Annotated in this window: 86 protein-coding genes and 1 riboswitch; of the genes, 47 read left to right on the forward strand and 39 right to left on the reverse strand. The window is 71.2% G+C overall.

Annotated features, from left to right (window positions below; translation table 11 throughout):
* Nucleotides 1-44 precede the first annotated feature (44 nt).
* From OB08_RS08800 to OB08_RS08810, 3 genes are all read right to left on the reverse strand, one after another.
* A complete protein-coding gene (locus OB08_RS08800) occupies nucleotides 45-1,400 on the reverse strand; it encodes a hypothetical protein (protein WP_461474073.1) in 1,356 nt (451 codons plus the stop codon).
* A 90-nt stretch (nucleotides 1,401-1,490) separates the two neighbouring features.
* Nucleotides 1,491-3,242: a DEAD/DEAH box helicase gene (locus OB08_RS08805; RefSeq protein ID WP_461474169.1), complete on the reverse strand. Its 1,752-nt coding sequence runs from the start codon at nucleotides 3,240-3,242 to the stop codon at nucleotides 1,491-1,493.
* A gap of 362 nt (nucleotides 3,243-3,604) precedes the next feature.
* On the reverse strand, nucleotides 3,605-4,219 hold the full coding sequence (locus tag OB08_RS08810; RefSeq protein ID WP_461474074.1) for a PadR family transcriptional regulator: 615 nt from the start codon (nucleotides 4,217-4,219) through the stop codon (nucleotides 3,605-3,607).
* Between the two features lie 196 nt (nucleotides 4,220-4,415).
* On the opposite strand from OB08_RS08810, the gene secA reads away from it, so the two are divergent.
* From secA to OB08_RS08825, 3 genes are all read left to right on the forward strand, one after another.
* Nucleotides 4,416-7,241, forward strand: coding sequence for a preprotein translocase subunit SecA (gene secA, locus OB08_RS08815; RefSeq protein WP_461474075.1), 2,826 nt, complete (start codon nucleotides 4,416-4,418; stop codon nucleotides 7,239-7,241).
* A 111-nt stretch (nucleotides 7,242-7,352) separates the two neighbouring features.
* A complete protein-coding gene (locus tag OB08_RS08820; RefSeq protein ID WP_461474076.1) occupies nucleotides 7,353-8,579 on the forward strand; it encodes a pyridoxal phosphate-dependent aminotransferase in 1,227 nt (408 codons plus the stop codon).
* 128 nt (nucleotides 8,580-8,707) lie between these two features.
* Complete coding sequence (locus OB08_RS08825; protein WP_461474077.1) at nucleotides 8,708-9,064, forward strand: hypothetical protein; 357 nt, start codon at nucleotides 8,708-8,710, stop codon at nucleotides 9,062-9,064.
* Nucleotides 9,065-9,129: 65 nt separating this feature from the next.
* On the opposite strand, the gene OB08_RS08830 is transcribed toward OB08_RS08825, so the two are convergent.
* Nucleotides 9,130-9,570, reverse strand: coding sequence for an Rv3235 family protein (locus tag OB08_RS08830; RefSeq protein ID WP_461474078.1), 441 nt, complete (start codon nucleotides 9,568-9,570; stop codon nucleotides 9,130-9,132).
* A gap of 129 nt (nucleotides 9,571-9,699) precedes the next feature.
* Between OB08_RS08830 and OB08_RS08835 the strand changes: the two genes are divergently transcribed.
* Entirely contained in the window at nucleotides 9,700-10,305 is a 606-nt protein-coding gene (locus tag OB08_RS08835) for a hypothetical protein (RefSeq protein ID WP_461474079.1), read from the forward strand.
* Nucleotides 10,306-10,379: 74 nt separating this feature from the next.
* On the opposite strand, the gene OB08_RS08840 is transcribed toward OB08_RS08835, so the two are convergent.
* Nucleotides 10,380-10,661, reverse strand: coding sequence for a helix-turn-helix domain-containing protein (locus tag OB08_RS08840; protein WP_461474080.1), 282 nt, complete (start codon nucleotides 10,659-10,661; stop codon nucleotides 10,380-10,382).
* A gap of 98 nt (nucleotides 10,662-10,759) precedes the next feature.
* Between OB08_RS08840 and OB08_RS08845 the strand changes: the two genes are divergently transcribed.
* From OB08_RS08845 to OB08_RS08855, 3 genes are read left to right on the forward strand one after another with little or no spacing between them, the layout of a single operon-like run.
* Entirely contained in the window at nucleotides 10,760-11,389 is a 630-nt protein-coding gene (locus tag OB08_RS08845; protein ID WP_461474081.1) for an SAF domain-containing protein, read from the forward strand.
* The gene (locus OB08_RS08850; RefSeq protein ID WP_461474082.1) at nucleotides 11,386-12,684 is read left to right on the forward strand and encodes an AAA family ATPase; all 1,299 of its coding nucleotides are present in this window, start codon (nucleotides 11,386-11,388) and stop codon (nucleotides 12,682-12,684) included. The genes OB08_RS08845 and OB08_RS08850 overlap by 4 nt, the downstream gene beginning before the upstream one ends.
* A 10-nt stretch (nucleotides 12,685-12,694) precedes the next feature.
* Complete coding sequence (locus tag OB08_RS08855) at nucleotides 12,695-14,182, forward strand: sensor histidine kinase (protein WP_461474083.1); 1,488 nt, start codon at nucleotides 12,695-12,697, stop codon at nucleotides 14,180-14,182.
* A 59-nt stretch (nucleotides 14,183-14,241) separates the two neighbouring features.
* On the opposite strand, the gene OB08_RS08860 is transcribed toward OB08_RS08855, so the two are convergent.
* Nucleotides 14,242-14,490 carry a WhiB family transcriptional regulator gene (locus tag OB08_RS08860; protein WP_018171995.1) on the reverse strand — a complete coding sequence of 83 codons (249 nt, stop codon included), beginning with the start codon at nucleotides 14,488-14,490 and terminating at the stop codon, nucleotides 14,242-14,244.
* Between the two features lie 250 nt (nucleotides 14,491-14,740).
* Here OB08_RS08860 and OB08_RS08865 point away from each other — a divergent pair, with 250 nt between their 5' ends.
* Nucleotides 14,741-15,151 (forward strand): histidine kinase, encoded by a 411-nt coding sequence (locus OB08_RS08865; protein WP_461474084.1) that lies wholly within the window; start codon nucleotides 14,741-14,743, stop codon nucleotides 15,149-15,151.
* 65 nt (nucleotides 15,152-15,216) lie between these two features.
* Here OB08_RS08865 and bcp read toward each other — a convergent pair whose 3' ends face one another.
* From bcp to aroA, 3 genes are read right to left on the reverse strand one after another with little or no spacing between them, the layout of a single operon-like run.
* Nucleotides 15,217-15,693: a thioredoxin-dependent thiol peroxidase gene (bcp, locus tag OB08_RS08870; protein WP_461474085.1), complete on the reverse strand. Its 477-nt coding sequence runs from the start codon at nucleotides 15,691-15,693 to the stop codon at nucleotides 15,217-15,219.
* A gap of 9 nt (nucleotides 15,694-15,702) precedes the next feature.
* The gene (gene rsgA / locus OB08_RS08875; protein WP_461474086.1) at nucleotides 15,703-16,791 is read right to left on the reverse strand and encodes a ribosome small subunit-dependent GTPase A; all 1,089 of its coding nucleotides are present in this window, start codon (nucleotides 16,789-16,791) and stop codon (nucleotides 15,703-15,705) included.
* Complete coding sequence (aroA, locus tag OB08_RS08880) at nucleotides 16,788-18,161, reverse strand: 3-phosphoshikimate 1-carboxyvinyltransferase (protein ID WP_461474087.1); 1,374 nt, start codon at nucleotides 18,159-18,161, stop codon at nucleotides 16,788-16,790. The genes rsgA and aroA overlap by 4 nt, the downstream gene beginning before the upstream one ends.
* 154 nt (nucleotides 18,162-18,315) lie before the next feature.
* On the opposite strand from aroA, the gene OB08_RS08885 reads away from it, so the two are divergent.
* Nucleotides 18,316-18,915, forward strand: coding sequence for a sigma-70 family RNA polymerase sigma factor (locus tag OB08_RS08885; RefSeq protein WP_461474088.1), 600 nt, complete (start codon nucleotides 18,316-18,318; stop codon nucleotides 18,913-18,915).
* A complete protein-coding gene (locus tag OB08_RS08890; RefSeq protein ID WP_461474089.1) occupies nucleotides 18,912-19,154 on the forward strand; it encodes a zf-HC2 domain-containing protein in 243 nt (80 codons plus the stop codon). Before OB08_RS08885 ends, OB08_RS08890 begins: the two co-directional genes overlap by 4 nt.
* Here the strand turns inward: OB08_RS08890 and OB08_RS08895 are convergent.
* Both OB08_RS08895 and OB08_RS08900 read right to left on the reverse strand, forming a co-directional pair.
* Entirely contained in the window at nucleotides 19,151-20,068 is a 918-nt protein-coding gene (locus tag OB08_RS08895) for a diacylglycerol kinase (RefSeq protein ID WP_461474090.1), read from the reverse strand. The two genes, OB08_RS08890 and OB08_RS08895, sit on opposite strands and share 4 nt — an antisense overlap.
* Nucleotides 20,065-21,729 (reverse strand): FAD-binding oxidoreductase, encoded by a 1,665-nt coding sequence (locus tag OB08_RS08900; RefSeq protein WP_461474091.1) that lies wholly within the window; start codon nucleotides 21,727-21,729, stop codon nucleotides 20,065-20,067. The genes OB08_RS08895 and OB08_RS08900 overlap by 4 nt, the downstream gene beginning before the upstream one ends.
* Nucleotides 21,730-21,763: 34 nt before the next feature.
* Here OB08_RS08900 and OB08_RS08905 point away from each other — a divergent pair, with 34 nt between their 5' ends.
* From OB08_RS08905 to OB08_RS08915, 3 genes are all read left to right on the forward strand, one after another.
* Complete coding sequence (locus OB08_RS08905) at nucleotides 21,764-22,342, forward strand: TetR/AcrR family transcriptional regulator (RefSeq protein WP_461474092.1); 579 nt, start codon at nucleotides 21,764-21,766, stop codon at nucleotides 22,340-22,342.
* Nucleotides 22,339-23,904 (forward strand): glycerol-3-phosphate dehydrogenase/oxidase, encoded by a 1,566-nt coding sequence (locus OB08_RS08910; RefSeq protein ID WP_461474093.1) that lies wholly within the window; start codon nucleotides 22,339-22,341, stop codon nucleotides 23,902-23,904. The genes OB08_RS08905 and OB08_RS08910 overlap by 4 nt, the downstream gene beginning before the upstream one ends.
* Before the next feature lie 84 nt (nucleotides 23,905-23,988).
* On the forward strand, nucleotides 23,989-25,380 hold the full coding sequence (locus tag OB08_RS08915; protein WP_461474094.1) for an APC family permease: 1,392 nt from the start codon (nucleotides 23,989-23,991) through the stop codon (nucleotides 25,378-25,380).
* A gap of 1 nt (nucleotide 25,381) precedes the next feature.
* Here OB08_RS08915 and OB08_RS08920 read toward each other — a convergent pair whose 3' ends face one another.
* Nucleotides 25,382-29,104, reverse strand: coding sequence for a multifunctional oxoglutarate decarboxylase/oxoglutarate dehydrogenase thiamine pyrophosphate-binding subunit/dihydrolipoyllysine-residue succinyltransferase subunit (locus tag OB08_RS08920; RefSeq protein WP_461474095.1), 3,723 nt, complete (start codon nucleotides 29,102-29,104; stop codon nucleotides 25,382-25,384).
* A gap of 178 nt (nucleotides 29,105-29,282) precedes the next feature.
* Between OB08_RS08920 and guaB1 the strand changes: the two genes are divergently transcribed.
* The gene (guaB1, locus tag OB08_RS08925) at nucleotides 29,283-30,740 is read left to right on the forward strand and encodes a GMP reductase (RefSeq protein WP_461474096.1); all 1,458 of its coding nucleotides are present in this window, start codon (nucleotides 29,283-29,285) and stop codon (nucleotides 30,738-30,740) included.
* On the opposite strand, the gene OB08_RS08930 is transcribed toward guaB1, so the two are convergent.
* Entirely contained in the window at nucleotides 30,730-31,845 is a 1,116-nt protein-coding gene (locus OB08_RS08930) for a YihY/virulence factor BrkB family protein (RefSeq protein ID WP_461474097.1), read from the reverse strand. The two genes, guaB1 and OB08_RS08930, sit on opposite strands and share 11 nt — an antisense overlap.
* Nucleotides 31,846-32,049: 204 nt before the next feature.
* On the opposite strand from OB08_RS08930, the gene OB08_RS08935 reads away from it, so the two are divergent.
* Together OB08_RS08935 and OB08_RS08940 are read left to right on the forward strand one after the other, a co-directional pair.
* Complete coding sequence (locus OB08_RS08935) at nucleotides 32,050-33,381, forward strand: hemolysin family protein (protein ID WP_461474098.1); 1,332 nt, start codon at nucleotides 32,050-32,052, stop codon at nucleotides 33,379-33,381.
* Entirely contained in the window at nucleotides 33,378-34,436 is a 1,059-nt protein-coding gene (locus OB08_RS08940) for a hemolysin family protein (RefSeq protein WP_461474099.1), read from the forward strand. Before OB08_RS08935 ends, OB08_RS08940 begins: the two co-directional genes overlap by 4 nt.
* A 124-nt stretch (nucleotides 34,437-34,560) precedes the next feature.
* On the opposite strand, the gene OB08_RS08945 is transcribed toward OB08_RS08940, so the two are convergent.
* A complete protein-coding gene (locus OB08_RS08945) occupies nucleotides 34,561-35,625 on the reverse strand; it encodes an NADH:flavin oxidoreductase/NADH oxidase (RefSeq protein WP_461474100.1) in 1,065 nt (354 codons plus the stop codon).
* A gap of 31 nt (nucleotides 35,626-35,656) precedes the next feature.
* Between OB08_RS08945 and OB08_RS08950 the strand changes: the two genes are divergently transcribed.
* The 5 genes from OB08_RS08950 (at nucleotide 35,657) to OB08_RS08970 (ending at nucleotide 40,220) form a co-directional block, all read left to right on the forward strand.
* Nucleotides 35,657-36,490: an ADP-dependent NAD(P)H-hydrate dehydratase gene (locus tag OB08_RS08950; RefSeq protein WP_461474101.1), complete on the forward strand. Its 834-nt coding sequence runs from the start codon at nucleotides 35,657-35,659 to the stop codon at nucleotides 36,488-36,490.
* A gap of 65 nt (nucleotides 36,491-36,555) precedes the next feature.
* Nucleotides 36,556-37,770, forward strand: coding sequence for a hypothetical protein (locus tag OB08_RS08955; RefSeq protein ID WP_461474102.1), 1,215 nt, complete (start codon nucleotides 36,556-36,558; stop codon nucleotides 37,768-37,770).
* A 29-nt stretch (nucleotides 37,771-37,799) separates the two neighbouring features.
* Complete coding sequence (locus OB08_RS08960) at nucleotides 37,800-38,126, forward strand: thiamine-binding protein (RefSeq protein WP_461474103.1); 327 nt, start codon at nucleotides 37,800-37,802, stop codon at nucleotides 38,124-38,126.
* 102 nt (nucleotides 38,127-38,228) lie between these two features.
* Nucleotides 38,229-39,416 carry an MFS transporter gene (locus tag OB08_RS08965; RefSeq protein WP_461474170.1) on the forward strand — a complete coding sequence of 396 codons (1,188 nt, stop codon included), beginning with the start codon at nucleotides 38,229-38,231 and terminating at the stop codon, nucleotides 39,414-39,416.
* Between the two features lie 57 nt (nucleotides 39,417-39,473).
* Nucleotides 39,474-40,220 (forward strand): NUDIX hydrolase, encoded by a 747-nt coding sequence (locus tag OB08_RS08970; protein WP_461474104.1) that lies wholly within the window; start codon nucleotides 39,474-39,476, stop codon nucleotides 40,218-40,220.
* 58 nt (nucleotides 40,221-40,278) lie between these two features.
* Here OB08_RS08970 and metX read toward each other — a convergent pair whose 3' ends face one another.
* Nucleotides 40,279-41,484: a homoserine O-acetyltransferase MetX gene (gene metX, locus OB08_RS08975; protein WP_461474105.1), complete on the reverse strand. Its 1,206-nt coding sequence runs from the start codon at nucleotides 41,482-41,484 to the stop codon at nucleotides 40,279-40,281.
* Nucleotides 41,485-41,599: 115 nt separating this feature from the next.
* The gene (locus OB08_RS08980; protein WP_461474106.1) at nucleotides 41,600-42,622 is read right to left on the reverse strand and encodes a DUF2332 domain-containing protein; all 1,023 of its coding nucleotides are present in this window, start codon (nucleotides 42,620-42,622) and stop codon (nucleotides 41,600-41,602) included.
* A 59-nt stretch (nucleotides 42,623-42,681) separates the two neighbouring features.
* Here OB08_RS08980 and OB08_RS08985 point away from each other — a divergent pair, with 59 nt between their 5' ends.
* Complete coding sequence (locus OB08_RS08985; RefSeq protein WP_461474107.1) at nucleotides 42,682-43,626, forward strand: hypothetical protein; 945 nt, start codon at nucleotides 42,682-42,684, stop codon at nucleotides 43,624-43,626.
* Between the two features lie 132 nt (nucleotides 43,627-43,758).
* Here OB08_RS08985 and OB08_RS08990 read toward each other — a convergent pair whose 3' ends face one another.
* The gene (locus tag OB08_RS08990; RefSeq protein WP_461474108.1) at nucleotides 43,759-45,081 is read right to left on the reverse strand and encodes a bifunctional o-acetylhomoserine/o-acetylserine sulfhydrylase; all 1,323 of its coding nucleotides are present in this window, start codon (nucleotides 45,079-45,081) and stop codon (nucleotides 43,759-43,761) included.
* Nucleotides 45,082-45,240: 159 nt separating this feature from the next.
* Here OB08_RS08990 and OB08_RS08995 point away from each other — a divergent pair, with 159 nt between their 5' ends.
* Entirely contained in the window at nucleotides 45,241-46,029 is a 789-nt protein-coding gene (locus OB08_RS08995) for an SDR family oxidoreductase (protein WP_461474109.1), read from the forward strand.
* Nucleotides 46,026-46,892 carry a metal-dependent hydrolase gene (locus tag OB08_RS09000; RefSeq protein WP_461474110.1) on the forward strand — a complete coding sequence of 289 codons (867 nt, stop codon included), beginning with the start codon at nucleotides 46,026-46,028 and terminating at the stop codon, nucleotides 46,890-46,892. The genes OB08_RS08995 and OB08_RS09000 overlap by 4 nt, the downstream gene beginning before the upstream one ends.
* A 107-nt stretch (nucleotides 46,893-46,999) precedes the next feature.
* Here OB08_RS09000 and OB08_RS09005 read toward each other — a convergent pair whose 3' ends face one another.
* Entirely contained in the window at nucleotides 47,000-48,484 is a 1,485-nt protein-coding gene (locus OB08_RS09005; RefSeq protein WP_461474111.1) for an MFS transporter, read from the reverse strand.
* An 80-nt stretch (nucleotides 48,485-48,564) separates the two neighbouring features.
* Here OB08_RS09005 and OB08_RS09010 point away from each other — a divergent pair, with 80 nt between their 5' ends.
* Together OB08_RS09010 and OB08_RS09015 are read left to right on the forward strand one after the other, a co-directional pair.
* Nucleotides 48,565-49,263 (forward strand): uracil-DNA glycosylase, encoded by a 699-nt coding sequence (locus OB08_RS09010; RefSeq protein WP_461474171.1) that lies wholly within the window; start codon nucleotides 48,565-48,567, stop codon nucleotides 49,261-49,263.
* Nucleotides 49,264-49,272: 9 nt separating this feature from the next.
* Entirely contained in the window at nucleotides 49,273-49,890 is a 618-nt protein-coding gene (locus OB08_RS09015; RefSeq protein ID WP_461474112.1) for a GNAT family N-acetyltransferase, read from the forward strand.
* 15 nt (nucleotides 49,891-49,905) lie between these two features.
* Here the strand turns inward: OB08_RS09015 and OB08_RS09020 are convergent, their stop codons facing one another.
* The 8 genes from OB08_RS09020 to OB08_RS09055 all read right to left on the reverse strand — a co-directional run bounded on the left by OB08_RS09020 (nucleotide 49,906) and on the right by OB08_RS09055 (nucleotide 57,628).
* A complete protein-coding gene (locus OB08_RS09020) occupies nucleotides 49,906-50,280 on the reverse strand; it encodes a hypothetical protein (protein ID WP_461474113.1) in 375 nt (124 codons plus the stop codon).
* 94 nt (nucleotides 50,281-50,374) lie between these two features.
* Complete coding sequence (locus OB08_RS09025) at nucleotides 50,375-51,451, reverse strand: M4 family metallopeptidase (protein ID WP_461474114.1); 1,077 nt, start codon at nucleotides 51,449-51,451, stop codon at nucleotides 50,375-50,377.
* Between the two features lie 80 nt (nucleotides 51,452-51,531).
* Nucleotides 51,532-52,332 carry an ABC transporter ATP-binding protein gene (locus OB08_RS09030; protein WP_461474115.1) on the reverse strand — a complete coding sequence of 267 codons (801 nt, stop codon included), beginning with the start codon at nucleotides 52,330-52,332 and terminating at the stop codon, nucleotides 51,532-51,534.
* Nucleotides 52,329-53,132, reverse strand: a complete 804-nt coding sequence (locus OB08_RS09035; protein ID WP_461474116.1) for an ATP-binding cassette domain-containing protein — start codon at nucleotides 53,130-53,132, stop codon at nucleotides 52,329-52,331. Before OB08_RS09035 ends, OB08_RS09030 begins: the two co-directional genes overlap by 4 nt.
* Nucleotides 53,129-54,049: an ABC transporter permease gene (locus tag OB08_RS09040; protein WP_461474172.1), complete on the reverse strand. Its 921-nt coding sequence runs from the start codon at nucleotides 54,047-54,049 to the stop codon at nucleotides 53,129-53,131. The genes OB08_RS09035 and OB08_RS09040 overlap by 4 nt, the downstream gene beginning before the upstream one ends.
* Nucleotides 54,050-54,066: 17 nt before the next feature.
* Nucleotides 54,067-55,017, reverse strand: coding sequence for an ABC transporter permease (locus OB08_RS09045; RefSeq protein ID WP_461474117.1), 951 nt, complete (start codon nucleotides 55,015-55,017; stop codon nucleotides 54,067-54,069).
* The gene (locus tag OB08_RS09050; RefSeq protein ID WP_461474118.1) at nucleotides 55,014-56,525 is read right to left on the reverse strand and encodes an ABC transporter substrate-binding protein; all 1,512 of its coding nucleotides are present in this window, start codon (nucleotides 56,523-56,525) and stop codon (nucleotides 55,014-55,016) included. Before OB08_RS09050 ends, OB08_RS09045 begins: the two co-directional genes overlap by 4 nt.
* A gap of 140 nt (nucleotides 56,526-56,665) precedes the next feature.
* Complete coding sequence (locus tag OB08_RS09055; RefSeq protein WP_461474119.1) at nucleotides 56,666-57,628, reverse strand: alpha/beta fold hydrolase; 963 nt, start codon at nucleotides 57,626-57,628, stop codon at nucleotides 56,666-56,668.
* Between the two features lie 75 nt (nucleotides 57,629-57,703).
* On the opposite strand from OB08_RS09055, the gene OB08_RS09060 reads away from it, so the two are divergent.
* The 4 genes from OB08_RS09060 to OB08_RS09075 all read left to right on the forward strand — a co-directional run bounded on the left by OB08_RS09060 (nucleotide 57,704) and on the right by OB08_RS09075 (nucleotide 59,890).
* Complete coding sequence (locus OB08_RS09060) at nucleotides 57,704-58,213, forward strand: carboxymuconolactone decarboxylase family protein (protein ID WP_461474120.1); 510 nt, start codon at nucleotides 57,704-57,706, stop codon at nucleotides 58,211-58,213.
* A complete protein-coding gene (locus OB08_RS09065; RefSeq protein ID WP_461474121.1) occupies nucleotides 58,207-58,938 on the forward strand; it encodes a tyrosine-protein phosphatase in 732 nt (243 codons plus the stop codon). Before OB08_RS09060 ends, OB08_RS09065 begins: the two co-directional genes overlap by 7 nt.
* Before the next feature lie 55 nt (nucleotides 58,939-58,993).
* Nucleotides 58,994-59,455 (forward strand): SIP domain-containing protein, encoded by a 462-nt coding sequence (locus tag OB08_RS09070; RefSeq protein ID WP_461474122.1) that lies wholly within the window; start codon nucleotides 58,994-58,996, stop codon nucleotides 59,453-59,455.
* A 117-nt stretch (nucleotides 59,456-59,572) separates the two neighbouring features.
* Nucleotides 59,573-59,890: a hypothetical protein gene (locus OB08_RS09075; protein ID WP_461474123.1), complete on the forward strand. Its 318-nt coding sequence runs from the start codon at nucleotides 59,573-59,575 to the stop codon at nucleotides 59,888-59,890.
* Between the two features lie 39 nt (nucleotides 59,891-59,929).
* Here the strand turns inward: OB08_RS09075 and OB08_RS09080 are convergent, their stop codons facing one another.
* From OB08_RS09080 to OB08_RS09095, 4 genes are all read right to left on the reverse strand, one after another.
* Nucleotides 59,930-60,391 (reverse strand): Fe-S oxidoreductase, encoded by a 462-nt coding sequence (locus OB08_RS09080; RefSeq protein WP_461474124.1) that lies wholly within the window; start codon nucleotides 60,389-60,391, stop codon nucleotides 59,930-59,932.
* Nucleotides 60,388-61,209: an arginase family protein gene (locus OB08_RS09085; RefSeq protein ID WP_461474125.1), complete on the reverse strand. Its 822-nt coding sequence runs from the start codon at nucleotides 61,207-61,209 to the stop codon at nucleotides 60,388-60,390. The genes OB08_RS09080 and OB08_RS09085 overlap by 4 nt, the downstream gene beginning before the upstream one ends.
* Before the next feature lie 107 nt (nucleotides 61,210-61,316).
* A complete protein-coding gene (locus OB08_RS09090) occupies nucleotides 61,317-62,078 on the reverse strand; it encodes a PspA/IM30 family protein (protein WP_461474126.1) in 762 nt (253 codons plus the stop codon).
* 77 nt (nucleotides 62,079-62,155) lie between these two features.
* On the reverse strand, nucleotides 62,156-64,201 hold the full coding sequence (locus tag OB08_RS09095) for a TPM domain-containing protein (protein ID WP_461474127.1): 2,046 nt from the start codon (nucleotides 64,199-64,201) through the stop codon (nucleotides 62,156-62,158).
* A 169-nt stretch (nucleotides 64,202-64,370) separates the two neighbouring features.
* On the opposite strand from OB08_RS09095, the gene OB08_RS09100 reads away from it, so the two are divergent.
* From OB08_RS09100 to OB08_RS09130, 7 genes are all read left to right on the forward strand, one after another.
* Nucleotides 64,371-65,210: a DUF3097 family protein gene (locus OB08_RS09100; RefSeq protein WP_461474128.1), complete on the forward strand. Its 840-nt coding sequence runs from the start codon at nucleotides 64,371-64,373 to the stop codon at nucleotides 65,208-65,210.
* Between the two features lie 98 nt (nucleotides 65,211-65,308).
* Nucleotides 65,309-66,274 carry a hypothetical protein gene (locus tag OB08_RS09105; RefSeq protein WP_461474129.1) on the forward strand — a complete coding sequence of 322 codons (966 nt, stop codon included), beginning with the start codon at nucleotides 65,309-65,311 and terminating at the stop codon, nucleotides 66,272-66,274.
* Nucleotides 66,271-68,085: a peptidase M16 family protein gene (locus tag OB08_RS09110; protein WP_461474130.1), complete on the forward strand. Its 1,815-nt coding sequence runs from the start codon at nucleotides 66,271-66,273 to the stop codon at nucleotides 68,083-68,085. The genes OB08_RS09105 and OB08_RS09110 overlap by 4 nt, the downstream gene beginning before the upstream one ends.
* Nucleotides 68,086-68,178: 93 nt before the next feature.
* Nucleotides 68,179-68,844, forward strand: coding sequence for a tRNA (guanosine(46)-N7)-methyltransferase TrmB (gene trmB / locus OB08_RS09115; protein ID WP_461474173.1), 666 nt, complete (start codon nucleotides 68,179-68,181; stop codon nucleotides 68,842-68,844).
* An 80-nt stretch (nucleotides 68,845-68,924) separates the two neighbouring features.
* Complete coding sequence (locus OB08_RS09120; RefSeq protein ID WP_461474174.1) at nucleotides 68,925-70,157, forward strand: MFS transporter; 1,233 nt, start codon at nucleotides 68,925-68,927, stop codon at nucleotides 70,155-70,157.
* Nucleotides 70,157-71,038: a CPBP family intramembrane glutamic endopeptidase gene (locus tag OB08_RS09125; RefSeq protein WP_461474131.1), complete on the forward strand. Its 882-nt coding sequence runs from the start codon at nucleotides 70,157-70,159 to the stop codon at nucleotides 71,036-71,038. Before OB08_RS09120 ends, OB08_RS09125 begins: the two co-directional genes overlap by 1 nt.
* Nucleotides 71,039-71,078: 40 nt before the next feature.
* Nucleotides 71,079-71,144, forward strand: a riboswitch (guanidine-III (ykkC-III) riboswitch).
* Between the two features lie 9 nt (nucleotides 71,145-71,153).
* The gene (locus OB08_RS09130; RefSeq protein ID WP_461474132.1) at nucleotides 71,154-71,474 is read left to right on the forward strand and encodes a DMT family transporter; all 321 of its coding nucleotides are present in this window, start codon (nucleotides 71,154-71,156) and stop codon (nucleotides 71,472-71,474) included.
* A gap of 303 nt (nucleotides 71,475-71,777) precedes the next feature.
* Here OB08_RS09130 and OB08_RS09135 read toward each other — a convergent pair whose 3' ends face one another.
* Nucleotides 71,778-73,280, reverse strand: coding sequence for an FAD-dependent monooxygenase (locus OB08_RS09135; protein ID WP_461474133.1), 1,503 nt, complete (start codon nucleotides 73,278-73,280; stop codon nucleotides 71,778-71,780).
* Nucleotides 73,281-73,356: 76 nt separating this feature from the next.
* Between OB08_RS09135 and OB08_RS09140 the strand changes: the two genes are divergently transcribed.
* Together OB08_RS09140 and OB08_RS09145 are read left to right on the forward strand one after the other, a co-directional pair.
* A complete protein-coding gene (locus OB08_RS09140; protein WP_461474134.1) occupies nucleotides 73,357-73,881 on the forward strand; it encodes a GNAT family N-acetyltransferase in 525 nt (174 codons plus the stop codon).
* Nucleotides 73,874-74,332: a CinA family protein gene (locus OB08_RS09145; RefSeq protein ID WP_461474135.1), complete on the forward strand. Its 459-nt coding sequence runs from the start codon at nucleotides 73,874-73,876 to the stop codon at nucleotides 74,330-74,332. The genes OB08_RS09140 and OB08_RS09145 overlap by 8 nt, the downstream gene beginning before the upstream one ends.
* Nucleotides 74,333-74,347: 15 nt before the next feature.
* Here the strand turns inward: OB08_RS09145 and OB08_RS09150 are convergent, their stop codons facing one another.
* Nucleotides 74,348-74,890, reverse strand: coding sequence for a dihydrofolate reductase family protein (locus tag OB08_RS09150; protein ID WP_461474136.1), 543 nt, complete (start codon nucleotides 74,888-74,890; stop codon nucleotides 74,348-74,350).
* A gap of 91 nt (nucleotides 74,891-74,981) precedes the next feature.
* Here OB08_RS09150 and OB08_RS09155 point away from each other — a divergent pair, with 91 nt between their 5' ends.
* On the forward strand, nucleotides 74,982-75,614 hold the full coding sequence (locus OB08_RS09155) for a hypothetical protein (protein ID WP_461474137.1): 633 nt from the start codon (nucleotides 74,982-74,984) through the stop codon (nucleotides 75,612-75,614).
* 163 nt (nucleotides 75,615-75,777) lie between these two features.
* Here OB08_RS09155 and OB08_RS09160 read toward each other — a convergent pair whose 3' ends face one another.
* Complete coding sequence (locus OB08_RS09160; RefSeq protein WP_461474138.1) at nucleotides 75,778-76,731, reverse strand: hypothetical protein; 954 nt, start codon at nucleotides 76,729-76,731, stop codon at nucleotides 75,778-75,780.
* A gap of 190 nt (nucleotides 76,732-76,921) precedes the next feature.
* Between OB08_RS09160 and OB08_RS09165 the strand changes: the two genes are divergently transcribed.
* Nucleotides 76,922-77,713: a ZIP family metal transporter gene (locus tag OB08_RS09165; protein WP_461474139.1), complete on the forward strand. Its 792-nt coding sequence runs from the start codon at nucleotides 76,922-76,924 to the stop codon at nucleotides 77,711-77,713.
* 88 nt (nucleotides 77,714-77,801) lie between these two features.
* Here OB08_RS09165 and OB08_RS09170 read toward each other — a convergent pair whose 3' ends face one another.
* The gene (locus OB08_RS09170) at nucleotides 77,802-78,503 is read right to left on the reverse strand and encodes an MBL fold metallo-hydrolase (RefSeq protein ID WP_461474140.1); all 702 of its coding nucleotides are present in this window, start codon (nucleotides 78,501-78,503) and stop codon (nucleotides 77,802-77,804) included.
* Between the two features lie 391 nt (nucleotides 78,504-78,894).
* Between OB08_RS09170 and OB08_RS09175 the strand changes: the two genes are divergently transcribed.
* Nucleotides 78,895-80,256, forward strand: a complete 1,362-nt coding sequence (locus tag OB08_RS09175) for an APC family permease (RefSeq protein ID WP_461474141.1) — start codon at nucleotides 78,895-78,897, stop codon at nucleotides 80,254-80,256.
* 42 nt (nucleotides 80,257-80,298) lie between these two features.
* Here the strand turns inward: OB08_RS09175 and OB08_RS09180 are convergent, their stop codons facing one another.
* Nucleotides 80,299-82,014, reverse strand: a complete 1,716-nt coding sequence (locus OB08_RS09180; protein WP_461474142.1) for a serine/threonine-protein kinase — start codon at nucleotides 82,012-82,014, stop codon at nucleotides 80,299-80,301.
* A gap of 220 nt (nucleotides 82,015-82,234) precedes the next feature.
* Here OB08_RS09180 and OB08_RS09185 point away from each other — a divergent pair, with 220 nt between their 5' ends.
* Nucleotides 82,235-82,825, forward strand: a complete 591-nt coding sequence (locus tag OB08_RS09185; protein ID WP_461474143.1) for a suppressor of fused domain protein — start codon at nucleotides 82,235-82,237, stop codon at nucleotides 82,823-82,825.
* Nucleotides 82,826-82,847: 22 nt separating this feature from the next.
* Here the strand turns inward: OB08_RS09185 and OB08_RS09190 are convergent, their stop codons facing one another.
* The gene (locus tag OB08_RS09190; protein WP_461474144.1) at nucleotides 82,848-83,528 is read right to left on the reverse strand and encodes a phosphatase PAP2 family protein; all 681 of its coding nucleotides are present in this window, start codon (nucleotides 83,526-83,528) and stop codon (nucleotides 82,848-82,850) included.
* Nucleotides 83,529-83,724: 196 nt separating this feature from the next.
* On the opposite strand from OB08_RS09190, the gene OB08_RS09195 reads away from it, so the two are divergent.
* A complete protein-coding gene (locus OB08_RS09195; RefSeq protein ID WP_461474145.1) occupies nucleotides 83,725-83,997 on the forward strand; it encodes a hypothetical protein in 273 nt (90 codons plus the stop codon).
* On the opposite strand, the gene OB08_RS09200 is transcribed toward OB08_RS09195, so the two are convergent.
* Nucleotides 83,994-84,497, reverse strand: coding sequence for an AAA family ATPase (locus tag OB08_RS09200; RefSeq protein WP_461474146.1), 504 nt, complete (start codon nucleotides 84,495-84,497; stop codon nucleotides 83,994-83,996). The two genes, OB08_RS09195 and OB08_RS09200, sit on opposite strands and share 4 nt — an antisense overlap.
* Before the next feature lie 154 nt (nucleotides 84,498-84,651).
* Between OB08_RS09200 and OB08_RS09205 the strand changes: the two genes are divergently transcribed.
* Together OB08_RS09205 and OB08_RS09210 are read left to right on the forward strand one after the other, a co-directional pair.
* Nucleotides 84,652-85,554: a hypothetical protein gene (locus OB08_RS09205; protein ID WP_461474147.1), complete on the forward strand. Its 903-nt coding sequence runs from the start codon at nucleotides 84,652-84,654 to the stop codon at nucleotides 85,552-85,554.
* Nucleotides 85,551-85,958 (forward strand): GntR family transcriptional regulator, encoded by a 408-nt coding sequence (locus OB08_RS09210; protein ID WP_461474148.1) that lies wholly within the window; start codon nucleotides 85,551-85,553, stop codon nucleotides 85,956-85,958. The genes OB08_RS09205 and OB08_RS09210 overlap by 4 nt, the downstream gene beginning before the upstream one ends.
* A gap of 49 nt (nucleotides 85,959-86,007) precedes the next feature.
* Here the strand turns inward: OB08_RS09210 and OB08_RS09215 are convergent, their stop codons facing one another.
* Both OB08_RS09215 and OB08_RS09220 read right to left on the reverse strand, forming a co-directional pair.
* Entirely contained in the window at nucleotides 86,008-86,634 is a 627-nt protein-coding gene (locus OB08_RS09215; RefSeq protein WP_461474149.1) for a 2'-5' RNA ligase family protein, read from the reverse strand.
* A gap of 191 nt (nucleotides 86,635-86,825) precedes the next feature.
* Complete coding sequence (locus tag OB08_RS09220) at nucleotides 86,826-87,134, reverse strand: hypothetical protein (protein WP_461474150.1); 309 nt, start codon at nucleotides 87,132-87,134, stop codon at nucleotides 86,826-86,828.
* A gap of 201 nt (nucleotides 87,135-87,335) precedes the next feature.
* On the opposite strand from OB08_RS09220, the gene OB08_RS09225 reads away from it, so the two are divergent.
* A complete protein-coding gene (locus OB08_RS09225) occupies nucleotides 87,336-88,337 on the forward strand; it encodes a hypothetical protein (RefSeq protein WP_461474175.1) in 1,002 nt (333 codons plus the stop codon).
* Nucleotides 88,338-88,417: the final 80 nt, after the last annotated feature.

An 88,417-nucleotide genomic window follows, 5' to 3' on the forward strand; every position in this document is an offset into this window, starting at 1 on the left:
ATGCCCCGGCCGCGCGGCCGGGGCATCCGTCTGTGTGGGACAGGTCAGTCCATGAACCCGTCGAAGATGCTGCCGATGACGAGGCCACCGAGGATGCCGCCCATGAGGTCGCTGCCGCCGCCGCGGCGCCCGCCGCCCCAGCCCTGCTGAGGGCCGCCCCACTGGTCGGGCCCGCCCTGCGGGCGCGACGCATCGATGTCGCGCTGCGCGAGCTGGAGCGCCTCGCCCGCGAGGAACGCCACTCGGCGCGACATCGCCATCGCCTGCTCGCGGTGGTCCTCGTCGATCGTGGTGGCCGCGGACGCGGATGTACCGAGGTAGCGGTCGAGGTCGATGCGGATGCGCTCGGCCTCAGCAAGGCGCGTGCGCGCGTCGGCGCCGATCCACCCGCGGTGCCCGGCGATCACGTCGCGGGTGACGGCGAGCTGACGGTCGGCGTCGTCGATCGAGTGCCGCACGTGCTCGAGGGGCGGGATCGGCCGCGCCGCGCGCTCGCGCGCTTTCGCGATGGCCTCGTCGAGTCCGGCATTGGCTTCGCGCAGCCGCGAGAGCAGGGTGAAGGGGTTCGTGTTGACGCCGGTGGCGGGGAGCGACGACAGGGCGTCCTGGAGCTTCGCGATCGCGGCGCTGACGTCGGGGGAGTGCGGCTCCTTGAGCGCGACCACGATGTCTTCCCGCGAGTCCTCGACGATCGCGGAGAGCGTGGACTCGGCACGGAGCGCCTCGACCTCGAAGGTCTCGACGGCGTCGACGAGCGTCGCGGCGCGCCGGGCCGCCTCGGTGCAGGCCTCGAGGGCGAGGTTCGCCTGCTCGCGCTGGCCCGCCTCGCGGCGGCGCTCGGAGATCCCGGCGCTGTGCTCGGCGAAATTCAGCAGCTGCTCGGCCTCGGCGGGGTTGGCCTCGACCTGCGCGAGGGCCTCCGCCGAATACCGGGCGGCGAGTCGCTCGACGGTCTCGCGCGCCTGGGGCAGGCGCGCGCGCAGGCGCTCGGCGTCGGCGCGAACGCCGGCGATGATCTCGGGGGCGCGGCGCGCCCGTGCGATCGGACCCGCGAGGGCCTCCGTGCGGTCGTCGAGGAGCTCTTCCGCCCACTCGCAGAGCTGCACGATGCGCGCGTTGCGCGTGCGCAGCTCTTCGGCGGTGTCGGGGATCTCGTCGTGGTTGAGCTGGTGCAGGTGAAAGGCCTCTGCCAGGTGGGTGCGCACGGCGTCGAGCGCTTCGCGAAGATCTTTCGTGGGCTCGACGCCCAGCTCGATCTCGGCGAAGGTCAGTTCGTCGCTGGTCACGCGGATGCGCTCGTCGGCCGCGACGAGCGCGGACCGTGCACGCTGTGCCAGATCGGCGTCCTGCGCCTCGAGCTCTTCGTTCTCACGCTTGCGCTTGCCCCAGAATCCGGCCATGCCTTCGATCCTATGGGCGTCGGCGGTGAGCGGGCTGAGCGGCGGGGTCGACTGTGGAGATGCGGGCCGGGTGCGGCATCCGCTCGCCTGTCAGTCGCGGTGGCGCGGCTTGCGCGGCGGGCGGTCGTCGTCGCGGCGGCCGTACCCGCGGTCGTCGTCGCTGCGGCGGGGCCGGCCTCCTGTGTCGAGACGCAGCTCGATGAGGCGTCCCGAGATCCGGGTGTCGGACAGGCGATCGAGCGTGTCGCGGCCGAGATCGGCGGGCAGCTCCACGAGCGAGAAGTCCGGGCGGATCTGGATCGCGCCGAAGTCGTCGCGGCGCAGACCCCCTTCATTCGCGAGCGCGCCGACGATCTGGCGCGGCTCGACGCGATGGCGCTTGCCGACCGCGATGCGGTAGGTCGCCATGCCCTCGCGGGGCGTGCGCTCGCGCCGCTGGGGGCGATCGCCGCGGTCGTCGCGATCGAAGCGCCCGCCGCGCTCGCGGTCGTCGCGATCGAAGCGGCTCGTGCGCTCGCGGTGCACCGGCTCGGGGTCGGGCTCGAGCAGCAGCGGTGTCTCGCCCTGCGCCACGACGGCGAGCGCGGCGGCCACGTCGACCTCGGGCACGTCGTGGTTGCGCACGTAGTGGGCGACGATGTCGCGGAAGGCCTCGATGCGCTCGCCCTCGCCGAGGGCGGCCGTGATGCGGTCGTCGAAGCGCGAGAGGCGCGTCTCGTTCACCTCGTCGACGCTCGGCAGTGGCATCTCGGTGAGATCCTGGCGCGTGGCGCGCTCGATCATCTTGACGAGCCCACGCTCGCGGGGGGTGACGAAGCTGATCGCGTCGCCCGAGCGACCGGCGCGGCCGGTGCGTCCGATGCGGTGGACATAGGACTCGGCATCCGTCGGGATGTCGTAGTTGACGACGTGCGAGACGCGCTCGACGTCGAGGCCGCGGGCCGCGACGTCGGTCGCCACCAGGATGTCGAGCTTGCCCGACTTCAGCTGGTTGACGGTCTTCTCACGCTGCGGCTGGGCGATGTCGCCGTTGATCGCGGCGGCGGAGTAGCCGCGCGCGCGGAGCTTCTCGGCGATCTCCTCGGTGATGGAGCGGGTGCGGCCGAACACGATCATGCCGTCGAAGTTCTCGACCTCGAGGATGCGGGTGAGGGCGTCCATCTTCTGCTGCCACGCCGTGACGAGGTAGCGCTGCGAGATGTTGGCCGACGTCTGCGTCTTGGCCTTGACGGTGATCTCTTCGGGGTCGTGCAGGTACTGCTGCGACATGCGCCGGATCTGGGCGGGCATCGTGGCCGAGAAGAGGGCGACCTGCTTGGTCTCCGGCGTCTCGGCGAGGATCGTCTCGACGTCTTCGGCGAAGCCCATCTTGAGCATCTCGTCGGCCTCGTCGAGCACGAGGTACTGCAGCTCGGAGAGGTCGAGCGTGCCCTTCTCGAGATGGTCGATGATGCGGCCGGGGGTGCCGACGACGATGTGCACGCCGCGGCGCAGCGCCGAGAGCTGCACGCCGTACCCCTGCCCGCCGTAGACGGGGAGGATGTGGACGTTCTTGAGGTGACCGGCGTACTTCTCGAACGCCTCGCACACCTGGAGCGCCAGCTCGCGGGTCGGTGCGAGCACCAGCGCCTGCGGCTTCTTCTGCGACACATCGAGGCGGTCGATGATCGGCAGCGCGAACGCGGCAGTCTTGCCGGTGCCGGTCTGCGCCATTCCGACGACGTCGCGGCCGGCGAGCAGCGTCGGGATCGTCGCGGCCTGGATCGCGGAGGGCGTCTCGTACCCCACGTCGCGCAGGGCCTTCAGCACCGCGTCACCCAGGCCGAGGTCGGAGAACGTCATCGCAGCGGGCTCAGTGGGAGCCTCGGCCTCGATCGGGGAGTCGCTTTCGGTCACGCTTCAGGTTAGTGCGTGCCGCCTGGGAGGCGACAGGATGCCGCGGGGCGGGGCATCCGCCCGCCTCCTTGAATCTCGGAGAATCGCGCGTTTCTCGGAGGAATCGGCGCCGATGCTCCGAGATCCCGACGATCCTCCGAGCTTTCGCGGTCTCAGACCGGACGCACGCTCTGCGTGACGAACTCGGTGATGTCGATCGGCTCCGTGGGAGGGAGGCTGATGGCGGCGGGATCGATGGAAGGCACAGCAGGGGTCATGGCACGTCCTCTCGGTTCACTGTGTATATGTCCGGAAGGGCGGGTTTCGTCTCACACCGGGACGAGGGAATCGGATGCCTCGCCCTTCGCGGGCCGGCCCCGCTTGGGGCGCTCGGTGGAGAGCTCGAGAGCCATGGCTTGCTCGGGATGCAGGGCGAGGCGCTGCTCCGTGTGGTCGAGCCAACGGACCTCAGCCTCGGCGGCGAAGATCATCGAGTCGACGACGAGCGACCAGGCCAGCTCCTCCGGGCCGTCGGGGTTGGCGCCGGCGTACTTCGCGCGATTGAGCGTCTGGAGCTGTGCGAGCGACGCCCGCCGCTGAGTCTGGATGATCGCGGCGACGTCGACTCCCGGCAGAGTCGCTGCCACGGCCAGCTTGATCGCGAGCTCGTCGCGCGTGCCCTGCGAGCGTTCGACGGGGGACGCCAGCCACTCCCTCACCTCGGCGCTGCCGGCATCCGTGATCGACCAGAACACGTGCCCGCGGTCGTCGACGTCTCCCTTGGCCACGAGACCGTCGCGCTCGAGCCGGTCGAGGGTGTTGTAGATCTGGCCGACGTTGAGCGGCCAGGTCGAACCCGTGCGGCGGTCGAACTCGGCCCGGAGCTGGTAGCCGTAGCACGAGCCCTGATCGAGGATGGCCAGCATGCTCTGTCTCACCGACATGAAGCGTCTCCGTCCGAGTGCATACCGAGTATGTAGATGCTGAGTATATACATACCGGGCAACCTCCTGCATCCGCGTCGCTCACACCCAGCGCACACCAAGGTCACGGGTGGATAACATAGGCAGGTATGTCTGGGGCCTTGCGCCTCGGCGGCAGCGGCGCCATCGCGCCACACCCGACAGATGGAGACACTCCGTGGCAAACCCCCTCGAGAAACTGCTTCGCGCCGGCGAGGGTCGCATCCTCCGGCGGCTGCAGCAGGTCGTCAAGGCGGTCAACGCCCTCGAAGAGGACTACGCGCACCTCACCGACGAGGAGCTCCGGGGCGAGACCGCCGAGCTGCGTGCCCGCTACGATGCCGGCGCCACGCTCGACCAGCTGATGCCGGAGGCCTTCGCCGCTGTGCGCGAGGCCGCGAAGCGCACCCTGGGTCAGCGCGCCTACGACGTGCAGATCATGGGCGGCGCCGCTCTCCACCTCGGCAACATCGCCGAGATGAAGACCGGTGAGGGCAAGACCCTCACGGGCGCGTTCCCGGTGTACCTCAACGCCATCGCCGGCGAGGGCGTGCACGTCGTCACGGTCAACGACTTCCTCGCGTCGTACCAGGCCGAGCTCATGGGACGCATCTACCGCGCCCTCGGCATGACCACCGGCATCATCGTCGCCGGTCAGACGCCTGAGATCCGCCGTGAGCAGTACAACGCCGACATCACCTACGGCACGAACAACGAGTTCGGCTTCGACTACCTCCGCGACAACATGGCCTGGCGCAAGGAGGACCTCGTGCAGCGGGGCCACTTCTTCGCGATCGTCGACGAGGTCGACTCGATCCTGATCGACGAGGCGCGCACGCCGCTCATCATCTCGGGTCCGTCGTCGGGTGAGGCGAACCGCTGGTTCGTGGAGTTCGCGAAGATCGCCAAGACCCTCGAGGTCGGCGTCGACTACGAGGTCGACGAGAAGAAGCGCACCATCGGCGTGCTCGAGCCCGGCATCGAGAAGGTCGAGGACTACCTCGGCATCGACAACCTGTACGAGTCGGCCAACACCCCGCTCATCTCGTTCCTCAACAACTCGATCAAGGCCCTCGCGCTGTTCAAGCGCGACACCGACTACGTCGTGATGAACGACGAGGTCATGATCGTCGACGAGCACACCGGCCGCATCCTCGTCGGACGCCGCTACAACGAGGGCATCCACCAGGCGATCGAGGCGAAGGAAGCGGTGCCGGTCAAGGCCGAGAACCAGACGCTCGCCACGGTCACGCTCCAGAACTACTTCCGCCTCTACAAGAAGCTCGCCGGCATGACCGGTACCGCCGAGACCGAGGCGGCCGAGTTCATGTCGACCTACCAGCTCGGCGTGGTGCCCATCCCGACGAACAAGCCGATGATCCGCAAGGACCAGTCCGATCTCGTCTACAAGAACGAGCCGGCCAAGTTCGCCCAGGTCGTGGAAGACATCGCTCAGCGTCACGAGGCCGGGCAGCCCGTGCTCGTCGGCACCGTCAGCGTCGAGAAGAGCGAGTACCTGTCGCGCCTGCTCGCGAAGAAGGGCATCAAGCACGAGGTCCTCAACGCGAAGAACCACGCGCGCGAGGCGGAGATCGTCGCCCGCGCCGGCCGCCTCGGGGCCGTCACCGTCGCCACGAACATGGCCGGCCGAGGCACCGACATCATGCTCGGCGGCAACGCCGAATTCCTCGCCGTGCAGGAGATGAAGGCAAAGGGCCTCGACCCGGTCGAGACGCCCGACGAGTACGAGGCCGAGTGGGACGCCGTCTACGAGGCGATGCGCGACAAGGTCGCGGGCGAGAGCACCAAGGTCGTCGAGGCAGGCGGCCTGTACGTGCTCGGCACCGAGCGCCACGAGTCCCGTCGCATCGACAACCAGCTGCGCGGTCGCTCGGGCCGTCAGGGCGACCCGGGTGAGAGCCGCTTCTACCTGTCGCTGACCGACGACCTCATGCGGCTCTTCCAGTCGGGTGCCGCCGAGGCGATCCTCGCGCGCACGAACTTCCCCGACGACGTCGCCATCGAGTCGGGCATGGTCTCGCGGGCCATCAAGTCGGCGCAGAGCCAGGTCGAGGCGCGCAACGCCGAGATCCGCAAGAACGTGCTCAAGTACGACGACGTCCTGAACCGCCAGCGCGAGGCGATCTACTCCGACCGCCGGCACATCCTGCAGGGCGACGACATCGCCGACCGCGTGCAGCACTTCATCGAGGACGCGATCGAGGCCGTCATCGACGACCACACCGGCTCGGGGCACAACGAGAGCTGGGATTTCGACGCCCTCTGGACCGAGCTCAAGACCCTCTACCCGGTGAGCGTGACGATCGACGAGGTCGTCGCCGAGGGCGCGGGCCGCAAGGGCGGCATCACGGCCGACGGCCTCAAGCGCGAGATCCTCTCCGACGCGCGCATCGCGTACGACAACCGCGAGCAGTCTCTCGGCACGCCCGCCACGCGCGAGCTCGAGCGTCGCGTCGTGCTCCAGGTGCTCGACCGCCGCTGGCGCGACCACCTCTACGAGATGGACTACCTCAAGGACGGCATCGGCCTGCGCGCCATGGCTCAGCGCGACCCGCTGATCGAGTATCAGCGCGAGGGCTACCAGATGTTCCAGTCGATGATGGGGCAGATCAAGGAGGAGTCGGTCGGCTACCTCTACAACCTCGAGGTCGAGGTGCGCCGTCAGGGCGAGGGCGAGGCCGAGGTCGACGCCAAGGGCCTCGGCGCGATCCCCGCGGCACCCCAGGGGCTGGAGTACTCGGCCGCGAACGACGCCGGCGAGGTCGAGGTGCGCAACGACCGCGGTCAGGTGCAGCAGGCGGCGACCAACCGCCTCCGCCAGGCCGCGGCCGCGGCATCCGCCGCGCAGGCGCCCGCCGCTCAGGCGCCGGCCGCCGAGCCCCAGCGCGGGGCCTTCGGCCAGCGGACGGATGCTGCGCCCCAGGCTCCGCAGCAGGCGCCGATGAACCGCGCCCAGCGCCGCGCCGCCGACAAGAAGCAGTGACGCGATGCCGCGGCCCCCGGGGTCGCGGCATCCGCTCATCGGCTCACACGAACCGGCGAGGTGGCCACGCGCGGTCGATTGGCCCCGCCGCGCCGCCGGTATTCTGATCCGATGAGTCCGCTTCGCCCGCTCGACCAGTCCAGCAAGCTCAAGGATGTGCTCTACGAGATCCGCGGGCAGGCACTGGTCGAGGCCGATCGGCTCGAAGACGAGGGTCACACGATCCTCAAGCTCAACACAGGCAATCCGGCGGTCTTCGGGTTCGAGGCGCCGTTCCAGATCGTGCGCGACATGCTCGAGGCGGTGCCGCACGCGCACGGCTACAGCGACAGCCGCGGCATCATCTCGGCCCGTCGTGCGGTCGTCTACCGCTACGAGCAGGACCCGACGTTCCCGCCGTTCGGTCCCGACGACGTCTACCTCGGCAACGGCGTGTCCGAGCTCATCACGATGGTCATGCAGGCACTGCTCGACGAGGGCGACGAGGTGCTCATCCCCGCGCCGGACTACCCGCTGTGGACGGCGATGACGAGTCTCGGCGGGGGCACGCCGGTGCACTACCTCGCCGATGAGCAGAACGGCTGGCAGCCCGACCTCGATGACATCCGGGCCAAGGTGACCCCGCGCACCAAGGCCATCGTCGTGATCAATCCGAACAACCCGACGGGCGCGGTGTACTCGCGCGAGGTGCTCGAGGGCATCGCCGAGATCGCCCGCGAGAACTCGCTCCTGGTGCTCTCCGACGAGATCTACGACCGCATCCTGTTCGACGAGGCGCACCACATCCCCATGGCGTCGGTCGCGCCCGACCTGCTCGTGCTGACGTTCAACGGCCTGTCGAAGACCTACCGGGTCGCCGGCTACCGCTCCGGGTGGCTCGTGATCACGGGGCCGAAAGTGCACGCCTCCGGATTCCTCGAGGGCATCACGCTCCTCGCCTCGACGCGCCTGTGCCCGAACGTCCCCGCGCAGCACGCGGTGCAGGCGGCGCTCTCGGGCGTGCAGTCGATCGACGCCCTCATCGCGCCCACCGGACGCCTCCACGAGCAGCGCGACGCCGCGTGGGAGGGCCTCGAGAAGATCCCCGGCGTCACGTGCGTGCGACCGCAGGGCGCGCTCTACGCCTTCCCGCGCCTCGACCCCGAGGTGTACGACATCCGCGACGACGGCAAGCTCGTCTACGACTTCCTCGTGGCCGAGCACGTCCTCCTGGTGCAGGGCACCGGGTTCAACTGGCCGACCCCCGACCACCTCCGCATCGTCACGCTGCCCGAGGCGCGGGTGCTGTCGGAGGCGATCGAACGACTCGGCAACTTCCTCTCGTCGTACAGGCAGTGATGAGCGGATGCCGCGCCCCGGCGACCGGGTCGGCTCGGGCGCCCCGGGGTTCGACCCGCCCCTGAGAGCGCGGGCGGCGCATCCGTCAACCCCTCCCGCGACACGCGCGCGCGTCGTAGCGTCGCGCTATGGCCATCGAAATGAATCAGCCGGCCCTGCGTCACGCCAGGGCGCTCATCCGCGAGGGCAAGGTCGTGCGCGACGAGCGTGACGACTGGTCGGAGGCGTCGCCGACCGCCGACGAGGAGAACGCCTTCATCGAGCGCGAGGGATGGACGCAGTACTCGCACTGGCACCTGGGCGTCGACCGGCGGGAGAACAGCGAGACCAAGGGCGCGTACTCGTTCCCGTTCGGCGACTTCCGCAAGGTGCACCGCTCGGGGGTCATCGCGGGCGAGAGCCGCGCCGGACAGCACGAGCACTACGAGATCCGCGACGCCCTGAAGTCGCTCCTCGAGCTGATCGACAAGGACGACGAGAGCTGACGGCAGGGCCGGTCACGACGCTGTGACAGGCCCTGACGTCGGTCGCGGGCGGGTCTGCTCAGCGGTCAGAGAAGCGCCAGCGAGGTGGCGCGCCATCGGCCGTCCATGCCTTCGAGGCGCAGCGCGACGGCGCGCGTGCGCGCCGGGCCCTGCACGACGACGACGGACTCGACCACGCCGTCGACCGGCGAGGAGTGGTGCACCGACATGATCGTGTGCACCGGGCGCTTCGCCGGCACACCGCGCGCACTGCGTGCGCGGGCGGCCAGGTTGGAGCGCGTGACGAGCTTGCGGTAGGGGTCCTCGGTCAGCCAGCGGGCGAGCTGGTCCACCTCGCGGACTCCGGCGAGCACTTCGAGCACCCCGCGCGTGATGTTGCGCAGGAAGGGCTCGGGTTCGGGGAGCGCGGTGGACGGCGTCCGCTGGGGCGCGAAGAACTCGGAGAGCTCGACGGCGCCACCGGGCGCGCGGAATGCGCGGGCGAAGCCCGCGGGCGTCGTTGCCATGGGTGCCTATCTCGACAGGGGGGATGTCTTGCCGCCAGTAGACCACACGGCGCACTCACAGAGGGAATCGGCCGGGGCCGTTGTGGATAACTTGTGATCGACTCGTGATGATTGCCCTACTCTCGCTGGGTGCGCTGGGACCGGTTCTTCGACGACCTCGAGGATCAGCTCGCCTCCGAATGGGAGGCGGAGCGCGCCGCGCTCGACACCGAGGCCGAGCGACTGCGGCTCTCGCGCGTCGCCCTGCGCGAGCGACTCACGATGCTGCTGGGCGTCGACGCCGCGGCATCCCGCCTCGCCTTCGAGTTCTCGGACGGCACGACCGTGCGGGCCTCGGTGAGCGGGGTTGGCGCCGATTGGGTGGCACTGCAGCCTTCCGAGGGCAGGGCGGGTGCCGTGGTCGCACCCTTCGCGTCCGTCGCGACGATCGCGATGCCCCACCACGACCTGCTGCGCAGCGCGCGACCGGCGCCGGCACGGTCGGCGCTCTCGGATCGGCTCACCTTCGGGTTCGCCCTCCGCGACCTCGTGAGGAGGCGCGCGGGCGTCGCCGTGCACCTCGCCTCGGGCCGCATGCTATCCGGCACCATCGATCGCGCCGGCGCGGACCACCTCGACCTCGCGCTGCACGATCCGGGGGCGCCGCGGCGCGCGGATGCGGTCTCCGGGCACCGCATCGTGCCGTTCGCCGCCGTCGCGTGGATCCGGATCGAGGGTGCGGCGCCGCTGGCGTGAGCGGTCCGGTGCCGGGCGTCGCCGAGGCTCTCGCGCTCCGGACGTGGCCGGGGCCCTCGCCCTCGGCAGGCCGATCAGTCGGAGTGCCGGACGGTGCCGGTGCCCCACAGCTCGGGGAAGCTCGCGTTCTGAGCCTGCTGCCAGAGTGCGGTGCGTCGGGCCTCTTCAGCCTGATCGTCGAGGTACTCGGAGACGCTCGCCTCCTCCACACGCCAGCGCGCCGGAGAGCCCACGCGAAGCCCACGCAGACGCCCTTCGAGGACCAGCGCCATGACCTCGTCGACCGACACGCCGAGCACCTCGCCCACCTGGGCGGGGGCGAGCAGACGCACGTCCGAAGTCGGGATCTCGGGCATGCCCCCATTATGGCCTCGCCCCGGAGAGGGGGGCCGGGGCCGGCACCGGCTGTGGAGAAATATTTCGCGCCGATCGCAGCCTGGGCGACCATGGGGGGATGACCGCTGTGGAGACCGCTCGCACCCCTCGCCGTGCCTTCTGGGGCGATGCCCGATTCCTGCTCGGGGTGCTGCTCATCGTCATCTCGGTCGCCGGGGTGTGGCTCGTGGTCACGGCGGCACGCCAGACCTCGCCCGCCTACGCGGCGGCGCGCACGATCGTCCCCGGCGAGACCGTCACGTCCGACGACGTCCGCGCGGTCGACGTCGCCCTCGGCCAGCTCGGCGCGTCGTACCTCACTCCCTCGCAGCTCGCGGAGGGCCTGGTCGCCACGCGCACGATCACCGAGGGCGAGCTCGTGCCGGCCGCCGCAGTCGGCGACGCAGGCGCCGCCCGCACGACGAACATCGTGGTGCACAGCGCGGTCGACGTTCCGACGGCCGTCGAGGCGGGCACCGTCGTCGAGGTGTGGTCCGCTCCCCTCGGAGAGGACGGCGAGCACGAGGCGCCGCGCATCCTCGTGGCCGACGCGACCGTGGTCTCGGTGTCGCGCGACGACTCGATGATGGGCGGGGGAGCGGCGGCGATCGAGCTCGTCATCCCGCGCGCCGACGTCGCCGCGGCGCTCGCGGCGATGTCGGACGATTCCGTGCTCTCCGTCGTGCCCACCGCGGGCAGCGGGTCATGAAGGTCCTGATCGCCGCGACCGACGCCGGGGCCATCACCGACGGGCTGCGGCGAGAAGGGCACGACATCGTCGGCGTGGTCGCGGCATCCGCTCTCTCGGTCGCCGCGGGCGACGGCATGCTCGGGGCGGACGCCGATGACTTCCTGCGTGCCGTCGCCGATGCCGACGCGGTCGTGCTCGACATCGCCCGAGACACCGTCACGTCGTCGGTCGTGGCGCTGTGCGACCGGGCGGGGACACGCATCATCCCCCTGTGCGCCGATCCCGCTGCCGAGCGCCTCGCCGCGGCGTTCGGACTGGAGCGGCCGGTTCCCCGAGACATCGAGCCCTGGCGGCTCGCCGAGGTGCTGGCATCCGCCCCCGCCCCCGTCGGGCCCGCACGGGCCGAGGCGCGTCCCGAGCCGCGTGTCATCGCGGTGTGGGGTCCCGCCGGAGCGCCAGGACGCACGACCGTGGCGATCGAGCTCGCGGTCGAGCTCGCGCGCGGCGGACGCCACGTCGGCCTCGTCGACGCCGACACGCACGCGCCGTCGGTCGCGATCGCGCTCGGCGTGGCAGACGAGGGTCCCGGGTTCGCGGCCGCGTGCCGCCAGGCCGGACTCGGGCAGCTCGACGTCCGCGAGCTCACGCGGGTGAGCGTGCCGGTCGGCCGCACCGGTGTCCACGTGCTGACGGGGCTCAACCGCCCCTCGCGCTGGCCGGAGCTCAGTGAGTCCCGCGTGGACGGAGCGCTCGCGGTGTGCCGCGACTGGGCCGACTTCACCGTCGTGGACGTCTCGTCCTCGCTCGAGCGCGACGAAGAGATCATGAGCGACCTGGACGGACCGCGACGCAACGCCGCCACGCTCGCGGCGCTGCGGGCTGCCGACCTCGTCGTGGCGGTCGCCGGCGCCGATCCGATCGGAATCTCGCGGTTCCTCCGGGCGCACGCCGAGCTCCGCGCCTCGATCGGCGCCACCCCCGTCGCGGTGCTCGCCAACCGCCTGCGGCCCGGCACGCTCGGCATCGACGCGCGCGGCCAGGTCCGGCGCACGCTCGATCGCTTCGGCGGCATCGAGGACGTGTGGTTCCTGCCGCACGATCCCCGCTCGGCCGATGCCGCGCTCCTCGCTGCGCAGCCCATCGCCGAGGTCGCGCCCAAGTCGCCGCTCACGCTCGCGATGCGGCGCTTCGTCGGAGAGGCCGTAATCGCGCCGCCCCGGCCGGAGCGGGCGGGTCGGCGGAAGCCGGCGCGGCGGGAGCGCGCAGGTCGACCCGAGCCGGCGCCGACGGATCGGCTCGCTCGCGCCGTCTAGGCTGAGAGGCGTGTCGACCCTCAGCGATCTCGTATACGCCCAGGGCCGTTCGAGCGCGGAGGACGTGGAGTGGCTCCACCGTCTCGCCGGCGACGGCCAGCTGCTCGCCGATCTGGCCTTCGCCGACATCGTGCTGTGGGTGCCGACCTCCGACGACTCCTTCGTCGCCGTGGCGCACACCCGCCCGAGCGGGGCGGCGACGCTCTTCTACCGCGACATCGTCGGCGACCGCGTGCGGCCGCAGTGGCGCACGCAGGTCCGCGACGCCTTCGCGACGGGGCGGATCGTCGACTCGGCGTCGCCGGACTGGTTCGAGGAGACCCCGACCCGGGTCCGCGCCGTGCCCGTCGTGCGCGCGCGCGGCACGGAGGGCGCCCAGACGATCGGTGTGCTCACGCGCCACACGAACCTCGGGGAGGCCCGCACGCCGTCCCGGCAGCAGATCACCTTCAACGACTGCGCCGACGAGCTGTTCGGCATGGTCGCGACGGGCGACTTCCCCGACATGTCGGCGCCCACCTCTCCGCGTCGCGGCGCTCCCCGCGCCTCGGACGGCCTCGTGCGGCTCGACGTCGACGGCATCACCACGTTCGCGAGTCCCAATGCCCTGTCGGCGTTCAACCGGCTCGGCTTCGACGACGAGCTCGAGGGCGAGTCGCTCGTCGAGGTCGTCACCCGGATCCTCCCCGGCAAGCGTCAGTTCGACGAGTCGCTGCCGGTCGTGGTGACCGGGCGGGCGCCGTGGCGCACCGACATCGAGGCGCGGGGCGTCACGGTCTCGCTGCGGACCATCCCGCTGCGCGACCACGGCAAGCGCATCGGCGCGATCGTCCTCTGCCGTGACGTGACCGAGATCCGGCACCAGGAGCAGGAGCTCATCACCAAGGACGCGACGATCCGCGAGATCCACCACCGCGTCAAGAACAACCTGCAGACCGTCGCGTCGCTGCTGCGCATCCAGGCGCGCCGCTCTCACAGCGAGGAGGCGCGCGACGCGCTGACGCAGGCGATGCGCCGCGTCTCGGCGATCGCCGTCGTGCACGACACGCTGTCCGAGGGACTCGCGCAGAACGTCGACTTCGACGAGGTCTTCGACCGGGTGCTCAAGCTGGTCGCCGAGGTCGCCGCCGCCCCGAACACGCGGGCCAAGACGCACTCGACGGGCCGGTTCGGCACGTTGCCGAGCGAGTACGCGACCCCGCTCGCGCTCGCGCTGACCGAGCTCGTCACCAACGCCGTCGAGCACGGCCTCGCCGGTCAGGAAGGTGACGTCGAGATCATCGCCGAGCGCACCGACGAGCACCTCGAAGTGCGCGTGCGCGACACGGGCTCAGGCTTGCCGGAGGGTCAGGTGGGACGCGGGCTCGGCACGCAGATCGTCCGCACGCTCATCCAGGGCGAGCTGGGCGGGACGATCGACTGGCACACGATCACGGGCAGCGGCACCGAGGTCACGATCGAGATCCCGCTGCGCTACATCGAGCGCTCGCGCGACTGATCGAGCGGATGCCGGGGGGCGAGGCATCCGGTCGACTCTCGCCGGGGGCGGGCGCCGCGTCAGGAGGCGCGGCGTGCGCGCGCGGCGCGGCGCTTCAGAGCGCGGCGCTCGTCTTCGGAGAGGCCTCCCCAGACGCCCGAGTCCTGACCGGTCTCGAGGGCGTACTGCAGGCAGATCTCGGTCACGGTGCAGCGTGCACAGACCGACTTGGCCTTCTCGATCTGATCGACGGCCGGGCCGGTGTTCCCCACGGGGAAGAACAGTTCGGGGTCGACGGTCAGGCAGGCGGCCTTGTCGCGCCAGTCCATGGTGGTGCTCCTTGATAGCGGGGGTTCTGAGAGTGAGGACACCGAATTCGGGTCCGGTACCCTGTGGGGTGTGCGAGCTCTCGCTCGCCCCACGTCGCTGTGGGAGCACACGGCTTTACCAATCGTCCCATAGCGGTTTACCTAGATCAAGGGATGATCGGCAGGATTCTGTGCAAGTTGCTGAGTATTCCCTTTGCGACATAGAGGGTTCGCACAATCGCAAGGCTCTTCACCCGAAAGATCGTTAGGTATGCGAACAACCACGCTCGGACGCATCGCGGCCGTCCTCGTCGGCCTCGAGGGCGCCGGCCTGGTCGCGCTCACGGTGTGGCAGGTGGTCGCCGTCGTGTCCGGCGACACCGCATCGATCGACAGTGCGCTGGCGCTCATCGTGCTCACGGCGGTGGGCGCCGCGATCGTGATCGCGTTCGCCGTCGCGATCTGGCGCGGTCAGTCGTGGGGGCGGTCCGGCGCGATCGTGGCGCAGCTGCTCGTCCTCGCCGTCGCCCTCGGAGCCGCCACGGGTGCGTATGCGGAACCCACGGCCGCGCTGATGATCGCCGCGCCCGCGGTGGTGGTGGTCGTGCTGCTCATCCTCGCGGCGCGGGAGGCCGGCCGTGCCGCCCGCGCCGAAGCGGGCGACGGCGAGCCGACGGCGTAGACCGCGGGTGGGCGTCCGCTCGCCACGGACGGACCGGGGCGAGCCGCCGCGTCGCCGGCGCGAGACTACGCGGCGTCGAGGCCCACGAGCTTGCGGATGCGCGCGACGTGCCCGGTCGCCTTGACGTTGTACAGCGCCTGGACGATGCGGCCCTCGCCGTCGATCACGAACGTCGACCGCAGGACTCCGGTGACGGGCTTGCCGTAGTTGAGCTTCTCGCCCCAGGCTCCGTACGCTTCGTGCACCGCGTGGTCGGGATCGCTGAGCAGGTCGTAGGTGAGTCCGTCGCGCTCGCGGAAGCGGCGGAGCTTCTCGGGCTCGTCGCGCGAGATGCCCAGCACGGTGTAGCCGGCGGCCTGCAGCGGCGCGAGGCTGTCGCGGAAGTCGCAGGCCTCGGTCGTGCAGCCGGGGGTCATCGCCTCGGGGTAGAAGAAGAGGATGACGTTACCGCCGTGCAGGGAGGCGAGGGAGACGGGTCGCTCGTCCTGGTCGACGAGGGTGAAGTCGGGGGCGGAGGTACCGGGTTCGAGGCGCGTGGTCACGCCACCAGCCTAGGCTTCGCGCTGCGTGCCCGTCTCACGTTTGGCGAAGGTCTCGAGCAGCCGCTGGAGGGAGTCCAGCCGTGCGGACCCGCCGGGGCCGAGCCGTCCTGCCTCGACGGCCTCGACGATCGCGCAGTCGGGTGCGTCGGGCAGGTGCGTGCAGCCCCGCGGGCACTCCTCGGCGATCGCGTCGAGATCGGTGAACGCCCGCAGGATGTTGGCGGGGTCGACGTGGCCCAGACCGAAGGACCGTACGCCGGGCGTGTCGATGACCCAGCCGTTGCCCCCCGCGCCGGCGTAGCGCAGCGAGACGGTCGAGCTGGAGGTGTGCCGCCCGCGACCGGTCACGGTGTTGACGTGCCCCGTCGCGCGGCGAGCGTCGGGCACGAGCGCGTTCACGAGCGTGGACTTCCCGACGCCGGAGTGCCCGACGAACACGGTCGAGTGCCCGACCAGCGCCGCGCCGATGCGGTCGAGCGGCATCCCCGCGGCGGGGTCGTCGTCTGTGCCGAGGGCACTCGTGAAGACCTCGAGGTCGAGACCGTCGAAGTGCGCGAGGAACTCCGTCGGGTCGGCGAGGTCGGTCTTCGTCACGACGAGAAGAGGACGGATGCCGGCATCCAGCGCCGCGACGAGATAGCGGTCGACGAGGCGTGCGCGCGGCTCGGGATCGGCGGCCGCCACCACCACGAGCATCTGGTCGGCGTTGGCGACGATCACCCGCTCCACCTGGTCGGTGTCGTCCGCGCTGCGGCGCAGCAGCGAGGTGCGCTCCTCGATGCCGACGATCCGCGACAGCGTGCCCTCGTCGCCCGTGGTGTCGCCGACCACGCGCGCGCGGTCGCCGGTGACGATCGGCGTCTTGCGCAGCTCACGCGCGCGGACCGCCGAGATCGTGCGCTCGTCGGGGCCGTCCTCGTCGACGAGCACGGTGTACCGGCCGCGGTCGACCCCGAGGACGCGCGCGATCCGGGCGTCCGAGTGGGCGGGACGACGCTTCGTGCGGGGCCGGTTGGCCTTCGGGTTCGGGCGGACGCGCACGTTCGCCTCGTCGAACTCGGGTTCGTCGTCCTCGTCGAGATCGTCGAGCCAGCTCACGATGCCCGCATCGTCTCCGTGGCCTGGCCGGCGGAGCTGCCGTCGTCTTCGAGCATCGCCTGCCACAGCTGCGGAAACTCCGGCATGGTCTTCGCCGTCGTGCCGATGTCGTCGACCTCGACGCCCGGGACCGCCAGCCCGATGAGGGCGCCGGTGGTCGCCATGCGGTGGTCGTGGTGCGCGTGCCACGTGCCTCCGCGGAGGGTGCGGGGAACGATCCGGATGCCGTCGGGCAGCTCCTCCGCTTCGCCGCCGAGGCCCCGCAGCTCACCGACCAGGGCCGCGATGCGGTCGGTCTCGTGACCGCGGATGTGCCCGATGCCGTGCAGTGTCGACGGCGCGTCGGCGAACGCCGCGAGCGCGAAGATCGTGGGCGTGAGCTCGCCGGCGGCGGAGAGATCGAGGTCGACGCCCTGGATGCCTGCGCCGGCGGTCACGGTGAGGGCGCCGCCTCGGCGCTGCACCCGCGCTCCCATGAGCGCCAGGATGTCGGTGAGCATCGCGCCGGGCTGGGTGGAGTGCGCGGGCCAGCCGGTGACCGAGACCGAACCGCCGACGATCATCGCGGCGGCGAGGAACGGCGCGGCGTTCGAGAGGTCGGGCTCGATCGCCACGTCCTTGCCGCGCAGCGGGCCCGCGGGGACGATCCACTCGCCGGGCGCCGGGCGTTCGACGTGCACCCCGCGGTGGCCGAGCGCCTCGACGGTCATGTCGATGTGCGGGATGCTGGGGAGTCGCTCGCCGGCGTGGTGCAGGTGCAGGCCCACGTCGAACCGCGGTGCCGCCAGCAGCAGGCCGGAGACGAACTGGCTCGACGCGCTCGCGTCGATCGTCACCTCGCCGCCACGCGCGTGGCCGTGCCCCCGCACGATGAACGGGAGCGCCCAGCGCCCGCCGTCGTCGATGTCGACGCCGACGTCGCGGAGCGCCGTGATCATGGCCCCCATCGGGCGGTGGAGGGCGCTCTCGTGAGCGGTGATGGTGACGTCGCCGCGCGCGAAGCCGCCGAGGCCGGCGACGAAGCGCATGACCGTTCCGGCCTGACCGCAGTCGATCACGGTGTCGCCCTGCAGCGGCCACACGGGGCTGACGATGATGTCGTCGCCGAAGCGGCTCGACCCCGGTTCGAGCGAGATGCCGACGCCGAGAGCCCGCAGGGCCTCGATCATGCGCGCCGAATCGTCGGAGTGCAGCGGCGATGTGAGCCGGCTCGGTCCGTCGGCGAGGGACGCGAGGATGAGCTCGCGATTGGTGAGGGATTTCGACCCGGGGACCGTGACCGTCGCGTGCAGGGGACCGGACGCGACCGGCGCGCGCCACGGTCCGCGCCCACCCGGCGCGGTGGAAGGGGAATAGCCGCTGCCTGTCATCGGGTTCTACCCTACTGAACCCCGTCCCCAGCGACCGGGAACGATGACATGGAAGCGGAGCCGGATGATCGCCACTCTCGACCGCCTCGACACCGAGGCGTCACCACGGGACCCCTCACGTGCACCGGAGGGCGCCGCCGTAGAATGGCGCGTGATGAGCGAGCCGATCGACCAGGTGCAGGACACGCGGCAGCAGTTCGAAGAGCAGGCGCTGCCCTTCATGGACCAGCTGTACGCCGCGGCCATGCGCATGACGCGCAACCCGGCCGACGCGGCCGACCTCGTGCAGGAGACCTTCGTCAAGGCGTTCGCGTCGTGGAAGACCTTCACGCAGGGGACCAACCTCAAGGCGTGGCTGTACCGGATCCTCACGAACACCTACATCAACACGTACCGCAAGAAGCAGCGCGAGCCCTACCAGGGCACGATCGACGAGCTGGAGGACTGGCAGCTCGGCGGCGCCGAGTCGACCACGGCGACGAGCACCCGCTCGGCCGAGGCCGAGGCGATCGACCATATGCCGGCCTCGGTCGTCAAGGACGCGCTGCAGTCCATCCCGGAGGACTTCCGGCTGGCGGTGTACCTCGCCGACGTCGAGGGCTTCGCCTACCAGGAGATCGCCGACATCATGAAGACCCCCATCGGCACGGTCATGAGCCGTCTGCACCGTGGCAGGCGAATGCTCCGTGAACTTCTGGCCGACTACGCGAACGAGCGCGGCATCTCCACCGCCGCCACGAGGAGCACGAAATGACGGACTGCGGCTGCGAGAAGGCGCGGCGCGACCTGGAGGAGTACCTGCGCAACGAGGTGTGCAAAACCCAGCACACCGATATCGCGGAGCACCTCGAGAACTGCCCCGGATGCCGTGACGAGGCGCTCGTCGCCACCACCCTCACCGAGGTGGTCGCGCGCGCGTGCAAGGAGACGGCCCCCGAGGAGCTGCGCGACCAGGTGCTCGCGAAGCTCCGTGCGGTGCAGGCCACGCACTAGCCCGAGGTCGCGCCGTCCCGCGCGAACACCGTGAGCGCGCCCGGCGCGACATCCACGGTCAGCGGCAGCGCACCGATGGGATCGCCGTCGGCATACGCCGTCACGCCGGGCGAGTCGAGCCGCACCGATCGCACGCGGTGCATCGCCACCTCGGGCACGCTCGCGTGGGTGCCGGCGTAGACCTTGGGCAGCAGCCGGAGCAGGCGCAGGCGCCCGGCGGGCCGTACGAGCACCAGGTCGAGCAGGCCGTCGGCCGGGTGGGCGTCGGGACAGATCGGGATGCCGCCCCCATAGGTGCGCCCGTTGCCCACGGTGGCCATCACGAGATCTCCGGACTCGCGGTGGCGCATGCCGTCGGCGAGCTCGAACTCGACGTCATACGGCATCCCGGCGAGGGTCGCGAACTCGAGCAGGATCGCGATGTTGTAGCGCGATCCGCCCCTCGGCCAGCGCATGGCGTTGGCCCTGTCGTTGACCTTCGAGTCGAATCCGCTCGCGAGCACCGTGCCGAAGTACGCCGTCGAGCCGTCGCTGCGCGTCACCCGCGCGAGGTCGATCGTGCGCGTCGCCCCCGCGGCGATGGTGTCGGCCGCGGTGCGCACGTCGAGCTCGCGCAGCCCCAGGGTCGCCGCGAAGTCGTTGCCGGTGCCCGCGGGGATGATGCCGAGCGGGATGCCGGTGCCGGCCAGCTCCTGGACCGCGAGGCGCACTGTGCCGTCGCCGCCGGCCACGACGACGGCGTCGGTGCCGAGGCTGAGCGCGGCGCGCAGCAGCTCGGACGACTCCGAGGCGCTGCCGCCGCTGATGATCGTCGTCTTCACGCCGTGGGCGCGCAGCCGCTCGGCGGCCTCGGTGGCGGCGCCCGTGTGCGCGCCCGCCCGCGCGGCCGGGTTCACCAGCAGCGCGACGTTCATGCGTCGGAGCCGGGGACGGCGGACGCCTCGGCCGGCGCCACGAGCGCGCCGGGGTTCATGATCCCCGTCGGGTCGAGCACGTTCTTGACCGCGCGCAGGATCTCGACGCCGAGCGGGCCGATCTCGGCCTCCAGGTACGGGCGGTGGTCGCGGCCGACGGCGTGGTGGTGCGTGATGGTGCCGTGTGCCGTGCCGATCGCGCGGGAGGCGGCATCCTTCGCCTCGCTCCACTGGGCGAGCGGATCGTCGGTCAGCGCGGCGACGACGGTGAAGTAGAGCGACGCGCCCGCCGGGTAGACGTGCGAGATGTGGCACAGCACGATCGGCTTCGTGCCCGCCGCCGTGAGCGACTGCGTGAGCGCACCGGTGACGGCGGTCTTGAGCCCGGGGAGGTCGGACCACGTCGCGGCGGTCTCGAGCGTCTCGGCGAGGATGCCGGAATCCATGAGCGTGTCCCGCAGGGCGGGCGACGCGAAGCGACCCCGCTCCCACGACCGGGCGGGGTCCTCGCCGCGCGTCTTCGCGCCGTGGCCCGCGAAGACCGCATCGAGGGCGGCGCGCATCGCGCCGGCCTCGCCATCGCCGGACGCCTCGAAGGTGGCGACGGCGAGGCATCCGCTCAGTCTGGTCAGATGCCCGCCCATCGCGGCGTTCACGCGCGTCTCGGTCTCGTCGCTGAGACGCAGGACCGTGGGACGGATGCCTCGCTGCGTCGCCTCTCGCAGCGCGGCGAGGCCCGACGCGAAGTCGGGGAAGCTCCAGGCGCCGTACGCGGTGACCGCCGCGACCGGGCGGATGCGCACGGTCACCTCCGTGAGCACGCCGAACGCGCCCTCCGATCCGAGGAACAGTTCGCGCAGGTCGGGGCCGGCGGCGCCGGCCGGAGCACGGCCCAGGGCGAGGTCACCGGCGGGCGTCGCGACCCGCAGCGCGTGCACGAGGTCGTCGAAGCGGCCGTAGCCGCGTGAGGCCTGCCCGCTCGAGCGCGTGGCTGCGTACCCGCCGAGCGAGGCGTACGCGAAGCTCTGCGGGAAATGGCCGATCGTGTAGCCGTGCGCGCCGAGCAGCTCTTCCGCCTGGGGGCCGGTCGTGCCCGCGCCGAACGTCGCGAGGAGGGAGGTCTCGTCGAGGTCGAGGAGGGCCGCGGTGCGGACGAGCTCGAGCGCGATCACCGCGCGGTGCGGGCCGGACTCGGGGTCGACGCCGCCCACCACCGACGTGCCCCCGCCGAACGGCACGACGGCGAGGCCGCGCCGCGCGCATACGGCGAGCAGCGCGGCGACCTCGTCGTGCGCGGCGGGGGAGGCGACGGCGTCGGGCGCGGTCTGCGGATCGTCGAGGCGCCGGCGCAGCAGGTCGGGCGTGCTCTTGCCGCCGAGGTGCCACAGTCGTGCGTCGTCCTCGCGGGTCACGTGCGCGGGGCCGACGATCGTCGCGAGCGCGGCGAGGTCGTCGTCGGCGAGACGCGACGGCGTGAGCGCGGGTCGCGCGCGCCGCGGCACAGGATGGGTCCTGCCGGGGAGCAGCGCGGAGACGAGGGCGCGGGCACCCGTGGGCAGGCGGGCGGGCTCGTCGCCCCACGCGTCCCACGCGCCGCGGTCGCGTGGCGTGGGCACGGCCGGGAGGCGGACGGGCGGCACCGGATGCTCCGTCGCAGTCATGGCGACAGTATGACACGTTCTGTATGGTTGTCACGTGACCGATGGCGTGACCGATACCGAGACCGCGATCCTCGACGCCGCGCTCGCCGAGGTGCTCGCCCACGGCATCCGCCGCACGACCGCATCCGACATCGCTCGCCGGTGCGGCATCGCACGCCAGACGCTCTACCGGTACTGGCCCGACGCGCAGGCGATCTTCGCGGCGCTCGTGACGCGCGAGCTCGTCGCGGCGCTGCCCGCACCGGCCCCCGACCCGGGCGACCTCGACGGCATGGTCGCGCTCCTGGTCGAGACGGCGGACCGCATCCGGCGCATGCCGCTGGTCGACCGCCTGCGCGACACGGACCCCGAGCTGTTCTCGCGCTACATCCTCGACCGGCTGGGCACGAGCCAGCGCGCGATCCACGCCGAGACCGCCCGCCGCATCGCCGCTGCGCAGGCGGCCGGGGTCGTGCGCGCGGGGGAGGCCGACAGGCTCGCCGCGATGGTGCTGCTCATCGCGCAATCGGCGGTGCAGTCCGCGCCGCTCGTGGCGGAGTGGCTCCCGGACGGGGCGTGGCGCACCGAGCTCTCCGCCGCGCTGCGCGGCTACCTCGCCGCGGAGCAGGCGTGAGCGCGCGCGTCGTCGGCCGCACGCCGCATCCCACCGCTCTGAACGCGGCACGACGTCGTCGAGAGCTCGACGCCCTCGCCGCGCACCCCCAGGTGGACGTCCTCGTGGTCGGAGGAGGTGCCACCGGAGCGGGAATCGCGCTGGATGCCGCGAGCCGCGGCCTGAGGACCGTGCTGGTCGAGCGCCGCGACCTCGCACACGGCACGAGCCGCTGGAGTTCGAAGCTCATCCACGGCGGCCTGCGGTACCTCGCTTCCGGCCAGCTCGGCATCGCCCACGAGAGCGCTGCCGAGCGGCACCTCCTGATGACCCGCATCGCGCCGCACCTCACGCGGCCCCTCGCCCAGGTCGTTCCGCTCTACGCGCCCGGACACGTGTCGCGCGGCGCCTTCGTCGGCATGGGCTACGGCCTCGGCGACGGCCTGCGCCGCTTCGTCGGCACGCCGGGAGCGGTGCTCGGCCCGCCCGGCCCGATCGGGCGCGACGAGACGCTGCGCCTCGTGCCCGCCGTCGCACCGCACGAGCTCCGGGGCGGCGTGCGGGGCTGGGACGGGCAGCTCATCGACGACGCCCGGCTGGTCGTGGCGATCGCGCGCACCGCGGCGGGGTACGGGGCATCCATCCTCACCCGAGTCGCGGCCATCTCGGCCGCCGGCGACGGTGCCGTGCTGCGCGACGAGCTGACCGGATCCGAGCTCGCGGTGCGGGCGCGCGTGGTCGTGAGCGCGACCGGGGTGTGGGCGGGCGAACTCGACCCGTCGGTGCGCCTGCGTCCGAGCCGCGGCACGCACCTCGTCGTCGCGTCGTCGCAGCTGGACGGCGCAGATGCGTCGCTCACCGTGCCCGTGCCCGGGTCGTCGAGTCGCTTCGTCTTCACCCTGCCGGCGCCGCACGGCCGCACCTACATCGGGCTCACCGACGTTCCCGCCGACGGACCGCTGCCCGACGTGCCGCACGCGACCGAGCCCGAGATCGAGATGCTGCTCGCCACCGTGAACACCGTGCTCGCGCGCCCGCTCGAGCGGAGCGACGTGCTCGCGACGTTCGCCGGGCTGCGGCCGCTGCGCGACGGCGGCGAAGGGGACGGCCGCGGCGCCGAGACGAGCGACCTGTCGCGCCGTCACGCGATCCTCGAGGGGGAGTCGGGCGTGCTGAGCGTCGTCGGCGGCAAGCTCACGACCTACCGCCGCATGGCCGAGGACGCCGTGGATGCAGTGATCCGCCGCGACCCGCTGCTCCCCGCCCGCGCGTCGCGCACGCGGTCGATCCCGCTCGTGGGAGCGTGGCCGCGTCATCGCCTCGGCGAGGTCGCCGCGCCGCCGCGGTACGTGCGCCGCTACGGTGCCGAGGCGCCCTTCGCGGCGGCCATTCCCGGCGGGCCGGGAGCCGCGCGCGGCGTGACCGCTCAGGAGCTGCAGTGGGGCGTCGAGGTCGAAGGTGCGCTCGGGCCCGACGACCTGCTCGACCGCCGCACGCGGCTCGGGCTCGTCGCGCTCGACCGCGAGGAGTCGATGGATGCCGCGACCGCCGCCTTCGCGCGGGCCGGCGTCACGCCGATCTGACTCCCCGCCGACTTGGCAGGAATCCGCAGAACGACGTCCGATCGCCGCGAGCGCCGTGTCGCCGGCGCCCGCGAGACTGGTGACATGACCTCGCCCATCCCCGCTCCGCCCGCGCCGCGCGGCACTCTCGGCGTCGTGCAGGGCACCGCCCTCTACATCGCCTCCGTGCTCGGCACCGGCCTGCTCGTGCTGCCGGGCCTGGCCGCCGAAGCCGCCGGCCCCGCGAGCATCGTCGCCGTCCTCGCGGTGATCGGACTGTCGATCCCGCTCGCGGGCACGTTCGCCGTGCTGGCCGCCCGCTACCCCGACCCGGGCGGCGTGGCCAGCTACGTGCGGCGCGCTCTCGGCGGCACCGCTGCGCGCATGACGGGCTACTGGTTCATGTTCGGCGTGTGCGCGGGTGCGCCCGTGGTCGCGGTGCTGGGCGCCGAGTACGTCGTCGCGGTCGCGGGCATCGACCGGGCGATGGTGCCGATCGTCGCGCTGGCGGTCCTCGCGCCTCCGTTCGCCGCCAACGCTTTCGGCGTGCGCGTCGCCGGCTGGGTGCAGTTCGTGCTGACCGCCCTTCTGCTCGCCGTCGTCGTCGGGGTCGTCTCGCTCGCGGCGCCCGCCGTCGCGCCGCAGAACTTCGAGCCCTTCCTGCCACGCGGCTGGGCGGGTGTCGGCACGGCGATCAGCCTCTTCGTGTGGGCCTTCGCCGGCTGGGAGGTCGGCACCCACATCTCCGGCGAGTTCCGCGACCCCCGGCGGGCGATCCCGATCGGCACGGCGATCGCCCTCGTCGTCACCGGGGCCTGCTACCTCGTGCTGCAGATCATCACGGTCGGCGCGCTCGGCGACGCCGCCGGAGACGGCGCGGTGCCGCTGCTCGATCTCGCGCGGCTCGGCTCGTCCGGCTTCGGCGCGGTGGCGGTGGGAGCGATCGCGGCGATCGTGGCGCTCGGCGTCATGAACGCCTACCTCGCCGCGTTCTCGAAGCTCGGGGCATCCCTCGCCGTCAACCGCGACCTGCCGCGCTGGTTCTCCGCCGGTGCCGAGTCCGGCGGTATCCCGCGTCGCGCCCTCGCGCTCACCGGTGTCGTGGTCCTGCTCTACTTCACGCTCATGCTGGTCTCGGGCATGGAGCTGACGCCCTTCATCCTCGTCCACACGAGCAGCATGGTCGCGATCTACGCCGTCGGCATGGTCGCCGCGGTGCGGCTGCTGCGCCGCGGCTCGGCCGGCTGGTGGATGGCGGTCATCGCAGCGGTGCTGTGCGCCGGCATGCTCGTGCTCGCGGTCGGGTCGCTGCTGCCCGCGGCGGTGCTCGCGATCGCAGCCGTGTGCGTGACACTCGTCCGCCGGGTGCGCCGTGCCCGGTCGGCGGCCGAGATCGACGAATCCGCCGGGGTGAAGACGGCGGGAGCGGATGCGGCGGCCCCGAGCACGTCGACCCCGGGAGCGCGTGCTCCCAGGGTCGACGTGACGGCGGACTGACCTACAGCGTCAGAGCCTTCTTCATGATCTCGGCCTGCTCGGCCGCGTGGACCTTGGGCGAGCCGGTGGCGGTCGACGCCGCTGCCGCGCGGGAGATCCGGCGGATCGTGCGTCCGCGCAGGTGCTTGCTCACCTCGAGCGCGATGAACGGCCAGGCTCCCTGGTTCTCGGGCTCGTCCTGCACCCACACGAGCTCCGCGTCGGGGTACTCCGCGACGACGGCGTTGAGCTGCTCGACCGGAGTCGGGTAGAACTGCTCGAGGCGCACGAGGGCGATCTCGGGGTTCGGGTTCTTGTCGAGCTCGGCGCGCAGATCCCAATGGATCTTGCCGGCGTGCAGCAGCACGCGCTTGACGGCGGCCTTGTCGATCGCCCGCGCGTCGTCGAGCACCGGCTCGAAGCGACCCGACAGGAAGTCCTCGACCGGGCTGGTCGCACCGCGCAGTCGCAGCATCGCCTTCGGCGTGAACACCACGAGCGGCCGGCGCGGGCGCGCGTACGCCTGACGGCGCAGCAGGTGGAAGTACGACGCGGGCGTCGACGGGCGCGCGACGGTCATGTTGTCCTGCGCGCACATCTGCAGGTAGCGCTCGATGCGCGCCGACGAGTGGTCGGGGCCCTGGCCCTCGTAGCCGTGGGGGAGGAGCAGTGCGACGCTCGACTGCTGGCCCCACTTCTGGTCGGCCGACGAGATGAACTCGTCGATGACCGACTGGGCGCCGTTGGCGAAGTCGCCGAACTGGGCCTCCCACAGCACGAGCGAGTCGGCGCGTTCCACCGAGTAGCCGTACTCGAACGCCATGGCCGCGTACTCGCTCAGCAGCGAGTCGTAGACCCAGAACCGGCCCTGGTCGCCCGACAGGTTCGACAGCGGGATCCACTCCTGGCCGTTCGCGCGGTCGTGCAGGACCGAGTGGCGCTGCACGAACGTGCCGCGGCGGGCGTCCTGGCCGGCGAGGCGCACGTTCGTCTTCTCGAGGAGCAGCGAGCCGAAGGCGAGCAGCTCGCCGAAGCCCCAGTCGATCGAGCCGTTGCGGCTCATGTCGAGGCGCTTGTCGAGCAGCTGCTGCAGCTTGGCGTGCACCGTGAAACCGTCGGGCTTGTTGACGAAGGCGTCGCCGATCAGGTTGACGACCTCGCGGGCGACCCCGGTCGTCTCGGGCTCGCCGATCGCAGGCTCGTCGGGCGCGGCATCCGCTTCCACCACCGGCGACGAGCCGGTCTCGGCGGCGTGCGTCTCGGCGAACGCGATCTCGAGGCGGTTCTGGAAGTCCTGCTTGGCCTTCTCGTACTCCTCCTCGGTGATGTCGCCACGACCGACGAGAGCCTCGGTGTACAGGCGGCGCACGGAGCGCTTCGCCTCGATGAGGTTCGTCATGAGGGGCTGCGTCATCGAGGGGTCGTCGCCCTCGTTGTGACCGCGGCGGCGGTAGCAGACGAGGTCGATGACGACGTCGCGGTGGAACCGCTCGCGGTAGGCGAAGGCCAGCTGCGAGACCCGTGTGACGGCCTCGGGGTCGTCGCCGTTCACGTGGAAGATCGGGGCCTGGATCGTCTTGGCCACATCGGTGGCGTAGACCGAGGTGCGGGCGTCGAACGGGGTCGTGGTGAAGCCGACCTGGTTGTTGACCACGACGTGCACGGTGCCGCCGGTGCGGTAGCCGCGCAGCTGCGACATCTGCAGCGTCTCGACCACGACGCCCTGGCCGGCGAACGCGGCGTCGCCGTGCACCAGGATGGGCAGCCACGAGAAGGTTCCGATGGGCTTGCGGTCCTGCTTGGCGCGCACGATGCCCTCGAGCACGCCGTCGACGGTCTCGAGGTGCGACGGGTTGGCGGCGAGGTACACGGGAAGCTGCTCCCCGCCGTCGGCGACGAAGGTCCCCTCGGTGCCGAGGTGGTACTTCACATCGCCGGAGCCGCTCTTGGAGCCGATCGCGACCGACCCCTCGAACTCGCGGAACACCTGACCGTAGGTCTTGCCCGCGATGTTGGTCAGCACGTTGAGACGGCCACGGTGGGCCATGCCGATCGCCGCGCCGTCGAGGCCCGCCTCGGCCGCGCCCTGGAGGATCTCGTCGAGGAGAGGGATCAGCGATTCGCCGCCCTCGAGGCTGAAGCGCTTCTGGCCGACGTACTTCGTCTGCAGGAAGGTCTCGAACGCCTCGGCCTGGTTCAGCTTGTCGAGGATGCGCAGCTGCTCGGCGTGGCCGGGCTTCTGGTACTTGAGCTCGACGTTCTCCTGGAACCACTTGCGCTGCTCGGGATCCTGGATGTGCATGTATTCGATGCCGATGGTGCGGCAGTACGAGTCGCGCAGGACGCCGAGGATGTCGCGCAGCTTCATGGTGCGCTTGCCGCCGAAGCCGCCCGTGACGAATTCGCGGTCGAGGTCCCAGAAGGTCAGGCCGTGCTGCTCGATCTCGAGGTCGGGGTGCGTGCGCTGCACGTACTCGAGGGGATCGATGTCGGCCATCAGATGGCCGCGCACGCGGAACGAGTTGATGAGCTCCTGCACGCGCGCCTGCTTGTCGACGCGCTCGGCGAGGTCGACGTTGATGTCGGCGGCCCAGTGGATGGGGGCGTACGGGATGCGCAGCGCGGCGAAGATGTCCTCGTAGAAGTTGCGCTGGCCGATGAGCAGCTCGTGCACCTTCTTGAGGAACTCGCCCGAGCCCGCGCCCTGGATGACGCGGTGGTCGTAGGTGCTCGTGAGCGTGATCGTCTTTCCGATCGCGAGCTCGTTGAGCGTCTTGTCGCTCGCGCCCTGGAACTCGGCCGGGTACTCGAGGGCGCCGGCGCCGACGATGCAGCCCTGGCCCTTCATGAGGCGCGGCACCGAGTGCACCGTGCCGATGCCGCCCGGGTTGGTGAGCGAGATCGTGGTGCCCTGGAAGTCGGCCGCCGTCAGCTTGTTGTTGCGGGCGCGCACGACGAGGTCCTCGTAGGTCGTGAGGAACTCGCCGAAGGTGAGCTGGTCGGCGCGCTTGATGCTCGGCACGAGGAGCGCGCGCGTGCCGTCGGGCTTGGGCAGGTCGATCGCGATGCCGAGGTTGACATGGGCGGGCGCGACGACCGACGGCTTGCCGTCGATCTCCGCGTAGAAGACGTTCTGGCTCGGGAACTCCTTGAGCGCCCGGATGATCGCCCAGCCGATGAGGTGCGTGAAGCTCACCTTGCCGCCGCGCGTGCGCGACATGTGGTTGTTGATCACGATGCGGTTGTCGATCATGAGCTTCGCCGGGACGGTGCGCACACTCGTCGCGGTCGGCACGGTCAGCGACTCGTCCATGTTCGCCGCGAGGGTCTTCGGCATGCCGCGGAGGACCGTGACCTGGTCTTCGACACCCTCGGCAGCCGCGGACGGCTGCACCTTGGGCGCCTGGGCGGGGATCGGCTGCGGTGCCGCCGGGCGCGCCGTCGTTCGGGCGACCGGCTGCGCGCCGATGACGGGGATGGGAGCCGTGACCGGGCGGGGCTCGCTCTCAGCCGGGGCCGTGGCGGGCGGGCTCGCCGCCTCCGACACGGGCTTCGTGGGTGCCGCCGGCGTCTGCGCCGCGGCCTTCTCGTCGACGGGGTGGTAGGCCTCGAGAACGGGCCACCACGCCTTGTCTACGGAGTTCCGATCGATCTTGAACTGCTCGTACAGCTCATCGACGAGCCACTCGTTGGCTCCGAACTCTCCTTCGTTCGAAACCCCGAGGCCCGTCACCTGGCTCGACACGTCGGATCGCCTGCTTTCATCGGTGAAGTTCTGAGTGGCGTTCGGGGCCGAGAAGCGCCCGCCCGCACGACTGTTAAGCGTAACCCAGTCTGAGACGGCGAATCCGGCGACAGCGGCGCTCCGCCTGAAAGAACGCACATCATTCTCCGTACAGGAACTGTCACTACTCTTGGCGCACATGGAGTTCTACGGCGACCAGCCCGACGTCGATCTGACCTACTCGGACGTGTTCCTCGTCCCGCGGCGATCATCGATCACCAGCCGGCTCGACGTCGACCTGTCGCCGGGCGACGGCACCACGGCGACCATCCCGCTCGTCTCGGCGAACATGAACTCCGTCACCGGAGCCCGCCTCGCGGCCACGCTCGCGCGCCGCGGCGGACTGGGCGTGCTCCCGCAGGACATGCCCCTGCAGGAGCTGGATGCCGCCATCCGCTGGGTCAAGTCCCAGCCCGTGCCGTGGGACACCCCGCTCGTCCTGCCGCCCGACGCGACCGTCGCCGACGCCTCCCGGCTGCTGCCGAGCACCGAGGGTCACGGCATCGTGGTGGCGGATGCCTCGTCCGGCCGCGTCGACATCGACGACATCCTCGGCGTCGTGCCCGCCACGCGCCTCGGCACCGCCCTGCCGGACGCACGCCTCGGCGACCTCGCACGCGGGCGCGCGGCATCCGTCGACGCGGTCGACATCGAGAACGCGCGGCACGCGTTCGACGTCATCGTCGCCGCCGGCGCCGAGACCGTGTGCGTGCTCGACCACGGCCACCTCGTCGGCACGCTCTCGCGTCGCAGCGCCCTGCGCTCGACGCTCTACCGCCCGGCCGTCGACGCGTCGGGCCGGCTCATCGTGGCCGCCGCCGTCGGCATCAACGGCGACGTCGCCGCCAAGGCGCAGGCCCTCGCCGCCGCCGGTGTCGACGTCCTCGTCGTCGACACCGCCCACGGTCACCAGGAGGGGATGCTGCGCGCGCTGCGCTCCGTCGCCGACCTCGGCCTCGGCATCCCCATCGCCGCGGGCAACATCGTCACGGCCGACGGCGTGCACGACCTCGTCACCGCCGGTGCCGACATCCTCAAAGTGGGCGTCGGGCCCGGCGCGATGTGCACGACCCGCATGATGACCGCGGTCGGGCGCCCCCAGTTCTCCGCCGTGCTCGAGACCGCCGAGGCCGCGCGCGTGATGGGCGCGCACGTGTGGGCCGACGGCGGGGTGCGCTACCCGCGCGACGTCGCCCTCGCGCTCGCCGCGGGTGCGGCATCCGTCATGATCGGCTCGTGGTTCGCCGGGACGATCGAGGCCCCCGGCGAGCTGCAGACGGATGCCTCGGGCCGCACGTACAAGGAGTCGTGGGGCATGGCGTCCACCAAAGCCGTGCACGAGCGCTTCGGGCGCCTCGACCCGTACGAGCTCGCGCGCAAGGAGCTCTTCGCCGAGGGCATCTCGTCGTCGAAGATCTACCTCGACCCGCTGCGCCCCGGGCTCGAGGACCTGCTCGACATGATCACGTCGGGCGTGCGGTCCTCCTTCACGTACGCGGGCGCGTCCACGGTCGCCGAGTTCCACGACCGTGCCCGGGTCGGCCTGCAGTCGGCAGCAGGCTACGAAGAGGGCAAGGCGCTGCCGGTCAGCTGGTAGTGCGAGAGCGGGCATCCGTCCGCTCCTGCTCGGCGTCGTCGTCGCCGTCGTCGCTGTCGTGCTCGTGCTGCTCGCGGATGCGGCGGCCCTCCTCGATGTCCTTGCGCTCCTTCTTCTGGGCCTTGTCGCTCTTGCGCGTGTCGCGCGGCGGGAGCTGGATGTCCTCTTCGGCGGCGATGCCCGCCTGCAGCTGGCGGCCGCGCTCGAGCTCGGCGTCGAACTCGGCGCCGAAGAGCAGTGCGATGTTGGCGATCCACAGCCACAGCAGGAACACGATCACTCCGGCGAGCGAGCCGTAGGTGCGGTCGTAGTTCGAGAAGTTCACGACGTACAGGCCGAAGCCGACCGACGCGACGACGAGGACGAGGATCGCGAGGAGCGACCCCAGGCTGATCCAGCGGAACTTCGGCTGCTTGGCGTTGGGGGTGGCGTAGTAGAGGATCGCCACCATCAGCACGACCACGAGTGCGAGCACGGGCCACTTCGCGAACTCCCACACCGTCGTGGCGGCGTCGCCCAGCCCGATGGCGTCGCCGACCGCCTCCGCGACCGGGCCCGACACGACGAGGATCACGAGCGCCACCACGATCAGCAGGATGCCGATCAGGGTGATGAGCAGCTGGGCGGGCTTGAGCTTCCAGACCGGGCGCCCCTCCTCGATCTCGTAGATGCGGTTCATCGCGCGGCTGAACGCGGCGACGTAGCCGGACGCCGACCAGATCGCCAGCAGCACGCCGAGCACGAGCGCCCACCCCGTCGCCGACGAGCCCGCCGCCTGCTCGAGAGGCTCGCGCAACGCGTCGGCCGCATCGGGCGCGACGCCCTCGACCACGCCGAGGATCGCGTCGGCGGCGTCGCTGCCGCGGCCGAGCAGCCCGAAGATCGAGAACACGGCGACGAGCCCCGGGAAGATCGCCAGCACCGAGTAGTAGGTGAGCGCGGCGGCGATGTCGGTGCATTGATCCGACGAGAATTCGCGGACCGTCTTGCCGAACACGTACTTCCACGAGCGCTTCTCGATGTCGGCGGGGGTGTCGGGCTTGGCGGGGTGCTCCGGGTCGGGAGCGTGCCGGTCGTCGTGGCGATGGGTGTCGGTGTCGGTCATGACCTCTCCGCTCGTAGGGACGAACCGGCGCAACCGCCGGGTCGACCATCGTGCGAGCCGCCCGCGCCGAAGAAGAGGGGCTTGACAGCCCGCCCGGAGAACCGGCACTGCCTGCCGTAGACTTGTCGGCACGATGGACGACCCTCCTAGTTGCAGACAATCGCCCCACCGACCCTCCTCCCGTTCGATCGGGGGTGATGCGTGATGGATTACGTCATGTTGGGCGTGGGGCTTCTGCTCACGGTCGGGACCGGCCTGTTTGTCGCGAGCGAGTTCGCGCTGGTCAATCTCGACCGCGCCGACCTCGAGTCGCGACAGGCCGCCGGCGAATCCCGGCTCTCGCTGACGATCAACGCCCTGAAAATCACGTCGACGCATCTCTCGAGCGCGCAGCTCGGCATCACGCTGACGACGCTCCTCACCGGCTACACGATGGAGCCGGCGATCTCGAACCTTCTCCGCCCGGTGTTCACGGCCTGGGGACTTCCCGAGGGGCTCGTGAGCCCGATCGCGGTGATCATCGCCGTCTCGGTCGCGACGATCTTCTCGATGATCATCGGCGAGCTGGTGCCGAAGAACTTCGCGCTGGCCGTCCCGCGCCAGACGGCCAAGCTCGTCATGCCGTTCCAGGTGGCCTTCACCACCGTGTTCCGCCCGGCGATCCACGTGCTCAACGGCAGCGCGAACGGCGTGCTGCGATCGGTCGGCATCGAACCGAAGGAAGAGCTGTCCGGCGCCCGCACGGCGGAAGAGCTCTCCAGCCTCGTCCGCCGGTCGGCGAGCGCCGGCGTCCTCGAGGAGGACACCGCGTCGCTGCTCGACCGCAGCCTCACCTTCGCCCGCCTGAGCGCCGCCGACGTCATGACGCCGCGGCCCAGCATCCACGCCCTCGCCGCCGACGATTCGGCAGAGGACGTCATCCAGCTCGCCCGGCGCACCGGCCACAGCCGGTTCCCCGTGTACGGCGAGGACATGGACGACATCACCGGCGTCGTGCACCTCAAGGCCGCTGTCGGCGTGCCGCGCGAGCGTCGCACCGACGTGCCCGCGGCCGCTCTGGCGACCGAGCCGCTGCGCATCCCCGAAGCGGTCCACCTCGACGCCCTCGTGTCCGAGCTCCGGGCGCGCGGATACCAGATGGCCGTCGTGGTCGACGAGTACGGCGGCACCGCCGGCGTCGTCACGCTGGAGGACCTCGTGGAGGAGATCGTCGGCGAGGTGCTCGACGAGCACGATCGCCGCCGGGCGGGCATCGTCCGCGCCCAGGACACGGTCATCTTCCCCGCCGAGCTCCGGCCCGACGAGGTGCTCGACCGCACCGGCATCCGCATCCCAGAAGGCGACGTGTACGACACCGTCGGCGGATTCATCATGAGCGAGCTCGAGCGCATCCCCGTCGTCGGCGACGTGATCGAGATCGAGGACGGCACGATCGAGGTGCAGCGCATGGACGGCCGCCGCGTCGACCGCGTGCGCTTCACGTCCACGCCGATGCCGCACGAAGAGGCCGCGACGGAAGGGGGTGAGCGCCGATGAGCGATTGGGCAGGAATCGCCTGGCTCGTGGTGCTCCTCATCGCGAACGCCTTCTTCGTCGGCGCGGAGTTCGCCGTCATCTCGGCACGTCGCTCGCAGATCGAGCCGCTCGCCGAGAAGGGCTCACGATCGGCCAAGACCGCGCTGTACGCGATGGAGCACGCGACGCTCATGCTCGCGACCAGCCAGCTCGGCATCACGATCTGCTCGCTGCTGATCCTCAACGTGTCCGAGCCGGCCATCCACCACCTGCTGGCCGAGCCGCTCGGACTCACCGGGTGGTCCGAGACGACGGTCGACGTCATCGCCTTCGCCGTGGCGCTGCTGCTGGTGTCGTACCTGCACGTCGTGTTCGGCGAGATGGTGCCGAAGAACCTCGCGTTCTCGGTGCCCGACCGTGCCGTGCTGATGCTCGCGACCCCGCTGGTGTGGGTGTCCAAGGTGTTCCACCCGGTGATCGTCACGCTCAACTGGATCGCCAACCACATCGTGCGCCTGTTCCGCGTCGAGCCGAAGGACGAGGCCGCCTCGACCTTCACCCTCGAGGAGGTCGCCACGATCGTGAACCAGTCGCGCATCGAGGGAGTCCTCGACGACCTCGCGGGCACGGTGGCGGCCGCTGTGGAGTTCACCGACAAGAAGGCGGCCGACATCGCGGTGCCGCTCCGCGATCTGGTCACCCTCCCCGAGACGACCACACCCGACGAGATCGAGCGCGCGGTCGCGAAGCACGGCTTCTCGCGCTACGTGATCGTCGACGAGAGCGGAGCGCCGCTCGGGTACGTGCACCTCAAGGACATCCTCCGCGCAGCGGAGGGGCCGGATGCCGAGTCCGACGTCGCCCGCCCGATCCCGGCCAAGCGCATCCACCACATGGTGCCGGTGCTCGAGACGACCGACCTCGAGGACGCCCTCGCGGTCATGCGTCGCGCGGGGCGCCACCTCGCACAGGTGCGCGACGCCGAAGGCACGACGACCGCGGTGCTGTTCCTCGAGGACATCATCGAGGAGCTCATCGGAGAGGTGCAGGACGCGACGCGTCGCGGCCTGCGCTGACCCGCGACGGAGGAAGGCCCCGGACCCTTGAGGGCCGGGGCCTTCCTCCGTCGGGCGGTGTTCGTCTCCGTCGAACCGACGGCGGAGCCGGAGATGAGCGCCGGTTCAACGGAGACGAAGCGGGTCAGACGCGGCCGCGCAGGTATTGCTTCGGCCAGTAGTCGATGTCGGCGCCGAGCTCGGCGGCGGCGCGGAGGCCGTAGTGCGGGTCGCGGAGCCACTCGCGCCCCGCCATGACCGCGTCGGCCCGGCCGTCGGCGACGACCTGCTCCGCGTGCGACGCGTCGTCGATCATGCCCACCGCGCTCACCGGAACGCCGGCGACCGCTCGCACGTGCGCGGCGAGGTCGACCTGGTAGCCGGGGCCGGTGGCGATGCGCTGGTGGGCGACGAGGCCGCCGCTGGAGATGTCGAAGAAGTCCGCGCCGTGCTCGGCGGCCCACCGGGCGACGGTCGCCGTCTGGTCGGCGTCCCAGCCGCCGTCGGCCCAGTCCGTGGCGGAGAAGCGCACGAGCAGCGGGACGGCGGGTGCGGCATCCGTCACCGCATCGATCACCCGCAGCAGGAGGCGGGCACGGTTCTCGAGCGAGCCGCCGTACTCGTCTTCGCGCGTGTTCGACAGCGGCGAGAGGAACTGGTGGAGGAGGTAGCCGTGCGCGGCGTGGATCTCGAGCACCTCGAACCCCGCGTCGACAGCGCGCCGGGCGGCCCTGCCGAAGTCGGCGACGACGGCGTCGATCCCGGCGGCGTCGAGGGCGACCGGCTCGGCGAACCCATCGAAGGCGATCGCCGACGGGGCGACGGTCTGCCAGCCTCCGTCGCCGGCGGGCACGGTGCCGCGGTGACCCGAGAAGGGCGACCACGTCGACGCCTTCCGGCCGGCGTGGGCGAGCTGCACGCCGGCGACCGCGCCGCGCGCGCGGACGGCGGCGACGATCGGCGCCCAGGCGTCGCGCTGGTCATCGGTCCACAGGCCCGTGTCCTCGGGGGAGATGCGGCCCTCGGGCGAGACGGCGGTCGCCTCGGCGATCACGAGACCGGCGCCGCCCGAAGCGAACTGGGCCAGGTGCGTGTGGTGCCACTCCTGCGGCACCCCGTCGACGGCGCTGTACTGGCACATCGGCGAGACCCACAGCCGGTTGCGCAGGGTGAGGTCGCGCAGCGACAGGGGCGTGAAGAGGGTGCTCATCCGGCGAAGTCTCCGCGAGTAGGGTGGCGCCATGACCCGGTCATGGACGGTGGAGGACACGGGACGCGTCCTCCGGAGGCCAACGGCCGCCGACGACAAGTATTCCCGAGGCGTCCTCGGGGTCCGCACGGGCTCGGATGCCTACCCGGGCGCCGCGGTGCTCGGCGTCGAGGCGGCGTGGCGCGCCGGGCTCGGCATGGTCCGCTACCTCGGCCCCGACCGGCCGACGGCGCTCGTCCTGGCGCGCCGGCCCGAGACTGTCGCCGCGGACGGCCGCGTGCAGGCGTGGCTGATCGGGTCCGGGACGGATGCCTCGACGCGCAGTGCCGACGAGTCCGTCGCGCTGCGCGGCATCCTGCACGACACCGACCCGGTCGTCGTGGACGCGGGCGCGCTGGACCTCGCCGCCGACGGCACCGCTGCGCGCATCCTCACGCCGCACGACCGCGAGCACGCGCGACTGCGGTCGCGGCTCGGCCTCGCCGTCGCGGGGCCGGACCGCGTGGCGGCCGCCCGCGAGACGGCCGACGCGACGGGCGCGGTGGTGCTCCTTAAGGGCGCGGTGACAGTGGTGGCGGCCCCCGGCGGCGGTGGCATCGAGGTCTCGGCCGGCACGCCGTGGCTAGCCACCGCGGGTACGGGCGACGTGCTGGCGGGCGTCATCGGGGCGCTCGTCGCGGGCGCGGTGGGCGCGGATCGATCGACGGATGCCCCGTCCCTCGCGTCCCTCGCCGCGGCCGGCGCCTGGCTGCACGGGCACGCGGCGCGCATCGCCTCGGGCGAGCGCGGGGGCGGCCCGGTCACGGCGCTCGACGTGGCCGAGGCTCTGCCCCGTGCGGTCGCCGCCGCGCTGGACGCCGTGTGAGGCGCGACGGCCGCACGCGCCCGCGCTGAGCGGGAGCAGGCACTCAGCCTGAATATGATGAGACGGTGTCGAGGCGCGCAGGGCTGTGGATCGCCTTCGTCCTCGTTCACCTCTTCGTCGGGGTGTCGGGCTTCGTCCTCCCGAACATGCCCATGGGCGACGTCTACCTCGTCTATGAGCCGTGGGTGCGCGACGCCCTCGAGCGCGGCACGATCGTCGGTGTCGACAGTGAGTGGATCTATCCGCAGCTCGCGCTGATCCCGATGGTCCTCGCGCTCGGTGCCGAGTGGATCGCGGGCTACACCGTCGCGTGGGCGCTGCTCGTGACCGCCGCCGACGCGCTCGCGTTCGGGCTGCTCGTCGGCCGCGGCAGATCGGCCGGACGCACGCTCGCGGCGGCGTTCTGGCTGGCGTTCATCCTGCTGCTCGGGCCCGCGGGCATGTACCGCCTGGACGGCGTGACCGTGCCGCTGGCGCTCGCCGGCTGTCTGTGGCTGATCGGCCGGCCGCTCCTCGCCTCGCTCCTGCTCTCGGCCGCGACCTGGATGAAGGTGTGGCCGGCGGCGCTGCTGGCGGCCGCGGTGATCGCCGTCCGCCGCCGCCTCGTGATCAGCGGCGGCGCCGTGATCGTGACCGCGCTCACGGTGATCGCCGTGGCGGTCGCGGGCGGGGGCGCCCACGTGCTGGGCTTCGTCGCCGGTCAGACGGGCCGGGGGCTGCAGCTCGAAGCGCCGGTGACGTCGTGGTTCCTGTGGCAGGTGGTCGCCGGCATCGACGGCGCGTTCGTGTACTACGACTCCGAGATCCTCACGTTCCAGGTGACGGGGGCGGGCGTCGATGCGGTCATCGCCGTCATGACGCCGCTGCTCGGTCTCGCGGTGGCGGCCATCGCCGTGCTCGGCGCCGTGAAGGCGTGGCGCGGGGCGAGCTTCGCCGCCCTCTTCCCGCCGCTCGCGTTCTCTCTCGTGCTCGCGCTCATCGTGTTCAACAAGGTCGGCTCGCCCCAGTTCCTCACGTGGATCATCGCCCCGGTCGCGATCGGACTCGTGCTCGACCGGCGACGCTGGCGATGGGCCGCCGTCGGCGCGCTGGCTGCGGCGCTCCTCACCCAGCTCGTCTACCCCCTGCTGTACGACCGGCTCATCCTCGCCGACCCGCTCGCCGCGGGCGTGCTCACCCTGCGCAACATGCTGCTGGTGGGCCTGCTCGCATGGGCGGTCGCGCGTCTCGCCCGCGTGCCGCGCGGGACGCGGCATCCGCTCGCCCTTCCTCGATCCTGATCACCGCCCCACGAACCCGGAGGTTCCCCATGCTCGTCGCCTTCTCCGTCGCCCCCAGCGGCACCGGCAATGCCGACGGATCGGTGCACGACGCCGTCGCCGCGGCGGTCAGCGTCGTCCGCGGCAGCGGGCTCCCGCACCGCACGACGTCGATGTTCACCGAGATCGAGGGGGAGTGGGACGAAGTGTTCGACGTCGTCCGCCGCGCCACCGAGGCGGTGCAGCCCTTCGGCTCGAGGGTGTCCCTCGTGCTCAAGGCCGACATCCGGCCGGGGTACTCGGGTGAGCTCGACGGCAAGATCGAGCGCCTCGAGGCGGCGATCGACGAGCTGGGCGGGGGATCGTCCCTCGAATGAGGCGCAGCGGTCGCGGCATCCGCTCGAATCGATTCGACAGGATGCCTCACCCGCCGCTAGCATGACCCGGTGACCTCCTCGACTCTGACGAGGGGTGCGGCGATGTGGGCGCTCCTCTCCCTCGCCGTCGGCAGCTTCGGCATCGGCATGACCGAATTCGTCGTCATGGGCCTGCTGCCGAACATCGCCGCCGACCTCCTGCCCGTGGTGTGGGCGTCGAGCTCGGAAGACGCGATCGCCCAGGCCGGCTGGCTCATCACGCTGTACGCACTCGGCGTCGTCGTCGGAGCGCCGACCATCGCGGGCGCCGTGGCGAAGTACCCGCGGCACCGCGTGATGATCGGGCTCGCGCTGGCGCTGACCGTCTTCAACGCGCTCACGTTCCTGGCGCCGACGTTCGAGTGGGTCGCGCTCTCGCGGTTCCTCGCAGGGCTGCCGCACGGTGCGTACTTCGGCATCGGCGCTCTCGTCGCGGCCGAGGTGCTCGGACCCGGCCAGCGGGCGAAGGGTGTCGCCTTCGTCCTGACCGGACTCACCATCGCCAACGTGGTGGGCGTGCCGCTCGGCACGTACCTCGGTCAGCAGGTCGGCTGGCGCGCGGCGTTCATGGTCGTGGCGGGCATCTTCGCCGCGGCGACCGTCCTCATCGCGTTCTTCGTGCCCGAGCACCCGGGCGATCCGGGGCGCACGCTGCGCGCCGAGCTCAAGGTCTTCCGCATCGGCCAAGTGTGGCTCGCGCTCGCCGTCGGCGCGATCGGCTTCGGCGGATTCTTCGCCGTCTACACCTACGTCGCCCCGATGGTGACAGAGGTGGCCGGCTCGCCCGAGTGGGTCGTGCCGATCGTGCTCATCCTCATGGGGCTCGGCATGACGATCGGCAACCTCGTCGGCGGGCACCTCGCCGACGTCGACCTCAAGCGCACGCTCGTGGGCGGACTCGTCGCACTCGCGCTCGTGCTCGCACTGCTGGCGGTCACGTCGCACTGGATCTGGGCGCTCGCCTTCTTCGTGTTCCTGACGGGATTCACGTCGTCGGTGCTGAGCCCCACTATCCAGACGCGGCTCATGGACGTCGCCGAGGACAACCAGTCCATCGCCGCCGCCCTCAACCACTCGGCGCTGAACATCGGCAACAGCCTCGGTGCGTTCCTGGGCGGCGTGGCCATCGCGGTCGGCTGGGGCTTCGTCGCCCCGGCATGGGTCGGCGTGGCGCTCGCCCTCGGCGGCCTGGGGCTCGCCTTCGCCAGCCTCGCGGCCGAGCGTGCGCGCGGGGTCGTGCTCTCGAACTGACGTCGGCGCCGGCCTGCGCCGTGCGGGCCCGCGCCGGGCACCGCCTAGAGTGGTCGCGTGCCGGAGCAGACCCCCGCAGACCGGGCCGTGAGAGCCGTCGCCGACTCGATCGAGGCGGCGCGGGCGCGCACCTCGGAGGACGGAGCCGATCCCGACATCCCCGTCGCCGCGACGGTGCTGCTGCTGCGCGATGCGCCCGACGGGCTGCGCGTCCTGCTCATCGAGCGGCCGGACCGCCGGTCCTTCGCCGGCGCGTGGGTGTTTCCCGGCGGCAAGCTCGAAGACGACGACCTCCGCGACGGCGAGGAGGACTCCGCGCGCTGCGCCGCCGTGCGCGAGACGCTCGAGGAGACCGGCCTGCTCGTCGACCCGGGCGACCTCGTCACGGTCTCGTGCTGGGACCCGCCGCCCGGCATCGCCCTCCGCATCCGCACGTGGTTCTTCGCGGTCCTCGCGCCCGAAGGGGATCTGCGGCTCCAGGCCGACGAGGCGATCGCGTCGGAATGGGCCGCGCCGGCGGACGTGCTCGCGCGCCATGGACGCGGCGAGCTCACGCTGTACCCGCCGACGTGGGTGACGCTCCACGGACTCGTCGGGCATCCGGACGTCGATTCGGTCCTCGGCGCTGCGCGGCTCGGCGGCGTCGCGCGGTTCGAGACCGTCGCCCGCAGAGGAGCCGAAGGCCCCGTGCTGCTCTGGCACGGCGACGCCGAATACGAATCGGATGCCTCGGCCGAGGCATCCGCCGCCCGTCATCGCCTCGAGATCGATGCGCTTCCCTGGCGGTACACGCGGGCCGAGTGACGCCGGGTCAGCTCCGGCGCAGGCGCGGCGCGGTGGGCAGCAGGTCTGCCGGGCCCGATCAGCCTTCGAGCAGGCGCCGCACGTGGGCGCCGACGGCGTGCGTCTCGATGAGGAAGCCGTCGTGGCCGAAGTCGCTCGTGAGCACGACGGAGCGGTCGCCGTCGAGCGTGCGACGGATGCCGCGGGCGATGCGGTGCTGGCCGTCGATGGGGAAGAGGCGGTCGCTGTCGATCCCGAGCACGAGGGCCGTGGCCGTCACGCGGGCGAGGGCGTCCTCGATGCCCCCGCGGTCGCGGCCGACGTCGTGCGAGTTCATCGCCTCGACGAGGGTGATGTAGCTGTTGGCGTCGAACCGGCGCGTGAACTTGTTGCCGTGGAAGTCCAGGTACGACTCGACCGCGAACCGGCCGCCGTGGCCGAGCGGGCTGACCCCGGACTGCCATGAGCGCTGGAACCGCTGGTTCAGCTCGGTGGGGGAGCGGTAGTTGAGGAGCGCCATGCGTCGCGCGAGCGCGAGGCCGCGGTTCGGGCCGTCCCCGTCGGCGGCGTCGTAGTACTCGCCGCCCTGGAAGCGCGGGTCGATGCGGATCGCCTCGAGCTGCACCGAGTTGAGCGCGATCTGGTCGGCGGTGTTGACGGGCGGCGCCGACAGGACCCCCACGCGCTCGACGCGGTCCGGCAGGCCCACCGCCCACTCGAGCGCGTGCATGCCGCCCATCGAGCCGCCGATGACGCCGGCCCACACGTCGATGCCGAGCGCGTCGGCGAGGCGCACCTGGGCCGCCACCTGGTCGCGGATCGTCAGGTAGGGGAAGCGCGAGGCCCACTCGTAGCCGTCGGGCCCGATGCTCGCGGGACCGGTCGACCCCTGGCATCCGCCCAGCATGTTCGGGGCCACGACGAACCAGCGGTCGGTGTCGACGGGAGCGCCGGGCCCCACGATCTCGTCCCACCAGCCGGTGGTCGGATGCCCCGGCCCGGCCGGTCCGCGCACGTGGCTGTCACCCGTGAGGGCGTGCAGAACGAGCACGGCGTTGTCGCGTGCGGCGTTCAGCTCGCCCCACGTCTCGTACGCGAGGCGGTACGCGGGGAGCTCGCGCCCGCCCTCGGTGCGGAAGGACCCGAAGGCGGCGAAGTGGCGCTCGCCGACGGGGTCGCCGTCGCGCCACGCGCCGGTGGCCGGAGGTCGGCCGAGCAGCAGGCGGGCGTCGGCCTCCGTCACCGGTGCCGAGGGCACGGTGTCTTCGGAGGTCTGCCAGTCCATCCGCCCATTCTCGCCCGTGCCGCGGTGTGAGGACCGACTGTTACGCGTGGTGGCCGGTGCCTGTGCCGGGGACTGGCCAGAGCCCCGCGCGCCGCGCCGGCGGGCCGCCGCGGGGTCAGCCCCGGAACGGCGCCGTCTCGTAGACCGCGCCGTGCTGGCCGGCGAGGGCGATCGGCACCGCATCCCACGTCTGCACGAACCGGTGGTCGGTCGCGGTGCCGGGCAGCACGGCGGCGTCGATCTCGGGCAGCGTGCCCGTCGTCTCGTTCGACAGCCAAACGACCCGCCGCCCGATCGTCTCGCCGAGACCCGCCATGATGTCGGCGAAGCGCCGGCGCTTGTCGTCCTCGAGGTACAGCAGCACCGCGCTGTGGAACACGACGAGCGTCGCGTCGCGCGGCGATCCGGCGGCGACCTCCGTCACGCGCTCGAGGAGGTCTCCGCGCACGATCTCGGGGGGATCGGATGCCGTGACCGCCGCCGCCGCGCGCAGCCGCGTCACGCGCGCGTCGTGGTCCGGTCCCGGCCACACGAGGTTCGCGAGCCAGTCGACCGCTTCGGGGTCGGACGCGTCGATCGGGTCGAGGTCGATGCCGCGTCGCCACACGACCTCGGGGCTGCGGTCGGGAACGGATGCCTCGTCGTCGACGCGGCAGGTCAGCTCGACGGCGCTGGGCCCGGCCGCCGGATCGACCCGACGACGTCCCGAGGGAGTGTCGTACTCGACGCTGTACCGGTCGGGGTAGAGGCACAGCCCCGCGGCGGCGCCGACCTCGAGAAGCGCCACCGGACCGTCGATGCGCGACAGCGGCGGCAGCCATGTCGCGCAGCGGTTCGCCTCGTTCGTCTGCACGCTGCGCGTCCCTCCCGTGGCCACGACGTCGTCCCAGTGCTCGAGCAGCCACGGGCGCAGCTCGGCGTACGGCACGAGCGGCGCGCCCTGCCAGCGGATCGACGCGAACAGGAGGTTCGGCTGCTGCTTGGCCTTCGGCAGTCCTGCCAGGCGGTTCAGCGCCTCCGGGTCGGCGGCGATGCCGAGCGCCCAGTCCTCGTAGAGGGGAGAGGTGCCGCGCGCCCAGCGGCGCCCGAAGTCGTCGTAGAAGGCCGCGATCGCCGCGGCTGCTCCGTCGGTGCCCACGCGCTCACCCTACGGTGGCGGAAGGCGCCGTGTCGCCGGACCGGTCTAGCATCCGTGGCATGGACGTGACCGAGTACCTGATGAGCGGCGACCCGTCGATCCGGTGGCAGGTGATGCGCGACCTGACAGACGCTCCGGCGTCCGAGGTCACGGCCGAGCGCGCGCGGGTGGCGACCGAGGGCTGGGGAGCGCAGCTGCTCGCCGAGCAGGGCGACGACGGCCTGTGGGACGGCGGCACCTACCGACCGGGCTGGGTCGACGAGGACAGGCCTTTTTTCGACGCGTGGACCGCGACGCACTTCTCGCTGCAGTCGCTCGTCGAGTACGGCATCGACCCCGCCTCGCCCGAGGCGGTCCGGGCGGTCGGCCGCGCGGCCGAGAACGCGCGGTGGGAGTACAACGGCGACCTGTACTTCCACGGCGAGGCAGAGCCCTGCATCAACGGCATCGCGCTCAACGTCGGCGCGTACTTCGGCCGCGACGAGGCCGTATCCATCGCCCGCACGCTCCTCGCCACGCAGCACGCCGACGGCGGCTGGAACTGCTGGGAAGACGACGCCGCGACCCCGAGCTCGTTCCACTCGACGATCTGCGCCCTCGAGGGTCTGTGGGCGTGGGAGCAGTATGCGGGCGGCTCGGCCGACCTGCACGACGCCCGTCTGCGGGGCGAGGAGTGGCTGCTCGACCGCCGGCTCTACCGTCGCAAGTCCGACGGCACCATCCCCGACCCGCGCATCACGATGATCTCGGTGCCGGTGCGCTGGTTCCATGATGTGCTCCGCGGCCTGGAGTACTTCCGCCTCGCGCGGCCCGAGCGCGACGAGCGCTGCGCCGACGCGATCGAGGTTCTGCGGGCGAAGCGCCTCGACAACGGGCTGTTCCCCTTCGAGAACCATCACGAAGGTCCGATGCTGTTCACGATGGAGGGCGAGCACGACGGCTTCCCGAGCCGCTGGGCGACACTGCGGGCCCTTCGCGTGCTCCGCTGGTGGGACGCGACCTGACACCTGGCAGGACGGAACGGCCGATGCCCCGGCCCGCGTGCCCCGTGACCTGCACCGTCGGAGCGTGGCGCCGTGAACGGCGGATGCCCCGGCCCGCGTGGGGTCGAGGCATCCGCTCAGCTCGGTCTGACGTCAGGCGCGTGCGGCCTCCGACACGCGACGCGCGGCCGCGAGGGCCTGCTCGAGGTCGGCCTTCAGGTCGTCGATGTTCTCGAGGCCCACCGAGAGGCGCACGAGTCCGGGCGTCACGCCGGTGGTGAGCTGCTGCTCGGGCGTGAGCTGCGAGTGCGTGGTCGACGCCGGGTGGATGACGAGCGAGCGCACGTCGCCGATGTTGGCCAGGTGGCTGAAGAGGGTCAGCGAGTTGACGAACTCGCGGCCGGCCTCGACGCCGCCCTTCAGCTCGAATGACAGGACCGCGCCCACGCCCTTCGGCGCATACTTGTTGGCCGCGGCGTACCACGGCGACGTGGGCAGGCCGGAGTAGTTGACCGACGCGACGTCGGCCTGGTTCTCGAGCCACTCGGCGATCTCCTGCGCGTTCTGCACGTGACGCTCGATGCGCAGCGACAGGGTCTCGATGCCCTGGATGAGCAGCCACGCGCTCTGCGGTGCGATCGCGGCGCCGAGGTCGCGCAGCAGCTGGACGCGCGCCTTGATGACGTACGCCAGGGCGTCGCCCACCGCAGCCGTGTACGACGCGCCGTGGTACGACGGGTCGGGCACCGTGAGGCCGGGGAACTTCTCGACGTTCTCGGACCACTTGAAGGTGCCGCCGTCGACGATCACGCCGCCGATGACGGTGCCGTGGCCGCCCAGGAACTTCGTCGCCGAGTGGATGACGATGTCGGCGCCGTGCTCGAACGGCTTGATGAGGTAGGGCGTCGCGATCGTGTTGTCGACGATCAGCGGGATGCCGGCTTCGTGCGCGACGTCGGCGACCGTGCGGATGTCGAGCACGTTGATCTTCGGGTTGCCGATGGTCTCGGCGAAGAAGAGCTTCGTGTTCGGGCGCACCGCGCGGCGCCACTCCTCGGGGTCGTCCTGGTTCTCGACGAAGGTCGTCTCGATGCCGAGCTTGGCGAGCGTGTACTTGAAGAGGTTGTAGGTGCCGCCGTAGATCGAGCTCGACGACACGATGTGGTCGCCTGCCTCGGCGATGTTGAGGACCGCGAACGTCTCGGCTGCCTGACCGCTCGCGACGAGGAGCGCACCGGTGCCGCCCTCGAGTGCGGCGAGGCGCTCCTCGACGACGGCCTGCGTCGGGTTCTGGATGCGCGTGTAGATGTTGCCGAACTCGGCCAGCGCGAAGAGGTTGGCCGCGTGGTCGGCGTTGTCGAAGACGTACGACGTCGTCTGGTAGATGGGCGTGGCGCGAGCCTTGGTGACCGGGTCCGGCGCGGCGCCGGAGTGGATCTGCTTGGTCTCGAAACGCCAGTTCTCGGGTGCGGACACGGCTAGCTCCTGCGGGTTCGGTGGGGTGGGGACGACGTCCCCCGACCGGATCGAGAGTACGGATGCCACGCCCCTGTCAACAACGAGGGGGAAATGTGACGTAACCTCCGGCGCCCGGCGGCGACGCCGATCGCGGATCCGGATGGGTACCGTGGAGTCATGACGACCAGACGTGCGGTGGTGACCGGGGCCAGTTCGGGGATCGGGGAGGCGACGGCGCGGGCGCTGCGCTCGCGGGGCTGGGACGTGGTCGCCGTCGCCCGCCGCGCGGATCGCCTCGAGAAGCTCGAGGCCGAGATCGGCGCCGTGGCCTTCGCCGCCGACCTCACGTCCGACGCCGACGTCGAGGCGCTCGCCGAGTTCCTGTCGGACTCCGGACCCGTGCACTCCCTCGTCCACATCGCCGGCGGTGCACGAGGGGCCGATCGCGTCGAGGACGGACGCGCCGAGGACTGGCAGTGGATGTTCGACGTCAACGTGCTCTCGTCGCAGCGCCTCGTCGCGGCGCTCCTGCCGCAGCTGCGCCATGCCGCAGGAGAGTCCGGGCACGCCGACGCCCTCTTCGTCACCTCGACGGCCGCGCAGACGGCGTACGCCGGCGGCGCGGGCTACAACGCGGCGAAGGCGGGCGAGGCGATGCTCGCCCACGCGCTCCGGCTCGAGCTCAACGGCGAGCCGATCCGGGTCATCGAGATCGCGCCGGGCATGGTCCACACCGAGGAGTTCACCGCGAACCGGCTCGGCGACAAGGTCGCCGCCGAGCGCGTGTACGAGGGGGTCGAGGCGCCGTTGACCGCCGAAGACGTCGCCGACGTGATCGCCTACGCGCTGGATGCTCCCGGGCACGTCAACCTCGACCTCGTCACGATGCGGCCAGTGGCGCAGTCCGCTCAGCATCTTCTCGCCCGCGGACCGCTCCGGCCGCGCGGCGAGGGGGGCCTCACGTGATCCCGGCGTCCGGCTCGACGATCACGTACCCGGGCGGCGCGACGGGCGCGAGCGCCACGGTGCTCCACGTCGCCGATGCCGGCGACGGCCGTTCCGCGATCGTGCTCGACACCACCGCCTTCCATCCGGTCGACACCGCGTGGCCCGATCAGCCCGCCGACCGCGGTGTGCTCCGCGCCGGCGGACGCGAGTTCCCCGTCGTGGACGCCGTCGTCGGTGCGTCGCAGGGCGACGCGCTGCTCCTCGGACCGGACGTCCCCGTGCGCACCGGCACCGAGGGCTGGACCTTCGTCGTCGCGCATCTGGTCGAAGGCGCGGACGTCGCCGAGGGTGATGCCGTCGAGATCGAAGCGGATGCTGCGTACCGCGCGCAGCTCTCGGCGGGCCACACCGCGTGCCACCTCGCCTCGCTCGCGCTCGACGCCGCTCTTGCCGGCGCCTGGCGCAAAGAGGCACCCGCCGATGCGCTCGGCGCCCCGGCGTTCGACGCGCTCGCGATCCAGGAGTCCCGCATCCTCCCCGACGGCTCGCGCGACGTGTACCGCGTCGGCAAGTCCCTGCGCCGCAAGGGCTTCGACCCGGCGGCGCTGGACGACCTCGACGCGCTCGCGGCGGACGTGAACGCGCGCCTCGCCGAGTGGCTCGCGACCGGCGGCGCGGTGCGCATCGAGACCGAAGGCCCGGCGCTCGCCGACCGCCGCACGTGGGTGTGCGAGCTTCCCGGCGCGGAGGCCCGCATCCCCTGCGGCGGCACGCACGTCTCGTCGCTCGCGGACCTCGCCTCGGCCGTGGTCTCGTTCGAGCTCGTTCCCGTCGAGGGGGGCCTCGAGCTCGTGATGACGACGGCCGCGTCACGCCGCTGACTCGCCGAGCCGCGGCATCCCACCCCTTCACTCCGCCGGTCTGTGCGAAATCGACCTTCGGGCGCGCGCGGAGGGTCGATTTCGTACAGATTCGAGCGCGCGCGGGCTCAGGAGGTGACGGATGCCTCGGCCTCGGCCTCTTCGGGCAGGGTGTCGGCGAAGGCGACCTTCGGCACGAAGAAGAGCAGCACCGCGGCGAGGAAGCCGCCGGCGGCGCAGATCGACCACACCGCGAGGTAGCCGCCGAGCGACGCCGCGGTCTCGCTCGCGACCACACCCGCGCCCGCCGCCAGCACGACGCCGAAGATCGCTGAGGCGAACGTGCCGCCGATCGTCTTGGTGGTGTTCGTCAGCGCCGAGGCGATGCCGGTCTGGCCGTGCGGCGCCGCCGCGGCCGCCGCGGCGGGCAGGGCGCCGACGAGCGCGCCCGAGCCGATCCCGGCGATCGAGAGGTTGAGCAGCACCTGCCACAGCTCGACGTGGAACGGGAGGAACAGCGCGTACCCGATCCCCACGAGCGCCGACGCCACGATGAGGATGAGGCGCGGGTTGGCGCGGCGCGAGGTCACGGCGAAGAGCACTGCGCCGACGATGAGCGACACCAGATAGAGGCCGATGACATAGGACCGCGCCTCGGCGTCGAGCCCCAGTCCATAGCCGAGCGAGGAGTCGGTGCCGGCGTAGGTCGACAGCGGCCCCTGCGCACCCAGCAGGCTGATGCCGACGAGGAACGCCGTCGCCTGCACCGGCCACATCTCGGGCCGGCGCAGCACGCGGATGTCGATCGCAGGATCGGACTGGCGCAGCTCGAACAGCACGAAGACGACGAAGCCGACGATGCCGAGCGCGAGCAGCAGCCACACGAGGGGCGAGCCCGCGCCGTTGAGCCGGAGGAAGGTGAGCGAGCTCGTCACGAGCAGCAGGGCGAGCGCGAGGATCACGAATCCCCACGTGTCGAGTCGACGACCGCGGACAGGCTCGGACTCGGGCACGCCGAGCCAGATCACCAGGCAGACGAGCGTCACGGCGATCGCGGGCACCGTGAGCGTGAGGGTGAGATCGCCGGTGGCGGTGAAGATGCGCCCGGCGGCGAGGGCGCCGATGATCGCGCCGGCCTCTAGGCCGACGACGAGGAGACCGGCGGCGCGCCGCGTCAGCGAGACGCCCCGGTTCTGGCGCCGGCCCCGCTCGAAGATCAGCGCGATCTCGAGCGGCAGCCACACGACGTAGAAACCCTGCAGCGCCCACGCGATCAGGAAGCTCCAGAAGTCGCCCGCGAACGCGAGCCACCAGCTCGCGGCTGCGGTGAGGATCGCGGCGATCAGCAGGATGCGCTTGTGCCCGTACATGTCGCCGAGCTTCGCCAGGATCGGAACCACGAGGGCCGACAGGAGCAGCTGCGCGGCCTCGAACCAGTTGACATCCGAATCGTGGATGCCGAGCTGGTCGACGATGTCGCTGAACAGCGGCACGTAGTAACCCTGCAGGATGCCGCTCGTCACCTCGACGAGGACGAACCAGCCGATGAGACCGGCGGTGATGCCGAGCGCGGAGCCGCGCAGGCGGTCGGCGGCGGAGGAGGCGCGTGACACGGGGCGAGACTAACACCGTGCCCCGCCTAGTCTGGGTGCGTGTGGACGACGACCTTCCCGAGCCCCCGCCGGACCGCCGCATGGCGATGACGCTGCCAGAGCTCGCCGAGGCGGGGCTCATCGATCCGGGATGGGCGTCGGCGCTCGAGCCCGTCGCCCCCGACATCGCCGTGCTGGGCGAGCGCCTGCGCGCCGAGGTCGCCGCGGGCCGCTCGTACCTGCCTGCCGGTGACCGGGTGCTGCGCGCGTTCCAGCGTCCGCTCGCCGACGTGCGGGTGCTGATCGTCGGTCAGGATCCGTACCCGACGCCGGGGCATCCGATCGGTCTGTCCTTCGCCGTCGACCGCCACGTACGCCCGCTGCCTCGCAGCCTCTCGAACATCTATCAGGAGCTCGAGGCCGATCTCGCCGTGCCGCGCGCCCCGCACGGCGACCTCTCGGCGTGGAGCGACCAGGGCGTCATGCTGCTCAACCGCGTGCTGACGGTGGCCCCGGGACAGCCCGCTTCCCACCGCGGCTGGGGGTGGGAGAAAGTCACCGAGCACGCCATCCGCACCCTAGTCGATCGACGCGGCCCGCTCGTCGCGATCCTCTGGGGACGGGATGCCGCGAACCTGCGTCCGCTGCTCGGCGACACGCCCGTCATCGAGTCCACGCACCCCTCGCCGCTGTCGGCCAGCCGCGGGTTCTTCGGCTCGCGGCCGTTCTCGCGTGCCAACGAGCTCCTCGCCGAGCAGGGCGGTCGGCCGGTCGACTGGGCGCTTCCGAGCGACGCGTAGGCTGGCGTGATGCTCGAGGAGGAATACGACCGCGACCGGCGCACGCTGCCCCGGCACCTGCGCCGCCGGCCCGAGCCCGAGCGGCCGTTCTCGTTCGAGATCCGCCCGGTCGCCGAGCGCGACATCCCCGACATCCGCGAGATCTACAACTACTACGTGACCAACTCGGTTGTGACGTTCGACGAGAAGAAGTGGTCCATCGCGCAGTGGCGCGAGAAGCTCGCCTTCCTTCGCAAGCTCGACCTGCCGTTCCTCGTGGCCGAATCGCCGTCCGGCCAGATCCTCGGGTATGCGCTCGTTCAGCCGATGTCGAGCAAGTCCGCATACCGCTACTCGGTCGAGAACTCGATCTACCTCGGGCAGGCCGCGACGGGCAAGGGGCTCGGCAAGGCGCTGCTGGTCGAACTGATCGCCGCGTGCGAGCAGAAGGGCATCCGGCAGATGGTCGCGGTGATCAGCGACAAAGGCGCCGAAGGGTCGGTCGCACTGCATGAGAAGCTCGGCTTCGTCGAGGTGGGGCGCATGGGGCGCGTCGGCTTCAAGTTCGGCCGCTGGCTCGGCACGATCTACCTGCAGAAGGAGCTCAAGCCGGTCAAGAAGCCGAAGAAGGGCCTTTTCTCCCGCTGATCGCGCAGGCGCGGGTCAGCCGGCCGCACGGCTCCAGTCGCGCACGGCGTCGACCAGCTCGCGCCAGGCCCCGATGAGCTCGTCGTCGGGCAGTTCCGCCTCGCGCTGCTCGTCCTCGCCGCACCGCGCCTGGATCCACCACACGAAGCGGTCCGCTCCCGGGCCCGCGGATGCGAGGCGCACCGGCGCGCCGGCTGCGCCGTCAACCGAATCCGGTCCGCCGTCGCCGCCCACGCCGTCCGCCGCCTCCGCCTCGGCCTCCGTCGGCGCATCCCACGGGCACCGCGTGATGAGCTCGATCCAGGCGGGCGCGTCGGCCTGCGCCGGCTCGGCACGCCATTGCTTCGTCAGGCCGGCGAACCCGCCGCTGCGCTTCACGGCGACCTCCACCGGTCCGACCTCGCCGTCAGGCGGAGGAGGGACAGGCGACGGGCCCGGCGACGGGGTGGGGACAGGCCCCGGCGAGGGCGCGCTCGTGGCGGCGTCAGGCAGCGGGCTCTGCGACTCGGGCATCGTCGATCACGCCGACGCCCGCCCAGGCGGCCCGGACGGCGGCGGCTTCCTCCGATTCCTCACCGTACTCCGCTGCGGCGGCGGCCAGGGTGGCATCGGCGAACGCTGTGAAATCCGCCGTCTGCGAGAGGGTGCCCGACGTGAGCGCCCGAAACCAGATGCGGCCGGCGCGCTCCCACGCGTGGCCGCCGAGCGCGGTCGCCACGAGGTAGAACGCGTGATTCGGGATGCCGGAGTTGATGTGCACGCCGCCGTTGTCGTCGCGGGTGACCACGAAGTCGCGCATGTGCGCGGGCTGCGGGTCTTTGCCGAGGACGTCGTCGTCGTAGGCCGTGCCGGGAGCCTCGAGCGACCGCAGCGCGGAGCCCTCGACGGCGTCGGTGAAGATGCCCTCGCCGATGAGCCACGAGGCCTGGTCGGCGGTCTGGCCGAGGTGGTGCTGCTCGGCGAGCGAGCCGAACACGTCGGCGATGGATTCGTTGAGCGCGCCCGACTGGCCGCTGTAGACGAGCCCGCCCTCGTCTTCGATGACACCGTGGGCGAGTTCGTGCGCGATGACGGTGAGCGACCCCGTGAACCCCGAGAACACCTCGCCGTCACCGTCGCCGAACACCATCCGCTCGCCGTTCCAGAACGCGTTGTCGTAGTCCTCGCCGTAGTGGACCGTGGCCAGCAGTGCTCCGCCGGCGCCGTCGAGGCTGTTGCGCCCGTATGCGTCCCACAGGAAGTCGAACGTCGCGCCCAGCCCGTCGAACGCCTCATCGACGGCGGCGTCGCCGCTGGGCTCGTCGTCCTCTCCCCGCACGCGCACCCCCGGAAGCTGCTCGCGCTGCTGCGCATCGGAGATCTCGCGATCGGGAGCGGGTGTCGTCTCGGCGACCAGAGTGCCCTCGTCTTCGATCGACAGTCGCAGTCGGGAACGCACGGGCCGGTATTCGCGCGGAGCAGCGAGCGTGGACCGCGCGGCCTGGGCGGCCCTCTCCCACGTGGGCTCCTGCACGGCGGCGATTCGGGCGAGCAGGTAGGGGGGGATGATCGCGTGGGCCATGCTCCGAGGCTAGCCCCGACCCCCGACGCCGGGCGGGGGCGAGAGGCGCGCCGTCGTGCGGCGGCACAGCACCCGGCGGGTCAGCGAGTGCCCGGGTCGATGACCGGGATCGAGGCGAGGAGGCGCCGCGTATAGGCGACCTGCGGCTGCAGCAGCACCTTCTCGGTCGGCCCCTCCTCGACGACGCGGCCGTCCTTCATGACGACCACCTCGTCGCACAGGTTCTGGACCACGCCGATGTCGTGCGAGACGAGCAGCAGCGTGAGTCCGTCGCGAGCCCGCAGCTCGCCCAGCAGCTCGAGGATCTGCGCGCGCACCGTGACGTCGAGCGCCGACAGCGGCTCATCGCCGACGAGGAGCTCCGGCCGGTGCACGATCGCTCGGGCCAGGGCGATCCGCTGCCGCTGACCGCCGGAGAACTCGTGCGGGAACCGCTCCGCCATGCCCGCCTCGAGCCCCACGTCCTCGAGCACCTCCCGCACGCGCGCGCGCCGGTCGCCGTCGATCCCGAGCGCCCACAGCGGCTCGCCCACGATGCGGCCGACGCTCATGCGCGGGTCCAGCGACGCGTACGGATCCTGGAAGACGATCCCGGTCCGCCGGCGCAGCCAGTGCAGGGATCGCGCGCCCGCCGACGCGTCGACGACGCGACCGTCGAACGCGACCGTGCCCGCGGTCGGGGTGTCGAGAGCGAGGAGCAGGCGCACCAGCGTCGACTTGCCCGAGCCGGACTCGCCGATGATCCCGACGGCTGAGCCCTGCCGCACGTCGAGGTCGGCGTCCTCGAGGCCCGTCGTGAACACGCGCGGTCCGAAGAGGGTCGCCTTGGGGGCGGGGTAGTGGCGGGTGAGTCCGCGTGCGCTGATCAGGACGTCGGTCACGATGCGCCCTCCCCGGATCGGCCGCCGGGTCGCCAGAGCGTCGCGGTTGCATCGCGGAGCAGACCCTGCGTGACGTGCGATGCCGGAGCGCTCAGCAGCTGCGGCACCGGTGCGTCCTCGACGACGCGGCCGTCTTCGAGCACCACGCCGTGCGTGGCGATCTGGGAGAGCACCGCGAGGTCGTGGGTGATGAAGACGAGCGACATGCCGTCGTCCTCTACGAGCGACAGCAGCAGTTCGAGGATCTCCGCCTGGATCGTGACGTCGAGCGCGGTGGTCGGTTCGTCCGCGATCAGGAGCCGTGGACGGCACGCGAGCGCCATCGCGATGGCCACGCGCTGGCGCTGGCCTCCGGACAGCTGATGCGGGTAGCGCGAGACGATCCGTCCGGGGTCGGGCAGGGCCACGCGGGACGCCTCCTCGACGGCGCGGGTCGCGGCATCCTTCTTCGACGCCTTCTCGTGGATGCGGATCGACTCGGCGATCTGGCGACCCACCGTGCGGATCGGGTTGAGCGCGGTCCGGGGCTCCTGGAAGACCATGCCGATCTCGTCGCCGCGCAACTCGGCCAGCTGCCGGTCGGACAGCCCGATCAGCTCGCGGCCGTTCCATCGGATGCTCCCGGTGGCGGTCGCCCCGTCGGGCAGCAGCCCGAGGATCGCGAGCGCGGTGAGCGACTTGCCCGACCCGGATTCGCCGATGAGCCCGACGCGCGCGCCGTCGGGCACGGAGAAGCCGATGCCGTCGACGACGCGACGGCCGCCGATCTCGATGGTGAGATCCCGCACCTCCAGGCTCACGAGACCACCTCGGGCAGGTGGGTCCGCGCCACGCGCGCGGCGCCCCGGGCGCGGCTGAGCGTCGGGTCGGTCGCCTCACGGAGGCCGTCGCCGAGGAGGTTCAGCCCGAGCACCGTGAGGGTGATCGCGAGCCCCGGCCACACGACCGAGAGCGGATGCACGGTGATGAACTGCTGCAGCTCGGCCAGCAGCAGGCCCCAGGACGGCTCGGTCACGGGGGCGCCGAAGCCGAGGTAAGACAGGCCGGCCTCGGCGAGGACCGCCACCGCCATGCCCCACGACAGCTGGACGATGAAGACCGGAGCGACGTTCGGCAGCAGGTGCCGCACGAGGTTCTGAGCGGGCGTGAGGCCCGACGCGCGCCCGGCGAGCACGAAGTCGCTGTGCAGCACGCGTCGCAGCTCGGGCCGCGTGACGCGCGCGATGTTCACGCCGAACCCGATGCCGACCGACCAGATCACGACCCACAGCGACCCGCCCCACACCGCCGAGATCATCATCGCGATGATCAGCACGGGGAAGGCGATGAGGATGTCGACGAACACCGCGACCGATTCCCGCAGCCATCGCGCCGTGAGAGCCCCGAGGGCGGCGAGCGCGATGCCGACGAGCGTCGCGACGAGCCCGGCGCCGACGGCGACGAAGATCGTCGTGCGCGCCCCGGCCATCAGCAGGCTCAGGATGTCGCGACCCGTCGCATCGGTGCCGAGAAGGTGCGGCCAGCCCGGCGGCGCCCAGCGGTCGGCGATGTCGATCTGCTGCGGGTCGAACGGGGTCCAGAAGCGGGCGACGACGGCGGTGGCGACCACGACCGCCACGACGATGAGCCCGAAGCGGCCGGTCGAGAGATGCCAGAGCCGGCCCAGCCAGGCCCATCGCGACGGGCGGGCCCGGGTCGAGGCATCCGCTCGATCCATCGGCTGCGGCGCGGCGCTCACGAGGCCTCCCGCTGCCGGGGGTCGATGACCCGGTGCACCAGGTCGACCACGAAGCCGACGATGAGCACGAAGCCGGTGAGCACGAGGAGCTCGCCCTGCACCTTCGGCAGGTCGCGGGCGCCGACGTCGGCGACGAGCATCCGCCCGATGCCCGGCAGGGTGAACAGCTGCTCGATTATCACGGCGCCCACGATGATGCCCGCGACCTGCAGGCCGAGCACGGTGATGACCGAAAGGCCGACGTCGGGCAGGCCGTGGCGGATCAGCGCGGCGTTGCGGGTGAGCCCCTTCGCCGCCCCGGTGCGCACGTGGTCCTGGCCGGTCGCCTGCAGCGTCGCGCTGCGCACGAACCGCATGAGCATGGCGCCCTCGACGATGCCGATCGTGAGGGCGGGCAGGATGAGGGCGCGCATCGCCGCCCACGGGTCGCTCCACCCGGCGCGGGGGAATCCCTGTGCGGGAAGCCACCCGAGCCACACGGCGAACACCACGACGAGCATCATTCCGGCCCACACGACGGGGACGGCGGCGAGCGTCTGCGCGCCGACGCTCAGCGCCGTGCCGTCGGCGCGGCCGCGACGCATCGCCGACAGCACGCCGAGGGGGACGCTGAAGACGACGGCGATCAGCAGCGCCATGATGCCGAGCGGCACGGTGACCTGCGCCTTCTCGGCGAGCTCGCTCGCGACCGTCGACCCGGTCAGGAGCGAGGTGCCGAGGTCGCCGCGCAGCACGCCGCCGATCCAGTCGACGTACTGTGCGGGGAGGGGCTGATCGAGCCCGAGCCGCTCGCGGATCGCCTCGACCTGGCCCGGGGTGCTGTTGACGCCGGCGATGAGCTGGGCGACGTCACCGGGAAGCACCCGCAGCGAGAGGAAGATCAGCACGCTGGCGACGAGCAAGCCGAGCAGGAGCAGGGCCAGACGCGTCAGCGTGTATCGGATCACCCGTTGCTCTTGGCCAGCTCGGAGAGATCGAGGCGCTCGTTCACGTTGATCGAGGGCATACCCGTGATGTTAGTGCCGACCGCGACGACGGATGCCCCGTTGTAGAGCCAGTCGGCCGCGGCGTCCTCCGACACGATGCGCGCCGCCTCGGCCAGCAGCGCGGCCGCCTCCTCCTCGTCGGTGGCGGCGAGGGACTTCGCGTAGAGGTCCTGCACCTCGGGGTTGTCGTAGGTGAAGTAGTAGTCCGGGTTCGCCCAGTTCTCGAAGTCGCGCGCCTCGGTGTGCAGCACGAAGCTCAGGTCGTAGTCCTGGTTGATGTAGACGTCGTTGAGCCAGGTCGAGAAGTCGACCGAGTCGACCTCGAGCGTGATGCCCACGTCGTTGAGGTTGGACACGAGGATCTGGGGGATCGTCGTGGAGTAGAAGTTCGGGATCGTGAGCGTGAGCTCGAGGTCCTCGACCCCGGCCTCTTCGAGGAGGGCGCGCGCGGCCTCGGGATCGAACGGCGCGACGTCGGCGAGGTCTTCGTAGCCGGGGTCGAGCGACGGGATCGGGCCGTACTGCGTCTCGCCCGACGCGAGCGCTTCGACGAAGGCGTCGTGGTCGATCGCCTGGCGGATCGCCTGGCGCACGCGCTGATCGGCGAGCGGGCTGCCGTCCTTCTGGTTGAACGCCAGTGTGCCCTTGTCGGTGGACTGCCCGAGCACGAGCGCGAAGTCGCCGCTCTGCTCGATCTGGTCCTTGAGGTTGGCGTCGAAGCCGGTCACCACGTCGACCTCGCCGGCGAGCGCGGCGTTGAGGGCGGCCTGGTTGTCGGGGATGTAGTCGAAGACCACCTCGGCCACCTGCGCCTTGTCGCCCCAGTACTCCTCGTTGCGCGAGTAGGTGATGCTGTCGCCCTGGCGCCAGTCGTCGAGCCGGAACGGACCGGTGCCGTTGGCCGCCGTGCTGTAGTCGACGGTGTCGCCTTCCTTGAACACGAGTCCGGCGCGACCCGTGAGGTTCCACAGCAGGGTGGAGTCGGGTTCGGCGAGGCGGAGCGCGATGTCCTGTCCCTCGGCGGTGATGGACTCCACGTTCGCGAGCCGGGCGGAGTCCCGCCACTCCGGCGTGGCCTTGCGCGTGGCGAGCGACCACACGGCGTCCTGCGGGGTCAGCTCCTGGCCGTCGTGGAACGTGACGCCCTCGCGCAGCGTGAAGGTGTAGGTCAGCCCGTCCGGCGACACCGTCCAGTCGGTTGCGAGCGACGGGACGATCTCCTGCTCGGGGGTGCGTGCGACCAGGCCCTCGTAGACGTTGTCGACCAGGATCTGGTCGAGCGCTGCGCCCGCCGTCTGCCGGATGTCGAGGTTCTCGGGCTCGAGCACGAGCCGGATCGCCGCCGACGCGTCCGGGTCGGGCGGTGCCGTCGTGGTCGACGAGGGCTCGGACTGACCGCCGCAAGCGGTCAGGAGCAGGGCTCCGGCGGCGAGGAGAGAGGTCGCGACGATGGCGGTGCGACGGGGCATGGGGGTCCTTTCGGAGGGGATCCGCGTGGGGTGCGGACGCGCTCCCGGTCATTTCGGGCGAGGACGGGAGCCGCGAGAGACAAGCCTATTCAGCGCGGGAGTGCCGCGAGGAACCTGCTACATCGAACGCAACAGAAGTGTTAATCGTTCCCCGCCAGGTCCCGCAGGGTGCGGCCGAGCTCGATGGCGGCGTCCTCCTGCACGTTGTGCCCGGCTTCCATGACGAGGACGGATGCCTCGGGCAGCCGTTCGGCGAAGGTCGACGCGTCCGCCTCCGTGACGTATCCGCGGGAGCCGCGGATGAGCGTCGTGGGCGCCGCGACGGCGGCGAGGTCTTCCCAGCCCGACTCGCCGAGCACCGCCGAGACGGCGTCGGGCTGCGGCGACGGAGCCGTCGTCCCGGCGGGAGGCGCAGCCGCCGCCATCGCGGCGGCGAGGTGGGCGAAGTGGTGCTTCCACTCGACGCGCCCGTCGGGACGGATGCGCGAGTTGAAGTACACGCCGCGCTCGGCCTTGCGGCGCGTGCCGCCGCCGAGGCCGAAGGCGAGGGCGCGGTCGACGAGCTCGTCGCGCGACGCCCAGTCGGTGGGGCCCGCGAAGAACTGGCGGATCTGCGTGGGCCCGGCGTTCGGGTCGACGCCGGGGGTGATGTCGATGACGACGAGCTCGCGCACGAGATCGGGGCGGGATGCCGCGACCGCCGCGGCCGTCAGCCCGCCGAGCGACTGGCCCACGAGCACCTGTGGGCCGGTCGTCCACGCGTCGATGCCCGCGGCGGCATCCGGGGCGAGGACGCGCGCCACGTACGCGAAGTCGTCGCGCCACGATGAGTCGCCGTGCCCGGGGAGGTCGATCGAGAGGGCCGGGAGCCCGAGCGCGAGGACGGTGGTGTCCCACGTGTGGGCGTTGAGGCCCGCGCCGTGCAGGAACGTCACGACGGGCGCGGCATCCGTCATCCCTTCCGGTGTGTACCGCAGCGCGCTCAGCACCCGGCCGTCGGGGAGGCTGAGCGTCAGGCGCTCGCCGCGGGGGAGGGGGTCGTCGATACCGGCGTCCGCGGCCTGCTCGGGGAGGAAGGAGAACTCGTCGAAGGGGTCGCTCACCCCGCCATTGTCCTCCACTCGCGGAGGTCCTCGTCCGGCCCGCCCCGGCGGGAGGCGCGTGGGTAGGCTGGCGGCATGAGCGAAGAGCGGCGTGTCCACCTGTCCCGTTCGGCTCCGCCGGCCTACCAGGCGCTCGCGGCGTTCTCGAAGACCGTCGGCGGCATCGCCGGCGAGGGCGGGATCGACGATCGCCTGAAGGAGCTGGTGCAGATCCACACGTCACAGCTCAACGGCTGCGCCTACTGCGTGCGCGTGCACATCGAGCGCGCGGTCAAGGCCGGCGTCACCGCCGACGTGATCGGGCAGCTGCCGGTGTGGCGCGAGTCCGGGGTCTTCTCCGACCGTGAGCGGGCCGGTCTCGAGCTCGCCGAGTCGTTCGTCTTCATCCACGAGGAAGGCGTCCCCGACGACGTGTACAACCGGGTGGGCACGATCCTCAGCGAGAAGGAGTACGTCGCGCTCAGCTGGATCCTCGTGTCGATCAACGCGTTCAACCGCATCGCGATCGCCGGTCGCTACAGCACACCGCCGCGCGACGACCTGGTCGGCGAAGACAAGGATGCCGCTTCCGGCGCTGCATGGTGACGGACTCCACCGACCCCGTCGTCTCCGGCGCGGTCAATCTGCGCGACGTCGGCGGCCTGCCCGCCGGCGCTGCGGTGACCCGCCACGGCGTCCTGTTCCGCTCGGGCAACCTCGCGCAGCTCGACGAGCGCGGCACTGCGGCGCTCGGCGGGCTGGGGCTGCGGCGCATCATCGACCTGCGTGCGGACGACGAGGTCGCGCACGCGCCCAGTCGCATCGACGGTCTGGACGTCTTCACGCAGCGGGTGCCCCTGTTCCTCGGCTCGGTCGAGTCCTTCTTCGCCGACGACATCAGCCTCGAGGAGATGTACCGGCGGCTGGTCGACGACTCGTCGGCCGGCGTGGTCGAGGTCGTGAGGGGCATCGTCACGGATCAGCCGGTGCTCGTGCACTGCACGGTCGGCAAGGACCGCACCGGGGTCACGGTGGCGCTGACCCTCGCGGCCGCGGGCGTCGAGCCCGACGCCGTAGTCGCCGACTATGCGCGCACCGAGGGTCTGCTGCCCGAGTGGCGCAATCGCCGCATCGTCGGCTTCCTGCGGTCGATGCATCCCCAGGCGGTCCACCTCGAAGACCTGGCGACGAAGTCGCCGGCACCGGTCATGCGCGCGCTCCTCGACGACGTCACCGCACGGTTCGGGTCACCGGCCGAGTATCTGCGCGCGCACGGGCTCGGCGACGACGAGATCGCCGAACTGCGGCGGGTGCTCCTCCGCGAGCCGTGACCGTGTGTTGCAGTGAGGTTAGGCAACCCTACATCCGCGGTATAGTGGAAGCGTCATGAACCACTCCGCCGAGCACAGCGCCGCGGCCTGCCGCACCTCCCGGCACACGCGCGTGCAGCACCTCATCACCGCCGACGAGTCCTCGCTCGCCGAGCTCGAGGCGATGCTCGCGACGCTGCCGATCTGCTCGACCGGTCGCGTGTTCATCGAGATTCCGGATGCCTCGTGGCAGGCCGACATCGTCGTGCCGACCCGCATGGTGCTGACCTGGCTCGACCGGTCGCAGCGCTCGGGCGCCCCCGGCACGGGCCGCGGCTGCGCGGCCGGCGAGGCGCTGTCGCGCGCCGTGATCGCCTGGGCCGACGAGATGCTCTGCGTCGAAGACGACGAGACCCGCATCCACCTGATGGGCGGATATCTCGGCACGGCCGACATCGTGGATCACCTCACCGGCATGGGCGTCGCCGCGACGGCCATCCACACGCCGGCCCAGTACGGCCTGGCCACTGCGCGCTGATCTGAGCCGTTGAGCGCTCCCTAGGGCGTTTCCCCTCTTGACGCCGTCCCCCTCGAGGAGTTCGATGAGCGCCGACGAGCGATGCCGCTCGTCGCACACATCGATAGGGGAGAGAAAATGCGCAGAGGAATTCTGCTGGGGGTCGCGGTCGGGGCCGTGATCGCGCTCGGTTCGACGGGCGGCGCATTCGCTGGGGAGCGTGGCGGGAACGGCGAGGAGACGCCCGCCGGGTACAAGGCGAAGTCGCTGTGCGCGTACTCGGGTCTGGAGGACTTCGATTTCGAGGAGCCGGTCGACCCGGGCGTCGTGCAGAACTGGGGTCACATCCCCAGGGAGGTGCGCCACGCGGTCGCCACCCGGGGTGCGTCGTCGGTGAGCACGCCGTTCGGCGAAGAGGGTTGCAACGCCCACATGTACCCGAACCCGAACAAGTAGCGTGAGCGGAGGCGCGGCCGGGTCGATCCCGGCCGCGCCTCATCGTCGGCCGCGCCTGGGCACGTAGTTGCCGTCTTCGAGCCCGGCCTCGATCTCGAATCGGTTGCGCAGCGGATCGCGTCCGGCGAACAGGTACAGGAAAGGCATGAGGAGGCCGTAGCGCCGCCACTGCGCCTTGTGCACCGCCTCGTGCCGCAGCAGCGCGTCGCTGATCCGCGCATCGCCGGTGAGGAAGCATCCGCCCACGCACACGCCGCCGCGCGCGAACGTCCAGCCCGGCATTCCGCGGAAGACCCACAGCCCCTCGCGCCGCTCGACGCGCCCGGTCGACCACAGCGTGCCCCATACCCAGCCGACGGCGTTGCCGTACCAGTAGCCGACGCGGCTGATCGGAGAGTCGAGAAGGAACGACGGGATGAGCCGGTCGAACCGGCGCCCGCGTTCGAGCGCGGCATCCGCTCTCGCGCGCCAGCCCGCCGGAGGCGTCTGGATCGGACTCATGCGAGAGCTCCGACCACCCGGAGGATCGCACCGAGGTCGTCGGTGGCGGACGCCGCGGACGCGGGGGAGTAGCCCGCGAGCGAGGCGCCGACGAGCGGGACCTCGGCGCGGAGCCGCGCGATGGCGGCCGTGAGCTGGGTCACGGTGAGCCCGAAGGGCTCGGGGTGCGCGTTACCCGCGACCTCGGCCGGGTCGAGCACGTCCACGTCGACGTGGACGTAGACGCCGTCCGCGCCGCTGGCGCGCACCGCGGCGGCCAGGACCTCCGGATCCTCGAGCGCGTCGACGGGGAGCGTGGTGATGCCGAGAGCGGCGACCGCGTCGAGCTCGTCCTGGTCGTACGAGCGGGCACCGACCACGAACGTGCGCGCCGGCGCGACCGTGCCCGCCGGGATCGTGAGCGCGGGCTCGCCCTCGCCGAGCACCGCGCGCAGCACCATCCCTGCGAACGCCCCTGACGGCGACGACGCGGGTGCGTTGAGGTCGGGGTGGGCATCCATCCACACCACGGCCAGATTCGGGACGCGCCGCGCCGCGTGCGCGATCGGCTCGAGGGCGATGCCGCAGTCTCCGCCGACGGCGAGGACGGGGTCGCCGGAGCCGTCGAGCTCTGACCCGATCAGCTCGCGCACGCGCTGAAGCGCGCTCAGGCGATGGATGCCCGTGCCCAGCGCCTCGCCGGCCTCCATCGGAACGTCGAGGATCGTGGTCGCGCTGCGCGGCAGGTCGCCGGCGATCGCGTGCGCCCCGTCGATGAGCTGCATCGCCCGCGAGGACGGGCTTCCCTGCCATTGCGGGACCACGAGGTAGCGCGTCATCCCCTCATCCTCTCGCAGCCGGCATCGTGTGCGCACGCGGGTGCGCACGCCGTGCGCGAACACGTCGAAGGGCGCCGCTCCGAGGAGCGACGCCCTTCGACGATCGGTTACGGCGTGTAGGGGGCGCTCGGTGCGTCGATCGCCGCCTGGGCGGGTGCCTGGCCGGACTTGAGCGCGGCGAGACGGGCCTCGACCTCGGTCAGCTCGCCCACGTCCTCGAGGCTCTCGAACTGCGCGTCGAGGCTGGATGCCGCGAGCTCCTGCTTGCCGGCAGCGAGGGCCTCCTGGCGGCGGACCTTGTCTTCGAACCGGCCGAGCTCGCTCGTCGGGTCGAGGACGTCGATCGACTTCACCGCGTCGTGGACCTTGTTCTGCGCCTCCGCGGTCTTGGCACGCGCCAGCAGCTCGGAGCGCTTCGAGCGCAGCTGCTCCAGCTTCTGCTTCATGCCGTTGAGACCGTCCTTGAGCTTCGCGACGACCTCGGTCTGCGAGGCGATCGTGGGCTCGACCGCCTTGGCCTCGTTCTCCTCGCTGATCTGACGCTGGAGCGCGATCTTGGCGAGATTGTCGAACTTGTCGGCGTCGGCGGTGTTGCCGGTGCCGCGCAGCTCGTCGGCCTTGCGGCTGGCCGCGAGCGCCTTGTTGCCCCACTCGGCGGCCGCCTGGATGTCTTCCTGGTGGTCCCGCTCGAGCAGGCGCAGGTTGCCGATCGTCTCGGCGATGGCGGCCTCGGCGTCGGCGATCGAGTTGGTGTAGTCGCGAACGAGCTGGTCGAGCATCTTCTGCGGGTCCTCGGCGGAGTCGAGGAGTGCGTTGATGTTCGCCTTCACCAGGGTGGAGATGCGACCGAAGATGGACTGCTTGGCCATCGGATTTCCTTCCTATAGGACAGATCTGGCGTGGTGGGGTGTGAGGTCTGGTGACGCCGGGCCGGCGGTCGGAGTGATCAGAATCGGCCACCTCCCCGGCGGGCGCGCGTGCCCCCGCCGCCGAAGCTGCCGGGGCGGATCCCGCCCCCCGACGATCCGCCGCCGAACATGCCGCCGAGACTGCCGCCCATGCCACCGCCGAGCCCGCCGCTCGAGCGACCGCCACCGCCCATCATCGAGTTGATGAGGATGCCCCCGAGCACGGCGCCGAGCACGTTGCCGCCTCCCTGCTGCTGACCGCCGCCGAACATGCCGCCGAGGCCGCCGCCCTCGAACGAGCCGACGTCGCCCTGTGCGAGCTGGATCGCGAGGCCGGCGAGCTGGTCGGCGCGCTGCGCATGCTGCATCGCCTGCTCCGGGTCGCCCTGCTGCAGCTGCTGGGCGCGCACGAGTGCTGCTCCCGCCTCGGCGAGGCGCGTGCGCGCCTCTGCTCCGACGGCGCCGCGGCGCGCCGTGATGTAGTCCTCGGCGGTCGACACCTGCGCCTGCGCCTGCATGATCACCTGGCCGACCATCTGCCGCGCCCGCTGCGCCTGGGCCGCGGCATCGCGGATTCCCTTCACGAGCGCGTCGATCTGCTGGTTCGCGGCTTCGAGGCTCTGGAGCGTGACGAGCGGCCGCTTCGCGCTGCTCGCGAGATTGGCCCTGGCGGCATCGACCTGCTGCCTCGTCGCGGCGATCGCGGCAGCGACGCGCCCGTCGGCGTCGGGCAGCGCCGACGCGATGGCGATGTCCTGCTCGAGTTCGGCGATCAGCGCGGTGGCGCTCTGCTCTCCGGCGGTGAGGTCGTCAGCCAGCTTGCCGATCGCGTTCTCGAGGAGAACGGCCTGGCCGACAGCCTCTTCGGCCGCGCGGATGCCGACGGCCGCCTCCCCGCCCTTCCCCGCGCCGATCGATGCCTGTGCGGCGGCGAGCTGCTCGTCGGCGAAGGCCAGGCGCTGCTGCGCCTGCTCCGGATTGTCGGCGACGGTCGAGAGCGCCTCGGGGGCGTACGAGGAGCGCAGTGTCTGCAGGCGCGCGGCCGCCGCGCCCAGGGCGGCCTCGGCGGCCGCTTGCTGCTCCTGCACGCGCGCGAGCGCCTCGGGCGCGTTCTGCTCCAGCTTGCGCAGCTCGTCGAAGGCCTCGGCCTTCTCGTCGAGCAGCGCGTTCGACTGCTGGCAGAGCGAGATGATGCGCTCGTTCCAGCCGCGCTTGTCCTGCTCGGAGTCTGGCGTGGCGTCGTCGAGCTGCTGCTGGAGGGTGAACGCCTCGTCGAGGTTGGCCTTCGCCGTCGCGAGCGCCTCCTCGAACTCGGCCGTGGCGCCGTCGCCGAACTGCGCCTTGGCGAACGCCAGCTCCTGGGTGCTCGTCTTGATCGCGTCGTCGGTTGCGACGAGGCCGGAGGCCGCGCGGCGCTCGAGCTCCTCGGTCGGCACCTGCTCGACGGCGGGCGGCGCGCCGGGAGGCACCGCACCTCGCTTGCGCCGTCGGAGGAACACCACGAGCAGCAGCACGCCGACGCCGACGGCGACGATCACCAGCACCCACGTGAGCCAGCCGGCGCCTCCGGAGCCGGCAGCATCGCCTCCGGCACCGCCTCCGCCGACGGCGTCGGTGAGGCCGTCGGCCGCCGCGTCGACGGCCCCGAGCCAGTCGTCCTGGGCGAGCGCCGGCTGGATGCGCTGCTGCTCGATCGTGCCGAGCTCCTCGTCGCTCACCGGTCCGGACGCGTCGCCCCAGAGGTAGTACGCGCGACCCTCGGTCGCGACGGCGAGCAGGTACTGCGAGACGCCGAGGTTGTTGGCGGACGCGGTCTCGTACGCCCACTCGGTGGCGTCGGCCGGATCGGTGAAGTCGTCGACGTAGGCGACCCAGAGGTCGAGCCCCGTCTCCGCCTTCAGCTGCTCGAGCCTGTCCTGCGCTGCGCCGGCGTCGCCGCCGGACAGCACGCCCGCGTCGTCGAGCACGTACTCGGAACTCGAGCCGAGCGTGACGGGAGGAGTCGCAAGCGCGGCCGGACCCGCGATCGCCGTGACCGCGACCACCGCAGCGGACGCCAGCGCTGCAGCCCAACGCAGTCGCATCGATCCCCCCTCTGGGACTCGGGTTCCCCTCGGGCGAGTCTATTCAGGCCCGGGGATCCGACGGTAGCCCACGGAGGCGCGCTCACATGTGTGTTCGCCGAGAACCCGGGTCGCTGGCGGGGAGCTGGTCCGGGTCGGGGTACCGTCTCGGGCGGACCGGGAGGACCTGATGGACGATCGATACGGCAGCGACGTGCTGGCCGACGGCTGGCGCACGCGCGCGGCGAAGCAGCTGGCGCGGGTCGAGGCATCCCGCGATCTCGTCGTCGAGGTGGCCGACGACGGCTACTGCGGCGCGGTCGTGGGCGTCGCGTCCGGCATGGTGGAGCTCGAGGACCGGCACGGTCGCCGCCGCCTGTTCCCCCTCGGGCCGGGCTTCCTCGTCGACGGTGCCGACGTGGTGCTGACGCCGCCTGCGGCGGCCCCCGTGCGCACCGGCCCGAAGCGCACCGCGTCCGGCTCCTTCGCCGTCGACGACGCCCGCGCCCGCGTGGCCCGCGCCAGCCGCATCTTCGTCGAGGGTCGCCACGACGCGGAGCTGGTTGAGAAGGTATGGGGAGACGACCTGCGCGCCGAGGGCGTCGTCGTGGAGTACCTGCAGGGCATCGATCTGCTCGAGGCCGCGCTCGACGAGGAGCCGCCGTCGGCGCAGCGCCGCTACGGCGTGCTCGTGGACCACCTCGTGCCGGGTTCGAAGGAGTCGCGCATCGCCGAGGCCATCCTGCGCGGCCGGCACGGCGCCCACCTCCGGATCGTCGGCCACCCGTGGATCGACGTCTGGCAGTGCGTCACCCCACGTGCGATGGGCATCGACGCATGGCCGGAGGTCCCTCGCGGCGTCGAGTTCAAGGTGGGCGTCTGCCGGGCGCTCGGCTGGCCCGCGCGCGACCAGGCCGATCTCGCTCGGGCGTGGCAGCGCATCCTCGGCTCGGTGCGCAGCTACCGCGACCTCGAGCCCGCGTTCCTGGGCCGCGTCGAGGAGCTCATCGACTTCGTCACCCAGGACTGACCGGGCGCGTTCGCGCTTTGTCAACGGGTTGTCCGGGCTGAGACCGGCGGGGTTGGCTGTGCGCGGGGCGCGCATAGCAGCGCGCGGGAGAGGCTGCCGTGACGACATCATCGGACCGCGTCGACGCGGTCTACGACACCATCGACACCGTGCCGGAGTTCGCCGACCTGAGGCGCGCCATAAGGGACGGCGACGGGGCGGCCGCGGAATCCTTCCTCCTTGCGACGCCGGCCGATGAGGCCGTCTACGCGATGGAGCTGATGGCCGACATCGACGGCGTCGAGCGCCTGCTCGAAGACGCGGTGAACAGCGCGCCGCCGTCGGCGTGCGCACGCACCGCCCTCGCGCGGCGGTACATCACGATCGGCTGGCAGATCCGCTCCGGAGCCCGCGCCGAAGACGTGTCGGCCGAGCAGTTCGACGCGTTCCGATCGTGGCTGGTGAAGGCCGAGCAGCTGCTCATCGATGCGTGCGCGCTCGACGAGTCGTACGTCCCTGCATGGGGCGTGCGTGTGCTCACCGCACGCGCCCTCGAGGTCGGCCCCGCCGAGGCGCGGCGACGCTACGAGCGGGTGCGCCGGCTCTCGCCCCACGACTACCCCGCGCAGAGCCACATGCTCCAGTACCTGCTGCCGAAGTGGTCCGGCAGCCAGGAGGAGGCGCACTCCTTCGCCGTCGCCTGCGCGGCCGAGGCGCCGCCCGGGTCGCACAGCGGCGCACTCGTGCCCATCGTCCACATCGAGAAGTGGCTCGAGCTCGACGGCGACGACGCGGGCGCCGCGTACCTGGCGCAGCAGGCCGTGGTCGACGAGATGACGGATGCCGCGTCCCGGTCGGTCCTGCACCCCGACTACCGTTCCGGCCCGCTCGGGGTGCAGACGCACAGCACGTTCGCGATGGCGTACTGGCTCGGTGGTCGCCGCGATCTCGCCGCCGTGCACTTCGCCGCCCTCGGCGGCCGGGCCACGGAGTTCCCCTGGTACTACACCTTCGACGACCCGACCGGGCTCGACGCGATACGCAGCACGCTGCGCGATCCGGACACCGGGATGGGCGGAGCATGACCGACGGACATGAGGACGCTGCCGACGCGACAGGCGTCGTGCGCGGCATCCCTCAGCTCCGCGAGATCGCGACGCTCATCGGCTCGACCGTCGTCGACGGCGTGCCCGTCCTGTTCGCGCGTGGCGAGGGGCAGGTGAGCGGCGGACTGGTGTTCCGGGTCGGCTGGGCGGACGAGCCGCTGGCCCGCCGGGGCGTGAGCCATCTCGTCGAGCATCTCGCGCTGTTCGGGCAGAACCTGTCCGACCTCCATCACAACGGCTCTACCGAGGAATGGGCGACGCACTTCCACGCGACCGGCTCCGTCGCGAAGGTCGTCGGCTTCCTCAACGGCGTGTGCGCGGCTCTCCGCGAGCCGCCGCTCGATCGCATCGAGGTGGAGAAGGGCGTCCTGGCGGCCGAGGCGGCGCGCCGCAGCCCTCACCCGTTCGAGCGGCTCCGCATCGAGCGGTATGGTGCGCGCGGTCCCGGCACCGCGGGGTACGAGGGCTTCGGGCTTCCCGCGGTGTCGGCCGAGGTCGTCCAGGCGTGGATCGGCGAGCGGTTCACGCGCTCCAACGCGGTGGCCTGGGTCACGACGGGGGAGCCGCCCGAAGGTCTCGACCTGCGCCTGGGGGAGGGCCCCCGGTGGCCGATCCCGGAGCTCCGCGAGGCCGTCGGCCCGACGCCCGCCTCCTTCTTCGGAGGCTCGGGCCTCTTCGCGCTCGACGCTGTGGTGCCGGCCACGACGGCCGGTGTGCTGTTCTCCGCCGTCGCGACCCGGGCGATGTTCCGTGCGCTGCGTCAGGAGGGCGGCGTGTCGTACGACCCCCGTTGCGACTGGGAGCGCCTGGATCCGGAGCGGGCGCGTGTGACGCTCTCGGCCGACGCCCTGCCCGAGAAGCAGTCCGAGGTCGTGGGCGCCGCGATCGATGTCCTCGCCGGCCTGCGTGCGGGCAAGGTCGACGCGGCCGATCTCGACGCGGCACGCGGCTCCGTCGCCGACCTGCGCGACGTCCCGTCTCTCGGCGCGCAGCTGCTGCCGTCGACGGCGTTCAAAGTGGCCGCCGGGATCGAGGTGAGGGGCCTCGAGCAGCGCGCGGAGGAGGTGGCCGCGGTCACGGTCGAGGACATCTCCGACGTGGCGCGGCGGGTCTGGGCCGACGCCGTCGCGCAGCTCCCCGAAGGCGATCTGGACTGGGCCGGGTTCACGCGGAGCCCGCTGTGGTCCGAGAGCGCGGTCAGCGGTGAGACATTTCCGCGCATCGGCGACGATCACGGCGCGCTGGTGATCGGCGAAGAGGGCGTCACGGCTCAGGCGGAAGGCGGTGTCGTGACCGTCAGGTACGCCGAGACCCAGGCTCTCGAGACGTGGCCCGACGGGGCGCGCCGGCTGATCGGTGCGGACGGGTTCCAGGTGCCCATCGAGCCCACGCTCCACTCCGGCCTCACCCCCGCGCTCATCGCGTCGGTCGACGCGAGCGTGCCGCCCGATCGGCACGTCCCGCGTCCGGCGCGCGCCGCCCACGAGATCCCCTCACCGCCGCGCGCGCACGCTCCCGAGCAGGCGCCGCAGCAGGCCGCCGCCCCGAATCCGGCGCGGCGGGGATGGATGTTCTACCTCGGCATGGCCGTGGCGGCGGTGGCGGTGGGGTGCGCCCTCCTCGTGGCGGGAGAGATCGTCGGCCCGATGCTCCCGCCCCGGGAGGACGCTGTCGACGCCGATGCCGTGTTCGGCGGACTCCTCTTCACGGCGATCCCCGCCCTGGTTGCGGCGGTGCTGCTGCTCGCCGACTCCCGCCGGCGGGCCAAGCGTGAGGGCGGGCCTCGGTAGCCTGGAGGGGTGTCCGACTCCGCACCCTCCGCCGGCGACCCCACCCGCACCTTCCGCGAACGGCCCGTATCGTTCGTGCGGCGCAGCGGGCGCATGTCCGAGGCGCAGGAGCGGGCATGGTCTGAGCTCGCCGGGCAGTACGTGATCGAGTCGCAGCGCGACATCGCGGCCACGAGCGTGCGCCCCGGCTCGGCGGTGGAGCCGGCCGAGGTGTGGGGCCGCGAGGCGCCGCTGATCGTGGAGATCGGCTCGGGTCAGGGCCATGCGATCATCCACGCCGCGTCGTCGCAGCCCGACGTCGACTTCCTCGCGATCGAGGTCTTCCGCGCAGGGCTCGCACGAACGATGCTCGACGCCGACAAGGCCGGGGCCCGCAATCTGCGCCTGGTAGAGGCGAACGCGCCCGAGGTGCTCGAGCACCTGCTGCCCGAGGCATCCGTCACCGAGCTCTGGGTGTTCTTCCCCGACCCGTGGCACAAGAAGAAGCACACGAAGCGCCGGCTCGTGACCCCGGAGTTCACGGCGCTCGCCGCGCAGGCCCTCAAGGACGGCGGGATGCTGCGCCTCGCCACAGACTGGGAGGACTACGCCCTCCAGATGCGCGCCGTCCTGGGGGCGGCGGACGACTTCGACGCCGCCTTCGAGGGGGAGTGGGCCCCTCGCTTCGACGGGCGCGTGGTCACCGCTTTCGAGCGCAAGGGCGCGCGCGTCGGCCGCGACATCCGCGACCTCGCGTACCGGCGGAGACCTCGCGCGTGACGCAGCCCGCCGATCCGTCCCCTCCCGCCGACCCGTCTCTCGCGGTCGGCCCGACGGAGAGCGCCGGCGATCGCTGGCGCGTGGTGCGGCCGCTCGGTCACCGCGACTTCCGTGTGCTCTTCGGCGCGGTCGTGCTGTCGATCTTCGCCGCCGGGATGTGGGCGGTCGTCATGGTCTACGCCGTGATCGACGCGGGCGGCGGTCCGCTCGAGCTGTCGCTCGTCGCCGGCGCGAACGCGACGGGGCTGCTCCTGTGCGCCATCCCCGGCGGCATCGTCGCCGATCGCATCTCACGCCGGACGATCGTGCGGGTCGTCGAGTTCTCGAACTTCGTCGCGATCACGTCGGTGGTCATCGCCGGCGCCGCCGGATCGGTCACCATCGCGCATCTCACCGTCGTCGCCTTCGTCCTCGGCGCCGGGGCGGGGTTCTTCTTCCCCGCGTACAGCGCGATCCTGCCGCGCATCCTGCCGCAGGGGCAGCTGCTCGCCGCGAACGGACTCGAGGGCGCCATCCGGCCCGCGCTGCAGCAGGCCGCCGGCCCCGCGGCCGCCGGCATGCTCCTGGCGGCGCTCATTCCGAGCCACGCGGCCGTCGTCATCTCGGTCGCGTACGGTCTGGCGTTCGTCGGCCTGCTGTTCCTGCGGGCGGAGCCGCCCGCCCCGCACGACGAGCCGGAGCGCGCGGCATCCGTCTTCCATGATCTGAAAGAGGCCGTGGTCTTCACCGTCCGAACGCCGTGGCTGTTCGCGACGCTGCTGTTCGCAACGGGCTGGGTGCTGGTGTTCGTGGGGCCCGAGGAGGTGCTGCTGCCGTTCCTCACCCGCGAGCGCATCGGCGACGATCCCCGCTGGTTCGGGTTCCTGCTCGCCGTCTACGGGCTCGGCGGCGTCGTCGGATCGATCTTCGTCTCGTCGATGAAGCTTCCCCGGCGGTACCTCACTGCGATGAACCTGGTGTGGGGATTCAGCACACTGCCGTTCGTCGTGGTCGGCCTGACCGACCAGTACTGGCTCATGCTCGCCTCGATGTTCGTCATCGGGTTCGGCTTCAGCTACGGCAACGTCATCTGGGGCACGCTGCTGCAACGGCGGGTTCCGCGGCACATGCTCGGCCGCATCTCCAGCCTCGACTTCTTCGTGTCGCTCGCTCTCATGCCGCTGTCGATGGCGCTCGCCGGACCGCTGTCCGAAGTGCTGTCGCTGCAGACCATCTTCATCGCGGCCGGGATCCTCCCGCTCGCGCTCGGCCTCATCGCGATCTTCGCGGCCCGCATGCCGCAGGACGAGATCGCCCACCCCCTGGACCGCTGATGCCCGCATCCCCTTCCGCCGCCCCCGTCGCCACCCTGCCTGCCTGGTCGTGGCGGCTCGTGCCCGCCTTGCTCGTGTGCCTCGCGGCGCCCGCGTTCTTCGTGCTGCGCATCCCGTGGGTGGGCTGGGCGCTGCTCGCGGCCGGGCTCGTGGTCGCGATCGTGATCGAGCGAGCGGATGCCGCGCCCCGCACTCCTGCCGACGGCGAACCCGTGCGCCCGCCGAGCATCGTCCGCGACCTCTCGCTCATCGCGGTCGGGCTGCTCATCGTGAGCGCGATCCCATTGAAGGCCGAGCTCGACAACCTTTCGATCCTGCGGTTCGCGGTGGCGCTCGGCGGCGCGGTCGCCGTGCCGTACGTCATCTCGCGCTGGGCGTACCGCGACTACGCGATCCGGTTCCCGTGGCGGGGCGGCGGTCGGTGGACGGCGTTCCAGTGGTCGTGGCTTGCCGCCGTACTGGTGCTCGGGTGGCTGATCCTGCCCTTCTACTTCATCACGTCGGACGTCTACCTGAACTGGCCCGTCGTCGACACGCCTGACCTCATCGCACGGCTGTTCGTCGGTGTCGGCGCGGTCGGCATCTGGGACGAGCTGTTCTTCATCTGCACGTGCTTCGCGCTGCTGCGCCGGCACTTCCCGTTCTGGCAGGCGAACGTGCTGCAGATGGTCGTGTTCGTGTCCTTCCTGTGGGAACTGGGCTACCAGGCGTGGGGGCCTCTCCTGACCATCCCGTTCGCGCTCCTCATGGGATACATCTTCATGAAGACGCGGTCGCTCGCGTACGTCGTGACCGTCCACCTGCTCTTCGACGCGGTCGTCTTCGCGGTGCTCGTGCACGCGCACAACCCGGGCGTGCTCGACTGGCTGTTCCTGGTCTGACGCTGCCCAGGGCCTGCCCAGCCGCGTCGGGTACGGTGGATCACGGATCCTCCTCCGGATCCCCGGACGACGGATCAGTACCCGGTGAGCGACAAGACTGGCCAGGAGCACAGTCATGGCGTGGGTCATCCTCATCCTCTCCGGCATCCTCGAGGCCGTCTGGGCCACCGCGCTCGGCAAGAGCGAGGGCTTCACGAAGCTCTGGCCCACCGTGATCTTCGGCGTCAGCCTCCTGCTGAGCATGGGCGGGCTCGCCTGGGCGATGCGCGACATCTCCACCGGCACCGCGTACGCCGTGTGGGTGGGCATCGGCGCGTCGCTGACCGTCGCCTACGCGATGATCACCGGCGACGAGTCGTTCTCCATCGTCAAGATGCTGCTGATCCTCGGCCTGGTGGGCTGCGTCGTCGGGCTGAAGCTCGTCGGCCATGAGTGATCCGGTCGCGGAATTCTCACCTTCAACTTCACGTCGACATGACTTCGGGATGAACCCTTGACGACGTCACGGCGCTGAGTAGATTCAGTCCTGCGAAGAGAAAACAGAAACGAAGGAACCCGCAAGGGAACCAGAAACAGACACCGCACATCGCATTGATGATCGCCCCGAGGCTTCGGCCCCGGGGCGATCTTCGTTGTGCGAGCGGGCGGCGACGCGAGCGGAGGGCATATCGCGAGCGGAGGACGGGATGCCGGCATCCGCTCCTCCCTTCGCGAAATCTCCTCCGCTCCCGTCGTCCGGTCAGAGCGGCGTGATGCCGCGCAGCGCGTCGTGCAGAGCCGCCACGGCGACGGCCGGCGCCGCGACGCCGGCGACGAACCCGTCCGGGCGGACGAGGTAGACCCGGTCGGCGGCGAGGCGGCCGAACGGGTCCCGCGAGTGCGGCTGCGGCGAGACGCCGAGCGTGCGCGCGAGGCGTTCGACGACCTGCGGGTCGACGCCGTAGCCGTGCAGCTGCCACGTGAAGTCGCGCAGCGACGCGTGGTTGTCGCCGGACCACGGCAGACGCCGGCCGAGCACGTGGTCACGCTGGTGCGCGCCGGGGAGGCGGTAGCGGATGCGGGTCTGCGACAGGTAGCCGTAGAGGCGCTCGCCGCGCGCCGCCCGCGGCAGGACGCGCACCGCGAACGGCCCGATGAGGGGCACGATCCGCGTGCGGACGAAGCGTGCGAGCGGCTTGCGCGAGGTGATCCGCGAGAAGAGGGCGTCGGTGGTGCGCACCAGCCGCTGGGCCACTGGCCGGCGCTCGTGCTGGTACTCGTCGAGCATCGTCTCGAGGGCGTCGCCGGCGATCACCTGCCCGAGCTTGCACGCCAGGTTGTGGGCATCCTGCAGTCCGGTGTTCATGCCCTGCGCCCCGACGGGGGAGTGCACGTGGGCGGCATCGCCGACGAGGAAGACTGCCCCGTCGCGGAATCGCTCGGCGACCCGGTGGTGCGTACGATAGCGCGAGAACCACGACGACTCGGTGAAGGCGACGCCGAACCGCTCCGACAGCATGCGCCGCACGCGCGCTTCGGTCTGCTCCTCGGTCTCGTCTTCGATGTGCTCGGCGATGCCGAGGAGTCGGTGATGGCCCGGCGGCCCCATCGGAAACGCGAGCATCAGCTCGTCGCCCTCGATGCGCAGGTTGACGCCGCCTTCGACGAGGCCGGTGGCATCGAGCGCGTCGGCGACGAAGTACGACAGCCGGCTGGTCGTGCCCTCGAACCGGATGCCTCGTGCCTTGCGCACCGCCGACGATGCGCCGTCGGCGCCGATGAGCCACGGCGCCCGCAGCTCGACGCGACCGTCCGGTCCGTCCGCGATGACGGTCACGGGTGCGCCGTCCTCGCCGCCTTGCAGCGAGGTCAGGGCGTGACGCCACAGGATCGTGCCGCCCAGATCGCCGACGGCGTCGCACAGGATCCGCTCGTTGCGGCTCTGCTCGAGCACGAAGACGCCGGGGTGCGGAGTGACGGTGCGCCCGAGGTCGGCGATCGGCACGTCGCCGAAGGCGCTCCTCCCGTAGCCGGGATGCACCGCGCGGGCGATCGTCGCCTCGGCGAGCACACGGTCGGCGAGGCCGAGCTGGTCGTACAGCTCGACCGACCGTGCCTGCAGGCCGAGTGCGCGGGATTCGCGCGTGGGCCCGTCCTTGCCGTCGATCACGATGACGCGCGCGCCGAGCCGCGAGAGACATGCCGCCGCCATGAGCCCACTCGGGCCCGCGCCGACGACGATCACGTCGGCCCGGGCATGCATGCCCCCACTCTGGCATCCCGCGGGGTGCGATGTCAGTGGGGGACGTCATGTTCGCGTCACGAATAGGCTCGGCGGGGTGAGTCCCACCACACTTCCCGACGGCGCCACGCTGCGCACCGCCCGCCCCGGCGATGAGCCCGGCATCCTTCACCTCATCCACGCGCTCGCCGTGTACGAACGCGAGCCCGACGCGGTGGAGAACACGACGGATGCCCTCACCCGCAGCCTGTTCGGACCCGACCCGCAGGTGTTCACGCACATCGTCGAGCGCGGCGGTGAGATCGTCGGCATCGCGATGTGGTTCGTCACCTACTCGACGTGGACGGGACGGCACGGCATCTGGCTCGAAGACCTCTTCGTCGACGAGGCGCAGCGCGGCCGCGGCTACGGGCGGGCGCTCATCGCCGCGCTCGCTGCGCTGTGCGTCGAGCGGGACTATTCGCGGCTCGAGTGGACGGTGCTCGACTGGAACGCGCCCTCGATCGCGTTCTACCGCTCGCTCGGCGCGATTCCGATGGACGAGTGGACCACCCAGCGCCTCACCGGCACCGAACTGGAGACGCTCGCCGCCACGGCGGACGGAGGAGGACGCGATGTCTGAGCGTGCTCAGCAGTTGGCGGATGCCGCGAAGGAACGCGGCATCCGGATCGCCGTCGCCGAATCGCTCACGTGCGGCCTGCTCGCCAGCGGACTGGGGGAGGGGACCGACACGGAATCGTGGTTCGCGGGGGGCGTGATCGCGTACCAGACCGCGGTGAAGGAGTCGGTGCTCGGCGTGCGGCCGGGCATCGATCCCTGCTCCGCCGAGTGCGCGGAGCAGCTCGCGCGCGGCGTCCGGGGACTCCTGGACGTCGACGTCGCGGTGGCGACGACCGGGGTGGGCGGACCTGACCCGCAGGACGGCCACCCGCCGGGCACCGTGTTCCTCGGCTGGGAGACGGCCGACGGGTCGGGGCATCGGGAACTCGCGCTGTCCGGATCGCCCGAGGAGATCCTCGACCAGACCGTCGAGCGGGCGATCGCGCTGCTCGACGAGCTTGTCGGCGACTGAGCCCGCGCGTCCGGTCTAGCGGAGCACTCGATAACGGAGGTGCGCCTCGCTCGCATAGGCCGACGTCGCGACACGCTCCAGCTCGGTGCGCTGTCCCAGGCCAGCGAACAGCGAGATTCCTTCGCCGAGCAGCACGGGTGCGACGTCGAGGTGGAGTTCGTCGACCAGCCCGAGCTGGAGGCACTGCCGCGAGATACTGCCGCCGAGCAGGCTGACCCACTTGTCGCCTGCGGCCGCTTTCGCTGATTCGACCGCCCGCACGATGTCGTCTACGACGAAGGTATAGGTCAGCCCGTCGCGCTCGATCGGGTCGTGAGCGGTGTGGGTCATCAGGTAGACCGGCACCTTCAGCATGCCGCCGTACGGGATCTCACCGTCTTCGATCGTCTGCGTCTTGTTCGCTCCGCCGACGACGGCGCCGATGTGCTGCGTGACGTCATTGACGACGACGTCGTCTTCGGGAGCGGACGGTCGGCCGAACATCCAGTCGACTGCGCCGTCCTTGTCTGCGATGAACCCGTCGAGGGTGATGGTCGCGTGCACGATCACGTGTGCCATGAGGTCTCCTTCACTCGTCGGCGAGCGGACTGACTCGCCTTCGACGCTATCGGGCTGGCGCAGCGCACGTCATGGATGGTGCAATCGACGCATGGGGGCACCTGAAACGACGACGTTCGCCGACCGCTCGCGACCGTGGCGCGTGGTTCTCGCTGGGCTCGGAGCCTTGTGGGCTCTCGTGATCCTTCCGTTCCCGGCATCCGAGTTCGGCGTGGCGATCTGGGACTGGGTGTTCCGCCACCGGGTGTACTTCGCGGTGCGCGAGGCGGTGGACGATCCCTACATCGTCTTCGGGGCGCTCGCCGCGCTGTCCTTCCTGGCGATCGGGCTCGCGCTGCTCCCCGACGTGCGAAGAGCCCGATGGGGCGGCGCGACCATGGGCTGGTTGATCATCGCGGGGGCGCCGGTCACCGCGCTCAGCTATCTCAATACACCGAAGGATGCCCCGCTGCACCTCCTCTGGGGTGCGGAGGCTTTCGTGCTGATAGCGGTCGGTCTCGCGGGCATCCTCGCGGCCGTCACGGCGGGACGGTCATGGCGGCTGTGGGTTCGCATCGTGCTCGGACTCACGCTGCCGCTGCTCGTCGCAGGAACCCTCGCCACGGGCTACTGGCCGCACGGACCTCTCATCGTGCTCGGGCTCGAGGCGATCGTGATCATCCTCGCGGCGCCGCGAGGCGCCGCCGGGGCGGACGACGACGGCAGCGGGACATCCGTCGACTGACGATCACCGGTGATCGCGGAGCGGTCCGACGTTCAGAGCAGCGCGGCCGCGGCACGGAGACCTTCAGCGTCGGCCGACGCCCAGCGCGTGACGATGCGCCGGGCGGTCGATGAAGGCGGCGGCGGACGATTCCACCACACCATCCTCGCCCCAGCGGCGGTCGTCAGGCCGCCGTGAGGATCGCCTCGCGCCGCCGCAGAAGCGTCTCGATCCGCGTCGATGTTCGGGTGGCGTCGGCAGCGAGGCGCTGCGCGAGCTGCGCGAGGTGGTCGTGCAGCTTCTGGGCGCCCGCCCGGGCCCGGGCGATGCGGTCGAGCACCATCCAGTCGCTGAAGATGTTGTCGAACAGCACATCGAAGACGGCCAGCTCATCGGAGATCTCGACGCCGTCGACGGCCGACGCTCCGAGGTCGGCCAGCTCGGTCGACAGTCGCTCGAGCGCCCGGTTCACGCGGGTGAACGCGGCGGTGGCGTCGCTGATGTTCGAGTGCTTGACCATGTCGGCGACCAAGCCTCCGCCGAAGAAGGCGTCGTAGGTCGACCATCCGCCCGCGCTGTCGAGGCTCGCGAGGGCTTCGCTCAGTGCGTCGGATGCCACGCGCAGCGCAGCGACCGCCTCACCGACCTCGCGCTGCCGTGCCGTCGCCTCGCCCAGCTGCTCGGCGATCTCCGTCAGCTCCGCGGCGTCGCGGCCGCCGGTCGCGCGGAGTGCGGTCTCGTATCGCGCGAGCGCCATGCCGTAGGCGATGCCCGCGTCACGCAGGCCGTCTCGCTCGCCGCGAACCCGCGCGGCGTCTGCGATCGCACTGTCGAGCCGCGCCTGCGCACCGGCCACGGCGAGTGCCGCGGCGTCCGCTTCGGCGCGCTCGACGGCGAGGCGGTCGGCCGTGTCTCCGCGCAGCGTCGCCCAGATCTTCGTGGGGGAGAGCTTTTCGAGCCGACGGACGTCGATCTGCTCCACGTGCAGCCGCTGCTGCAGCTCTGCCAGCTCGGTGCGCCGCGCGTCGGCGAGCGCAGCAGCGGCAGTGAGCTGGGCATCGAGCTGATGATGACGGGCGCGGTCTTCCGCGGCGGCACGGACGGCGTCGGCGAGGGCGGCGAGGTCGGGGTCGGTCACGTTGACACTGTGGCACAACGTTGCGTGCCGCCCGTCGGGGCTGTGGACGAGTCGCGTCGGCCGCGGTCTTCACACCGGACGGTGATGATCGGACCGACCCCCGCAACCCCCTAGGCGACTCGCCCCGCGTTCGCGAGCGTGGGACTGCTTTCGTCGTCGACGCCTGAGTGCGGAGGAAGGAGAGGTCGCCATGGGCAGCACGCTGCTTTTCGGTGCGGTGGCATCCAGCGCTCTCATCATCGGGGCGGCCATCGGCGTGCGTTTCGAGCTCCCCAAGCGATTGCTCGCCATGCTGCTCGCGTTCGCCGCGGGCGCCCTCATCACGGCGCTGAGCTTCGAGTTGTTCGAGGACTCGTACGAACGAGGCGGGATCTGGCTTGCCGGCATCGGCCTCTTCCTCGGGGCGATCGTGTTCACCGCGTTGAGCGCGCTCCTCGATCGATGGGCGCAATCCGGCAACCGACCGAAGCCGGCGGCCGAGTACCAGGGCAGCGCGAAGCTGGACACGGATGCCGCGGCCCAAGGCGTATCGGCGACGCGAACATCCACGCGAGGTGCCGCCGGAATCGCATTGCTGGCCGCTGTGACCCTCGACGGCGTTCCGGAGAACCTCGCGCTGGGGATATCGCTCACCGAGGGAAGCGGCGGGCTCGCCCTGCTGGCGGCGATCTTCGTGTCCAACTTCCCTGAAGCACTCGTGGGCGCGGCGTCGATGCGCGAGCAGGGCCGGTCAAAAGTGCACGTGATCGTCCTTTGGACGGTCTGCGCCGTCCTTCTGACGCTCGCGGTCATCGCGGGCGCGGCATGGCTCGCCGACACGGACCCCTCGGTCGTTTCCTTGCCGCTGGCGTTCGCCGCCGGCGCGGTGATCGCTTCGCTGGCGGACACGCTCATGCCGGAGGCCTTCGAACACGGCGGGCCCGCGGTGGCTCTCAGCACTGCGGCTGGGTTCGTCCTGTCTTTCGTGCTCTCTCTCGCGTGACACCGAACCGGATCGGCGAACGGCGACCGTGCCCGCAGACCGGCTGCTCGGTGACCGCGACGCATCCCTGAGAGGCGCTACCCCCGGGTCATGCCGGTCCGACTGCGCGTGCCGCGTGGGTGGCGGAGCGGATGCCGTCGATGTAGGGCTGCCCGTGACCGGGCAGGATGAGAGCGGCCTCCGTGTTGTCGAGTTCGTCGAGCGCGGTGAGGGCGGCGGCGCTGTCGGCGGTGGCGGCTCCGGCGACGATCCGCGGTCCGGTCTGCGCCGTGTACGGGTCGAGGGTGACGAGGGCATCGCCGGAGAAGAGGATGCCGCGACTGGGCATGTAATAGGCGCAGTGTCCGTGGGTATGGCCCGGCGTGAAGACCGGGGTCAGTCCGCCCGGCAGATCCAAGGGGACACCCGGTGTGACGTCGGGTCGGGCTGTGACGCCCTTCACCCAGAGAGCGCCGGCTGCTGCCATCCGCGCGAGGATGGGCACCGCGCCGGGGTTGCGGAACGGGTACCCCACGCGCAGGTTCTCGTGGGCGTAGCGGTATGGGTGACGCGCCAGCTCCCGATCGTTCTTGTGAACGTGAGAGCGCACTTGATGCTCCCAGCTGAGACGGTCGCACATCCCGACGTGATCGAAGTGACCGTGGGTCAACAGGACCGCCGACAGGTCGTCGGGTGTCGCCCTCAGCCGGCTGAGTGCCGTGGTCAGGCCTCTCCATGTGCGGGGGAGCCCCGCGTCGATGAGCGTCATGCCGTCAGGGTCCGCGATGAGGTAGCAGTTGACCGCCGCCACGCTCAGTCGGTAGACGCCGTCGGAGACGCGCTCGACCGTCCGAGGCCGACGGCGCGGCCCTCCCCGGGATGTCGCGAGTTTCGCCACGGTGTGTCCCTCTCGGCCGCAATGGACACCCATCGTCGAAGCCTCAGGGCGAATCGCGGAGGGGGTAGCGCAAGGACCAACGGACGGCTAACCTCCACGGCCCCCTGCCGGACCGGCCCGTGCCGCGACCGGGGCCTTCCCCGTATGCGGCGTCCTGTCAAGACCCCCGACCGGCGCCAGCGCGTCAGCCAGGTTAGAGAAGCGAGGCATCACCCACCACGCCTGCACCGAACGAGGAGCATCCGATGACCGAACGCGAGCCGCACCAGCACCACGCCGACGACGCACGCCCGACGCACCCCTGATGGCGACAGATGTCGCGGGACCCGCACCCGCGGTGGGCCTCAAGCGTGCCATCGGCACGCCGCTGCTGTTCGCCTTCATCGTCGGCGACACGCTCGGCGCCGGGATCTACACGCTGGTCGGCACCATGTCGACCGATGTCGGCGGCGTGATCTGGCTTCCCCTGCTCATCGCACTGGTGGTGGCGCTCCTCACCGCCGGAACCTACGCCGAGCTCATCACCAAGTACCCGCACGCCGGCGGCGCGGCCCGTTATGTCGACCGGGCCTTCGGTGTCCCGTACCTGTCGTTCCTCGTCGGGTTCCTCATGATGGCGGCCGGCATCACGACCGCCGCGGCGCTCGCGAACGCGTTCGCCGGCGACTACCTGAGCGCCGTCATCGATCTGCCCGCGGCTCCGACCGCGATCGTCTTCATCGCGCTCCTCACGCTCATCAATCTCCGCGGTGTACGCGAGTCGCTCAGCGCCAACCTGATCGCCTCGATCATCGAGGTGACCGGTCTGGTCCTCGTCATCGTCCTGGCGGCCATCGTGTTCGGAAGCGGAGGCGGCGACCCGTCGCGTGTGCTCGAGTTCGCGCCCGATGTTCCTCCGCTGCAGGGTGCGTTCGCAGCATCCGTCATCGCGTTCTTCTCCTTCCTCGGATTCGAAGCCGCGGCGAACATGGCGGAAGAGGTGCGGAATCCCTCGAAGTCGTACCCGCGTGCCCTGTTCGGTGCGATCTGCACGGCCGCCGTCGTCTACCTCCTGATCGCGCTCGGCGCGGTGATCGTGGTGCCGCCCGAGGTGCTCGCCGCATCGACGGGACCGCTGCTCGAGGTCGTCCAGTTGAGCGGCGTTCCGGTTCCGACCTGGCTGTTCAGCCTCATCGCGCTGGTCGCCATCGCGAACGGCGCCCTGCTCTTCATGGTGATGGCGAGCCGTGTGGGCTACGGGCTCGCCGAGGCCGACCTCCTGCCCCGCGCGTTCGGTCGTGTCCTGCCGAACCGCCGCACGCCGTGGGTCTCGATCGTGGTCGTCGCCGTGGTGACGATGGCGCTGACCCTGGTGGGAGACGTGGGCACCCTCGCCGAGACGACCGTGCTGCTCCTGCTGCTCGTCTTCCTCTCGGCGAACGTCAGCGTGCTCGTGCTCAAGAAGGACAAGGTCGACCACCCGCACTTCACCGTGCCGCGCATCGTTCCTGTCCTCGGGATCATCGCGTGCATCGTGCTGCTGACCCAGCAGACCGGCATCGTGTGGATCGGCGCTGCCGCCTACGTGGCCGTCGGCTCGGTGCTCTTCCTCGTGGCGCGTGCGGCCCGCTCGCGCGAGGCCGGTCGCGCGACTCGCAGGGCAGCGACGGATGACCCGGAGAGCTGAGCGGATGCTGCGCCCGCACGCCCCGCTCGCGAGGGGGCGCCCTCAGCGCTGGGAACTGCTGAGCACCGTCGTCGCAGCGATCTTCAGCAGTCCTCCGTCGTCGACGAGATCGAAGCTCGTCACCTCGTCCACGACGCGTCCGTCGTGAAAGCGGTAGGTGAGCGTCGCCTGCGCCCGGTTGAGTCCAGAGGCGCTCACGTCGCTCAGTTCCACGGCCGCGACCTGCGACCAGAAGGCCTCGTAACCGCCGCGGCCGCCCGCATGATTCTCCTGATAGTCCGCCGTCATCTGGGGCCAGGCCGCGTCGAGATCACCTGGCAGCGCCGCGTAGTAACCCGAGATCATGCCCGCCGCGCGCTGCTCGGGGGTCGGTGGCACCGGTCCGGGCTCCCGGGACGGCGCCGGAGTCGCCCCGACCGACGGTGACGCGCTGGACGACGGCGAGGTCGACGGCCCGCCTGAACTCTGCGTGGCAGATGTGGCCGGAGGCGCGGGCGACTCGCTCGGATCCGCCGCCTCGTTGCCGGTCGGACTCCACCAGCTCAGCAGCGCGCCTGCGCCGATCACGAGCGCGGCGACGAGAATCAGGACGCCGGCGACCACAGCGGCGCGGCGGCCGCGGCCTCCACGTGACGGCACCTCTGCATCGCTTCTCGCCGGCCGCAGGCGTTCGGTTTCTGCCGTGGGCGGTTCGTAACGTGTCGGCTGATCGGCGGGAAGAGTCCTCGCCGTCGGCGCGTCGCGCTGGCGTATCGTCGGGAGAGACGCCGGCAGCGAGATCGTGGACGGAGTCGCTGCGCTGGGCGAAGCATGCTGGGTCGTGGCATCGGTGATCGGAACGGTCGGCGCCGAGTCAGCCGCCCCGCGCGCGGCATCCGCTCGCTCTTCCGACTCCATCATGGAGATGAGCGTTGCCACGCCATCGGGCGGGCCGGAGCCCGCGTGCTCCAGCGCCGACAGGGACTTCGCCACCGCAGCCATCGATGGGCGACGTTTGGGGTTCGCAGACAGCATCTGCTGCAGAAGCGGGGCCAGAACGCCGGCACTCTTCGGAGGCGGATGCCCACCGCGGGCGACCTTGTGCAGGAGCGAGATGGCGTTCTTGTCGGTCCCGAACGGCGGGTGCCCCTCGAGCATCGTGTACATCGTGGATCCGAGGGAGAACACGTCCGATGCGAAGGTCGTGGGCTGTCCTCTCGCCACCTCGGGGGCGAGGTATGCCGGGGTGCCGTGTATCAGACCCGTCGCGGTGATCGTGGCGTCGCCGAGCGCGTGAGAGATGCCGAAGTCGCTGATCATGGCTGAGCCGTCAGCCGTGATGAGGATGTTCCCCGGCTTGACATCCCTGTGGACGATCCGCAGCTTGTGGGCCGCGGCGAGAGCGGAACTCGCCTGAGCGGCGATACGAGCCGTCTCGAGCGGAGTGAGCGAGCCGTGTTCCGCAAGGAGCTCTGACAGCGGCGTCGAATCGAGGAGCTCCATCACGATGCACGGCCGGCCCTCGTGCTGGATGACATCGAAAACAGTCACGGCGTGGGGATGGCGGAGCCCCGCGGTGATTCTCGCCTCGCGCAACGCCCGCTCTGTGGCCCGACGCTCATCGGATTCCGACAGCTCCGGCTGCGTGCGCAGCATCTTCAGCGCTACCGCGCGGTGCAGTCGTTCGTCCCACGCCTGCCATACGACGCCCATCCCGCCCGCGCCGAGCATCTTGACAAGCCGATAGCGCTCGGCCACGAGGGAGGACGGGGTGCTCATAGGACGCTCCTCGGAGGATGCCCCCAGCGTCGTGCCCTATCGCTCCAGACTCAGGGGGGTTGTGCCGACGCGCGAGGTGTGAGTCGATTCGAACGAGGGGCGTGACAGCACCCGCCGCCAGCTGATCGCGATCGCGGTGGAGGCCTGATGGACGGCGATTCGCGAGCGAAGCGATGCCTCGGGTCGCCAGAGTAGGTGTGTGCACAGCGATCGGGGCGAGATGAACGGGGCAGCCGACCCCGCGCCGGAGCTGATACGCCACCTCGAGCGGACGCTCGGCCCGATCGAGGCCGGGTTTCGGCTGAGTCCGGACCGGCGAAGCACGCCGTTTCAGATCGCTCGATTCATGGGCGGGTCCGGCGGGAGCTCGAGCGGGTACTGCACCATCGGACTGTCCCGACACAGCCTTGTCTCGCCCCGATCAGCCAAGTCGATCCGCTTGGAGCTGCTGATGCTCGCACCCGAATCGGCGCCACCGAGCCCGGTCGTGTCGACCATCCATCAGGTCGCGACGGGGATGTTGAGTTCGCGCCGTCCGATTCTTCGCGGCGACGTCATCGGCCCGGCCGGGCCGATGACCGTCTCACCTCGATTCGAGGCTCTCTACGCCACGGTTCCCGTCTACTTCCCGGACGAGTTCGCCACTGCTCTGAACGAGGACGGCGATCCCGTCTCGATCGCATGGCTCGTCCCGATCACCTCACGCGAAGCGCAGTTCGTCTTCGACAACGGGTGGGACGCTTTCGAGAGCATCCTGGAGAGCCAGGATCCCGACCTCACCAGCTTCACCCGCCCGGAGATGTCGTTATGACGAATCCGGGCATCCGATCCGCCTAAAAGACGAGCTCCCGCTCCACCACTGCGGCGCTCCACCGTCCGAGCATCGCGCCGGCGACGATGTCGGAGATGTGGTGCTGCCCGCGGTAGACCCGCGAGAACGCGATCGCTGCGGGAATCCCGTACCGAAGCAATGGGCCGAGGAACCGCGAACCGCGGGTGCCGTGGTGATCGAGCAGGTTGGCGAGCGTGCCGTGGAGAGCGAAGGCTGCCGCGGTGTGTCCAGAGGGGAATGACGAGGTCGCGTGCGGCTGCTCCGGGCGCCACACGCCTGTCGGCCGTGGCCGCTCCACGAGCGCCGCGGCGGCGACGAAGCACGCGGTCTCGAGAGCCAGCACCGCCCCAGGGGCGATAGCTGAGCGCCGGTCGCGCGTCAGCAGCCACGTGATGGCGCACCATACGGCCCCGTTCGCGACGGTCTGCGGAACGCCGGAGTACCACGAGAGCGGTGCGGTGATCCGGTCGATCGGCTCGCGGCGCAGGAGCGGGTCGGCGGGTTCGGTCGCTATCGCGACATCGCCGTCGGCGGGTCGATGGCCGAACGCGCTCTGGAGCGCACGCACCGCCCGGTCCTCGCGTGGGTCGTCGCTGCCGAGAAGCCGGATCGCTCGCCCCGCCGCGGCAAGCGCCGCGATCACTCCGAGCCCCGGAAGGACGACGGCTCGGAGCAACGGCATGTCCGCAGACTAGTGGTGCCGGGCGGGTGGGGAGTAGAGCGGAGCCGGCCGGTATGAAGAGGTCGCGGAGGCCGCGAACGGTCACCCGACGGTCGTAGACTTCAGCAACACTCGATGGTGGAGCCGGCGCCTCGCCCGCGCCTCCGTCGTCTCGATGAGGATCGGCCTGGCGCCGACGGCAAAGGCGGGAGCGAACATGGGCGAACAGTGGCACCGGAAGCACCTCGGCGACGACGTGCCGGAGCAGGCTCCCGGCGACGAGACGCTGCTGGGCGCGGCAGGCGACGAGATTCCTCCCGGTGGACGGGTCGCGGGCTCGTTCGACCAGGAGTTCCCCGTCGCCGACCCGTACGCGGGCATCCCGGCAGATGAAGTCGGTCTGCCGCCGCTGACCGAGGCCGAGCAGGAGGCCGTGGCCCGCGAGGCCGACCGCCTCGCTGATGACCCGGACGCGCTCGAGAACCTCTAGCGGGTCACCGTTCTCACCCCGTCTCGACGCGCTCGTGCGGCTCGTCGGCTCCCGGGAACTGGAACGACGCGTGATAGAGCCGGAGGGATGCCTCGTCCAGCCGGAGCGCGTCGGGACCGATGCGGTCGGCCCGGCGCGCGACGCGCTCGATCAGCACCTCGAGCGGCGCGTCGACGACCCACGAGGCGCGGAGCGCCACCCGCGGCGACCACGAGCGCGCGCAGCTCGTCCCTGACGGCACGCGTCGAGAGCGAGGCATCCAGCACCACCGCTGCCCCGGCTGTGATCGACGTCACCATCGCGTGGCGCACGCGGCGGTCGGCTTCGGCGAGCACTTCCAGCGAGGCATCCGTGCTCGTGCGCCCCAGCGCCCACATCTCGTCGTCGTACGACAACCGCACGAAGCCGGTCGCCTCGAGCGCCCGCGAGTAGGTGGTCTTGCCCGCCCCAGCCGCCCCGCACAGCAATACCACCGGCGTCGGCGGGGGCGAGGCATCCATTCCGTGATTCTGGCCCGAACCGGGCCGTGCCCGCACACGCGGGCGCCCGGCACGATGGCCGGGCACCCGCGCAGGTCACTCCTGCACCTCGATGTATCGAATTGATGCTACATTAAGCCGTATCATCTGACCGGTACAAATCGAAGGGCCATCGATGCCGTTGTTTCTGGTTGTCGCTGCCGTACCTGCTCTCGGTCTCGTGTTCGCCTTCGGCTGGTGGTTATTCCGGGGACGTCGATATGGCCTGCCAGCCGGTGCGGCAGCGCTGTTCACAGCACTGGCCTCCGCGCTCGCCTTGATGACTGACGTACTGGCCCGGCTCGTGGGGCTCCCGGGGTTCCAACCACCAGCGCCCGTCCTGATCTGGTTCTTCGACTACCGCTACACGATCCCGCTGGTGGTCGGAATCATCGCCCTCGTGCTGCTGGCTGTTCCGCTTCGCGCGCGCGGTGGTGTCGGGGCAGCCGACCTGGCACCGCGCTCGATGCTCACTTTCACACGCGGCTGGTGGTTCGCTGCCCCCGCAGCTGTCCTCGCGTTGATCGTCATCATCACCGTCGCCGCCGGTGTCGCGTCTCAGCCCGACGCCTTAACGGGGCGATACGACAGTGTGATGGTCGATGCGGGGGTCGCGGCGATCGCGACCACAATCTACGGCTGGTTCTACTCGGTTCCCGCTCTCGTCGCCCTCGCGGTGCTCACCGCCGCCGTCTGTGTGGATCTGCTCCTCATCGCGCGACCCCCGCTGGGCGAGGACCGGGAACTCGACGTCCGAACCCGCCGGACCCGCACCCGCAACGTGCTCACCGCGGCAACCGCAGCGATGCTGCTGCACCTCGCCGCGGTGTTCGGGTCCCTGTCCGCCACCGCTTCGGTTCAGGGCGAGTTCGCGACATCCGAAGGCCCGGTGTTCCTGTGGAGTCCGATCGCGGGCTTCCAAGCTGCGTTCACCGTGGCCGCGTACGCGGCGAGCGTGGGCGGAGTCGCGTTGTGGGCCACGGTCGCATTGTCCGCCGTTCCGGCACGCGGGCACGCCCTGGTCCCCGCTGCCGCATGATCATCCGACTGTCCGGGTCCGCACCGCCGACGGACCAGATCCGGGACCAGATACGCGGACTCATCGCCGCCCGGCAACTCGCCGCCGACGATCGGCTGCCCTCGGTCCGTCAGCTCGCCAGAGATCTGGGCGTGGCGCCGGGAACCGTGGCCAAGGCCTACCGCGCCCTGGAGATCGAAGGCGTCCTCACGACCCGCACCGGCGCAGGAACGCGGGTCAGCCCGACCGCCGCCACCACCCCGCGCCCTGTACTCGACGCGGCCCGGAAGCTCGCCGAGACCAGCACCCGCAGCGACGTGGATCTCGACCTGACCATCGAAGTGCTCCGCGCTGTCTGGCCACCACGCCCCGAGGACCCAGTGACGGCGACCCGAGACCGACCGATCGACCCGACAGCGCAATAGCCGGTCCGTCAGCGTTCGGTGGTTGCGACAATCACCTGCGTCGTTCGGCTCATCGGCCGAGCGTCACTTGGTGACGGACCTTCCAGGTGTACACGTGCTCGTCGCGGTTGAGTTCGATGAGGGATAGCCGAGGATGCTCGACGACGATGTCGGTGAACGGGAGGGTGCGAATCGCACGCTCGATCGCTGGGAGGGGTGCGTCACCGGAGAAGTAGGCGAGGGACACGTGGGGCTGGAAGGGCCCGTCTCCGTGCACGTCGCGGACCTTGCCAACCGCTTCGGTCTGAATAGCCTTGAGCTCCTCGAGCCAACCCGCCGGCTCCGTGGCTAAACCGAAGCCTTCCGGGTAGACGAACGCTCGAGTGAAGTGCAGCGGATCGGTCGCGACGCGAGCCGTGTGGGAGAAAACCGTCTCGATCATGGCGCGCTGGGCCTCGTCGTCGACGTCGGCCACGAAGCCGACACCCGTCATGGTCAGATGCAACCATTCGGCCGGGACGAGGTCCACGGCGGTGACGCCCGTCAGCTCGTCGTCGATGAATCGCGAGGCCTTGTGCAACGATCTCGCGTGCTCGAACGTGAGATGAAAGGTGAGGTATCGGGAACCTGGACCCCAGCCGGGCCGCCACCACCAGTGGTCGCGTGTGCGGTCGAACGCTCTGGCGGTGAGATCCATCGCCCGACCGTATCCGAATCGGGGGAGAGCCGACCGCCCCACGCCAACCGGTTGTCGTCTTCGCCGATCGGATCCCGCACGAACGCATTCGGACGCACACTAGTTGCGCGTCCGCGGCGCGCTCGCCTCCTGTGGATAACCGACCATCGCGTCGCCGCCGCACCCGCCGGATGGCGAGGGGAGCGGTCCGCTTACGGGCTCACTTCACGCATGACGCGTTTCTCGACCTCGAACAGCGTCGGGCAAAGCCGGCGATCCTTGGGGCAGCGGGGGGACGGCTGCTCGTAGACATCGGGCAGCAGTCGTTCGACTTCTGCGACGCACATGCCGCAGACGTGCTCCGCGGCCATGTTGATGGTGTCGGACTCGAACCCGCAGAAGGCGACGCGCCAAGGCTGATCTCGGCAGCACACCAGATGCGCGATCTCGTCGGAGTCTGCAGTGAGCCGCAACGACGCCGAAGCGAGCTGCACGCTCCCCGTCCCGCCGTCGGTCGTCATGGCCGCATTCTAAGTCCCGGTGCGGCACGGCGTTCGGCAACAACGCAGCGGCGGGGGAGATGTTGCCGAAGTGCTGTCACGGTGCGGCGGCACTCGGGTGTGTTTGCCCCTGAGGCTGCTCGACGCGATGGATCGGGTCGAGCGCCTGCTTCCGTCTTCGTGCAGATTCGGACGGGACCCTGGGTGTACCTTGCGGACGTGATGTCCATCCGAGTGGGTATCGTGGCCGATCCGGCCGCCCCGACGGAAGTCGCGCGGCGGATGACCGACCTCGTCGCGCCCGACGGCGAGGATCGGATCGCGTGGGACATCGAGCTGTTGAGCGAGCCCTTCACCGTCGGTTCAGAGGACGTCGACGTCGCGCTGGCGCGACTGCAGGCTCATGCCGCCGTTCACGAGTGGGACCTCGTCGTCGGGGTGACCGAGCTCCCGCTGCGCGACGATGACGGCCGCTACCTGATGGCCGCTTTTGACCCGCAGCGGCACGCGGCAGTGCTCTCGCTCCCCGCTCTCGGCGGGTTCCGTGTTCGCTCGCGTGCCCGTCGCGCCGTCAGCGGGCTCGTCAGCGGCATGGCGGAACCCGCCTCGCCCGAGGAACAGCGCCTGCCGATGCCCGGTCTCATCGCCCGCTGGCGGGTGCTCGTTGGCATGGTTCTCGCGAATCGGCCGTGGCTCCTCGCGACCGGGCTCAAGTCCGCGCTCGTCGCGGCACTGGCGACCGGCGCGGTGGCCACGGTCGACTCGACGGTCTGGCTGCTCGCCGCCTCCCTCTCAGGGTGGCGACTCGGCGTCGCGACCATCGCCTCCATCGCGATCGTCGTCGCCTGGATCGTCATCGACGGCGAACTGTGGGACCGTCCCGAAGACGGTTCCTCGCGGGCTCGCGAGAGGTCCCGGCTCTACAACACCTCCACTCTGCTGACGCTGGCGATCGGGGTGGGCATCGGCTACGTGACACTGTTCGTCGTGAACCTGGCGTGGGCACTGTTCGTCCTCGACCCCGCGCTGATGGGCGAGTCGGTCGGCATCCCGCTCGACTACGGCGATCTGTTCGTGCTCACGTGGTTCGTGGCGTCGGCAGCGACGATCGGGGGTGCGCTCGGCACGGGACTGGAGTCGGACGAGGCGATTCGCGCGGCCGCGTACTCGAAGCGGGAAGAGGAGCGCCGCGCCCGGCTGGCGAGAGAGCGGGACGAGACCTAGATGTACCTGGCGGTCAGGTTGGTGACACTCGGCTGAGCGGGGAGCCGCCTATGGCGGAGTGGTATCGCTGAGTGTTGTAG

Source organism: Microbacterium sp. HJ5 (genome assembly GCF_054824025.1).

Coding starts and splice junctions, on each gene's coding strand:
- OB08_RS09130 (WP_461474132.1), top strand. CDS start 71,154: ATGGCGTGGGTCATCCTCATCCTCTCCGGCATCCTCGAGGCCGTCTGG.
- OB08_RS08805 (WP_461474169.1), bottom strand. CDS start 3,242: ATGACGTTCTCCGACCTCGGCCTGGGTGACGCGGTGCTGAAGGCCCTG.
- OB08_RS08825 (WP_461474077.1), top strand. CDS start 8,708: ATGGCCATCGAAATGAATCAGCCGGCCCTGCGTCACGCCAGGGCGCTC.
- OB08_RS09040 (WP_461474172.1), bottom strand. CDS start 54,049: ATGGATCGAGCGGATGCCTCGACCCGGGCCCGCCCGTCGCGATGGGCC.
- OB08_RS08900 (WP_461474091.1), bottom strand. CDS start 21,729: ATGACTGCGACGGAGCATCCGGTGCCGCCCGTCCGCCTCCCGGCCGTG.
- OB08_RS08860 (WP_018171995.1), bottom strand. CDS start 14,490: ATGGACTGGCGCGACAAGGCCGCCTGCCTGACCGTCGACCCCGAACTG.
- OB08_RS09080 (WP_461474124.1), bottom strand. CDS start 60,391: ATGAGTCCGATCCAGACGCCTCCGGCGGGCTGGCGCGCGAGAGCGGAT.
- OB08_RS09090 (WP_461474126.1), bottom strand. CDS start 62,078: ATGGCCAAGCAGTCCATCTTCGGTCGCATCTCCACCCTGGTGAAGGCG.
- OB08_RS08965 (WP_461474170.1), top strand. CDS start 38,229: ATGTGGGCGCTCCTCTCCCTCGCCGTCGGCAGCTTCGGCATCGGCATG.
- OB08_RS09050 (WP_461474118.1), bottom strand. CDS start 56,525: ATGCCCCGTCGCACCGCCATCGTCGCGACCTCTCTCCTCGCCGCCGGA.
- OB08_RS08915 (WP_461474094.1), top strand. CDS start 23,989: ATGACCTCGCCCATCCCCGCTCCGCCCGCGCCGCGCGGCACTCTCGGC.
- OB08_RS08890 (WP_461474089.1), top strand. CDS start 18,912: ATGACGGACTGCGGCTGCGAGAAGGCGCGGCGCGACCTGGAGGAGTAC.
- OB08_RS08995 (WP_461474109.1), top strand. CDS start 45,241: ATGACGACCAGACGTGCGGTGGTGACCGGGGCCAGTTCGGGGATCGGG.
- OB08_RS09190 (WP_461474144.1), bottom strand. CDS start 83,528: ATGCCGTTGCTCCGAGCCGTCGTCCTTCCGGGGCTCGGAGTGATCGCG.
- OB08_RS08850 (WP_461474082.1), top strand. CDS start 11,386: ATGAAGGTCCTGATCGCCGCGACCGACGCCGGGGCCATCACCGACGGG.
- guaB1 (WP_461474096.1), top strand. CDS start 29,283: ATGGAGTTCTACGGCGACCAGCCCGACGTCGATCTGACCTACTCGGAC.
- OB08_RS09215 (WP_461474149.1), bottom strand. CDS start 86,634: ATGGATCTCACCGCCAGAGCGTTCGACCGCACACGCGACCACTGGTGG.
- OB08_RS09220 (WP_461474150.1), bottom strand. CDS start 87,134: ATGACGACCGACGGCGGGACGGGGAGCGTGCAGCTCGCTTCGGCGTCG.
- OB08_RS08830 (WP_461474078.1), bottom strand. CDS start 9,570: ATGGCAACGACGCCCGCGGGCTTCGCCCGCGCATTCCGCGCGCCCGGT.
- OB08_RS08845 (WP_461474081.1), top strand. CDS start 10,760: ATGACCGCTGTGGAGACCGCTCGCACCCCTCGCCGTGCCTTCTGGGGC.
- OB08_RS09200 (WP_461474146.1), bottom strand. CDS start 84,497: ATGGATGCCTCGCCCCCGCCGACGCCGGTGGTATTGCTGTGCGGGGCG.
- OB08_RS08800 (WP_461474073.1), bottom strand. CDS start 1,400: ATGGCCGGATTCTGGGGCAAGCGCAAGCGTGAGAACGAAGAGCTCGAG.
- OB08_RS09175 (WP_461474141.1), top strand. CDS start 78,895: ATGGCGACAGATGTCGCGGGACCCGCACCCGCGGTGGGCCTCAAGCGT.
- OB08_RS09205 (WP_461474147.1), top strand. CDS start 84,652: ATGCCGTTGTTTCTGGTTGTCGCTGCCGTACCTGCTCTCGGTCTCGTG.
- OB08_RS09085 (WP_461474125.1), bottom strand. CDS start 61,209: ATGACGCGCTACCTCGTGGTCCCGCAATGGCAGGGAAGCCCGTCCTCG.
- aroA (WP_461474087.1), bottom strand. CDS start 18,161: ATGACAGGCAGCGGCTATTCCCCTTCCACCGCGCCGGGTGGGCGCGGA.
- OB08_RS09110 (WP_461474130.1), top strand. CDS start 66,271: ATGACCGACGGACATGAGGACGCTGCCGACGCGACAGGCGTCGTGCGC.
- trmB (WP_461474173.1), top strand. CDS start 68,179: ATGTCCGAGGCGCAGGAGCGGGCATGGTCTGAGCTCGCCGGGCAGTAC.
- OB08_RS09150 (WP_461474136.1), bottom strand. CDS start 74,890: ATGGCACACGTGATCGTGCACGCGACCATCACCCTCGACGGGTTCATC.
- OB08_RS08985 (WP_461474107.1), top strand. CDS start 42,682: ATGGACGTGACCGAGTACCTGATGAGCGGCGACCCGTCGATCCGGTGG.
- OB08_RS08810 (WP_461474074.1), bottom strand. CDS start 4,219: ATGTCGGTGAGACAGAGCATGCTGGCCATCCTCGATCAGGGCTCGTGC.
- OB08_RS08865 (WP_461474084.1), top strand. CDS start 14,741: ATGCGAACAACCACGCTCGGACGCATCGCGGCCGTCCTCGTCGGCCTC.
- OB08_RS09185 (WP_461474143.1), top strand. CDS start 82,235: ATGAACGGGGCAGCCGACCCCGCGCCGGAGCTGATACGCCACCTCGAG.
- OB08_RS09180 (WP_461474142.1), bottom strand. CDS start 82,014: ATGAGCACCCCGTCCTCCCTCGTGGCCGAGCGCTATCGGCTTGTCAAG.
- OB08_RS09145 (WP_461474135.1), top strand. CDS start 73,874: ATGTCTGAGCGTGCTCAGCAGTTGGCGGATGCCGCGAAGGAACGCGGC.
- OB08_RS08940 (WP_461474099.1), top strand. CDS start 33,378: ATGAGCGATTGGGCAGGAATCGCCTGGCTCGTGGTGCTCCTCATCGCG.
- OB08_RS09225 (WP_461474175.1), top strand. CDS start 87,336: ATGTCCATCCGAGTGGGTATCGTGGCCGATCCGGCCGCCCCGACGGAA.
- OB08_RS09100 (WP_461474128.1), top strand. CDS start 64,371: ATGGACGATCGATACGGCAGCGACGTGCTGGCCGACGGCTGGCGCACG.
- OB08_RS09095 (WP_461474127.1), bottom strand. CDS start 64,201: ATGCGACTGCGTTGGGCTGCAGCGCTGGCGTCCGCTGCGGTGGTCGCG.
- OB08_RS09060 (WP_461474120.1), top strand. CDS start 57,704: ATGAGCGAAGAGCGGCGTGTCCACCTGTCCCGTTCGGCTCCGCCGGCC.
- OB08_RS09210 (WP_461474148.1), top strand. CDS start 85,551: ATGATCATCCGACTGTCCGGGTCCGCACCGCCGACGGACCAGATCCGG.
- OB08_RS08945 (WP_461474100.1), bottom strand. CDS start 35,625: ATGAGCACCCTCTTCACGCCCCTGTCGCTGCGCGACCTCACCCTGCGC.
- metX (WP_461474105.1), bottom strand. CDS start 41,484: ATGGACTGGCAGACCTCCGAAGACACCGTGCCCTCGGCACCGGTGACG.
- OB08_RS09125 (WP_461474131.1), top strand. CDS start 70,157: ATGCCCGCATCCCCTTCCGCCGCCCCCGTCGCCACCCTGCCTGCCTGG.
- OB08_RS09195 (WP_461474145.1), top strand. CDS start 83,725: ATGGGCGAACAGTGGCACCGGAAGCACCTCGGCGACGACGTGCCGGAG.
- OB08_RS09010 (WP_461474171.1), top strand. CDS start 48,565: ATGGCGATGACGCTGCCAGAGCTCGCCGAGGCGGGGCTCATCGATCCG.
- OB08_RS08840 (WP_461474080.1), bottom strand. CDS start 10,661: ATGCCCGAGATCCCGACTTCGGACGTGCGTCTGCTCGCCCCCGCCCAG.
- OB08_RS08950 (WP_461474101.1), top strand. CDS start 35,657: ATGACCCGGTCATGGACGGTGGAGGACACGGGACGCGTCCTCCGGAGG.
- OB08_RS09025 (WP_461474114.1), bottom strand. CDS start 51,451: ATGGCCCACGCGATCATCCCCCCCTACCTGCTCGCCCGAATCGCCGCC.
- OB08_RS09075 (WP_461474123.1), top strand. CDS start 59,573: ATGCGCAGAGGAATTCTGCTGGGGGTCGCGGTCGGGGCCGTGATCGCG.
- OB08_RS09165 (WP_461474139.1), top strand. CDS start 76,922: ATGGGCAGCACGCTGCTTTTCGGTGCGGTGGCATCCAGCGCTCTCATC.
- OB08_RS08885 (WP_461474088.1), top strand. CDS start 18,316: ATGAGCGAGCCGATCGACCAGGTGCAGGACACGCGGCAGCAGTTCGAA.
- OB08_RS09015 (WP_461474112.1), top strand. CDS start 49,273: ATGCTCGAGGAGGAATACGACCGCGACCGGCGCACGCTGCCCCGGCAC.
- OB08_RS08895 (WP_461474090.1), bottom strand. CDS start 20,068: ATGAACGTCGCGCTGCTGGTGAACCCGGCCGCGCGGGCGGGCGCGCAC.
- OB08_RS09070 (WP_461474122.1), top strand. CDS start 58,994: ATGAACCACTCCGCCGAGCACAGCGCCGCGGCCTGCCGCACCTCCCGG.
- OB08_RS08960 (WP_461474103.1), top strand. CDS start 37,800: ATGCTCGTCGCCTTCTCCGTCGCCCCCAGCGGCACCGGCAATGCCGAC.
- OB08_RS08930 (WP_461474097.1), bottom strand. CDS start 31,845: ATGACCGACACCGACACCCATCGCCACGACGACCGGCACGCTCCCGAC.
- OB08_RS09155 (WP_461474137.1), top strand. CDS start 74,982: ATGGGGGCACCTGAAACGACGACGTTCGCCGACCGCTCGCGACCGTGG.
- OB08_RS08820 (WP_461474076.1), top strand. CDS start 7,353: ATGAGTCCGCTTCGCCCGCTCGACCAGTCCAGCAAGCTCAAGGATGTG.
- OB08_RS09135 (WP_461474133.1), bottom strand. CDS start 73,280: ATGCATGCCCGGGCCGACGTGATCGTCGTCGGCGCGGGCCCGAGTGGG.
- OB08_RS09065 (WP_461474121.1), top strand. CDS start 58,207: ATGGTGACGGACTCCACCGACCCCGTCGTCTCCGGCGCGGTCAATCTG.
- OB08_RS08935 (WP_461474098.1), top strand. CDS start 32,050: ATGGATTACGTCATGTTGGGCGTGGGGCTTCTGCTCACGGTCGGGACC.